At 35.6% G+C, this 115,343-nt stretch carries 95 protein-coding genes, 1 tRNA gene and 2 pseudogenes (2 of these 98 cut by a window edge); 28 read left to right on the top strand and 70 right to left on the bottom strand.

All coding sequences use genetic code 11. The features are described 5' to 3' along the window. From VBZ51_RS09130 to VBZ51_RS09110, 5 genes are all read left to right on the top strand, one after another. Positions 1–1,203: the 3' portion of a fumarate reductase/succinate dehydrogenase flavoprotein subunit gene (locus VBZ51_RS09130; RefSeq protein WP_416576710.1), read on the top strand. It extends 813 nt beyond the left edge of the window; the window shows 1,203 of its 2,016 coding nt (coding positions 814–2,016); the start codon falls outside the window, past its left edge; the stop codon is at positions 1,201–1,203. Positions 1,204–1,272: 69 nt separating this feature from the next. Beyond that, positions 1,273–2,019, top strand: a complete 747-nt coding sequence (locus tag VBZ51_RS09125; protein WP_058104492.1) for a succinate dehydrogenase/fumarate reductase iron-sulfur subunit — start codon at positions 1,273–1,275, stop codon at positions 2,017–2,019. A gap of 65 nt (positions 2,020–2,084) precedes the next feature. After that, positions 2,085–2,567 carry a very short patch repair endonuclease gene (locus VBZ51_RS09120; RefSeq protein ID WP_091607792.1) on the top strand — a complete coding sequence of 161 codons (483 nt, stop codon included), beginning with the start codon at positions 2,085–2,087 and terminating at the stop codon, positions 2,565–2,567. 131 nt (positions 2,568–2,698) lie between these two features. Then, on the top strand, positions 2,699–3,244 hold the full coding sequence (locus VBZ51_RS09115) for a type 1 glutamine amidotransferase domain-containing protein (protein WP_074670970.1): 546 nt from the start codon (positions 2,699–2,701) through the stop codon (positions 3,242–3,244). Then, a complete protein-coding gene (locus VBZ51_RS09110) occupies positions 3,244–4,485 on the top strand; it encodes a methionine aminotransferase (RefSeq protein ID WP_416576709.1) in 1,242 nt (413 codons plus the stop codon). Before VBZ51_RS09115 ends, VBZ51_RS09110 begins: the two co-directional genes overlap by 1 nt. An 8-nt stretch (positions 4,486–4,493) precedes the next feature. On the opposite strand, the gene VBZ51_RS09105 is transcribed toward VBZ51_RS09110, so the two are convergent. The 9 genes from VBZ51_RS09105 to VBZ51_RS09065 all read right to left on the bottom strand — a co-directional run bounded on the left by VBZ51_RS09105 (position 4,494) and on the right by VBZ51_RS09065 (position 13,945). Further along, complete coding sequence (locus tag VBZ51_RS09105) at positions 4,494–5,642, bottom strand: serine hydrolase domain-containing protein (RefSeq protein WP_416576708.1); 1,149 nt, start codon at positions 5,640–5,642, stop codon at positions 4,494–4,496. A 16-nt stretch (positions 5,643–5,658) separates the two neighbouring features. After that, entirely contained in the window at positions 5,659–6,183 is a 525-nt protein-coding gene (locus tag VBZ51_RS09100; RefSeq protein WP_416576707.1) for a GNAT family N-acetyltransferase, read from the bottom strand. 146 nt (positions 6,184–6,329) lie between these two features. Next, positions 6,330–6,695: a hypothetical protein gene (locus VBZ51_RS09095; protein WP_416576706.1), complete on the bottom strand. Its 366-nt coding sequence runs from the start codon at positions 6,693–6,695 to the stop codon at positions 6,330–6,332. Between the two features lie 490 nt (positions 6,696–7,185). Beyond that, positions 7,186–7,839: a CoA transferase subunit B gene (locus VBZ51_RS09090; protein ID WP_416576705.1), complete on the bottom strand. Its 654-nt coding sequence runs from the start codon at positions 7,837–7,839 to the stop codon at positions 7,186–7,188. 4 nt (positions 7,840–7,843) lie between these two features. Next, positions 7,844–8,542 (bottom strand): CoA transferase subunit A, encoded by a 699-nt coding sequence (locus tag VBZ51_RS09085; RefSeq protein WP_416576704.1) that lies wholly within the window; start codon positions 8,540–8,542, stop codon positions 7,844–7,846. 106 nt (positions 8,543–8,648) lie between these two features. After that, positions 8,649–10,994, bottom strand: a complete 2,346-nt coding sequence (locus tag VBZ51_RS09080) for a penicillin-binding protein 1A (RefSeq protein ID WP_058104501.1) — start codon at positions 10,992–10,994, stop codon at positions 8,649–8,651. Between the two features lie 3 nt (positions 10,995–10,997). Continuing rightward, positions 10,998–11,483 carry a gliding motility lipoprotein GldH gene (locus tag VBZ51_RS09075; protein WP_416576703.1) on the bottom strand — a complete coding sequence of 162 codons (486 nt, stop codon included), beginning with the start codon at positions 11,481–11,483 and terminating at the stop codon, positions 10,998–11,000. Then, positions 11,476–12,672 carry a PSP1 domain-containing protein gene (locus tag VBZ51_RS09070; RefSeq protein ID WP_091607810.1) on the bottom strand — a complete coding sequence of 399 codons (1,197 nt, stop codon included), beginning with the start codon at positions 12,670–12,672 and terminating at the stop codon, positions 11,476–11,478. The genes VBZ51_RS09075 and VBZ51_RS09070 overlap by 8 nt, the downstream gene beginning before the upstream one ends. 241 nt (positions 12,673–12,913) lie before the next feature. Continuing rightward, complete coding sequence (locus VBZ51_RS09065) at positions 12,914–13,945, bottom strand: rhodanese-related sulfurtransferase (protein WP_416576702.1); 1,032 nt, start codon at positions 13,943–13,945, stop codon at positions 12,914–12,916. Positions 13,946–14,315: 370 nt separating this feature from the next. Between VBZ51_RS09065 and recA the strand changes: the two genes are divergently transcribed. From recA to VBZ51_RS09045, 4 genes are all read left to right on the top strand, one after another. After that, positions 14,316–15,323, top strand: coding sequence for a recombinase RecA (gene recA, locus VBZ51_RS09060; RefSeq protein ID WP_058105109.1), 1,008 nt, complete (start codon positions 14,316–14,318; stop codon positions 15,321–15,323). Between the two features lie 82 nt (positions 15,324–15,405). Beyond that, a complete protein-coding gene (locus tag VBZ51_RS09055; RefSeq protein ID WP_058104505.1) occupies positions 15,406–15,828 on the top strand; it encodes a hypothetical protein in 423 nt (140 codons plus the stop codon). A gap of 16 nt (positions 15,829–15,844) precedes the next feature. Then, complete coding sequence (locus VBZ51_RS09050; RefSeq protein WP_071340869.1) at positions 15,845–16,411, top strand: RNA polymerase sigma factor; 567 nt, start codon at positions 15,845–15,847, stop codon at positions 16,409–16,411. A gap of 32 nt (positions 16,412–16,443) precedes the next feature. Continuing rightward, complete coding sequence (locus tag VBZ51_RS09045) at positions 16,444–17,958, top strand: outer membrane beta-barrel protein (protein ID WP_416576701.1); 1,515 nt, start codon at positions 16,444–16,446, stop codon at positions 17,956–17,958. Here VBZ51_RS09045 and VBZ51_RS09040 read toward each other — a convergent pair. After that, entirely contained in the window at positions 17,955–18,695 is a 741-nt protein-coding gene (locus VBZ51_RS09040) for a lysophospholipid acyltransferase family protein (protein WP_416576700.1), read from the bottom strand. The genes VBZ51_RS09045 and VBZ51_RS09040 overlap by 4 nt on opposite strands. 69 nt (positions 18,696–18,764) lie before the next feature. Here VBZ51_RS09040 and trpS point away from each other — a divergent pair, with 69 nt between their 5' ends. Continuing rightward, the gene (gene trpS / locus VBZ51_RS09035; protein WP_058104509.1) at positions 18,765–19,733 is read left to right on the top strand and encodes a tryptophan--tRNA ligase; all 969 of its coding nucleotides are present in this window, start codon (positions 18,765–18,767) and stop codon (positions 19,731–19,733) included. 181 nt (positions 19,734–19,914) lie between these two features. Here trpS and dprA read toward each other — a convergent pair whose 3' ends face one another. Beyond that, the gene (gene dprA / locus VBZ51_RS09030; protein ID WP_210707740.1) at positions 19,915–21,033 is read right to left on the bottom strand and encodes a DNA-processing protein DprA; all 1,119 of its coding nucleotides are present in this window, start codon (positions 21,031–21,033) and stop codon (positions 19,915–19,917) included. A gap of 92 nt (positions 21,034–21,125) precedes the next feature. Between dprA and VBZ51_RS09025 the strand changes: the two genes are divergently transcribed. Together VBZ51_RS09025 and VBZ51_RS09020 are read left to right on the top strand one after the other, a co-directional pair. Continuing rightward, a complete protein-coding gene (locus VBZ51_RS09025) occupies positions 21,126–22,097 on the top strand; it encodes an SPOR domain-containing protein (RefSeq protein ID WP_074670937.1) in 972 nt (323 codons plus the stop codon). A 60-nt stretch (positions 22,098–22,157) separates the two neighbouring features. Further along, the gene (locus tag VBZ51_RS09020) at positions 22,158–22,670 is read left to right on the top strand and encodes an acyl-CoA thioesterase (protein ID WP_058104512.1); all 513 of its coding nucleotides are present in this window, start codon (positions 22,158–22,160) and stop codon (positions 22,668–22,670) included. Between the two features lie 5 nt (positions 22,671–22,675). On the opposite strand, the gene VBZ51_RS09015 is transcribed toward VBZ51_RS09020, so the two are convergent. The 30 genes and pseudogenes from VBZ51_RS09015 to VBZ51_RS08870 all read right to left on the bottom strand — a co-directional run bounded on the left by VBZ51_RS09015 (position 22,676) and on the right by VBZ51_RS08870 (position 48,333). Then, complete coding sequence (locus VBZ51_RS09015; protein ID WP_416576699.1) at positions 22,676–22,996, bottom strand: hypothetical protein; 321 nt, start codon at positions 22,994–22,996, stop codon at positions 22,676–22,678. A gap of 147 nt (positions 22,997–23,143) precedes the next feature. Then, a complete protein-coding gene (locus VBZ51_RS09010; RefSeq protein ID WP_416576698.1) occupies positions 23,144–23,989 on the bottom strand; it encodes an aldo/keto reductase in 846 nt (281 codons plus the stop codon). A gap of 11 nt (positions 23,990–24,000) precedes the next feature. Then, positions 24,001–25,224: a murein hydrolase activator EnvC family protein gene (locus VBZ51_RS09005; protein ID WP_058104514.1), complete on the bottom strand. Its 1,224-nt coding sequence runs from the start codon at positions 25,222–25,224 to the stop codon at positions 24,001–24,003. A 4-nt stretch (positions 25,225–25,228) separates the two neighbouring features. Further along, complete coding sequence (locus tag VBZ51_RS09000; RefSeq protein ID WP_416576697.1) at positions 25,229–25,987, bottom strand: DUF4292 domain-containing protein; 759 nt, start codon at positions 25,985–25,987, stop codon at positions 25,229–25,231. A gap of 34 nt (positions 25,988–26,021) precedes the next feature. Then, positions 26,022–26,957: a tetratricopeptide repeat protein gene (locus tag VBZ51_RS08995; protein ID WP_416576696.1), complete on the bottom strand. Its 936-nt coding sequence runs from the start codon at positions 26,955–26,957 to the stop codon at positions 26,022–26,024. A 17-nt stretch (positions 26,958–26,974) separates the two neighbouring features. Beyond that, positions 26,975–27,409, bottom strand: a complete 435-nt coding sequence (gene dut / locus VBZ51_RS08990) for a dUTP diphosphatase (RefSeq protein WP_416576695.1) — start codon at positions 27,407–27,409, stop codon at positions 26,975–26,977. Then, positions 27,406–28,866 carry a lipopolysaccharide biosynthesis protein gene (locus VBZ51_RS08985; RefSeq protein ID WP_416576694.1) on the bottom strand — a complete coding sequence of 487 codons (1,461 nt, stop codon included), beginning with the start codon at positions 28,864–28,866 and terminating at the stop codon, positions 27,406–27,408. The genes dut and VBZ51_RS08985 overlap by 4 nt, the downstream gene beginning before the upstream one ends. A 51-nt stretch (positions 28,867–28,917) precedes the next feature. Continuing rightward, on the bottom strand, positions 28,918–29,289 hold the full coding sequence (locus VBZ51_RS08980) for a hypothetical protein (RefSeq protein ID WP_143751721.1): 372 nt from the start codon (positions 29,287–29,289) through the stop codon (positions 28,918–28,920). A 149-nt stretch (positions 29,290–29,438) separates the two neighbouring features. Continuing rightward, complete coding sequence (locus VBZ51_RS08975; protein WP_305522344.1) at positions 29,439–29,999, bottom strand: hypothetical protein; 561 nt, start codon at positions 29,997–29,999, stop codon at positions 29,439–29,441. After that, positions 29,992–30,486: an RNA polymerase sigma factor gene (locus tag VBZ51_RS08970; protein ID WP_348099971.1), complete on the bottom strand. Its 495-nt coding sequence runs from the start codon at positions 30,484–30,486 to the stop codon at positions 29,992–29,994. The genes VBZ51_RS08975 and VBZ51_RS08970 overlap by 8 nt, the downstream gene beginning before the upstream one ends. Next, complete coding sequence (locus VBZ51_RS08965; protein ID WP_416576693.1) at positions 30,486–31,328, bottom strand: alpha/beta fold hydrolase; 843 nt, start codon at positions 31,326–31,328, stop codon at positions 30,486–30,488. The genes VBZ51_RS08970 and VBZ51_RS08965 overlap by 1 nt, the downstream gene beginning before the upstream one ends. 73 nt (positions 31,329–31,401) lie before the next feature. Next, on the bottom strand, positions 31,402–32,622 hold the full coding sequence (locus VBZ51_RS08960) for a TCR/Tet family MFS transporter (protein WP_210707750.1): 1,221 nt from the start codon (positions 32,620–32,622) through the stop codon (positions 31,402–31,404). 137 nt (positions 32,623–32,759) lie between these two features. Continuing rightward, positions 32,760–33,620 carry an ATP synthase F1 subunit gamma gene (gene atpG, locus VBZ51_RS08955; RefSeq protein ID WP_074670923.1) on the bottom strand — a complete coding sequence of 287 codons (861 nt, stop codon included), beginning with the start codon at positions 33,618–33,620 and terminating at the stop codon, positions 32,760–32,762. Between the two features lie 30 nt (positions 33,621–33,650). Next, a pseudogene (locus VBZ51_RS08950) lies at positions 33,651–33,991 on the bottom strand (four helix bundle protein). Between the two features lie 24 nt (positions 33,992–34,015). Continuing rightward, positions 34,016–35,593 carry a F0F1 ATP synthase subunit alpha gene (gene atpA / locus VBZ51_RS08945; RefSeq protein WP_210707752.1) on the bottom strand — a complete coding sequence of 526 codons (1,578 nt, stop codon included), beginning with the start codon at positions 35,591–35,593 and terminating at the stop codon, positions 34,016–34,018. 60 nt (positions 35,594–35,653) lie between these two features. After that, positions 35,654–36,193 carry an ATP synthase F1 subunit delta gene (atpH, locus tag VBZ51_RS08940; RefSeq protein ID WP_210707753.1) on the bottom strand — a complete coding sequence of 180 codons (540 nt, stop codon included), beginning with the start codon at positions 36,191–36,193 and terminating at the stop codon, positions 35,654–35,656. Between the two features lie 8 nt (positions 36,194–36,201). Continuing rightward, positions 36,202–36,702 (bottom strand): F0F1 ATP synthase subunit B, encoded by a 501-nt coding sequence (locus VBZ51_RS08935; protein WP_058104527.1) that lies wholly within the window; start codon positions 36,700–36,702, stop codon positions 36,202–36,204. A gap of 87 nt (positions 36,703–36,789) precedes the next feature. Beyond that, a complete protein-coding gene (gene atpE, locus VBZ51_RS08930; RefSeq protein WP_027065438.1) occupies positions 36,790–36,984 on the bottom strand; it encodes an ATP synthase F0 subunit C in 195 nt (64 codons plus the stop codon). A gap of 38 nt (positions 36,985–37,022) precedes the next feature. Continuing rightward, positions 37,023–38,201, bottom strand: a complete 1,179-nt coding sequence (atpB, locus tag VBZ51_RS08925) for a F0F1 ATP synthase subunit A (RefSeq protein WP_394332403.1) — start codon at positions 38,199–38,201, stop codon at positions 37,023–37,025. A gap of 90 nt (positions 38,202–38,291) precedes the next feature. Next, positions 38,292–38,684: a DUF6168 family protein gene (locus tag VBZ51_RS08920; protein WP_416576692.1), complete on the bottom strand. Its 393-nt coding sequence runs from the start codon at positions 38,682–38,684 to the stop codon at positions 38,292–38,294. A gap of 4 nt (positions 38,685–38,688) precedes the next feature. Further along, entirely contained in the window at positions 38,689–38,922 is a 234-nt protein-coding gene (locus VBZ51_RS08915) for an AtpZ/AtpI family protein (protein ID WP_058104529.1), read from the bottom strand. After that, on the bottom strand, positions 38,900–39,322 hold the full coding sequence (locus VBZ51_RS08910; protein WP_058104530.1) for a bactofilin family protein: 423 nt from the start codon (positions 39,320–39,322) through the stop codon (positions 38,900–38,902). The genes VBZ51_RS08915 and VBZ51_RS08910 overlap by 23 nt, the downstream gene beginning before the upstream one ends. 3 nt (positions 39,323–39,325) lie before the next feature. Further along, positions 39,326–41,836: a tetratricopeptide repeat protein gene (locus VBZ51_RS08905; protein ID WP_407659315.1), complete on the bottom strand. Its 2,511-nt coding sequence runs from the start codon at positions 41,834–41,836 to the stop codon at positions 39,326–39,328. A gap of 411 nt (positions 41,837–42,247) precedes the next feature. Next, entirely contained in the window at positions 42,248–42,967 is a 720-nt protein-coding gene (locus tag VBZ51_RS08900) for an ABC transporter ATP-binding protein (RefSeq protein ID WP_099190470.1), read from the bottom strand. A gap of 215 nt (positions 42,968–43,182) precedes the next feature. Then, positions 43,183–44,652, bottom strand: a complete 1,470-nt coding sequence (locus VBZ51_RS08895) for a DUF5687 family protein (RefSeq protein WP_416576691.1) — start codon at positions 44,650–44,652, stop codon at positions 43,183–43,185. A 378-nt stretch (positions 44,653–45,030) separates the two neighbouring features. Beyond that, the gene (locus VBZ51_RS08890) at positions 45,031–45,651 is read right to left on the bottom strand and encodes a hypothetical protein (protein WP_416576690.1); all 621 of its coding nucleotides are present in this window, start codon (positions 45,649–45,651) and stop codon (positions 45,031–45,033) included. Next, complete coding sequence (locus VBZ51_RS08885; RefSeq protein WP_416576689.1) at positions 45,642–46,313, bottom strand: hypothetical protein; 672 nt, start codon at positions 46,311–46,313, stop codon at positions 45,642–45,644. The genes VBZ51_RS08890 and VBZ51_RS08885 overlap by 10 nt, the downstream gene beginning before the upstream one ends. A gap of 10 nt (positions 46,314–46,323) precedes the next feature. Next, positions 46,324–46,662 (bottom strand): PadR family transcriptional regulator, encoded by a 339-nt coding sequence (locus VBZ51_RS08880; RefSeq protein ID WP_286812121.1) that lies wholly within the window; start codon positions 46,660–46,662, stop codon positions 46,324–46,326. A 73-nt stretch (positions 46,663–46,735) separates the two neighbouring features. Next, entirely contained in the window at positions 46,736–47,980 is a 1,245-nt protein-coding gene (locus VBZ51_RS08875; protein ID WP_416576688.1) for an RNA polymerase sigma factor, read from the bottom strand. Between the two features lie 5 nt (positions 47,981–47,985). Next, entirely contained in the window at positions 47,986–48,333 is a 348-nt protein-coding gene (locus VBZ51_RS08870) for a YciI family protein (protein ID WP_071340838.1), read from the bottom strand. A gap of 243 nt (positions 48,334–48,576) precedes the next feature. Here VBZ51_RS08870 and VBZ51_RS08865 point away from each other — a divergent pair, with 243 nt between their 5' ends. Together VBZ51_RS08865 and VBZ51_RS08860 are read left to right on the top strand one after the other, a co-directional pair. After that, positions 48,577–49,626, top strand: coding sequence for a 2Fe-2S iron-sulfur cluster-binding protein (locus VBZ51_RS08865; protein WP_416576687.1), 1,050 nt, complete (start codon positions 48,577–48,579; stop codon positions 49,624–49,626). 158 nt (positions 49,627–49,784) lie between these two features. Further along, positions 49,785–51,632 (top strand): SLC13 family permease, encoded by a 1,848-nt coding sequence (locus tag VBZ51_RS08860; protein WP_416576686.1) that lies wholly within the window; start codon positions 49,785–49,787, stop codon positions 51,630–51,632. A 4-nt stretch (positions 51,633–51,636) separates the two neighbouring features. Here the strand turns inward: VBZ51_RS08860 and VBZ51_RS08855 are convergent, their stop codons facing one another. Together VBZ51_RS08855 and VBZ51_RS08850 are read right to left on the bottom strand one after the other, a co-directional pair. Continuing rightward, complete coding sequence (locus tag VBZ51_RS08855; RefSeq protein ID WP_071340835.1) at positions 51,637–52,410, bottom strand: patatin-like phospholipase family protein; 774 nt, start codon at positions 52,408–52,410, stop codon at positions 51,637–51,639. A gap of 78 nt (positions 52,411–52,488) precedes the next feature. Beyond that, positions 52,489–54,003 carry a Do family serine endopeptidase gene (locus VBZ51_RS08850; protein ID WP_416576685.1) on the bottom strand — a complete coding sequence of 505 codons (1,515 nt, stop codon included), beginning with the start codon at positions 54,001–54,003 and terminating at the stop codon, positions 52,489–52,491. Between the two features lie 373 nt (positions 54,004–54,376). Between VBZ51_RS08850 and VBZ51_RS08845 the strand changes: the two genes are divergently transcribed. The 8 genes and pseudogenes from VBZ51_RS08845 (at position 54,377) to VBZ51_RS08810 (ending at position 64,496) form a co-directional block, all read left to right on the top strand. Next, entirely contained in the window at positions 54,377–55,066 is a 690-nt protein-coding gene (locus VBZ51_RS08845; RefSeq protein ID WP_416576684.1) for a TIGR04282 family arsenosugar biosynthesis glycosyltransferase, read from the top strand. Between the two features lie 53 nt (positions 55,067–55,119). Then, positions 55,120–58,323, top strand: a complete 3,204-nt coding sequence (locus VBZ51_RS08840) for a SusC/RagA family TonB-linked outer membrane protein (RefSeq protein ID WP_416576683.1) — start codon at positions 55,120–55,122, stop codon at positions 58,321–58,323. 10 nt (positions 58,324–58,333) lie between these two features. Further along, the gene (locus tag VBZ51_RS08835) at positions 58,334–59,758 is read left to right on the top strand and encodes a SusD/RagB family nutrient-binding outer membrane lipoprotein (RefSeq protein WP_416576682.1); all 1,425 of its coding nucleotides are present in this window, start codon (positions 58,334–58,336) and stop codon (positions 59,756–59,758) included. A 73-nt stretch (positions 59,759–59,831) separates the two neighbouring features. After that, positions 59,832–61,172 (top strand): sodium:solute symporter, encoded by a 1,341-nt coding sequence (locus tag VBZ51_RS08830; RefSeq protein ID WP_416576681.1) that lies wholly within the window; start codon positions 59,832–59,834, stop codon positions 61,170–61,172. Beyond that, a pseudogene (locus VBZ51_RS08825) lies at positions 61,127–61,786 on the top strand (metallophosphoesterase family protein); the annotation flags it as partial. The gene VBZ51_RS08830 and the pseudogene VBZ51_RS08825, both read left to right, overlap by 46 nt. Before the next feature lie 240 nt (positions 61,787–62,026). Next, positions 62,027–62,362 (top strand): arsenosugar biosynthesis-associated peroxidase-like protein, encoded by a 336-nt coding sequence (locus VBZ51_RS08820; RefSeq protein ID WP_082642972.1) that lies wholly within the window; start codon positions 62,027–62,029, stop codon positions 62,360–62,362. 212 nt (positions 62,363–62,574) lie between these two features. Next, on the top strand, positions 62,575–63,630 hold the full coding sequence (gene arsS / locus VBZ51_RS08815) for an arsenosugar biosynthesis radical SAM (seleno)protein ArsS (RefSeq protein ID WP_074670891.1): 1,056 nt from the start codon (positions 62,575–62,577) through the stop codon (positions 63,628–63,630). 248 nt (positions 63,631–63,878) lie between these two features. Continuing rightward, positions 63,879–64,496, top strand: a complete 618-nt coding sequence (locus VBZ51_RS08810; RefSeq protein WP_058104546.1) for a TetR/AcrR family transcriptional regulator — start codon at positions 63,879–63,881, stop codon at positions 64,494–64,496. On the opposite strand, the gene VBZ51_RS08805 is transcribed toward VBZ51_RS08810, so the two are convergent. Genes VBZ51_RS08805 through VBZ51_RS08795 form a run of 3 tightly spaced genes read right to left on the bottom strand, consistent with a single transcriptional unit; the run spans position 64,493 to position 67,103 of the window. Next, the gene (locus VBZ51_RS08805; RefSeq protein WP_416576680.1) at positions 64,493–65,545 is read right to left on the bottom strand and encodes a glycosyltransferase family 9 protein; all 1,053 of its coding nucleotides are present in this window, start codon (positions 65,543–65,545) and stop codon (positions 64,493–64,495) included. The two genes, VBZ51_RS08810 and VBZ51_RS08805, sit on opposite strands and share 4 nt — an antisense overlap. Beyond that, a complete protein-coding gene (locus VBZ51_RS08800) occupies positions 65,532–66,134 on the bottom strand; it encodes a DUF4254 domain-containing protein (RefSeq protein ID WP_416576679.1) in 603 nt (200 codons plus the stop codon). Before VBZ51_RS08800 ends, VBZ51_RS08805 begins: the two co-directional genes overlap by 14 nt. Positions 66,135–66,173: 39 nt before the next feature. Beyond that, a complete protein-coding gene (locus VBZ51_RS08795; protein ID WP_416576678.1) occupies positions 66,174–67,103 on the bottom strand; it encodes a DUF6427 family protein in 930 nt (309 codons plus the stop codon). Between the two features lie 40 nt (positions 67,104–67,143). On the opposite strand from VBZ51_RS08795, the gene VBZ51_RS08790 reads away from it, so the two are divergent. Further along, a complete protein-coding gene (locus VBZ51_RS08790) occupies positions 67,144–67,365 on the top strand; it encodes a DUF6341 family protein (protein WP_058104550.1) in 222 nt (73 codons plus the stop codon). Positions 67,366–67,424: 59 nt separating this feature from the next. Here VBZ51_RS08790 and purD read toward each other — a convergent pair whose 3' ends face one another. From purD to VBZ51_RS08705, 17 genes are all read right to left on the bottom strand, one after another. Next, positions 67,425–68,696, bottom strand: a complete 1,272-nt coding sequence (gene purD / locus VBZ51_RS08785) for a phosphoribosylamine--glycine ligase (RefSeq protein ID WP_416576677.1) — start codon at positions 68,694–68,696, stop codon at positions 67,425–67,427. A gap of 29 nt (positions 68,697–68,725) precedes the next feature. Next, positions 68,726–69,706 carry a UDP-glucuronic acid decarboxylase family protein gene (locus VBZ51_RS08780; RefSeq protein WP_416576676.1) on the bottom strand — a complete coding sequence of 327 codons (981 nt, stop codon included), beginning with the start codon at positions 69,704–69,706 and terminating at the stop codon, positions 68,726–68,728. 10 nt (positions 69,707–69,716) lie between these two features. Next, a complete protein-coding gene (locus VBZ51_RS08775) occupies positions 69,717–71,081 on the bottom strand; it encodes an exopolysaccharide biosynthesis polyprenyl glycosylphosphotransferase (RefSeq protein WP_058104553.1) in 1,365 nt (454 codons plus the stop codon). Between the two features lie 23 nt (positions 71,082–71,104). After that, positions 71,105–71,971, bottom strand: coding sequence for a hypothetical protein (locus tag VBZ51_RS08770; protein WP_348099991.1), 867 nt, complete (start codon positions 71,969–71,971; stop codon positions 71,105–71,107). Positions 71,972–72,237: 266 nt separating this feature from the next. Next, positions 72,238–73,323 (bottom strand): glycosyltransferase, encoded by a 1,086-nt coding sequence (locus VBZ51_RS08765; RefSeq protein ID WP_416576675.1) that lies wholly within the window; start codon positions 73,321–73,323, stop codon positions 72,238–72,240. Continuing rightward, positions 73,301–74,422: a glycosyltransferase gene (locus VBZ51_RS08760; RefSeq protein WP_074670869.1), complete on the bottom strand. Its 1,122-nt coding sequence runs from the start codon at positions 74,420–74,422 to the stop codon at positions 73,301–73,303. Before VBZ51_RS08760 ends, VBZ51_RS08765 begins: the two co-directional genes overlap by 23 nt. Next, complete coding sequence (locus VBZ51_RS08755) at positions 74,419–75,450, bottom strand: EpsG family protein (RefSeq protein WP_416576674.1); 1,032 nt, start codon at positions 75,448–75,450, stop codon at positions 74,419–74,421. Before VBZ51_RS08755 ends, VBZ51_RS08760 begins: the two co-directional genes overlap by 4 nt. A gap of 10 nt (positions 75,451–75,460) precedes the next feature. After that, on the bottom strand, positions 75,461–76,546 hold the full coding sequence (locus tag VBZ51_RS08750) for a glycosyltransferase (protein ID WP_416576673.1): 1,086 nt from the start codon (positions 76,544–76,546) through the stop codon (positions 75,461–75,463). 7 nt (positions 76,547–76,553) lie between these two features. After that, positions 76,554–78,767 (bottom strand): ATP-grasp fold amidoligase family protein, encoded by a 2,214-nt coding sequence (locus VBZ51_RS08745; RefSeq protein WP_416576672.1) that lies wholly within the window; start codon positions 78,765–78,767, stop codon positions 76,554–76,556. Between the two features lie 34 nt (positions 78,768–78,801). Beyond that, positions 78,802–79,572, bottom strand: coding sequence for a dTDP-4-dehydrorhamnose reductase (rfbD, locus tag VBZ51_RS08740; RefSeq protein ID WP_416576671.1), 771 nt, complete (start codon positions 79,570–79,572; stop codon positions 78,802–78,804). After that, complete coding sequence (gene rfbC, locus VBZ51_RS08735) at positions 79,569–80,114, bottom strand: dTDP-4-dehydrorhamnose 3,5-epimerase (RefSeq protein ID WP_416576670.1); 546 nt, start codon at positions 80,112–80,114, stop codon at positions 79,569–79,571. Before rfbC ends, rfbD begins: the two co-directional genes overlap by 4 nt. After that, positions 80,111–80,971 carry a glucose-1-phosphate thymidylyltransferase RfbA gene (gene rfbA, locus VBZ51_RS08730; RefSeq protein WP_058104561.1) on the bottom strand — a complete coding sequence of 287 codons (861 nt, stop codon included), beginning with the start codon at positions 80,969–80,971 and terminating at the stop codon, positions 80,111–80,113. Before rfbA ends, rfbC begins: the two co-directional genes overlap by 4 nt. A 2-nt stretch (positions 80,972–80,973) precedes the next feature. Beyond that, positions 80,974–81,981, bottom strand: a complete 1,008-nt coding sequence (gene rfbB, locus VBZ51_RS08725) for a dTDP-glucose 4,6-dehydratase (protein ID WP_416576669.1) — start codon at positions 81,979–81,981, stop codon at positions 80,974–80,976. 3 nt (positions 81,982–81,984) lie between these two features. Continuing rightward, positions 81,985–82,980, bottom strand: a complete 996-nt coding sequence (locus tag VBZ51_RS08720; RefSeq protein ID WP_416576668.1) for a hypothetical protein — start codon at positions 82,978–82,980, stop codon at positions 81,985–81,987. After that, positions 82,981–84,663, bottom strand: a complete 1,683-nt coding sequence (locus tag VBZ51_RS08715) for a DUF6909 family protein (protein ID WP_416576667.1) — start codon at positions 84,661–84,663, stop codon at positions 82,981–82,983. Positions 84,664–84,709: 46 nt separating this feature from the next. Further along, on the bottom strand, positions 84,710–86,215 hold the full coding sequence (locus tag VBZ51_RS08710) for a GH3 family domain-containing protein (protein ID WP_416576666.1): 1,506 nt from the start codon (positions 86,213–86,215) through the stop codon (positions 84,710–84,712). A 6-nt stretch (positions 86,216–86,221) separates the two neighbouring features. After that, positions 86,222–87,094 (bottom strand): M23 family metallopeptidase, encoded by an 873-nt coding sequence (locus VBZ51_RS08705; protein ID WP_058104566.1) that lies wholly within the window; start codon positions 87,092–87,094, stop codon positions 86,222–86,224. A 195-nt stretch (positions 87,095–87,289) separates the two neighbouring features. Between VBZ51_RS08705 and VBZ51_RS08700 the strand changes: the two genes are divergently transcribed. From VBZ51_RS08700 to VBZ51_RS08690, 3 genes are all read left to right on the top strand, one after another. After that, positions 87,290–87,475 (top strand): twin-arginine translocase TatA/TatE family subunit, encoded by a 186-nt coding sequence (locus VBZ51_RS08700; protein WP_058104567.1) that lies wholly within the window; start codon positions 87,290–87,292, stop codon positions 87,473–87,475. Between the two features lie 317 nt (positions 87,476–87,792). Further along, complete coding sequence (locus VBZ51_RS08695; RefSeq protein WP_416576665.1) at positions 87,793–90,228, top strand: OmpA family protein; 2,436 nt, start codon at positions 87,793–87,795, stop codon at positions 90,226–90,228. A 279-nt stretch (positions 90,229–90,507) separates the two neighbouring features. Next, positions 90,508–90,684 (top strand): DUF6747 family protein, encoded by a 177-nt coding sequence (locus VBZ51_RS08690; RefSeq protein ID WP_164674209.1) that lies wholly within the window; start codon positions 90,508–90,510, stop codon positions 90,682–90,684. 100 nt (positions 90,685–90,784) lie between these two features. On the opposite strand, the gene VBZ51_RS08685 is transcribed toward VBZ51_RS08690, so the two are convergent. The 3 genes from VBZ51_RS08685 to VBZ51_RS08675 form a co-directional block, all read right to left on the bottom strand. Next, positions 90,785–91,789 (bottom strand): DUF4837 family protein, encoded by a 1,005-nt coding sequence (locus VBZ51_RS08685; protein WP_416576664.1) that lies wholly within the window; start codon positions 91,787–91,789, stop codon positions 90,785–90,787. A 13-nt stretch (positions 91,790–91,802) separates the two neighbouring features. Next, positions 91,803–93,434, bottom strand: coding sequence for a LysM peptidoglycan-binding domain-containing protein (locus tag VBZ51_RS08680; protein WP_244275677.1), 1,632 nt, complete (start codon positions 93,432–93,434; stop codon positions 91,803–91,805). A gap of 117 nt (positions 93,435–93,551) precedes the next feature. After that, positions 93,552–94,742 (bottom strand): phosphoglycerate kinase, encoded by a 1,191-nt coding sequence (locus VBZ51_RS08675; protein ID WP_091607953.1) that lies wholly within the window; start codon positions 94,740–94,742, stop codon positions 93,552–93,554. A 124-nt stretch (positions 94,743–94,866) separates the two neighbouring features. Between VBZ51_RS08675 and VBZ51_RS08670 the strand changes: the two genes are divergently transcribed. Both VBZ51_RS08670 and VBZ51_RS08665 read left to right on the top strand, forming a co-directional pair. After that, positions 94,867–96,027: an ATP-binding protein gene (locus VBZ51_RS08670; RefSeq protein ID WP_416576663.1), complete on the top strand. Its 1,161-nt coding sequence runs from the start codon at positions 94,867–94,869 to the stop codon at positions 96,025–96,027. Between the two features lie 6 nt (positions 96,028–96,033). Then, positions 96,034–96,432 carry a DoxX family membrane protein gene (locus VBZ51_RS08665; protein ID WP_416576662.1) on the top strand — a complete coding sequence of 133 codons (399 nt, stop codon included), beginning with the start codon at positions 96,034–96,036 and terminating at the stop codon, positions 96,430–96,432. A 70-nt stretch (positions 96,433–96,502) separates the two neighbouring features. Here the strand turns inward: VBZ51_RS08665 and VBZ51_RS08660 are convergent. The 4 genes from VBZ51_RS08660 to VBZ51_RS08645 form a co-directional block, all read right to left on the bottom strand. Further along, positions 96,503–96,573: transfer RNA gene (locus VBZ51_RS08660), tRNA-Cys, on the bottom strand. A 98-nt stretch (positions 96,574–96,671) separates the two neighbouring features. Then, positions 96,672–97,043: a dihydroneopterin aldolase gene (gene folB / locus VBZ51_RS08655; RefSeq protein ID WP_058104573.1), complete on the bottom strand. Its 372-nt coding sequence runs from the start codon at positions 97,041–97,043 to the stop codon at positions 96,672–96,674. 44 nt (positions 97,044–97,087) lie between these two features. Further along, entirely contained in the window at positions 97,088–98,035 is a 948-nt protein-coding gene (locus VBZ51_RS08650; RefSeq protein ID WP_058105114.1) for a type IX secretion system membrane protein PorP/SprF, read from the bottom strand. Between the two features lie 21 nt (positions 98,036–98,056). Continuing rightward, positions 98,057–115,343, bottom strand: partial view of a T9SS type B sorting domain-containing protein gene (locus tag VBZ51_RS08645; protein WP_416576661.1) — the 3' portion only. It continues 623 nt past the right edge of the window; 17,287 of the gene's 17,910 nt are visible here — the last part of the coding sequence; the start codon falls outside the window, past its right edge; it ends in the stop codon at positions 98,057–98,059.

Below are 115,343 nucleotides of genomic sequence, written 5' to 3'. Positions count from 1 at the left end.
CCACGCTCAGGTGACTATCAGTCTAAACTGACTTTGATGTCAGAATCTTTACGTAACGATGGTCGTATTTGGGTTCCTAAAAATATGGACGATGTAATTGCTATTCGCGAGGGCAAAAAGAAACCTACAGATTTATCTGAAGACGAAAGAGATTATTACTTAGAAAGAAGATATCCTGCATTTGGTAACCTAGTACCACGTGATGTTGCATCAAGAGCAGCAAAAGAACGTTGTGATGCCGGTTATGGTGTAAATGCTACCGGTGAAGCTGTTTATTTGGATTTTGCCTCTGCTATTGAAAGATATGGTAAAGAGCAAGCTAAAATTCATAACATCAACAATGCTTCTGCTGACAAAATATATGAACTAGGTGCCGCTATAGTAAAAGCTAAATACGGTAACCTTTTTCAGATGTACGAAAAAATCGTAGATCAAGATCCGTACAAAACCCCAATGATGATTTACCCTGCAGTACACTATACCATGGGTGGTGTTTGGGTTGATTATAATTTAATGACTACTGTTGACGGTCTTTACTGTATTGGTGAAGCTAACTTCTCTGATCACGGTGCCAACAGGTTAGGTGCCTCTGCGTTAATGCAAGGTCTTGCAGACGGTTATTTTGTTTTACCATATACCATTGGCGATTACTTATCCAATGAAATTAGAACAGGTAAAATTGCTACTGATTCCCCTGAGTTTGATGAAGCAGAAAAATCTGTAAAAGATAGAATTGATTTCTTCATCAATAATAAGGGACAACATTCTGTTGATTATTACCACAAAAGACTAGGTAAGATTATGTGGGATAAATGTGGTATGTCCCGTAATGCGGAAGGTTTAAAAGAAGCTGCAAAAGAAATTAAGGAACTAAGAGAAAGTTTCTGGAAAGAAGTTAATGTTCCAGGTGCTGCCAACGAAATGAACCCTGAATTGGAAAAAGCGGGTCGTGTAGCAGATTTCTTGGAGTTGGGTGAATTGTTCGCAAAAGATGCCTTGGTAAGAGAAGAATCTTGTGGAGGACACTTTAGAGAAGAATCCGTTGAAATTGGCGGGGAACAAGCAGGTGAGGCAAAACGTAACGATGCTGAATTTGCCTTTGTTTCGGCTTGGGAATATAAAGGAGAACCTGGTGATGCTATCTTGCATAAAGAGCAATTAGAGTTCAACGAAATAGAATTAAAACAAAGAAGTTATAAGTAGTTGATGGTTGCTAGTTGCTGGTTTTAATGAACCAACAACGAACAACGAACAACCAAAAACGAAATAATTATGAATCTGACATTAAAAATCTGGAGACAAAAGGGACCAAAAGATAAAGGTTCTATGGTCGATTATAAGGTAACGGATATATCTGAACATATGTCTTTCTTAGAAATGATGGATGTTCTTAACGAGCAATTGATCAACCAAGGAGAAGAACCAGTAGCTTTTGACCATGATTGTCGTGAAGGTATTTGTGGTATGTGTTCAATGTACATCAATGGTGAGGCCCACGGTCCTGACAGAGGTGTTACAACATGTCAATTACACATGCGTATGTTCAAAGATGGCGACACTATCACTATTGAGCCATTTAGAGCAAAGGCATTTCCTGTAATTAAAGATTTAGTGGTAGACAGAAGTTCTTTTGATCGTATTCAGCACGCTGGTGGATATATTTCTGTAAACACTTCTGGTAATACCCAAGATGCAAATGCCATTCCTATTTCAAAGCACGCAGCTGATGAAGCTATGGATGCCGCTACTTGTATTGGTTGTGGAGCTTGTGTAGCAAGTTGCAAAAATGCCTCTGCAATGTTATTTGTTGGCGCAAAAGTATCACAATATGCTTTATTACCTCAAGGTCAAGTAGAAGCCGTAGATCGTGTGAAGAACATGGTAGCACAAATGGATTTGGAAGGTTTTGGTAACTGTACCAATACCGGTGCTTGTGAAATTGAATGTCCTAAAGGAATTTCTTTAGAGAATATTGCAAGAATGAACCGCGAATATTTAAGTGCTAACGTTAAAAGTTAGACTTAAAAATCATAAAATTCTAAAAATCCCGACCATTTAGGTTCGGGATTTTTTATTTTTAAGATATGTCAAAAGACTATAAACAAGAGCGAATTAAAGTACCACGATTCAATGAGGAATCTGGTTTTTACACTACTCCACAACGTTCTAAGATAATGAGCAAAATACGGGGTAAGAACACCAAACCCGAACTTGCCTTTAGAAAAGCCCTTTATGCCGCTGGATATAGATATCGCATTGATTACAAAAAACTAATAGGCAAACCAGATATAGCCCTGCCTAAGTACAAAACAGTAATATTCATTGATGGTGAATATTGGCATGGCAAAAATTGGGAAGAGCGTAAACCAAAAATTAAGACCAATCGTGATTTTTGGATTGCAAAAATTGAACGTAATATACAACGGGATCAAGAAGTCAACCAAGAACTAAAAAGATTAGGATACACTGTTTTTAGGTTCTGGGAAACCCAAGTGAAAAAGGATCTTGAAAACTGCCTACAGATAACTATAAGCCATCTAAATTCTTTTGAAAAGAGCACAGAATAATTTGTATAAAGTTCATTTAGCAAATGTTTAACCCTTGAAACCCCTTTATTAATAAGGCTTTAACGGACATTACTCCCTTTGGTGTGTAACTTAGTATCAAAGAAATTATTAATCGTTAAAAACTATATATTATGAAGAGGATAGCAATATTAGCTACAAATGGATTTGAGGAAAGTGAATTAAAATCTCCAAAAGAAGCCATGGAGAAAGAAGGCTTTAACGTAGACATTGTAAGTTTAGAAAAAGGAGAAATAAAAGGTTGGGCAGACGGTAACTGGTCTAACAGTTACACTGTAGATAAAACCTTGAACGAAGTTAGAGCTGAGGATTATAACGCATTGGTATTACCTGGCGGAGTAATTAACCCAGATTTACTTAGAAGGGAAGAAACGGCTTTAGATTTTGTACGAGACTTTTTTAAATTGAAAAAACCTGTAGCAGCTATTTGCCATGCGCCATGGACATTGATTAGTGCAGGTGTAGTTAAAGGAAGAAAAATGACTTCATTTCACTCCATTAAAGATGACTTAATAAATGCAGGAGCTGATTGGGTAGACCAAGAAGTTGTTGTTGACGAAGGATTCGTGACAAGTAGAAATCCCGATGATTTACCTGCTTTTAATTCTAAATTGGTTGAAGAAATAAAAGAAGGAAAGCATGAAATGCAACATGCATAATGCATCTGAAGTGGAATGTAGAAGCCCAGCCATTTGGTTGGGCTTTTTTTATGTCCGTAGTTAAAATTCATACATTTACTTCTATGAACTACGAACATCTTATAAACGCATCAAAATTACCAGATGTAAAGACGACGATTTTCACAACAATAGGCAATCTTGCAAGAAAACATGATGCCATTGATCTTTCTCAAGGATTCCCAAATTTTGAGGCAGATGAGAAACTAAAATCCTTGGTAAGCCATGCTATACATCAAGGCTATAACCAATATGCACCCATGCCTGGTTATTTTGGCTTAAGAGAAATTATTTCCGATAAAATAAACACACTACATAACAAACATTACAACCCAGAAAAAGAAATAACCGTAACCATAGGTGCAACTGAAGCTATTTTTACGGCTATTACAGCCTTTATTAGTAAAGGCGATGAGGTTATCGTTATAAAACCTGCTTACGACTGTTATGAGCCCGCTATTCTTCTTAATGGTGGCATTCCAGTGTATGTACAACTCAATGCACCAGACTATAGCATAGATTGGGAAGTCTTTCAGGAAAAAATTACCAGTAAAACTAAAATGGTGATTTTAAATACACCCCATAACCCCAGTGGAACGGTTTTATCTAAATGGGATATGGAGCAACTACAGACCATTTTAAAGCCTACCAACATCATATTATTGAGTGATGAAGTTTATGAACATATCACTTTTGATGATCAAGAGCATGAAAGCGCATCAAGATATCCAGAACTTGCCCATAGAAGTTTCGTGTGTGCCTCTTTTGGTAAAACTTTTCATGTTACCGGTTGGAAGGTAGGGTATTGCGTAGCACCAAATGAACTAATGGCCGAATTTAGGAAGGTGCATCAATTTGCGGTATTTTGTGTAGATCATCCTGTTCAACGTGCATTGGCAACTTATTTACAAAACCCTTCCAATTATCTACATTTGAATAATTTTTACCAAGAAAAACGAGATTTCTTTCTCAATGGGATAAAATCGTCCAAGTTTAAATATAAGCCATCACAAGGAACGTACTTTCAATTATTGGATTACTCTGCTATATCCACGGAATTTGATGAAGCTATGGGTGAACGCTTAATTAAACAAAACGGTATAGCCTCAATTCCTATTTCATCGTTCAATGTTGAAAATAGAAATGACCATATGCTCAGGTTCTGCTTTGCAAAAAAGACAGCTACCCTTGAAAAGGCAATTGAGATTTTGAACAGCCTATAAGCTTCAATTTATAAGGCAGCGTTTACTTTCTTCATAAATGCTCCAATTTTATTCGGTTCTAACCAACGTGTAACGACTACAAGATCATTTTCTTTGTCTATAACTATAAAATTACCTCCAAAACCGGCAGCGTAATAAATGTTTTCAGATAATCCTTCCCAATGTCTTGCACCCTTTTTATTCAACCACCACATATACCCATAGTTACTATTAGGTATGGATGGTGTTGTTGCCTTTTTAATCCATTCTTCGGAAATCAATTGTTTATTTTCCCACCTACCATTATTTAAGAACAATAGACCAAAGCGTGCCATATCTTGGGTACTGATAAACATTCCTGCCCCTGAATGACCTCCTCCAGTGACCGATTTCATTTGTAGACCATCTATCTCTGTCCATGCATTATCATAGCCATACCAACGCCATGTAGTAGATGCCCCAATATTATCCATAATATTTTCCTTTAACACCAACGGCATTGGTTTACGCCAAACCTGGGTTAGGGAATATGCCAAAACATTTACACGAACATCATTATATTCCATAACAGTACCCGGCTCTTTGGGCATTTCCATTTTCCAGTCATCAATATTTCCTTTACTCGGCGGTCTATCTGCCCAGTCCTTACCTCCCCATAGCTCACCTGACCAAGCCGAGTTTTGCTGTAGAAGATGTTCCCATGTAATTTTGGAATTATGGGCACCATCAAAAGTACCGTCCCATACGTAATCACCAACCAAATTTTTAGTGTCTTCAATGAGACCTTGGTCTTCTGCAAGACCGGCCATGGCGCTTAAAAAGCTCTTAGTTACACTAAAGGTCATATCCACTCTCTTTGTATCTCCCCACTGTGCAACCACATAGCCATTCTTTAAAATCATACCAGCAGGTCCGCCTCTTTTTTTTGTAGGTCCCAATATTTTATGAAAAGGTTCGCGCTCAAAACCCTTAACAATTGCTATACGTAAATCTCTAGACCCAGAGTATTCATTGTCTTCTGCAAAAGCAATAGCGTCTTGCAACAATGCGTCTTTAATTTTAAAATCTTTTGGAGCACGCTGTTCCCAGGAAGCGTTCGCATTGGGAAAGTAATAATCTTGAGCATGAATATTTCCAATTAAGAAAATAGTCAAAACAATGATAAGAGAATATTTCATAAATGTTGGTTTAAAGTTACAAGGTACTTAAATCGAACTGCATTAACCAATCGGTCTGTTCATCTGAGCCTATGAAATACGGGTGGGTATCAAATTTTTGAAAACCGTGACGTTCATAAAATTTAATTGCCCTTACATTTTCTTCCCATACCCCTAACCATAGCATTTTCTTATTTTTTATTAATGCTATATTTTTAATGTGATGCAAAAATTGTTTCCCTAAACCTAAATTTTGATACTCCTTTAAAACATAGATGCGTTCCAACTCTATGCTATCAGCTCTTTTAACGTCTGATTGCGCAGAAAGCACGTTGAGTTTAAAATAACCCACCAACATATCATTTCTGAATACGAAATAAAACTCGCTGTTGGCATTTAAAAGTTCAGATTTAATTTTATTAAGGGCAAAAGCCTTTTCTATATAATCTTTAAAATCTGCCGGGTCGTTATCTTTTTCAAAGGCATTTACAAAGGTCTGCTCAGAAATCAATCTTAATTGTTCCGCATCTTGAAGAGAACATTTGGTAAATGTGAGTTCCATATTACTAAAATAGAAAAAGGAGCAAATTACTTTGCTCCTAATCGGGGGAAATTCTATAAAAAGGTTGATTTGATAACTTATCTGTTTTTAATACCGCTCTACAAAAGCGGTATTATAATTCGCGGGCATTTTTCATATGCGAACTTTTATTGTTTTTCTGCAAATAATTTTCCTTCTGTTCTCATTAAAATAGTACCATCGTCGGTTTCTTCCATTTTTACATAATCGTCGGGGAAATCTGTGCCTGGATAGCTTACTATATAAATTCCGTCGTGAACACTCCAACTGAAATCTGTTAGGTAAACCACTTGACCCTTGTTATAGCCATGAAACCTACCTAAATAGACGTCATTGAAAATCCATTCCTCATTATCTACCACCATTTTATTTTCATTGGTAGCAGTTTTCACTGTATGCTGCCAAATACCGATTATGGGGTCATTGTTCTCCTCTATTTTGGAACATGAGGTAACCAGTACCATCAGAACCAGGTAGTTGAATACATACTTCATATTAGGTTAAGTTTCAAAAGCGATTTGGGATTCACTCTTAATTACCATACAAATATATGTAGTCTTTTTCTTACAAAATAATATTTGTGGTAAAACTTAGTAAAACTGTTGTGAACTTCTACTGATTGGCTTCTGAATTGAGCACCGTAATAACATTTAAAGAAATATCTGGACATGGTGCAAAAAAAAAGAGCGACTAATATGTCGCTCTTTTTTTAATTCTTTACAGTTTATTTATAGCATAAACAGCTTTTTAGTAAGTCTAAGAAATCCGCTTAAAAAGTCATTTCTGTAAACCTGTACCTTATGTTCTGGTGTAATGTTGTTTGTTTGGGAATTCATGGTGGTTAAGTAATTAATAGATTAAGGGTTTTATTGAGACCTAAAGATATATTTGTTTCCCCCAATTCTAACAAAAATTGTTGTGTATAGAATATAACCTGTTGTGAAAAAAATAAAAAGCACATTTCACCGATGAATTCACAGCATTTTAAACTTCCATTTCTTTAACTAGATCAGGCACAATTAACTGACCCTCCGTAGCTTTCTTAATTTCATCAACACTAATACCGGGCGCGCGCTCTAACAATAGAAATCCGTTCTCGGTTACCTCTAGAACAGCTAAGTTGGTAACTATCTTTTTTACGCAACCTACACCCGTTAATGGCAGACTGCAACGTTTTAACAGCTTAGAATCCCCAGCTCTATTGGTATGCATCATCGCAACTATGATATTCTCCGCTGAAGCTACAAGATCCATAGCGCCACCCATACCCTTCACCATTTTACCGGGTATTTTCCAATTGGCTATATCGCCATTCTCAGCCACTTCCATTGCCCCCAAAATAGTCAAATCAACATGCTTTCCCCTTATCATGGCAAAGCTTGTTGCCGAGTCGAAAAAAGAAGCTCCAGGTAATGCAGTTATCGTTTGTTTACCGGCATTGATCAAATCTGCATCTTCTTCGCCTTCCACAGGAAAAGGACCCATACCTAAAATTCCGTTTTCACTTTGAAACTCCACGCTAATATCATCTCGTACATAATTAGCGACCAAGGTAGGAATACCAATACCTAGATTAACATAATAACCGTCTTCTACCTCTTGTGCAATTCTTTTTGCAATTCCGTTTTTATCTAACATGAGCTTATATTTGACGTACAGTTCTTTGTTCTATTCTTTTCTCATAACCCTTACCCTGAAATATGCGTTGCACAAAAATACCAGGTATATGTATTTGGTTTGGATCCAACTCACCTTCGGGCACCAACTCTTCTACCTCCGCAACGGTAATTTTAGCAGCTCCGCACATACATGGATTAAAATTACGTGCCGTACCCTTAAAAATTAAATTTCCGGCAGCATCTCCCTTCCAAGCTTTTACAAAAGCATAATCTGCCTTAAATGCTTCTTCTAAAATGTACATTTTACCATTGAATTCTCTAACCTCCTTACCTTCGGCTACTTCTGTACCATATCCAGCAGGAGTATAAAATGCCGGAAAACCAGCCTGGGCAGCCCTACATTTTTCAGCCAATGTGCCCTGTGGTGTCAACTCTACCTCTAATTCACCACTTAACATTTGTCTTTCAAATTCATCGTTTTCACCAACGTAAGAAGATACCATTTTCTTAATTTGATGTTGATGCAACAATAATCCCAAGCCAAAATCATCCACTCCCGCGTTATTGGATATACAGGTAATATCCTTTACACCCAATCTTACTAGTTCAGTAATTGCATTTTCGGGTATACCGCAAAGACCAAATCCGCCCAACATAAAGGTCATTCCATCTTTAACACCCGCTAATGCTTCGGTTACATTATTTACAGTTTTACGTATCATTTTGTTATTAATTATCTTGTTACTAAAATACCGAATATAAATGGGATAAAATAAAAAAAGGTCTTAGCGTACGCCAAGACCTTTTTTAAATACATTACATTATCTCTTAAAAATCTAAATCATCTAGATCATCATCTGTGTCCGAATCAGTATTAGTGCCTTCTACAAATTTATCGCAATCAATTTCAATGGACATATTTTCAGGTTTAACAAAGTCTTCTTTTGAAATACCCAACTCCTCATCAGCATAATTCTTGGTCATATATAGCCCCCATATAGGCAAAGCCATAGAGGCACCTTGACCATATGTGATGCTTTTAAAGTGAACCGATCTTTCTTCACCGCCAACCCAAACACCGGTAACAAGATTAGGCACCATACCCATAAACCAACCATCACTATTGTTTTGAGTAGTACCTGTTTTACCCGCAATAGGGTTGGTTAACTTATAAGGATAACCCGTTATAATTTCATCATACTCCGGTCTCCATTTATTAAACCCAGTTGTTCTTAAACGTGTACCTGAACCACCTTGGGTTACACCCTTCATTAGGTCTAAAATAGCATAAGAAACATCTTTACTTAGGACATCTTTTGTTTCTGGTACATACTCATATAGTACGGTACCATCCTTATTTTCAATACGTGTAACCATAACAGGCTTAACATATACACCTTGATTTGCAAAGGCGCCATATGCACCAACCATTTCATATACATTAACATCTAACGTACCTAAAGCAATTGAAGGTACTTCTAGAATATCTCCCGTAAGACCAAGGTTACGTACCATGCTCACTACAGATTTTGGTCCCACCTCATCAATCAATTGTGCCGTAACGGTGTTTACAGAGTTTGCTAAGGCTTTCTTTAAAGAATAGCTATTACCAGAATATTTAAGGTTAGAGTTTCTTGGGCACCAAGGCTCCATGTTACCGTGTTTGCCCGCTTCTATACAATATTGTGTATCTGGGCGAGTTTCACAAGGAGATAGCCTTAACTGGTCTATAGCGGCAGCATATACAAAAGGTTTAAACGTAGAACCTGCTTGTCTTGCTCCTTGAATTACATTATCATATTGAAAATGCTTGTAATTAATACCACCTACCCATGCTTTTACATGACCCGTTTGTGGTTCCATGGACATCATTGCCGTTCTTAAAAATGCTTTATAATAACGAATAGAGTCTCGCGGAGTTAAAATAGTATCTTTTTCTTTTGTTGGACTTTTCCAATCAAAAACGGTCATCTCTGTTTTCTTATCAAAAGACTCTCGGATTTCTTTTTCAGATTTACCCTCGCTTTTCATAATCTTCCATCGATCGGAATTTTTCATAGCCCGTTCCATAATTGCCTTCGTTTCTTCTGGTGTAATATCCAAAAAAGGCGCGGTTTTATTTCTATCCGGTGTATTTTGATGAAAGAACTCCGCTTGCAATTTTGTCATGTGCTCATTGACCGCTTCTTCTGCATTAGCCTGCATTTTAGAATCAATGGTAGTGTAAATTTTGAGTCCGTCTAAATACAAATTATACTTATCCGGTTCATCACCAATGGCTGGCTTTGGATTTTTATCGATCCAATCTTTCATGAAACGTTGCAAATACATTCTAAAATATGTAGCTAGACCTACGCTATGTGTTTCAGGATTGTAATTGATATCCATTTTCATCGCTTGAAGCGAATCTTTCTCCACTTCGGTGATGTAATCATATTTTGCCATTTGGGCAAGAACAACATCCCTACGGGTCTTTACCATTTCTTCTCTGCGCAATGGATTAAAAAGCGATGAATTCTTGAACATACCCACCAACATAGCAGATTCTTCAATTTTAAGATCCTTAGGTTCTTTACCAAAATATATACGAGCAGCCGATCTAATACCATCTGCGTTGTTACCAAAATCATAGATATTGAAATACATACTTATGATTTCTTCTTTGGTATAACTACGCTCTAACCGAATAGCAAGTACCCATTCTTTTATTTTTTGTTTTATAGCATCGAACTTGCTTCTAGAACGAACCCCAACGAAAAGCTGACGCGCCAATTGCTGCGAAATGGTACTGGCACCACCTTTACTTCCCAAATATGCGAATGCCCTTACTGTACCACGAGCATCAATACCCGAATGGTCTCTAAAACGAGCATCTTCCGTTGCAATAAGTGCATTCACCAGATTATCCGGAAGTTCTTCAAACTTTACATCTGTACGGTTATCATCTAAATAGAACTTACCCAAAAGTTTGCCATCTGAAGATATAATCTGTGATGCCAAATTGGTTTGTGGATTCTCTAAATACTCATAGGGTGGCAATTCACCAAATAGCCCCCATGAGGCAGATAAAAATATTAGTGCCACTAAGGCAATACCGGATGCAAATAAGATCCAAAACCACAAGATGAATTTGGAAAAATTGTTGGTTGTTTTCTTTTTTACCGCTTTTGCCATTTTTTAAGGGGTGCTTTTTGTTACTTCTATACCTACATCGGTAATACCTTCTAGGTTAATAATACCAGAAACATTACCGTTTTTACGCATTGCTTGGGATACCTCAATAGTATATACGCCAGAAGTGGAAAAAACGATGTTTTCCTTATACCACAATTTACTTTCCTTTATACTGCCATTGCCCTTGCCCAACCATGTACCGTCTGGTAAAGACATGGCATATTCAAGTGTGTCTTTAGTAACCTCACCTTCAGGTGTAGTTAGAGCTGCAATAATAAATAAATTACTATATGGAAAGGTATTGTCGTTTCTTACATTGATAAAGATATCATGTTCCGTAACGGTATCCATTTTACTTAGAGAAAACTCTAAAACATTATCCTTGTTCCAAACACCATCTTCCAATGTTCGGTATTCAGATTTTATAATATTGCTGTCACAAGAAGCAAAGAGCACAAGTGCTAAAAAACAACAAAATATACTACGCATTCTTCTTTTGATTTCTATTACGATTTCTATTCTTGTTCTTATTACGGTTTCGATTCTTGTTCTTGTTTCTGTTCTTGTTCCTGTTTCCTCCGCCTTTAGGCTTATCAAAACGGGTAAGACTATCTTGACCAACAACATTCTCAAAAACTACTTTTTCCTCTACTACAATTTCCATTGCGTACATTTCAAGGCTAGCTACCTTTTCCTTCTTTTTATTTTTTTGAAGGATTTCATTGACCTGATCTTTAGAAAGCACGTGCCAATTGCCCGGATCCTCTTTATAAGAGAACCAAAGCATTTCTTTAAAAATATCCGTTTTTTGACAAAAAGCTAAACCTTTCTCCGTAAACAACTTTGTATCTTGGGAAGGAAAGTCTTTAAGCGCATCTAAATACACATCTAGCTCATAATTTAAACAGCACTTAAGCTTACCACATTGACCTGCCAACTTTTGCGGGTTCAATGATAATTGTTGGTAGCGTGCCGCAGAGGTACTTACCGATCTAAAATCGGTCAACCAAGTAGAACAACATAATTCTCTACCACAAGAACCTATACCACCAAGACGCTGGGCTTCTTGCCTATAGCCTATTTGACGCATTTCTATTCTAATGCCAAAAGCCTTGGCCATGTCTTTTATCAACTGACGAAAATCTACACGCTCATCTGCCGTATAATAGAACGTAGCTTTAGAGCCATCACCTTGAAACTCAACATCGGAAATTTTCATTTGAAGTTTTAAGATAATAGCTATTTCCCGTGCTCTTTTCTTAATTTCTTCTTCTCGATCTCTACATTTTTGCCAAATATCAATGTCTTTTTGGCTGGCTTTTCTATAGATTTTAGGAGCCTCTTCTTCTTTAAAGGATTCCTTTTTTCGTTTCATTTGCACACGAACAAGCTCACCCGTTAAGGTAACCATGCCAATATCATGACCTGACTGTGCTTGTGTGGCAACTATGTCGCCAATGGAAAGTGAGAGATTTTCAGTATTCCTAAAAAACTCTTTTCTACTATTTTTAAATCTTACCTCAACAAAATCGAATGGTCGTTCCCCGTTTGGGAGCGACATATTTGAAAGCCAGTCAAAAACTGTCAGTTTATTGCAACCATCTGTACCGCAAGTACCGTTATTCTTGCATCCCTTTGGTTGTCCATCCTTACCGGTAGAACAACTACTACAACCCATATTATATATATTGATTTGGTCGAATTTTCTAAAATTCACCAAAAAAGGTTCATAAAAAACTTATAGGTAAAGATACAGTTTTTTTAATGTGAAATAAAAGCTAAGTTCTCTCTAACCGTTTTAAAAAGCTTCAATAATTATTAGTCGCCCATAGGGTTATCACAACAAAAGAGTGTTCAAAAAGCAAGCTTTAGACACCTAAAACAGCCTTAGCTCTGACGTTTACTATACAAACGAAGCTCTATTTTTTAAACTTCAATACCTCAGACCGTCCTTTCTTGAATATTTTATTGCTGACTACCTTACCTTTTCTTAGCGCCTTTTGCTCTTCATACGGTAACTCATGTACTTCTTTGCAAGTATCTGAACAACAATTATTCATCTTTTCCGCACAAGACTTACATTGAATAAATAATAAGTGGCAAGCTTCATTGGCACAGTTCACGTGATCATCGCATGGTGCGCCACATTGGTGGCAATTGGCAATGATGTCATCACTAATACGCTCTCCCCTTCTGTGGTCAAAAACAAAGTTCTTACCTCTAAACTTATTTTCAAGTTTCTTTTGTTCCACTTGTCTGGTATATTCAATAATACCCCCTTCTAACTGATATACCTGCTCAAAACCTTTATGTTTATAATAAGCACTGGCTTTTTCACATCTAATGCCACCGGTACAGTACATTACAAGTTTCTTGTCTTTCTTATGATCTGCCAAGTCCTTTTCAATGATATCCAACGAATCTCTAAACGTATCAACATCTGGAGTTATGGCGTTTTTAAAATGACCTATTTCACTTTCATAATGGTTACGCATATCCACTAGCACCGTATCTGGATCTTCAATAAGCTCATTGAACTGTTCTGCCCCCACGTGAATACCTTTGTTGGTTACATCAAAAGAATTATCCTCTAATCCATCGGCTACAATTTTCTTGCGCACTTTTACTTTTAGTTTCAAGAAAGAAAGGTTGTCTTGTTCTATGGCAATGTTCAATCTTACATTCTCCAAAAACGAAATACTGTCTAAATGTGCCTTAAAAACACTGAAGTTTTCTGCAGGAACAGAAAGTTGGGCGTTTATACCTTCATGGGCAACATAAATTCGCCCAAGAACGTCCATTTCATTCCAATGGATAAAAAGGTGATTTCTAAAAATAGTGGTATTACCAATGTGTGCATAGGTATAGAAAGAGATCGTAAGGCGCTCCTTGCCCGCTTCTTCAATTAAAGCCGCTCTTTCTATTGCACTTAACGTATTGTACAGTTGCATGCTATACTAATAATTTAAGCCTGCCCATAGGCAGAAGGTTATAGAAAATTTTTGAAGGGCAAAAATAACGATAATTCTGAAGAAACCCCTATTTAATTAAGGTTTAACACCTTATATAAATTAAAAAGAGCCCTGTTTATAAACAAGGCTCTTTAAAGGCTATCCGATTTTTTCTTTTTCATAACATTCTTAGAGAGTACAAAAGGAAATAGCCACCAATAATCGCCAACACTAAACAGCGATCTATAACCAATAAAGCAACTTCTATTTTTAAATAGATGTCAAATACATAAATTGGTTGCGTAAACGGTTTCAATATTATATAGTTCAAAAAAGAATTGGTAATTTAGCTTTCCAAAAAATTATGAAAATGAGTTCTGAAAAAGAAGCAAAATTAAAAGCATTAAAGTTGACCCTTGACAAAATGGATAAGACCTACGGAAAGGGCGCTGTAATGAAAATGGGGGATAGTGTTGTTGCAGATGTTGAAGTGATTCCTTCTGGCTCATTAGGTTTAGATATTGCATTAGGTGTAGGCGGTTACCCAAGAGGTAGGGTTATTGAAATTTACGGACCGGAATCTTCTGGTAAAACCACTTTGACCCTACATGCCATTGCCGAGGCACAAAAAAATGGAGGTATTGCGGCATTTATTGATGCAGAACATGCCTTTGACCGTTTTTACGCTCAAAAATTAGGGGTAGATATTGACAATTTAATTATTTCTCAACCAGATAATGGGGAGCAAGCACTAGAAATTGCAGACAATCTAATACGTTCTGGAGCTATTGATATTGTTGTTGTGGATTCCGTTGCGGCATTAACCCCAAAAAGTGAGATCGAAGGTGAAATGGGTGACTCTAAAATGGGGCTTCATGCACGTTTAATGTCACAAGCGCTTAGAAAACTTACCGGTTCTATCAGCAAAACAAATTGTACCGTAATTTTCATTAACCAATTACGTGAAAAAATTGGTGTTATGTTCGGTAACCCAGAAACCACTACTGGTGGTAACGCCCTTAAATTTTATGCTTCCGTTCGTTTAGATATTAGAAGATCTACTCAAATAAAAGATACCGATGGTAACGTACAAGGAAACAAAACAAGGGTTAAAGTTGTAAAGAACAAGGTTGCACCACCTTTCCGTACTACAGAGTTTGATATTATGTATGGCGAAGGTATTTCTAAAGTTGGCGAGGTAATAGACCTAGGTGTTGAATATGAAATAGTAAAAAAGAGTGGTTCTTGGTTTAGCTATGGCGACACAAAATTAGGTCAAGGTCGTGATGCGGTTAAAAACCTATTATTGGATAATCCTGAATTATTTGAGGAATTAGATGGCAAGATCAGAGAAGCCATTGCAGCCTTAAATGCATAAATTCAATAAAAATACTTTAGCAAAAGTAACTTAACGCAACCATTGCACTTACTTTTCATCTTATAAACAAAACTGTTATATGATGAGAAAAAAGATAATGCTGCTGGCAACTGTCATGGCATTTCTATGCAATGGTTGTTCTATTGATGATGATGGCGCCAATTTCCATTTTACAGCGCTGGAAATTGTAGAAGCAGAAGTACCAGAATCGTTTGATTTAAACGAAACCTACAAAATATCTGTAGATTATTTAAAACCAGATAGCTGTACGTATTACGAAGGGTTTGATGTTGTAAAGGATTCCTTGACCGTTAGAAGCGTAGTTGCCATAGGCACCGTAAGAACAGATTTCGATGATTGCACTGAAGAATTAATACAGGAAACTGCATCTTTTAACTTTCAGGTAATCTATGATAAACCATATACATTTAAATTTTACACCGGAAACAATAGTGACGGAGAGGCAGAATATATGGAAATTGTAGTTCCAGTAAACAAACCTTAAAAACAACCGACCATTTGTGAGTCTAGAAGAACTCATACATAATTGCAAAAAAGGAGACCGCAAAGCGCAGGAACTATTGTATAGAGCCTACGCAACTACCCTCTTTGGCATATGTTTAAAATATTCAAAATCCAAATCTCAAGCAGAAGACACCCTACATGATAGCTTTATGACCATTTATGACAAAATAGGTCAGTTTAAAAACAAAGGTTCTTTTGAAGGATGGATGAAAAGAATTACGGTCAATACCGCTCTTCAAAAATATAGAAAAGAAGAGTATTTAAATGTAGTTACGGATAACACAGAAGAAGAAGTAACCGTAGATAACGCCTTTAGTGATATAAGTCTACAAACCCTCTTGGGCTACATACAAGAATTGCCCAACAAATACAGAGCTACATTCAATTTATATGTTTTGGATGGATACACCCATAAAGAGATCAGCGAAATACTGGGTACTTCGGTAGGTACTTCAAAATCCAATCTCGCAAGGGCGCGCGCATTATTAAAAGAAAAAATAGAAACAAAGGTAACACAGTCCATTATTAGTGTCCTTATCATAATATCAAATCACTTTTTATAATCTAACATGATTATAGACTGAAATAGTACTAGATGCAGAGAAAAAATATAGACGAACTTTTTCGAGATAAACTCTCGGACTTCAAACAAGCACCGGACAATAAGGTCTGGCGTGCGATTGATGCGTCATTGGACAAAAGAAAAAAGAGAAGGGTGATACCTATATGGTGGTCATTAAGTGGAATAGCGGCAGCTTTATTGATGGGATTATTGATTTTTAATCCGCTTACAGAAGAACCAACTACCAATGAGATTTTGGTGGAAACTGACAATGCCCCTACAACCATTGATGACATTCAACCGAACATCAAAAATGAGGTCTTTATCGACTCCATAACTACCAATTCAAATGCCATTGTTGAGCAAAGCATAACTAATGAAGAATCTGTAAATGATCCTGAAGACAGCTCATTAAACCCGGAAAAACAAACCAATACATCTACAGTTTTAACCAAAAAAATCAACGATAAAAAGGCTCAAACCACAGACCATATTGCCAAAAACAATACTATTGACCAAGAAACCAATGCTTCATCACAAGAAACTTTAATTGCCGAAAACATCTCTAAAGAAGGCTTTGATCAAAACAACACGGAAAATCCGCTAAACGAAGATTTGAATTCAAGCGAAGCCATGGCAATCAACAAAAGAGAATCCTTTAAATCTCTAAACACGGATAGTCTTAAAGAAGAACATACCGTTACTGCCAACACCCCTATTGAAGAAACTACTGAAACAGTTGAACCCAACAAAAAATCAATTTTTGAGGAAATAGAACACCAAGAAGAATTGAAAAAGGAAAAAGTAGCGACCAATAGATGGTCCGCAGGTCCAAATGTTGCACCAGTATATTTTAATGCACTTGGTGAAGGTTCTCCAGTCAATTCTATTTTTACTCCTAATACCAAAAGTGGTAATATAAATATGAGTTACGGTGTAACCGTGGCTTATGCCGTGACTAAAAAACTAACTATTCGTTCTGGGATCAATAAAGTTGATTATGGTTATGACACGGAAGATGTAGCATTTTCCTCTTCTTCCAGTTTAGCTTCTAAAGGTGGTCAATTATCCACAATTAATTATGCCGAAACCTCAAATACATTGACAATTGCAAGTAACATTGTTACTTCTGAAAAGTATACCACTACCAATTTAGCCCAAGATGTTACAGCAAAAAGCCCTACAAGAGATGGGTTTATGTCTCAACAGTTTGGCTATTTAGAGCTTCCTGTAGAATTGAATTATGCCCTATTGGATAAAAAATTCGGGGTAAACATTATTGGCGGTGTCAGTTCACTTTTCTTAATAGATAATGCCGTATCGTTAACATCTGGAGATCTAACTACTGAAATTGGAGAGGCAAACAATATTAACGACCTTAATTTTAGTGCCAATATGGGTCTAGGGTTAAATTATAATTTTTCACAAAAAGTCCGTTTTAATGTTGAACCCATTTTTAAATACCAGCTCAACACATTTTCTGATGTAAATGGAACATTTAGACCGTATTCTGTTGGCGTTTATAGTGGCCTAACTTTCAAATTTTAACTATTCTTGATCAAATCATCAAGTATTGTTTTTCTTACTCGGTCCCGCAAGTTTACTGTGTCTTCTGGGCACAATGAGTGGGTCTCTACAAACTTGTGCACTCTAGCCCTACATTTACCAGGGCCACCACTAAAAAACGTAAAGGAAAAACGCTCTTTGTTATCATAAAATGTCATAGGCACTACGGGTATTTTATGGGCAATGGCCATTTTAAATGCCCCATCTTTAAATTTATCCAACAACACATGTTCTTCTGGAACACCGCCTTCTGGAAAAATACAAATACTTAACCCTTGCTGAAGCCTTTTCTGTGCTCTTCTGTACACTCCTGTCCTACTTTGGGTATTATCCCGATCTACCATAATACAAACTCGTTTATAGAAGAATCCGAAAAGTGGTATTTTCACCAACTCCTTTTTACCAACGAATACAAACGGATTTTTACTAACCACAAGCATTAACATTATATCTAACATGCTGGCGTGGTTGGCCACCAACATATAGCTCTTCTTCTTAATCAAACGTTGCTCATAAGTCACTTTTGGAAAACAAAACATACCGTACAGTATCGGTTTTGCCCAAAGGTTTCTTGCCATCCAAAAAAACTGGGGATACCAAGTCTCTTTTGAGGCAAAAACGACCAATACAGGGAAAAATATAATGATAGGTATGGCTACTAGAATATAAAACCAAATTCGATATAAGGTTTGACCAATTTGTCTAACGACTTTAAGCATAAATCAAAAGTAGTTATTTAGGATAGTTTTTTTGTATTGTTTTACCTTTGCTTGATACAATTAAAGAAAATGGCAAGAATTTTAACAGGTATTCAAAGTACGGGAACACCACATTTAGGAAATATTCTAGGAGCGATCAAACCGGCAATAGATATGGCCAATGATCCGTCTAACGAATCTTTTCTGTTCATTGCGGATATGCATTCGTTGACGCAAATAAAAAATGGCGAACAATTACGCCATAACACTTATGCAGTTGCAGCAACATGGCTTGCATTTGGTCTGGATATTGAAAACACCGTTTTTTACAGACAGAGCGATGTACCGCAAACCACAGAATTAGCTTGGTACCTTAGTTGCTTTTTTCCATACCAACGCTTAACGCTTGCCCATTCCTTTAAAGATAAGGCAGATAGGTTAGACGATGTAAATGCCGGACTTTTTACCTACCCTATGTTAATGGCGGCAGATATTCTATTATATGACGCCAACATAGTACCTGTAGGCAAGGATCAAATGCAACATATTGAAATGACGCGTGATGTCGCATCTCGTTTTCATGCACAATTAGGTGAAACTTTTGTATTACCAGAAGGAAAAGTACAAGAAGAAACCATGTATATACCTGGCACAGATGGTGCCAAAATGAGTAAGAGTAAGGGCAACTTGATCAGCTTGTTTCAGACAGATAAGAAATTACGCAAGCAGATTATGGGAATACAAACAGATAGCACTCCCATGGAAGAACCAAAAGATCCTGCTAACGATAACATATTCGCGCTATATAAACTTTTAGCTAGTCAGCCTCAAATTGAAGAAATGAGTGCTAATTATTTAGCAGGAAATTATGGTTATGGGCACGCCAAACAAGCACTTTATGAAGTCATTGTAAATAAGTTTGAAGAACCACGTGAGAAGTTTGAATACTACATGAACAACCTCAATGAGATTGATGACGCATTGGCATTAGGAGCTGAAAAAGCCAGAAAAGTTGCAGACGGAGTACTAGAAAGGGTTCGTGAAAAGTTAGGGTATTAACGAGTAGTTTAAAAAACTACAAAAGACAAAAACCGACCAAATGGTCGGTTTTTGTCTTTAATATACTTATCCCATGTCTTAAAATCATCGTCATCATAAAGTCATTTCACGATAAAGAACAAGAACCTAAAGAAAATACGTAACAAACCTAGAAAAACAGACCCAGTAGTTTGCTATAACTTTATATAGCCTCGAACAATTTCCCTGGCAATGGTCGTATTACCCCTTTCATTTCCATAGTCAATAAGGTAGATGACGTTCTAAAAATTGGCAGTTTACAATCTAAGGCAATACTATCCAATAACTGCTTGCCATTATTCTGTAAATACGTGTAGATGCCTTGCTCAATTTCATCAAGCTCAATGAACAATTGTTTTTGAATAGGCTTGGTTTCCTTTTTTCCTATATCCCAATCTAACAGATAAATCAAATCTGCCGCTGCGGTCATTACATGTGCCTTTTGCTGCTTTATTAAATTATTACAACCTAAACTGTACTTGTCCGTAGTTCTTCCAGGAACAGCAAATACATCCCTATTATAACTATTGGCAATATCAGCGGTAACCAGGCTCCCACCTTTTTCAGCAGATTCTACAACTACTGTAGCCTCACTTATACCAGCGATTACACGGTTTCTTTTTAAAAAATTTTCTCGTTCAGGATTACTTGTACTCCAAAATTCAGTGTAGAATCCGCCATTTTTAAGCACTTCAGCTTGATATTTTGCATGAACTTTAGGGTAGATTTGGTTTAAACCATGTGCCAGGCATCCTACTGTCTGTAGCCCATGTTTTATGGCTTCCCTTTGAATACAAATATCCACTCCGTACGCAAAACCGCTTATGATTACAGGATCCAGTGGTGCCACATCTTCTATAAACTGCTCACAAAAAGCCGTTCCATAACTCGTTATTTTACGGGTACCTACTACGCTAATAATTTTTCGTTGGGCTAGGTCAATATTTCCTTTCTTGAATAATAATATAGGTCCATCAATGCAATGCTTTAAATATTTAGGATAGTGATCATCTAAAAAATATGTGCATTCAATATCATTTTTAGTAATATAATTGAATTCTGCCTCAGCAGCTTCCAAATGCTCAAGATCAAAAAGATGTTTAATTGTATGGGTACCTATACCATCAATTTTTAATAAATTTTGCTTTTTGTCTTCAAAAATTGCTGTTGGACTCCCGCAATGTGAAATTAATTTTTTCGCGAGGACATCTCCAATATTGGGGACATGTTGCAATCGAAGTATTGCAACAAGTTCATCGGCAGTATGTTGTGTAGTTTTCATTTCTTGTTCACAAATTAGGTGAAAAAATATGTTAATAAAAAGTTACGTAAGAGGTTTTTATACCTCTTTATTTTTTCCATATTTGCGCAACTATGGTTTTAGAACACTATATAAGCGATTTACTTTATAGGTACAACTGTGTTGTTGTCCCAGGGTTTGGAGCGTTCCTTACCCAAAAAAATTCTGCGAAATTAAACGTAGTTACCAATACGTTCAGCGCACCCAATAAATCCATTGTTTTTAATAGACAACTGGTTTCAAATGACGGGCTTTTGGTTTCTTATGTATCCAATGCCGAGAAAGTTTCTTATGAAACTGCATTGGTAGAAATAGAAAACCAAGTGAAAATTTGGCAAGAGGCCTTGATACAAGAAACGTCATTGCACTTAAAGAATATTGGATCTCTTACCAGGAACAACGAAGACAAAATATTGTTTCAGCCTGCAAATGAGACCAACTATTTAACGTCCTCTTTCGGACTTTCCAATTTCAATTCAATTCCTGTCTTAAGGGAAGAACTAAAAGAGGAAATCATAGAAATTGAAGAAAAAATACCGTTCGTTATTAGTCCTGAGCGTAGAGAAAGCGGTCGTTTTAGACCATACTTGAAATATGCTGCTATTTTAATGTTGGCCTTTTCAACAGGAATTACAGGATACAGAGCATACCAGCAGCAACGTACCAATGAGCAAGTTGCAAGACAAGATGCCCAAGAGTATGTTAACAAGCAAATACAGGAAGCTACATTTTTTGATCTTTCACCATTAGAATTACCAACGGTAACCATTGATGCCTCTTCTACTTCAACTACACAACCAACAGTTAACGAAGGTGAAGAAATGCATTATATTGTTGCTGGTGCCTTTAGAGTTAAAGGAAATGCGGACAGAAAAATAGAACAGCTAAAGTCACTTGGCTTTAATGCTGGCTATTATGGCACTAATGCTTATGGATTGCACATGGTTACCTTCGATAGCTTTACAAATGCAAACGATGCTTTAAAAGCACTGCGTGAAATTAAGCTTACACAGTCCAAAGACGCTTGGTTGTTATCTGAAAAATAAACCTGCACACATTTTATAAGTATCATTGATGCCCGTATCTTTGCGGAAAATTTCTATTTAATGGAAGCAAAATCGCCTTCAGCATCTCGTACTACAATGACAGATATGGTACTCCCTAGTGAGACCAATGCCCTACAAAATTTATTTGGAGGTGAATTATTGGCCCGTATGGATCGTGCCGCTAGTATAGCCGCAGGAAGACATAGCCGTAGAATAACGGTTACCGCATCTGTAAACCACGTTGCCTTTAATTTGGCCATTCCATTAGGAAGTGTAGTTACTGTTGAAGCAGCCGTTTCTAGAGCCTACAATACTTCTATGGAGGTGTATATAGATGTTTGGATAGAAGACCGCTATAACGGAAAACGAACTAAGGCAAATGAAGCAATTTATACCTTTGTTGCCGTAGATGAAACCGGTAAACCCACCGAGGTACCAGAGTTGGTTCCTGAAACACCCTTAGAAATCACTCGTTTTGAGGGTGCCCTTCGCAGGAAACAGTTAAGTTTGGTTTTAGCAGGTAAAATGAAACCGGACAATGCCACAGAATTAAAGGCTCTATTTACCAAATAATTACTTTAAGCCACTTGTTCGTATAACTCCCTTTCCAATTCAGACTGATCAACATCAATTTGAAAAGAAACTTCCATGTCCGCACCTTTTGTATTGACCCAAACATAAAGTGCTGCCAGGACTATACTGCCTACTATAAAGAAAATACTGGAGAACAGCAATGAACTAAAAAGGGCAATCATTAAACTTACCATCAGAAATAAGGCATAGACCATCATAGGAATATATGATCTAAAACCCTCATAGGTTTCCGCTTTTAACTTTGTACTTCTTTTATTATAATTTTTATCGGTAGTCGTCGAATGTAATGTAAAGGTATTTTCCATGATAGTCTCCTTTTAATCAGTTAACCAAATTTCGCAAAAAAAATGAAATTACCTAAACATAACTACATGTAAATCAGTATGATAACTAATTTTTAAAGAAATGATATTATTCAAATAACATAAAAATCATTATCACAAAATAGGGTATCAAAAATTGAAGTTATCGGGATCAGGACCAATACGTTCACCAGTTTCCAACCCATCTAAAAAGAATATGTCTTCAGATGATAGTTCAAAGTCAAAAATTTCCGCATTAGCCGCTATACGTTTTGCATGAACAGATTTTGGAATAGCGACAATACCTTTTTGAAGATTATAACGTAGAATAATCTGCGCTACGCTCTTATTGTACTTTTTCGCCAAATCTGCACAAATATCCAACTCAAAAACCTTACCCTGCATAAAGGGAGACCAAGATTCATATTGAATTCCTTTAGCCGCACAAAAATCAACAAGATCTTGTTGTACCAAATGTGGATGAAACTCCATTTGGTTAACCATAGGCACCACCTTACAATCTTGCAAAATATCTTCTAAATGATGTTTAAGAAAGTTACTTACCCCAATGGCCTTTATTTTCTTTTGAGCATACAAATACTCTAAAGCTCGCCAAGTTTCTTTATACTTACCACTAACCGGCCAATGTATAAGGTAAAGATCTAGATAGTCTACACCCAAACGTTTTAAACTGGCATCAAATGCTTTTAGCGTTTCATCATAGCCTTGATCTTCATTCCAAACTTTAGAAACCAAAAATATTTCTTTCCTATCTATACCACTTTCACGAATACCCTTTCCAACACCCTCTTCGTTTTTATAGATTGCAGCAGTGTCTATGTGCCTATAACCAATTTCAAGAGCACTTTTAACGGCATTAACCACTTCTTGATCATTATCTGACTGATAAGTACCCAAGCCTAAATACGGCATTTGTACTCCGTTATGTAATGTAAAACCCCCTGTAAGGTCGGTAATATTGATGTGTTTTTCCATTTGAATACAGTTTAAAGACGGTACACCCATTCTTCTGGGTTTAAACGAGACGTATCTTGATATAAATAAAATTTTAACCTGGTCTGGCCATTGTTCCTATTGGTATATACAATACCCAACTCTTCCTTACTTGATACCTTATCACCTTTCTTCACATAAAGTTCAGATAGATTGTAATACGTACTTATAAAGTTACCATGCTTAATTTGAACACCTTTGTTACCACCGGGTACTGCTAAAATAGCAATGACCTCGCCTTCAAAAATAGCCCTGGCTTTGGCTCCTTCATCCGTGGCAATGATTACACCATTACTTTGGTGCTTGATCCCTGGGTAAACCGGGTCAGCATACACTCCAAACCCCTGACTCTTAATTCCCTTTTCAACTGGCCAGATCAGCTTTCCCTTATTCGCTGAAAAACTGCTGGCTATTCTAGAAGCTTCGGGGGTAAGAACAAATTTGCTGGTATTCTTGGAAGTGCTGCCAGATTTTTTGTTAGAAGCAGCAATAGCACTTCGTATCAATTTTTCTATTTGTTGATCGATCTTTCTTGCCTCTTTCTTTTTAGCTTCGATTGCACTTGCATACTTGCTTTCATTTTTGCGAATAGTTCCTAGAAGTGCTTTTTGAGATTGAATTTCGGCAAATAATTGATTCTTTGCTTTTTTGTTCTGGGCCAATAATACCTCTTTTACTTTTCGTTCCTCGTTAAGGTCGGCATTCAACCGTGAAAGCTCGTCAGTTTTAGCCAATATCTCAGCTCCCTGTTCTTTTCTGTAATCCGTATACTGCTTCATATATTGAAGCCTTTTAAAGGCTTGAAAGAAGCTTTCTGAAGATAGCAGGAACATTAATCTATTTTGTTTGGATTTATTCTGATAAGACTTTTGTATCATCTTAGCGTATTCATCCTTTACCTCTTGTAGTTCGGTTTTTAATTTGCCAATATTTCTGATGTTGGTATTAATTTGCCTGTTCAGTAAATTAGATTGTTGATTGGTTACCCGAATTAATTGTTGGCGCACCGTAATTTTTTTATCCAAGGCTTCCATCTGATCCAGAACATTGCCTTTCTCCTTTTTCTCAGCAAATAGCAATCTATTGATATCGCGTATTTCAGATTGAAGTTGTTCGCGTTTTTCCTCTAAAGCTTTTTGTTCGCTAGTCTGCGCTATTAGGTTTACCGAAGTAAACAATAATAGTAATAAAACACTAGGTTTAAATCTGAACAACATCTGTTTAAAGCTCTATTTCATTAAAACCCTTAGGAATTGAATATGGAAAATTGACCGTGCCGTTCAACTCCAAATTCTTAAATTCAAGGTCTATATTATTTTCACTATCCTTAGTAATTGCTTTTACCATAATTTCATTAGGTAAAATTTCATTATCCAAACTTTGATAATTTTTATAAGCAATCTCTAAAACTCTTTTCTCCAGCGGTTGAGAAAGTTGCTGTAAAGCCATCTTAAAGTTCTTTGGCTCTACCTGAAATAATGTTTTGTATAAAACGTCTTGCACTTTAGGAGTTAAACGATAACTCTCATTTGAGATGCCTATATCGTATTTTCCTTGTCTTAAATCTATAATTGCCTGCCCTGTGAGCAAATTTTGTAAAATGGAAAAGTCAACTTCTGTACCCAATAAATCACTTAAATACGAGAAGTCGCCATCAAAATATTCATTTTCCAATTTATTATAAAAAGACACCCTATCTGGAGTAATATATGCCTTAACAATACCAAGAGGAGCACTCATCCATATTGCCTTGTCCTTTTCCATACGTAGGCTCACTGATACGTTCTGTGAGGTTTCACCATCAGAATAACTAATTTTTACCCTACCTGCCAATGTTTTAAATCCAGCTTCATTTTGATAATGTGCCTTTATAACTGATTTGGATGATAGCTTAGCATCTACCGTACCACCAGAAATCACCTTTGTACTTTTACAAGATGCCATGAAAATTACCATGACCATAGGTAAGGCATATTTCATTTTTATTATTTTTAAAAACTTCATCATCTTTACATCAAGATTTAATTTTACTAAGGTACATATTTGCTTTAGACGTATTATTGGTTGCGGTATAGGCTTTGACCAATTCTTTATAAATGGCATTTTCCAAAGGAATATCATCTATTAAATAATCTAACGCACCCTCTAATATTTCAATAGCATCTTTATGCTTTTGTAAGCTGTTCAAAGCAGCTCCGTTGGCATAGTAAAAATAGGGTTGCGACGGAAAACTCTCCATTGCTTCTTCCGTAGTTTTTAACAACATATCATTCCCCGTATCTTTTTTGAGCATTGCCTCTATTCTAGATTTAAAACCTTCTATACTGTTTAAATCTTTATTAGGTGCAGTATTTACGGCTCTAACTGAATGTACAAAAGTCCTTTTCTGGTTAGCAATAGAATCCGTAATCTTTTTTGCCAAATACTCTTGCTTTTTAGAGATGTTTACACCTTTTAACAGCGTTTGTGCGGTAACATAATCTTCGTTCAAATAATAGATCTCCGCTAAATTCACCCTCATCTGAACATTGTTCCATGGTAATTCTTCTCTAACATCGTCTATTACGGATTTTTTGGCGTTAATAACATCTACAAGTGTTTCTGCATACCAATAATTTTCTGGTTCTCCGGTCAATGCCTCTACCGCATACTCTTGTGCATTGATGTATTGCTTATCGTACAAATGAAATTTGGCCAACTCAAAAGAAACAACGGTATTTTGAGGTTGTAAACGCTTACATTCCAAGAAATACGTAATTGCACGGTCATAATTTCTAATGCCTTTCTGCTTTAAGCCTTCGAAAAAATTTTCTTGAAAAGTATCAGAATACTCTTCAAGGAAAACTTCTGAACTTTGTTCAATATCCAATTCAGGCGTTTCTTGTGCACAAATGGTTAAGGGGGTACATAAAACCCCGATCACAAAACCCAAAAACACCGCCTTTACCATACTTATTTATCAGATTTCTATTTAACACCTGTACTCCCAAAACCGCCTTCTCCCCTAGCAGTTTCAGACAAACTTTCTACTTGGTTCCATTCTGCACGTTCGTGTTTTGCAATGACCATTTGAGCAATACGTTCGCCGTTTTCAATTACAAAATCTTCATTGGACAGGTTTACTAAAATAACACCTACTTCTCCTCTATAATCAGCATCAATTGTGCCAGGTGCATTAAGTACGGTTATTCCCTTTTTAGCCGCCAAACCACTTCTTGGCCTTACCTGAGCTTCAATACCTACAGGCAATTCAATGAAAAGACCAGTTGGTATAATAGCTCTTCCTAAAGGTTGTAGTGTAACCGCTTCGGCAAGATTAGCTCTTAAGTCCATACCAGCAGACGCAATGGTCTCATAATTGGGTAAATCGTGACCTGACTTATTGATAATTTTTATGTTCATCTGTTTAGATATAATTTTTTAAGATTTTCAAATTCCAGCTTATATACCAAGCCCAAGAATACTAATAACAAAGGTATACCTATAAATAGGTTCCTATCAAAAATGTAAAATGAAAGCGTAGAAAACAAGATGGACATTCCTAAATAAAAGATAATTTTTCTAAAGTTATATGGAATGGGATAATACATACGCCCAAAATAAAATGAAAGCATCATCATGGTACCATATGCCATTAATGTAGCCACTGCTGATGCCATATAGCCGAAATACGGAATAAAAATCAAATTGATAATTATAGTCAGTACGGCACCTATCATTGAAATATAAGCGCCAAATTTGGTGCGATCCGTAACTTTATACCAAACGGATAGGTTATGGTAAATTCCTAAGAAGAAACTTGCCAAAACAATTAATGGAACTATAGGCATGGCATCCCAATATGATTCATTTAGAACAAGAAAACGCTTTAGAACATCAGAAAAAACCACAACCGACAATAAAATAATACTGCCCAAAACCACAAAATAATTTGTAATCTGAGCATATGCTTTCTGGGGATTTTTGGTAACTGAATGACTAAAGAAAAAAGGTTCAATTCCCATTCTAAAAGCAGTCGCAAAAAGTGTCATGAACAGCGCAAGTTTATAGCATGCTGAATATTTTCCCATTTCACTTTTAGCAATATCTATTGGCAATAACTCTGATAACAGATAGCGGTCAAAAACCTCATTAATGGTAAAAGCAATACCGGCAACCATAACCGGCATAGCATAGCGGACCATCCTTTTCCAGAGTTCTTTATCGAAAACATATGGCTTACGGATGTAAACCCTGATCATCAACAATAATGTAACACCACTAGCAATTAAATTGGCAATTAAAATATAAGGTATCTCATAATCTGGTTTATATAACGAGTTGAAAAAACCTGTTGATGAGCCTGTAGCTATCTTAGGTAAGAAAATCAAGAAAAATAAGGTGAGCCCTAGGTTAAGAGATACGTTTAATATTTTAACAATGGCGTATCGCATTGGCTTTTCATTAGCCCTTAACCAAGCAAAAGGAATAATAGCTAAAGCATCTAATGCCAATATCCCTAACACATAATTCATAAAAGGCAAGTCAATATTCAACGCAGTGGACAATGGCGTCTTAAATAATATGCCCACTAAAACCAATAAAGCGGTTGAGCCCATTATGGATAATAACGACGTGCTAACTACCTTTTTTCTATTTTCTGACTCCTTGTAAAAACGAAAAAACGCCGTTTCCATACCGTATGCCAAAAAAACATTGAAAATTGCAAACCAAGAAAATATCAAAGTAACCTCACCATATTTGCCCGGTGCCATTACATCGGTATAAATAGGTACAAGTAAAAATGAAATCATCCTTGGCAAGACAGTTGCCAAGCCATAGATCGCAGTTTGTTTAAAAAGTTTTTTGAGTGGATTCAAGCACTGTACATTAAGGCGATAAAAGTACCTATTAAAAGCCTAGTTACAAAGTTAGTTTTTGGGTGCGCCTTTATAAATTTGGGGTTGTTTTTGTTTTATGTCTGATACCTTTGCATATTTCAACTTTCCATTTTCGCTGTAACTCACAACGGCCTCATCTTTACCTAGGTTTAAATCTATAGCTTCAGGAGACTTTGAAGCAGTATTAGGTATTCTGACAACGATCACATTTTCGCCATTCACTGTATTGACGATGGCATCTACCTGTTTCCCCCTAAAATAAACATGATTCATTTGAATATCGGAATTCTCAATCAACGTAACCGGAATTCTCAATTCTGTACCAGAACCGCTTTCTTCACGACCACTTACATATTCCTGACAAGACGCTTTACCTATATCAAATGAAGGTTCTGCTTGCAACTTTTTCTGAGAAGTACAACTAGTTAAACAAAGACAAAAAAGTAAAAAATAAGTATTAAGATATTTCATTAGACCATATTATACTTATAAAGATAATAAGTAATATGGGTTTAATACGTCATTTAACATGGCTATCACAATTTAATGCACTAATCCGCCTTTTGCAATTGCCTTAATTTATTAAGCTCGTTTTTTACCTGCCTGTAAATAAATACACAGAAAACCGTTAAAAAAACTATGGATGAACATAGTATATATACATAAAAACCATGTGACAGCGATACTTTGAACAGAGGTAACAGAATAATAAACCCAACGGTATAAATAATAATTGCCAATGGAGTAATTATAAAATGTGTAAACCTTCTGAAGGAATAATATGTAGTCAAATCTTGTTTAAACGTATTATAGTCAGCACTAAAATTGATAGATCTTAATCTTCTTAAACTAAAGAGCTCAATACCTATTCTAACCATTAAACTACCGATCATTAAACCGATCCCCAGTAAAAATGTCGCATTTTTATAGCCGGAAACGTACAGTAGAAAAGCGAACAATGTTATGATTGTAATTGTTAAAACTGCATTCCCTGTTCTTTGTTTGTTTTCAATGGATTTTACACTTTTCAAGAGTGATTTAAAACTCTCTTCAGTTGCAGATATCTTAGATTGGTTTTGCCATGTATTTTGTAAATCTTCAAAATTATTCATGATTTGCACATTTTGTAAGTTGTTGTTTTATTCTATGTATTCTAGTTCTTATAGCGTCATGCTTAATCCCTATGATTTCTGAGATCTCTACTTGTGGCACATCTTCTAGTTCCAACAAAATTATAGCCTTGTTAGTGTTACTTAATTGGTTGATGCATTTGTACAATTGAAAAAGCATATCTTCTTTTTCTACAGGATCTTCACTACTCTCACTTATTTGCAAATCATCAATTTGTAGTTTTTTCTCTTCTTTCTTCTCCCTACGTATTTCTGCCAAACAAGTATTCACACAAATTCTATAGATCCATGTAGCTATTCCGCTTTCATTTCTAAACGTATCTAAGTTTTTCCAAACTTTAATGAACGTTTCCTGGGTCAAATCTTTGGCCAGTACATCATTACCTCCGGTATACCCCATGCATAAACGCATTACTTTAGGGTAATTAATCTCATATATCTTTTTATATGTTGTCTCCTTAGGTGTCATTAATCCTCTAATGCTTTAAGTACATTTTCAATGAACCAATCTGGTTGATCAAACATTATAAAGTGCGAAGACCCCATGGCAAATTCCAAGTTATATTCTTTAAGGGTTTTATATTGACTATTATATGTCGTTTTAGCCATTTCTAACCCATAAGGTTCTGTTGCCGCTAAAATGGTTACAGGTATATCAATTTTAGAAAGGTCGTTACGCAAATCCAATTTCAATAAATCAGTATAACCATAGACATATGTTTCTCGATCAGCTTTTATCATCCAATCTTTTATTATTTCTTGGTTTGATGCACCTAAAGCCATTCCGCTTGCCATTTGACTGACCATGGACTCAAAATCCTTATCGTTCATGGCCAATACTTTCTTATTATAAGATGAATCATAAACCATATATTCACTTTTAAAGTTAGGCATCATTAAAGCACCGGTTGAGGGCAAAGCATCAATTATGATCAATTCTTTAAAAGCACTATTTTCTGTAGCCATCCAAAGTGCTAATGCACCGCCTAAACTGTGCCCAAGCAGAACAGCATTATCTAATTTGTTACTAGAAATATACTTAACCAATTCATCTTTAATTTTTGGTAGCCAAGGTTTTTCTATAGCGGGCACATCACCAAAACCGGCAAACGTAAATACATGACATTCATAATCTTTAGATAGCTCAGCAACGGAAGCTTCCCAAACATCACCAGTACAGGCAAAGCCCGGAAATAAAAGTATTGGTTCACCTTTACCAATGACTTCGACTCTAAAAGGATTGTCTTGAGCAGTTATTGAAAAGGAGGAAATAATAAATAATGCGAATACTAATAATTTAATTGTTTTCATCGTAAGAGTTTTTGTTTTGTTCACCCTTTAGATTCAAGAATTAAAAAATGTTACCTTTTTATTTGAAAAAATATTATTCCGGTTCTACATTCATCCTTTTTATAGCCGTTGTAGCCAAAATAAAGGCAATTAAGAGAAGAACCGCGGCAAGGGCATATGGAGCGCCAGGAAAATAAATCGAAGTCTCAGGCCTAATAAAATAATAAAATACAGGCGCAAATATAAATTGCCCTAAAATAGCCGTTATGCTAACCAGACCGGTTATAGAGCCCTGTAAAATTCCCTGCTCTTTTTCCGATACTTGATTAGAAATAACCCCTTGTACGGTAGGACCTGCAATACCACCCAATGCATATGGAATCAAGAATGCATACAGCATCCAAGGTTCATGGGCAAAAGAAAACAAGAACATACCCACTGTCCACAATAAAAAGCCATAGATGATAACCTTACGTTTTCCAAATTTTGTTACTAATTTACCAACCAAAAACCCTTGAACAACGGCAACCAATAAGCCAACTACCATAAGAGACAATCCTATTTGTCTCGGGTTCCAATCATACCGTTCTATCCCGTAATAAGACCATGTAGAAGGTAACGCCTGACCAGCAAGGTTTGCCAAGAAAAATGCAGAAATCAACAGTAGAATTCCCTTATAATTACGCAATGCGAACAATGAAACCCCAGGAATCATCTTTGCATAGTTAATTTGTCTTCTGTTCTCCATGGTCAATGATTCTGGAACAAAGAAATACCCGAACAAAAAGTTTGCAAATGTTAGCCCTGCAGCTATATAAAAAGGCAAACGTATATCTATTTCACCAAAAAAACCACCTATACCCGGACCTATAATAAAACCTATTCCGAATGCAGCACCTATTAATCCGAAGTTCTTTGCTTTGTTTTCTTTGGTACTTACATCAGCAATATAGGCGGATGCCACGGTAAAACTTGCACCAGTAATTCCCGCTAAAAACCTACCCAAAAACAACCAAACAATAGAAGGTGCCCAAGCGTGGATTAAATAATCTATACTTAACCCTAACAAGGCAATAAGCAATATGGGACGTCTACCATATTTATCGGATATTTCACCCAATACAGGCGAAAACAGAAATTGCATACCTGCAAAAGCCGTTGTTAACCACATACCATAGATAATAGCCATATGATTGCCTTCACCCGTTAGTTCCATAATCAAATCAGGAATAATTGGAAGAATGATGCCTATGCCAATGACATCAACAAGAATAGTTATGAATATAAAAAGTAAGGCGGTTTTATTGGATTTCATGGTGATGACAAAAGTCGGGTAAAAAAAGGTAAATAAAAGCAATAAAAACAAAAACCCCACTGGTGAGTGGGGTTTTTATATATAGTTTAAAGCGTTAAAGGTTTAGACAACATGAAGTCATCTATATTTGAACATTTTTAATTGTTCAATGCCTCTGCACCACCAACGATTTCTAAAATTTCATTGGTAATTGCTGCTTGCCTTGCTTTGTTATATGTCAATTTCAATTGGTCACGTAGCTCAGTTGCATTATCTGTAGCCTTGTGCATTGCAGTCATACGAGCACCATGTTCACTAGCAAAAGAATCTCTTATACCTTTATACAATTGTGTTTTTAAGGATTTAGGAATCAATTGCTCTATAATTTCAACCTTAGAAGGCTCAAAAGTATAATCTGCACTTGCCGTTTCTTCTACCTCTAATGGTACAATTGGCAAAAACTGCTCGGTCATAACAATTTGGGTAGCCGCATTTTTGAATTTGTTGTACACAATATCAATACGGTCATATGCGCCAGCCGTGAACAATTCCATTAAGTTCTCTGCTATTGCTGCAACATTATCAAAGGTTAGATCATCAAATACACCACTATGGTTAGCAATAACATTATAGCGTTTACCTAAGTAATCATTAGCTTTTTTGCCTACCGCAACAAAATCAACTTCTTTACCTGCATAAACATTTTCAACAAGGTTAACAGATTGCTTTAAGATGTTGGTATTAAACGCCCCACATAGTCCTCTGTTAGAAGTAACCGATACGACCAAAACTTTATTCACCGCACGATTATCGGCATAAACACTACCAGAATCACCTTCTAAACTAGCACTTAGGTTTTGTAGTAATTCCGTCAGTTTATCGGCATAAGGTCTCATTGCCGTAATGGCATCTTGCGCCTTTTTCAATTTTGCAGCAGAAACCATTTTCATGGCACTGGTAATCTGCATCGTTGAAGAAACCGATGAAATCCTATTTCGTATTTCCTTTAAATTTGCCATTTATTCAAGTTAAAAGTTATGAATGAAGAGTTATGAGCTTTTAATTATAGAAACTAAAATTCTAATAAGTTCTTCGCATTTAATTTTCATATCCTTTGGCACATTTCTTCCGGTAGCCTCTAATATATCCAACCAATACATGGTTTCATCCGCTTCCTTAAGAGCAATTCCAAACTTATTTTTAAAATCTTTTTTACTAACACCTCTCTCTGCGCTTCTCTAGTATTAGCTCCAATACTAGTTCCACTTCTTAACAATTGAGAGGCAAGCTCAAAATCTTTATTTTCTTTTAATTTATCACAGTACAAAACAATATCACAAGCAAATTCAAAACTCTTGACCCTGATAGGGCTTTCATTTAAATAACTCATAACTCATCGCTCTGCACTTTTAACTTATTTGTATTTCGCAGAAAGCTCTTTACAAACAGAAGTCAAGGTATCTGTTACTTCATCTGTAAGCTTACCAGACTTCAAGGTATCTAGAACATCTCTGTGCTTAGCGTTCAAAAACTCCAAATAATCACGTTCGAATTCCTTTACTTTCTCAACAGGAACATCTCTTAACAAGTTTTTAGAACCTGCATAGATTATAGCTACCTGATCTTCAACCGTAAATGGATCGTTCTGAGCTTGCTTTAATATTTCAACGTTTCTACGTCCTTTTTCAATTACGTTCAATGTCGCAGCATCTAAATCTGAACCAAATTTAGCAAAGGCTTCCAATTCACGGAACTGTGCTTGATCCAGTTTCAATGTACCGGCAACTTTCTTCATTGATTTGATCTGAGCGTTACCACCAACACGAGATACAGAGATACCTACGTTAATTGCAGGTCTAACACCTTGGTTGAATAAATCTTGCTCTAAGAATATCTGTCCGTCAGTAATAGAAATTACGTTAGTTGGGATATAAGCAGAAACATCACCTGCTTGTGTTTCAATAATTGGCAAAGCCGTTAAAGAACCACCACCCTTTACCATTGGTTTTAACACCTCTGGCAAATCGTTCATTTCTTTTGCGATATCATCATCATTGATAACTTTTGCAGCACGCTCCAATAATCTAGAGTGTAGGTAGAAAACGTCACCTGGGTAAGCCTCACGTCCTGGTGGTCTTCTTAACAAAAGAGACACCTCACGGTAAGCAACCGCTTGTTTTGATAAATCATCATATATAATTAATGCAGGACGACCTGTATCACGGAAATACTCACCAATAGATGCTCCGGTAAACGGTGCATATACTTGCATTGGCGCAGGATCAGATGCATTAGCAGCTACAATGGTAGTATATGCCATTGCACCTTTATCTTCCAATACTTGAGCAATACCGGCAACGGTAGATGCTTTCTGACCTATGGCAACATAGATACAGTAAACAGGCTCACCAGCATCATAAAATTCTTTTTGATTTAGAATGGTATCAATACAAACCGTAGTCTTACCAGTTTGACGGTCACCAATAACAAGCTCTCTCTGCCCTCTACCAACTGGGATCATCGCATCAATTGCCTTAATACCAGATTGCATTGGCTCTGTTACAGGCTCTCTGTAGATTACACCTGGAGCTTTACGCTCAAGTGGCATCTCATAAGTATCACCGGCAATAGGTCCTTTACCATCGATCGGGTTACCTAAGGTATCCACAACACGACCAACAATACCTTCACCAACTTTTACAGAAGCAATACGTTGTGTACGCTTAACCGTATCTCCTTCACCAACAGATTTAGAAGGTCCTAAAAGAACCACACCAACGTTATCTTCTTCAAGGTTCAAAACGATACCTTCAAGACCGCCTTCGAATTCAACCAATTCTCCATATTGAGCATTAGCTAGTCCGAAAACTCTAGCGATACCATCACCAACCTGTAATACAGTACCTACTTCGTCTAAAGTAGCGGTAGCATCGAATCCTGATAATTGTTTCTTTAAAATTGCTGATACTTCAGCGGCTTTTACTCCTGCCATTTTTAATTAGATATAAGATATTAGACAATGAATGTAACCATTCGTGGTCTTATATTGTTATTATAGACTATTTGAAAATTCTCTTTTTAAATTATTAAGCTTGTTGCTTACGCTAGCATCATACTGTAAATCTCCAACTCTTAAGATGAAACCTCCAATAATACTTTCGTCAATTTTACTTTCAATGGTAACCTCATCACCAGTAATAGTAGCAACCTGCTTTAATATTTTTTTCTCCATCGCGGCATTTAAAGGTACAGCGGTTGTTACGTAAGCAACGTTCTTACCTTTTAATTGCTCATTTAGGATAATGTATTTTAAGGCTACCTCATTTAACATACCTAAACGCTTGTTGTCTACCAACATTGTTATAGCGCCTTCCGTAATTGAATTACATCCTTTGAAAATTTCAAGTAATGCACTCTTTTTAGAAGTACCGGAAACAACCGGACTTGCCAATACATCTTTTAATTCTTTACTATCTGAAATAGTAGTGGCGATTGAACGCATATCTTTCTCAACAGCATCCAAGGCTTTGTTTTCCTTGGCCATGTCCAATATTGCCTTTGCGTAACGTAATGCAGCTCTAGATTCGCTCATTATTTCTTTTAGTTAAGTTTTATATCGCTCAACATGGTATCTACCAACTTCAATTGCTTGTCATTGCTAGATAACTCCTCTTTTATAACTTTCTCAGCTATTGCTACAGACAATTCTGCAACTTGACTTTTAATATCGGCAACAGCAGCTTTCTTCTCACTTTCTATAGCAGCTTGCGCTTGTTTCAACATTTTGTCGCCTTCAGCTTTTGCCTGCTCTTTAGAATCAGCTATCATTTTTTCTTTGATCTCACGAGCTTCTTTTAACATAGATTCACGTTCAGCACGTGCCTCTTGCAGCATTCTATCATTATCCGCTTGTAAGTTTTGCATATCCGCTTTTGCTTTTTCAGCTGCGGCCAATGCTTCTTGAATACCTGTCTCTCTTTCGTTCAAAGAGTTCAAGATAGGTTTCCAAGCAAATTTTACCATTAAGAAAATTAAACCTAATAATAGAATTGTTTGTACGATAAACAATCCTGGTGAAAAATCATTCAATAAAACTTCCATATTCTAATCTTTAAAATCTAAATCAATAATTAAAAACATTTCCTGTAACCAACCGTTACAGGAAGATGTCTTTGGGTTTTCGTGTTCTTATTTTCCTAAGAACAAAGCACCGAATGCTAAACCTTCTAAAAGTGCAGCTACGATAATCATCGCAGTTTGAATTTTTCCTGCCGCTTCTGGCTGACGAGCAATACCTTCCATTGCTTTACCACCGATTTGACCAAGACCTAAACCTGCTCCGATAACGATTAAACCTGCTCCAATTAAATTGTAAGTTACCATACTAATTGATTTATATAATTAAATTAAAAAAACTCTTGTTAAATAAAATCTCCTCTAACATCCTCTACATCTGCCACTTCATGACCGTGAGAATCATGCTCATGGTCGTGATCATGTTCCGCTACCGCCATACCTATAAACAAAGCTGAAAGTGCCGTAAAAATATATGCCTGTAAAAAGGCCACCAACACCTCAATAAGGGTGATAAAGAATGATAAAACCAATGAAAGACCCGTAGCACCTGCCACACCTAAACTTTCTTTAAGCGTAAACATAATCGCAATTAAGCTCATTACAACAATATGCCCTGCAGATATGTTTGCGAACAAACGTACCAATAATGAAAAAGGCTTAATGATAAAAGCACCTGCCAATTCTATAATCGCCAAAATTGGTTTTACGAAAACCGGTACACCTGGCATCCACAAAATGTGCATCCAGTAATCTTTGTTACCGCTAACTGTATATATGATCAAGGTAAATATTGCCAAACAAGCTGTAACCGCTATTTGCCCAGTTACATTGAACCCAAATGGAGTAAGCCCCAACAAGTTCAACACCCATATAAAAAAGAATACCGTTAAAAGATACCCTGTAAATCTTCTGTAATGTTTTTCTCCAATGTTAGGTCTAGCAATCTCATCTCTAACATATAAAACAAGAGGTTCCAACACTCTACCAAAACCAGTTGGTACACTTTTCTTAGTATATTGTTTAGCTAAAGAAGAAAATGCAAACAACAATAACAAACCTACCAACAAGATACCAACAACACTTTTGGTAATAGAAAAATCTAAAACTTTATGCGCATTTGTTGCGTGATGTTCTTCGTCAAAATTTACAGATGAAGCACCAGCTTCCAACTCATAAATTTTACTGTGAAGTTTTACAAATTTAGAACCGTTCTTTTCAACAATTACGTGTCCGTTATCGTCATGATGAAATTCTGATGACATAAAAGTCACCAAACCATTGCTTGACCAAAGTATTACCGGAAGCGGAAAACCAACATGCTTTCTTTCACCAGCATCATTGGTATAGGAGAATAAATGAAAATCATGAGAATCCTTAAGGTGATGTAAAATATACTCATCTACCTGCTCCTTACCACTTACCGCTCCTTCAGGTGCTGTGTCTGATACCGCGAAACTTTGCAATGAAAAACAAAGTATTAGAAGTTGTAATAAGGTTTTAATCGTATTTGAAACTTGCATCATTAGTTCTTTATCAAAAAATTAAGCTCCTAGAAATTTTGCGCAAAAGTAGTCAATAATAACATAACCATCCCAATTTTAAAGCTTTAAAATTTACAGACTTTTATTCCCCATTATTTTGGCAATAAAAAACACCTCTAGAAATAGAAAAATTAAAATCGGAATCAACAGCATTCCTCTATATAACTGAGGCATAATACGTTCTCCAAGTAGGTATGGGTAAAAGATCATAGCAAACAACGTAATTTTAAATACAAGTGCCGCCATGTATAGAAACCCTAATTGCTGAAAAAATGAATTGTTTTTAGCCGCAATGAAAAAGATAATCACCAATACGAGTGAAAACACATAATGAAATGTATACGCTTTTTTCAATAATGGAATAAAATAAGGTTCAGCATTGCTTAAAAGCTGATCTTGTAAAAAAAAAGAAGTCGCGCCCACAACAGTGAACACGACTATATATAAAATGATGTTTTTTAGCAACGTTTTATTTATTTAATGCCATAACCTTTTTTATGACCAAATAGATAGACAAAAATACTGCAAGTAAAGTAAATGTATCTTCTAAAAACGTTTTTTCATATTTTTCATCTAACCATTCTCCTAAAAGATTGCCCAAAAATATAGTGACACCCATTTGTATGGCAACACCAGATAAGCTTGCGGCGTTTCTTAAAAGCTCAGAATTATCATTGTCCTTACGAGGCTTTTGCGGCTCCATTGTTCGGTGCTTTAAAACCTGCAGGGTTACTTCCTCCTTTTTTACCGCCCATGTTACAAGAAGCATTAAAAGTAGCACCTGGCTCTACTGCCAGCTTACTTACAGATACCGTACCTTCTATTACAGCAGATGATTTTAAGGATAACAGATCAGATACCAATAATTCGCCATTAAAACTACCTTCTATATCTGCATTTACACATTCTACTTTACCATGAATATAGCCGTCTTTGCCAATGACCACTTTGCCAGAGGTTTTTACATTACCATCTAACTTTCCATCTATACGAAAATCTGCTTCTGAGATGATATCTCCTTTGATTTTGGTATTCTTCTCTATTCTGTTGGGTTGTCCTCCTATTTCATTCATAGCTTTAGGTTTTTGTCTGTCTGAAAACATTGTTCACGGTTTTGGGGTTAAAAGCGTATTTCTATAATCGATTATATTTTTGTGTACTTGTATAATCTTATAGTTCTCTGATAAAACTACAAAATTCTCATCAGCAACTCGGTAATCCTTATTATTTTTTAATAGCTCTGCATAGCCAAGTGCATAATCTTTTGACTTAAACCCATGAACTACTACAAATTGATCTTCTAGGTTATAAATATCTTTAGAAATCTTGTTCTTGTATTTAAGATCGGTAATTGATTTCTCTAACAGTTCCATCAGCTTTAGCGCCTTTTCATTATTACTTCTCTTAAAAGGAAAAACAACTTTCCAGTTAGAGGTTCCCTTGGAGTCTGTTTCCGGTGAAAACTCTTTTTGCTCCAGTTTAGGAAGCTGCTCTGCAATCATTTGCTCGGCTTTTTTACCTTCTGGATTGTTAGGATACGTCAATGCCACATAGTTCAACGCTTCTTTAAAAAGCTCAAAACCTTGCAGCCTACCAATGGCATTTGCTTTCAACATTTCAAACTTTGGAACAATAGGGTCACCTGTAAATCTATTGATGTTTTCCTCCGCACCTGTAATTACCTGCAAAAAGTGTTGTTCTTGATATTGTTTGAACAAATTCTCATAGCGTTTCTCTGGACTATCTGAACTGTCTGCCAGAACCGCTTGTGGGTTTAACAATATTTCCGCGTACCTAGAATCTGAGTGGTTGGCAATAATATCTGCTTTCATAGTCTCTTTCAACGGACTATCTACTTCTTCATATATCTTGTACAGGTTATATTTAGAAGGTAAGATCAAACGCTCTTCGGCATTTGAGGCTAGAACGTTTTCCAATTTCTCTGCCGCTAAAAGATTTTCATTGAACTTTTCCTTATAGATAAGCCCTAATTGATAGTTGGCAAAATTTCGTTCTGTCTTTAAGCTATCTATAATAGCAACATCTGTAGGTAAACGATCCATGTAATAATCTAACGAGAATTTCTCATCTTCACTAACTACACTTATACTATCATTTGCTCCCGGAGCATTCTGTAATGCAATATTCTCACTATTAATAAGCGACTTGTCTGACCATCGCCAATCATCTGTCAATTCTCTATTGCCCCAACGGTTTTTAAAGTCGTTTTGACCATAGCCCAAACTAGTAATGTTATAGAAATAGAATTTGCCTTTATTCTCCTTACCGCCCTTGCTGTTGTTAAAAGCAGCAAAACCATCTGTAATTCTTTCCTTCTCTTTTTTCTGCGCAGCTTCCTTAGCTTTTTGTAGCTCTTCAATATGTTTACCAAAATATGCCAATTGCTCATCTTTTGGCATTTGGTAAACCGTAATTACACTATCTGCATAATGCACAATGTCTTCGTACTTAATAACATCTTCAAGGTTATCCCTTTTTTTCTTGATTGCCCTAAACTTCTTGGTATTCTCGTTAAGGTTGGTCAATACACTATCATAATAGGCACCTGCGGGCTTATAAATACTTTCATCAAAATTATATTCTGCTAAATTCTCATAGTTGAGCGCATTCAATTTTGGCTTGTTCTGCGATGCTCTGAGCGATTTGTTGAAATACAATATTGCCAAGCTATCAGATTCTTGTTCTAAATGAAACTCTGCCAATTGCCTATAAATGCCATCTAAGTAAGGTCTGTTCTCCCTATTTAGCTCCATCTTGGTTAAATATTCCAAGATTTCTTCTTTATTCTCACCAGTGACTTGGGTATTCTTTAATTTTTCGATTTTGGCGTTGATCATATAAATCCTAGGGGACTTTCTATTTAACTCGATCACCTTATCAAAAGCATAATTGGCACTGTCCTTATAACCCAATTGATTGTACAACTGACCAATAATATAATAGTACCTTCCTTTTTCAGGATTCTTTTTTGTATAATGCGATGCAATTTTTAGGTTTTGAACCGCAGTATCCGGAGCATTAAGATTTATATAGGCTTGTGCCAACATTGCCCTTGCATCTGCATACTCTTGATCTTTTAAACGCTCATATTTCATTAAGCGTTTTAAATTTTTTATCGCTAAATCGTCATTTTCTAACCTAATATTTACCTTTTCTCTCCAAATACTTGCTTCATTAAGCTTATCACTTTCTGAATATTTATTGAGAATGTAATTGAAGGATTCCAATGCAGGAATGTAGCGTTCATCAAAATAACGCGCTTTACCTAATAATAGAAAAGCCTCATCTATTTGAGGGTTGCGTTCTTCATCCTTAATATCCATACTATGCTTTTGAATAGCCTTTGTAGCTTTTTCTTCTGCAATAAGAAAATTAGGATTGTTGTCTTCTGAATCTAATTTTATTTCGCCACTAACCTCTAAACGTTCTATGGGCAACACTTCAAAATAATCATCTTGATAAGTATCGTTCAACGTTTCTCGCCCTTGTTCAAAAGCAATATTACCATTATACAAGGTGTTGTATTTGGTATTGAGCGCGTGCCAATTTCGGTTCACGAACTTGTCTTTCTTAACGGAACATGCATTAAAAAGCATACTCGTTAAAACACCGGATAAAATAAGTTTGTTTCTAAGATTCAAAATAGATAATCTACGTATGTATGTTTAACTTAAAAACAACCAGATTATTATACCGTTTATCGGTAAACTGCATATTTATTTTTAAGTCGTGTCACCATTTATGAACCGCGAAACCAAATTTTTACCGACCATATAGTTTGTTTTATATTAAAATGATCAAGAGCTTATGAGTTTACTGCCGATAATCTGATCTAATGCAACTTCGTCGGATTTTTATATTACTTGGAATAAAATTTAGAAAAGAAAAACCGACCTAGTGGTCGGTTTTAAGTTTTTACACTAATTGTAGTACGTCTTATTGAAAACCAATTAAATTTTACCATATGTAGTTCTTAACTGTGCTCTAAGCGGACATATATTTTTAAATTATTCCACAACAACCTCAGCCTTTTCAGACCCAAAAAAGACTTCTAATTCTTTTAAAGTCTCGGCAGATGTTTCAATGTCTTTGACTACCTCACCTTTGTTCAGTACAACAATACGCTCACATACTTCGGTTACATGAATTAGATCATGACTAGAAACCAATACCGTTACATCTTGCTGTGCAGCCAAATCTTTAATGATCTGCTTAAGGCGTATTTGCGTAGTGGGATCTAAATTTGCAAACGGCTCATCTAAAATAACCACTTTGGGGTTGCCAATAAAAGATGCCACTATACCTGCTTTCTTCTGGTTTCCTTTAGATAAATCTCTCAAGTATTTCTTTTGACCTAATATTTCTCCATGAAAAAAGTCTTGGTATTGTGCCAAGAGTGCGTCTACATCGGCTTTATTTTGCCCACGTAGGTCCCCAATGAAATAAAAATATTCTTCTGGAGTCAAATACCCGATCAAAAAGGTTTCATCAATAAAGGAAGAGGTAAACGGTTTCCAATTTTCACTGGTGTTTACTTGTACCTCGTTATTAATAATATGACCGGTAGTTGGTTGTATTAGGTCTAGCAACAAACTAAAAAGGGTTGTTTTACCTGCACCGTTATTACCTACCAATCCAAAACTTTGTCCTGTTGGTATTTGTAGGTTCTTTATATTCAATACTTGTTGTGAACCATATATTTTTGATAAATTTTCTATTGTAATCATAATCGTGTTATTTACTTTGGCTACGCTCAGCAGCCTTTTTGTTCGTTATTGGTTAAAAGAAATAAATCCAAATTATCTGTCTGAATAGCTTATTAACAACTAGCCGACATTTAATGTCCTTATTCCTGCAACTTTATATTCCTTACTGAATTCTTTAAGCTTTCCTAATAAGCTTTTTTCTTTGTACTTATTACTTAATACTCGGTACTTATCAATCAACTCGCCTTTTCTTTAAAACCTGCAATCATTCCATATTTCTTTTTCTTGTATTGCTCGGTAATTAAACCTAATAAGTAATTCTTCATGGCAAAGCCTATAATTCCCATTACTGATAGTACTCCTACCGCCACTTCTAAATTAAAAATGTAGTAAAAGATAGAGAATATAATGATTGGTACAATTAATACCGGAAGCATCACCAAAAACTGAGTAGCACTTGCACCCTGCATGTTACCAAACGGACTCTGATCTAACTCAATCCTTTTCTTATTAAACGAACCAAAATATAATATGACGGGTATGTTTACACCCAAGTTATATAAGGCACATCCAAAATTAATTGCCAAGGCATCCCAACCAAAGTAAACGTAAGGTATCGTCAATAAAAACATAGCTACAATGCTCACTGTAATTAGTGAAACCTTTGACTCCAGATACTTTCGCATGGGTATGTTTTGCGACATCATCATACTATAGTAACTACTATCCCAAGCCGGAATAAACTGACCAAAATTACTTAAGAAAATACCTGTCATAAATATACCCACAAAGGCTTTCATAGGCATCATGCTACTATATATCTCCTGGGTATAGAATACCAGACCGTAAAAGACAAACAATAGCGAAATATACACTTGTGACTTGGTTCTTTTATTTCTCCAAATCATTTTAAGATCTAACTGAAGAAAAGAGCCCATTTCGCCAAAACGCTTGGTCCAAGCTAAATCTGAGGTATTTGCCTGTACCGATTTTGCTTTGAGCTTTGCATCTAGGTAAATTTTATCTTTTAAGTATTTATAATTTACATAGTACATAGCGACTGCAAGCGCAATAGGAATCAAAACCGTAATTGGGTATGCGTAAAGTGCATGAAAAACAGGAGCAAAAAAAGCCTTTACAGAAAACACACCGAAATAATCCAATCCATAGCCTAAAACAAGTATGCTAACGATACCTATTAAAACCTTATCGTTTTTATTCACCAAAAGGTTTACATAATTTATGCTCAAAACAATTGCAATAATGGCAACTACCCATAACAATACATTTAATGCAGGGTAACCGTTAAACAGCAAAACGACGGCAAATGGCACAATGAAAAATAATGTGAGTAAATTATAGATAGATGCGGCAGATCTACCTAAGATATAATGTGCAATGGTGCTTTTCTTTACCGGTGTGGTCAAAAAAGGCTTAATGTCCATTACCGGTAATTTCTGCATAAAATACCTGAGCATTAATTCCATCAAAATCCAGTAGATAAAATACTGGCTAACAATCCATAACGGGCTTTGGTCCGGAAAGAACTTGCGCAGTAAAAAATACATACCCCCACCGGTTACGGCGAGCGATATCAACATATACACCGCAAAAAACCCCATGACTATTTTTATCCCTAAACTTTTTCCAAGGTTAGAGGATCTAAAAAAAGATTTCCATTGTAAGGAAGAAAATCGTTTAAACATTCGGTTGGTTTTAGTATTCTAAGTATAAGTAAGAAAAATCTTGAGTTTGTTACAAGACAAATCCAAATTAAATTTAAAGAGACCTTGAATGTCATTTACTACAACGACTATTCTTCATATTATTGATTCGAAATTTCTTTACAAACCAATAAATAAAATACACAATTTCACATCACACTCAACTCCCTGTACACCATAACTATTCCAACCATTATAAAAACCAAACATCCAAAGATTATATTGATATCGTAGGAATAATCTATTGAATTATAATTATTATCATTCACAAAATCCTTCACAACTTTTATAAGGCGAAGTGAACCACCAATAAGCAGTATGACACCAAAAAATAAATTGATAAAGTCTATTTGTAGTACTTCATTCATTAATATTTAATTCATTATATAGATTAATCGTTTTTAATCTACAGTTGTAAACCACTAAAAGTCCAGCAATATTAAATACAATGGCAAGAAGCCAAAACCACATAAAGTGAAAAGTGTTGAACCAAAAATATGATGTGTTTAAAAATAATGATGGCAAGTACATTATTGAAAACATATATTTAGCTGAATGTATTTTCTTATATACTCCTTTAGGGCTATAATACCAATAGAAGGCAATTATCTGCGGAATTACTAGCGACATCAAGGCTATTACTTTAAGGGTTTTATCGTTTAAAACTAATTGAGTAAAATAAATAGCAAACCCAATCATCATCAACACCAGAAAATAACTTGGTTTTTTGAAAAAGTTAAATATGGTATTGAATAGTGCTTTTTGATATGTCCAGTGTCTTTTTTTGTGTAGACTCTTTTGAAAATTAATAATGAAATTCTTCTTTGAATTAAGAAAATCAATCAATAAAACGTAGCAAGTATTATTTTCAAATTCTGTTGCTAAGTGATCAATAAGCTCTACTCTTACATCTAAAAACCTGATACCGTTCGCAGTTAGATATTCTTCTATTTTCTGTATTTCAATAATATTTAATGCCATAGTACTTTTTGATTATTAAATGACATATGAGAATTATATAAGCTTGAAAAGTAAAAGAAAAATGAGATTGCAAATGCATGAAGCCCTATTGAAATATACATTAAAGAATCATCATCATATATAGACATAAAATTTGTCCACAATGGATTGTAAAGTACATAAACAAATCCAACCCCTATCGCATTAATTTTGAAAAGAAAGCTAAATGTAGTTTGATAGTCAGTGGTCTTAATTCGGTAATCGTAAACCAAAAGGATTACAAAAAAAATTATATATACAGCTCCAATAATTTTTGATATCGAATCTAAGAATGTTATTGAAAAAATACCATTTAAAATAAAAGCAGTTAAGACTATAAAAAGAGAGGCTAAAGTTGATTTGAGATATACCTTCTTAATTTGTTTTACACTTTTACTAATCATTATTCGTGGACCATTCCAATACAAACCTAACCAGAAGCTAGAATAATTATCTAGCTCTAAATTCCAACGTTGAGTCTCAACACAAAATGCTTCATCAAAATCAACCGAATTCAATCGCATATTTTGACAAGTACTTTCAATTATATGATCATAAATTTCAGCACGTAAATCTATTTGAAACAATTCCTTTTTATCTAAAAAATCACGAATCTGTTTTAATTCTGATTGTTGTAATTTCATAACTCAATATTTAGTTAATGCTCCATTTTGGGTTTACCAATTGTTCCATATTTCTAATGAACTCTTCAAGTTCTGCTAATCGATTGGTCTTTTCTCTAACACCTTGCTCCGTAAGTTTGTAATACTTGCGTAACCTATTATCAACCCTTGTAACCTCAACATCTAATAAACCTTCTGCTTCTAATTTGTGCAGTGCAGGGTAAAGAGCACCTTCGGTAATTTTCAATTCCCCTTTTGTTATCTCTTTTACCTTTTGGGTAATTTCGTAACCATACATTTTTTCGCCTTCATCTAATAATTTGAGAATGATGGTATTTAAACTGCCCTTATATAATTTGGAATTTGCCATTGTTGTTTAAACTATAGAAAGGAAAGATACATAATTTTCTTATGCATAAGAAAATTATGTATAAAAATTCTATTTACTTGTTAGAAGTCAAGTTTCTTTTATTACCCGCCAAATACTCCCACTCCAATTTATTCGTAGTCCCAGCCAATGCTTTATCCAAAAAAGAAATCGCTAATTGTTTCTTTCCTATTTTCATATAATATTCCGCATAACAACCGTAATACAAATAAGCCCTTTGACCAAGTTCTGCAACATCAATGTGCTTTAACAATTGATGTGTTTTTTCAAAATCAGATAACTGAAGACATACTGTTGCATGATTTAACAACGTAAACATATTGGGTTTAAACATATACAATTGTTCGTACCAATAAGAGATATTTTTCCAATTGGTATCTTTAAATGTTTTGGCATTTAAATGCTCAGAGGCTATCGCAGCTTCATAATGATACACAGAGGTATCTTCATACTCCGTAGCTTTAAGCATAGCACTATTCCCCATCTTTATCAATGGAAAATACCATTTGGTACGGTCTTGATGCTGCAAATTAACTATTTGATTGTCAGAAGAAACTTTGCTTTCTAGTCGTGACATATGAAAACAAAGCAATGCAAAAAGTGCATACAAACTACCACTTCTAAATTGCTCCTTTTTTAAGAGTAGTTGGCAAAGGCGAATAGCTTCGCCACATAAATCTTCTTTTATTAACTTTTCCTTGTTTGTAGAATGAAAGCCTTCATTGAACGTTAAGTAAATGACTTCCATAACACGTGCCATTCGTTCTTGAACAGTTTCAGGACTTGGGTATTGAAACTGAATATTTTTATCCTGAATGGTTTTTCTTGCCCTTAGTAATCGCTTAGCGATAGTTTCCTCTTTGGTCAATAAGGCAGCGGCAATTTCTTTAATACTAAAACCGGAAATGGTTTTAAGTGCAAAGGCTATTTGTTCGCTAGGGTGTAAACTTGGGTGACAAGCAACAAAAATCATTCGCAACTGACTGTCTGCTACCTCATGATCTAAAAACAGTTCGTCTATTTGTAAAGATGATGCTCCAGTTGTAATGCTAAGGTTTCTATTCTTTTCGGCTTGTATACTTCGAAGAATATCAATGGTTCTGTTTTTGGCGACACGGTTCAACCACCCCTCTGGATTATCGGGTATTTTAGTCCGCCATTGCGAAGCTGCTTTTATAAAGGTATCCTGTACCGCATCTTCAATGGTCTCTATATATGACAACCCGAAAAAACGGGTTAAAATAGCGACCATCTTCCCATAATGATGTCTAAAAAGATGGTCTACTACTTTATGTTCCATATAGTTTACTGCTCAAAAACCATTACTTCCCTAATCTCAACAGTACCGTCTAAATCATAATCTGGATAATCTTTAGCGATTTCAACTACAGCTTCAGCATTCTCTGCCTGTACAATATAGTAACCGCCGATCAATTCTTTACCTTCGATCAAAGGGGCATCGGTAACGGTACGGTTTGGTCCAGATACTCTTTTTACTTGGGGCATTAATGCGTCGCCAGATTTAACAATACCTTGTTTTTGCATTTTTTCGTTCCAGGCAAACCATTTTCCCATTCGTTCCTGTAATTGTTCTGGTGATAGACCTAATTCTTGGTAATCTGCACCAATGAAAATCATCATAAAATCTTTCATAATTTAATCCTTTTAATTTTTACATAGAACTCGCTCTAAGTTCTTTTTGTTTACCTCATGACGTTACCGAAATCAAATTAGGGACAATTTTTATAGGTTTTTTTCAAAAAAAGATAAGTTAAGAATTATTTAATATGATAAAAACCCTTCAAATACCATTGAACGTTAGACTTTTTTGACAAATGTCATATGATATCGCAAAAGCATGCTTAATTTTGTAGATCGATTTAAAGAAATGAACATATGTCGCAATTTCACCCATTAACGGTAAAACATATTAAAAAATTAACGCCAACATCTGTTGCCGTTACATTTTCAATTCCTAAAGAATTGGCACAGACTTTCACCTTTACGGCGGGTCAGTATATCACAATAAAAAAAGAAATAAAGGGTAAAGAACTTAGAAGAGCATACTCTATTAGTTCATCTACGGACAAAGATGGTATCACCATTGGAATTAAAAAAGTAGATAATGGTGGATTCTCAAATTACGCCAACTCAGAATTAAAAGTAGGCGATACATTAGAGGTGATGGAACCAGAAGGTCGTTTCGTTTTTAATACTACTAAAGAAGTACAGAACATAGCAGCATTTGCTGCAGGTAGTGGTATTACCCCTATTATGAGTATTGTAAAGTCTGTTTTAGATAGTAACCCAAAAAACAAATTTGTTTTAGTTTACGGAAACAAATCTTACGAAGAGACTATGTTCTATACAGATTTGGTGAAATTGGAATTAGAATATGCCAATCGGTTTTTTGTGTACTTTACCAATAGTCAAACTCGTGAAGACAAGGCTTTATTCGGTAGAATAGATACCTCAACGGTAAATTATGCACTATTGAACAAGCATAAGGACGTTGATTTTGATGGATACTATTTATGTGGACCAGAGGAGATGATCCGTTTGGTACAAGATACTTTAATAGAGAATGAAGTAGATAAGGATAAAATCCATTTTGAGCTCTTTACACCCACTGAAATAAAAGAGGAACTACCTATACAGGCCAATGGTCAAACAGCAGTTACCGTACTTGTTGATGATGAGGAATTTCAGTTTACGATGGACAAGAAAAACATAATTCTTGATGCCGTTCTTAAAGAAAATATTGATGCACCATATTCTTGCCAAGGTGGGGTATGTAGCAGTTGTATTGCTAAAGTAACCGAAGGAAGTGCTGAAATGGTCATGAACCAAATTTTGACCGATAAGGAAATTGCGGACGGATTTATTTTAACCTGTCAAGCCCATGCCACCACACCTACAATAAAGGTAGATTTTGATGATGTATAAAACTATATTAGTATAATTATAAAACGCCATTATTATAACATAGTAATGGCGTTTTTTATTTCCTGGCCTAGCTTTTCAAAGGCAAAATTAAATTGGATTGCGTTATTGTTTTTAGGGGGTTAAAATACCTTTAATGGTATTTTCAATTCGCTAAAGGTATGTCTATAGAAATCATTGGTGTTTTTATCATCATTGCGGTAGTTATAATTTTATTTGCTTTTGAGGTTTTTCCGATGGATAAAATCGCTTTCTGCATTATTGCCGCATTACTATTGACCGGCTTGGTTTCACCCGAAGAAGCCGTCAGCGGATTTTCTAACAAAGCCGTAATCACCATTCTATGTTTAATGATCTTAGCGATCGGACTTGAAGAAAATGGAGCCATATCTTATCTCGCAAAAGGCTTAAAGGTGCTAAAGAACTGGCCGGTTGTCCTGGCCATGGTCGCTATAATGCTGATTGCGGGAAGTATTTCTGCCTTTGTAAGCTCTACTGCCGTGGTCATTGTGTTTATTAAAATTGTTGCAGAACTACGCGAAAAATATCAATTACCCCCAGGCAAATTATTATTGCCTATATCTTTTGCAAGTATTTTAGGGGGCAGTTGTACCCTAATGGGCACATCTACCAACCTTTTGGTAAGTAATATAGCCGCTAGGTATACCGGTGAAAAATTGGGTTTCTTTGAATTTACATTGACCGGCATTGTTTTTTTAGGAATTTCAATGGGAATTATTGCCCTTTTTTATCGGTTTTTACCAAAAGACACTGGTAAACTTTCAGATAATTATGACCTTGATCGATATCTCTTGACGGTGACGGTAGAAAGTGATTCTCCTTTGGTAAACAAACCAATAGGTGAAAGTTTCATGTTCAAAGAAATTGACATTACCGTTTTGCGACTAACACGAAAAGGCTTTGACCAAAACTTATTGAATCATGATTTGTTAATTCAACCTAATGATGTAATTCTTCTGCACTGTAGTTTGGAAAACCTTCAAAAAATGCGTGCCGAAGGTTATTTTGAAGTGGATTCGGAAGACAAAGACCATTTTACATCCACTAAAAATACCCAAATCAAAAAAGTTAGTGATGCCCAAGTAAAGAATGATGAAAATAATGAGGAAGATGATGAAAGTCTTTTGTTAGAATTATTGCTGTTACCCGGTTCTAAATTTTTAGGTAGAAACTTATCTGAATTAAAAACCATGTTGATACCAAGGGCAATCCCTTTAGCGGTAAACAAGCGAAAGAAGCTACGTATTCTTCAGAACCGACTACATCAAAGCAATCATGAGTTTACAAAGCTTCATGTAGGAGATCGATTATTGATACAAACCAAGCCCGAGTACGTATCTAATTTTGAAAACAGCAATAATCTAGCGGTATTAAACCAATATGAAGGTCGTGTGCCTGCCACGCCGTTTAAAAGAAACTTATCCATCCTTATATTAATTGCCACCATTGCTATGGCAGCTACCGGAGTTTTTGAAGTAATGACGAGTGTAATTACTGGAACCTTAGCTATGCTCCTTTTCAAATGTGTTGAGTTAAATCGTATTTATGAGAAGATCAATTGGCAAATTATTTTCTTATTGGCAGGTATGATACCACTAGGTATAGCAATGAGCAATGCCAAGGCAGATACATGGATCACGGAAGAACTGTTGGCATTAATGTCCGGTGAGCAACCTATATTCATTATCGGATTGTTGTTTTTAACGACCATGATACTCAGTAGTGTAGTATCAAACAATGCTACGGCAATTATAATGGCACCTATTGGAATATCATTGGCCAGCGGATTAAGTCTTGATCCCAAGCCATTTATTCTTTGTGTAATGTTTGCGGCAAATTTCAGTTTCTTTACTCCCTTAGGATATCAAACAAATGCGCTGATCTACAGTATGGGAATTTATAAATTCAAACACTTTTTAGTAATCGGCGGGGTTATATCCGTAGTGCTTTGGATCGTGGGCACCTTACTTTTAAGTGCTATGTTGTAATTAGCTATTTGGTAAATACCTCCTCGAACTTTTTAACAGCAGCTTCATAGCCAATGGCGTAGGCTTTTTCTATACCCCTTCTATCTAACAAGCCAATATGTTCCAATTCTTTAGATTCAAGCACCAAATGACAATTATTGATCTTTTGTCGGTTAATGGCATAGATCATCAATCCGGTAACCCTGCCCGTTAATTGAAATGAGTTGTTTAAGTGCTTTTTCTCCAATTGAGATACAACAGATACATTACTACCAATAACAAAATCTACCTTGGGCAAAACCGGTTCAGAAGGAAAGTTGTTCATGATCCCACCATCTGCATATAATTCTCCATTATATTCCACCGGACTGAAAACCGGCGGTAATGCAGCGGAGGCCAATAAGGGTTTTATAAGCTCGCCTTCATGAATAAACAGCTCTTCACCTTTCTGTAAATTGGTTGCTACTACATGTAGTTCCCTATTTAAGGCCGCAAAACTATCCTCTGGAAAATACTGTTTAAAAGAAGTAATATAACTTTCACTATTGAGCAAACCGGGTTTGGCAACCGCAAAGTAATTATACTTAAAGAGTGGCGTTTCCTTAAAAAATCGAAGCATATCTTCTACGGGCTTATCGGCAGCATACAAAGCACCTACTAAGGCACCTATACTACTACCCGAAACCACATTAGCCTCAAGACCGAATTCTTGCATTGCCTTGATCACACCTATATGCGCCATGCCTCTAATACCTCCGCCCGAAAGTACCAAACCTATGGACTTAGAACCTATTTGCATCTATCTAAAATTAATTTCAAAAAAAATGCCAAGCGAATACTATTATTCGCTTGGCATAAAATTAATCATAAATACGGACTAAGAATCCAATCCGAAGGCATAATAATATTTACTTCCGTCTTCATAAACGCCCTCTAACATTACTCCGCCTTTTTTGTTTTCCAAAACAGCGGCTACATCTTCAATATCATTGACACGCTTACCATCTATATGTGTTATGATAAACCCTTCTCGCATTTGTGTTTCCTTCTTAATTTTACCAGGGTAAAGTTTAGAAACCTTAACACCGCCATCTATTTTCAGTTTTTTAGCGATTTCCTTATCCACATTCTCAAAATCCGCTCCTAAAAGGTTAAATACCTCTTTCTTTTCTTTTTTGATAAAATTGGTCCCACCTTGAGAATTATGTAACTCAACCTCAAACTCCTTTTCCTTTCCGTTTCTATTTACCACGATAGTTACCTTATCACCTGGTCTTTTACCGGCAATAATTTCTTGAAGTCTAGGTGATGTTGCTGTTTCCTTTCCGTTAACGCTAACGATAATATCACCAGATTCCATTCCTGCCAAATCTGCACCGCTATCCTCACCAACTTGCTCTACCCAAACACCTTTGGTAAAATCAACATCTTTTTCTTTTGCCAAGTTACTGTCCATAGTTCTAATAGTAACCCCCAACATACCACGTTGCACGTTGCCGAATTTCAGTAAATCTTCAACCACTTTGGTAACTATATTACTAGGTACGGCAAATCCGTAGCCTGTATATGTACCTGTAGTACTTGCTATGGCAGTATTGATACCAACAAGGTTTCCGTCTAAATTAACTAAAGCACCACCACTGTTACCAGGGTTAATAGCGGCATCTGTCTGTATAAAACTTTCTACCGCAAACTTATCTGTATTAATATGTATACTTCTTGCCTTAGCACTAACAATACCTGCTGTAACTGTAGAGTTCAACCCTAAAGGGTTACCAACGGCCAATACCCACTCGCCAACTTCTACATCATCGGAATTTACCAAAGACATGGTTTTTAAATTATCTGCTTTGATCTGTAATAGCGCCAAATCTGTAGTAGGATCCGTACCTATTACCGTTGCCTTGTACGATTGATTATTATATAAGGTTACCTCAACTTCATCCGCATTGTCAATGACATGGTTATTGGTAACAATATATCCTTGATCATTGATGATCACGCCAGATCCCGTACCTACTCTAGGTCTAGATGAGGATCCTTGTGGAGACTGCCCCTTGAACATATCACCAAAAAACTCTTTGAACGGATCAGGCAGTTCACGAGCACCTTGATTTTGATATGATGATCCCGTTTGTGTAGATTTAATGTGTACAACGGCATCTAAAACTTTCTCTGAAGTTTCTGTAAAATCCAATGGTTTAATGTTACCATCGTTGTCTTTGGTATATAATGCCTGTGCCCCGGGTATAGATTCTACCACGGTTACACCGCTAGCCTCTTTTACATCTTTTTTGTTGAAATGAATTACCCCGTAACTTACGGCAAGGGCAATAATAGCTGAGAAGAAGTAAACCTTCAAAGCTCCTCTAGAATTTGTGTTTGATTTCATATGTATATAAATTTTAATATTCTTCTAACTGCCTAGTGTCAATAGCTATGCCATGTATAGCCATGTCATTGCTAAAAAAAATTTAAAAGTTTTTGAAATTTTAAGGGATTTTTTAGACTAAGTGGTCTGTAACCTTAAAATTACATTACTTGAAGCATAAAAATTATGCTCATCAACTGATATTATAGCTTGTTTATAGGCTTTTGCAATTTGTAAACCCTAAAATGCTTTAGAGAAACAAACTGCTTGGTCTAAAACTGACATTTTGACTTAAAGTAAGGCGATTCTTATATTTTAATGATACAATTTATGTATAGTTAAAAAACCTTTGCCATATTTTTACGTAAGTTTAACAACGAGAAAGAAAATTGAATTGAATTCACTAGGTGCTACTGCTATATTGGTATTTGCTAATTCCGCTAAGGAAGATTTAGCCAATAAGGGTATTGCCAAAGGTGAACAGTTGTTTAACATTCTTACCACTGCCACACTTCGTAAAGCAAAAAATACAGGTTTACCCGTTTTTCATTTTTCCGATGAAAACCAAATTGGCAACAGTTTTGGCGAACGTTTCACGAATGCCATAGCTTCCGTTTTTGAAAAAGGTTTTTCAAGTGTTATTACCATAGGGAACGATACTCCGCACTTAAAAACACAACAACTTAAACATACTGCCAAGCAATTGGCAAAGGGCAAGTCCGTTATTGGACCATCTATTGATGGGGGTTTTTACCTTTTAGGTTTACAAAAATCGAATTTTGAGGTAGGCGAATTTCAAGATCTACCTTGGCAACGCTTTGGCTTGTACCACAAAATTACCATGTGGCTACAAGAAGAATCAACGGCATTGGTGAAATTGCCCGTTTTACAGGATCTGGATACTGAAAAAGATCTAAAGGCTATTTTATCATTCTCAAAAGACTTACCCACTACCCTGCTATTGGTGATAATAGCAATATTACGAGTAAACAGAAGTCTATACTACACTAACCAGCACTTCTTTCGTCTATTTCCAAACAGTTTTCTATACAACAAGGGCTCGCCTTTGGTTTCATTTATCTAGATCCCCCTTTATCCAATGGTTGGATAAATGAAAAACCAGTCGAAAAACTATATATGAAACACTTATTACTAGTGTTGACCTTGTTTATATGTACTATGGTCAATGCTCAAGAAACAATTTCCGGTACTGTAAAAGATACCGAGGGAAATACCATACCTTATGTCAACATTGTTTTGTCTGGCACGCTAAACGGCACTACCACTAACGAAAACGGCATATATACCATTGATGTACCCGAACTTTCCGGTGCTCTTGAATTTTCCGTTTTAGGGTATGAAACCAAAATAATTACCATAAACAACAGACGAACCATTGATATAGTCCTAGGCGACTCTTCCGAAGTCTTAGATGAAGTGGTCTTAACGGCTTTAGGTCTAAAACGAGAAACCAAAGAATTAGGTTATGTAGTTCAAAGCTTGGATGCCAAAGGAGTTACCGAGGTAAAATCGGTCAATTTTCTTGACAACCTTTCGGGTAAATTGGCAGGTGTAACCATCAACCAAGGTGCTACAGGTGTAGGGTCCTCCTCTAAAATAACCATTCGTGGAGAAGCTTCTTTCTCTAACAATAATCCCTTATTTATTGTAGATGGCGTTCCTATCAACAATAATTCGGTCTTTAATTTCACCAATGAAGCGGCAGCCGGATTTCAAGAAATCGATTTTGGAAACGGAGCCATGGAGGTAAACCCAGATGATATTGCAGAGGTTTCCGTTTTAAAAGGACCAAGTGCTGCGGCATTATATGGTACTAGAGCTTCAAACGGAGTGATCATTATTGAAACAAAAAGCGGCAAGAATTCAAAAGGATTGGGCATTAGTTATAACACCAGCTTTTTTGTGGATTCAGCTTTTCAACTGCCCGATTTTCAGAATGAATACGGACAAGGAAATTCAGGAGAGTTCGCCTTTGTAGACGGATTAGGTGGTGGAACCAATGACCTTATTACGTACAGTTGGGGACCACGTTTAGATGTTGGTAATCTTATTCCGCAATATGATAGTCCGGTTACCTTGCCAGACGGTACCGTTGTAAGAGGTGGAGACACCGCTCTTTATAGTGGTATACCTATCACCCCTACAGAATTTAGATCACAACCGGACAACCTAAAGAACTTCTATGAAACCGGTACTACGTTAATTAATAATATTGCTATTTCCAACGGATTTGATACCGGTAATTACCGACTTTCATTTACAGATTTACGAAGCGAATCTATTATACCGGGTGTTGATTTAGACCGGCAAACGGTGAGTGCACGACTCAATTTTCAGCCAATAGATAAATTACGCATCAATTCATCTATAAGTTATATCAATTCTAATTCTGACAACAGACCGTCTAACGGTTATGGGTCGGAAAACGCAAACTATTCTTTGGTTGCTTGGGGACCACGCTCGCTGAATATAGAGAATCTAAAAAATTACTGGCAACCAGGTTTAGAGGGTATACAACAATACTCGTACAACTATACCTTTTTTGATAATCCATATTTCATTCTTAATGAAAACAGAAACTCGTTCAATAGAGATAGGGTATTCGGAAATATTTCCGCTAGCTATGATATCTCAGATCATTTAACGGCAACAGTTAGAACAGGGATGGACTATTCCAGTGAACTACGCCAATTGCGAAGAGCCTATAGTTCTAATCGTTTCGCAAATGGTGGTTATGCGGAGCACGATGTATTCTATAGGGAAGTAAACACTGATTTTTTATTAAATTATACCAATCAGTTCAATGATTTTAATATAGATGTCTCTTTAGGTGGAAACCGATTAGACCAAAAAGCGTTTACTTCACAATCGCAAACTACAAGTTTGGCACAACCGGGTATTTTTAGGTTATCTAACGCAGCTTCACCTATTGAAGTTTTCGAATTTGAATCAAACAAGAGAATCAACAGCTTTTATGGTTTAGCAAAAATTGGATATAAGGATTTTCTATTTTTGGATGTCACCGGAAGAAACGATTGGTCTAGCGCTTTGGCTACCCCTTTTTCAGTAGATAATACCTCTTTCTTTTATCCATCGGTATCCAGTAGTTTTATAGTATCCAAAGTGGTGAATTTACCTGAGGTGATTTCATTTGCCAAGTTACGAGCAAGTTGGGCACAAGTTGGTAATGACACAGACCCATACCAAACTACAGGGGCATTTGTTGCACAAACGCCATTTAATGGGCAACCAACATTCAGCAATTCAAACACTATTGCAAATGCCGATCTTGTTCCTGAATTGACATCCTCATTTGAAGTGGGTGCTGATCTACGCTTTTTCAATGATCAACTTCGCTTTGATGTTTCCTATTACAATGCATTGACGAAGGATCAAATTATCTCATTACCTATAGGTATTTCTTCAGGATATACACAACAAGTGGTCAATGGAGGTGAAGTTCGCTCTAAAGGACTTGAGGTCATAGTAGGTGTTTCCCCTATAATAAGTCAAAATTTTAAATGGAACAGTACCTTAAATTTTAGTACCAATAGATCAACCGTAGAAAGTTTACCGCAAGATGAAGGGCGATTAACTTTGGCTTACTCTAGAATCTATGACAGTCAAAACCAAACGGTATTTTTACAGGCAGAAGAAGGTGGTCGCGTAGGAGATCTATATGGAACCGGATACTTAAAAAATGAAAATGGAGATTTCATTTTAACCGATGAGGGTAGATATATACCGGACAATGAACTACAAAAATTGGGTAATTATAATCCTGATTTTATGCTAGGTTTAAACAACCAATTCAATTATAAAAATTGGAATATGGGCTTTCTATTAGATTGGCGACAAGGTGGAATCATAGTTTCTAGAACAAGGGCATTAGGAAATGTTGGTGGTCAGTTGGCAGAAACGGCCTTTAGACCAGAAACAGGTATTGTACCAGAGGGTGTAGTAAATACAGGCACCGATGACAATCCAGTTTATGAAGCAAATACTGTAGCGGTTTCCGCAGAAAGTTACTATCGTCAATTTTATGATAGAAACCACGAAGAAAACAACACCTATGATGCATCATTTTTAAAGCTACGCCAACTATCTATTGGTTATACGTTTAATAATCTTAGCCTGTTCAACCAAGATGCTAAGTTGAGTTTATCATTAATAGGAAAGAACTTATTTGCTATAACAGAGAATCCGCATTTTGACCCAGAGCAATTGGCAGTACAGGGACAAGGATTTATTAGTGGTGTTGAAGATATGTCATATGCCACAACAAGAAGTATAGGTTTTAAAGCCGGATTTAATTTTTAAGAAAGAAAAGATGAAACATATATATAGCATTTTAATCTTATTGTTGGTCATTGGCTGCACAAAAGATTTTGAGGAAATTAATACGAATACCAACGATCCCGTAACCGTACAACCTAGTCTTTTGTTAAGACAGGTAATTTATGACTATGGGGAACAAATGTCATATGAAGGTTTTACTGCCGGTAACCTACTAGGACAATATAGTACCGCTCTAGACTTTAACTTATTTGACAGGCATGATTTAAAGTCGCCCCAATTAGGTGGTAATCCGTGGCCTATATTCTATCAAAACTTAAGGGATAATGAAATCATATTAAAATTGTCCCAAGAGAATGCTTCATATTCCGTTTATGAAGGTCCGGCAAGAATTATGAAGGCATACATGGCGGCCGGGTTAACAGATTTATTTGGTGATGCTCCCTATTCAGAAGCATTTCAAGGAGATACAGAAACGGTTACTCCGTCCTATGACACTCAGGAGTCAATTTACATGGATGAAGGTGGTGTTTTTGACAATCTTGACAAAGGAATTTTAGCCATTCAGAATTATTCAGGTACTATAGCTTTAGAGGGAGATATTCTCTTTAACGGTGAGTTAGATGGATGGATTCGTTTTGCAAATTCATTGAAGATAAAATACTTGATGAGAGTTTCTAATAAAATAGATGTTGCATCGCAATTACAGACCATAGTAAGTGAAGGTAATTTCATTGATGATAATGAAGAAAATGCCATTTTCAACTTTACCGATGGTGAACCTAATAGTTTTAGACTTGCGCAACTTAGGGTTGGGGATTTTAACAACTATGTACTTTCTGAAACTATGGATGAAATTTTGACCAACTTGAAAGATCCTCGTATTGGTCGTCTGTACCAACCTTTTGCCAACAGTGCAGATGATGAATACAATGGGCTTTTAAACGGTATAGACGCATCAGTTGGGGTATCATTGGCAGATTACTCTTTATTAGGTACCATTTTTAGGGAAAACACCGGTTTATTGGATGCGAATTTTATGACCAGTATGGAAACCCACTTTTTGTTGGCCGAAGCTGCCGAAAGAGGATTCATTTCTGCAGATACCCAAACTTTATACAATACCGGCGTATTACAGGCATTTGCCTACTGGCAGGTAGAACTACCTGAAAATTACCTAACAGAAGATGCCCCGTTTGATAACGGTAATATCATAGAGAACATCATCACTCAAAAATGGATTGCAAATTCAATAAACGGTTATGAAGGTTGGATAGAGTATAGAAGAACGGGCTTTCCGCAATTGAAAACAATATCGGCTAGTTTAAACAATAATTTGATACCTACCCGTATGCCTTATCCATCTGAAGAAGAAGCATTAAATAATGCCAATTATACCCAAGCTTCAAATAACACGGATGGTAATAGTATTAATGTACCTGTGTGGTGGGATGAATAACCGAGTTAGGAGTTAGGAGTTAGGAAAAAAAGGAATTTTTGCTGAAGCTTAAAATTACGAATAAATTAAATTTATGACTGAAGTACAAATTTGGCAATGGGGATTGGTGATCACATCTAGTTTGGTGTTGTTCTTACTGTCTCCGTGGGCAAAAGATACCAATCAGTTTTTTAAAGCCGTGCAAAAGAAGAAAGCGCCCAATACCTTTATGTTAATGGGCAGCCTTATCATCTCATGGATATTTGCCAAAAGTATCACCAACGCTGCAAACTTAGGTCTGGATTTTGGTATTGTTGGTGGTGTAGCCTATGCAGGCTATTATTTATCATTTGCAGTGGCAGGTATCGTCATTTATAAAATGAGGCTGCACGGCAAGTATACTAGCATACATCATTTTTTAACCTCAAAATTTGGTAAAACTGCCGTAACTATATTCTCCATATTGATTGCCTTTCGTTTGTTCAATGAAGTATGGAGCAATACCATGGTCATAGGTTCTTACTTTGGTGATATGGGCACTACCGCCTACTATTGGTCCATTTTAGTATTTACAGGTTTAACCCTTGCCTATGTTCTAAAAGGCGGCATGAGCAGTTCCATTTTTACCGATGTTGTCCAAATGGGGCTATTTTCAATACTATTAGCGGTAATATTGTTCACCATCTTTGGTAAAGACAATGCTATAACCACATCCGAAGTAGTAAATTCTGGCATATGGTCTTTTGAAACCGGGCTGAATTTATTGTTCGCTGCCTTGTTGCAATCTTTCAGCTACCCTTTTCATGATCCCGTTTTGACCGATAGAGGTTTTATTAGCAGTCCCAAAGTAACATTGAAAAGTTTTCTGTGGGCAAGTGTACTTGGAGCTATTTGCATTGTTCTATTCAGCATTATAGGTGTTTATGCGCAATCGCAGGGCATGCAGGGTCAGGCAGCTGTTCAAGTTGGTAAGGCGTTTGGTACGGTTATACTATTGGTCATCAATTTTATTATGATCACCTCTGCAGCATCGACCTTGGACTCTACCTTTTCATCTTTTTCCAAATTATTGGCTCTTGACCTTAACCTAGGCAACACGGTTAAATTTGGTCGTTGGTCAATGGTCGCTGTAGCAGTATTCGGTACGGTTCCGGTATTTTTAGATGCTGAAATATTATCTGCCACCACCATTAGCGGTACAATGGTAATCGGTTTAACCCCCGTTTTTTTATTTTGGAAAGGTAGTGCACCTAAAATCAGTTTTCATTTAAGTGTTTTCTGCGGATTGTTATTCGGTTTTTTATTGATTTTCAATTGGTTTCCAGATAGCTTAATATTTACCACTGGCAAGTATGCCAATTTATTATGGATTAATTTTTGGGGCATCTTATGCTGCCTTTTCGTTTATATGATACCTACATGGATAAAGAAATAAAACATTTGGGCACTAAAACAGGAAAGCTGTTGCTTTTTGGAGGTGTGTACAGCAACCTACAAGCTTTGGAAAAACTAATTTCCATAGCCAAAGATGCCGGTATTGCACCAGAAAACTGCATTAGTACCGGTGATATTACCGGTTATTGCGCACAACCGGAAGAAACGGTACAGTTGTTTCAAAAATGGGGCGCTTTAAGTATTGCGGGCAATGTAGAATTGCAATTGGCAAATGATAGTGAAGATTGTGGGTGCGATTTTAAAAGCGGTAGCCGATGCGACGATTTTTCAAAAATGTGGTTTCCGTATACCAAAGGGCATTTATCACAGCAATCATTAGAATGGATGCAAGAAATTCCTGAATACATCAGTTTTGATTATGGTGGTAAAAAAGTAACGGTAGTCCATGGAAATTATGGAAATACCTCTGAATTCATTTTTAAGTCGAACGCCACGGAAAGTAAAGAAAACTGTTTTAAAGAGACTAATAGTACTATTATCATAGCCGGTCATTGCGGGTTACCTTTTCATCAAACTCTAAAGGAAAATGTATGGCTAAACCCAGGTGTAATAGGTATGCCTGCAAATGATGGTACTCCAAGGGTATGGTATATGATATTGGATATTATAGATGGTGAAGTTGCTTATGCCCATCATTCATTTGAATATGATGCCGAAACCGCTCAAAAATTAATGTACAAAAACCATTTACCTGAAGCATATGGAGACACGCTTACATCAGGTATATGGGACAACATGGAAATACTTCCTGAACTGGAAAAAATGGGACAGGGAATTCCAATATATTTTAACCAAGAACAAAAAGATACGATACAAACTAAAACTCAGAAAAAGATGGCAAATACGTACTATGACCCAGCAGATTTAAGAAAATTTGGAAAAATTACAGAATGGAGCGAAGAGCTTGGCACCAAATTTTTTGACTATTATGGTAAGGTTTTCGAAGAAGGCGCACTAAGTGCTAGAGAAAAGTCTTTAATTGCATTGGCGGTATCTCATGTTGTCAAATGTCCATATTGTATTGACGCCTATACTAAAGACGGCTTACAAAAAGGCATTACCAAAGAGGAAATGATGGAGGCGGTGCATGTAGGAGCAGCTATTGAAGGTGGTGCCACCTTGGTACATGGAGTACAAATGATGAACAAGTATAACAAATTGTCAATGTAAATTTCATTGTTGGTTGTTCGTTGATGGATGTTCGTAACAGCCTTCTTCAATAATCAATACAATGAAATTAAAGCTGGTTTAAAAAAAAGTGCAAATGGAATATTCATTATGAATATCCACGGTTAAGAATAAGAAATTAATTGTTGTCATGTTAAAGTTTGAAGCATTTACAAAATGCCAACAACGAACAACGAACAACGAACAACTAAAAAATGGCTACAAAATCATTAAAAGCAAAAGGAAACGATTTAGCAGTTTCCAACAAGCAGTTAGAAATATTGAACGGAGGCATATTTGCTGATGGAGAGCTTCCTTATTTTAAAGACAAAATCGCAGATATCGGGCATTTTCCATTACGCCCCAAGAAACTTGAGATCCTACAGATAAACGTAGGCTATATGTGCAATCAAGTCTGTGAACACTGTCATGTAGATGCTGGTCCAGATCGTAAAGAAATCATGACCCGTGAAACCATGCAGCAATGTATTGAGGTCATCAAAAACACTGGAGCACATACCTTAGACTTAACGGGCGGTGCACCAGAAATGAATCCTGATTTTAGATGGTTTGTTGAAGAAGCGGCAAAAGCCGGCATTAAAGATTTTATTGTTCGTTCTAACCTAACCATTATACGTGCTAACAAGAAATACTATGATTTACCAGATTTCTTTAAAAAGCACAATGTGCATGTAATATCCTCTATGCCGCACTATACCCGTGGAAAAACGGATAAACAAAGAGGAGACGGTGTTTTTGACAAATCGATAAAGGCATTACAAGAATTGAACGAAAGGGGTTATGGCATGCCTGGCAGTGATCTAAAATTAGATTTAGTCTACAATCCGTCTGGCGCATATTTACCAGGAGATCAAGCTGCCATGGAGAAAGATTTCAAAAAAGCGCTTAAAGAAGATTTTAATATTGACTTTCACAATCTATTTGCCATTACCAATTTACCCATTGCACGTTTCTTGGATTATTTGATCGCATCAGAAAATTATGAAGATTACATGTATGCATTGGTAGAAGCATACAATCCGTCTGCAGTGGCAAATGTAATGTGTACCAACACCATTTCCATTAGCTGGGACGGTTGGTTGTACGATTGTGACTTTAACCAAATGTTAGATTTAAAAGTAGCCAGTAAAGTAAAGCATATAAAAGATTATAATGAAGATATCTTAAACGATAGAAACATTATAATATCACAACATTGCTATGGCTGTACAGCGGGTGCCGGTAGTAGCTGCCAAGGTACCGTTGCTTAGTAACAATTACCGATAATAAATGAACCGTTCAGTGAATGCATTGAGCGGTTTTTCTTTTACAAACCTTTTTATTTTTATAGCCACAACCAACCAAGGAGTATGTTTATTAACGCTATAGTATTGTTTTTCAATTAAAAACGGTGCGTTTACCGAATAAAAATGCATCTCATCTATAAATTCCATTCAATTATATAAATCTCAAGTTCTATAAACAGACCATATGGTCTAAATACCCAAATCTCAGTATTATGAACAAGAGCTTAAAGCGCATGGCTACCATGCAACGTATGCAGACTACAGGATTAGAATTGTTCTATTCCCAAGGATATTATAATACAAGTATAGACGATATCCTAAAAAGACTAGACCTCTCTAAAGGTGCTTTTTATTATCATTTCGATTCTAAGGAAGATTTCTTTGTTCAAATCATACAGAATTTATTGGCCCGTAAAATTTATAGCACATTAATAGAGCCCATTGAAGGTCATGAGAACCCTTTAACGCTGATTACAAAATGTTTTGACGATGCTATGGAAACCGCTGTACATAATGAAATGGATTATGGTTTTATTCTAAGTAACTTCTTATCTGAATTCAATGGAAAGAACGAAGTCATCATGAAACATTTAAATGAAATTGTAACGGTTTGGGAAGTTAACTTGGTAACTACCTTACAAAAAGGAAAATTCAACGGTTTCTTGGACAGACATGTAGATTGCGAAGCCGCTGCAACCTTTTTAATGAGTTCTTATTTTGGAGTACGCACATTAATGACCAGCTCTGCTCCTGCTGCTAAAAAATACCGATTCATGTCTCAATTAAGACAATATTTTAAAAGTATAGAAGCAAAGGTTACCACCCCTTAAATTGTAGGTTTTAAAATATCAACTATTTTCTGAACGATGGTTTCTGGTTTTATGGTTTCCATGACCTTATCATAACCTTCAGGGTACTTATTTCCATAAATAGAAGTTGGTATAGCAGGATACAGACTCCTGTCGGATAAAAGGGCATTTTCCTGGGGCTGATTAAAAGGTGAGAAACCAGCATAAGGGTGGGTAACCCCCCAAATTGTTACGGTTGGCACAGCATACATGGCAGCTAAATGAGCGTTACCGCTATCCATGGCCAGCATAAGGTCAAGATTGGATATGAAGCCGAGTTCCTCTGAAAATGATAGCTTTCCCGCAGCGCTAATACAATTTTTAAACTGTTTTTCCCATGAAGCAAGAATTTCTATTTCGCTGATACCACCGCCAAATAATACCAGTTTATAGCTCTCTGAACGATCCAATTGTAAAACCACTTTTTTCATTAAGTCTAAAGGATACATTTTTCCTTTAAAAGCAGCAAAAGGGGCTATACCTATAACTTTCCGGGTATGGTTTTCAAGCAAAGTGGCAAAATCGTTAGACATGGGCTTTTTAGACATGGTCTCCATTTCGTTTTTACCAATGGGATAGCCCAGTTTGCCGAATACATCGGCATATCTTTCAAAAGTGGATCTCAATGGCTTAAAAACATCTCTATCGGCATTTATCAAAGCTTTCTTTTCTGCCCTACCCTTGTCCAATTGCACAAATGGAATACCTGATAACCTAAAAAACTGTTTTAGTATTGAACTTCGTAAAACATTATGAATATCCGCAACGGCATCAATCTGCAATAATTGTAACTCTCTGTATAATTTCCAAAGACCTAAAATTCCTTTATGCCTACCTTTTACATCTGCCTTAAAAACTGAAACATTAGCTATATTATTGAATATAGGAGCAGTAAATGCTTTTGTTAGAACAGTGATTTTTACCTGAGGATATTTTTTAACAATACCTGTGATAACAGGAACCGACATAGCAACATCTCCCATAGCGGAGAGTCGGATGACCAAAATGTGTTTATGACTATTTATTGCCACGAAGGATGGGGTTTAGTTCCTCATCATTATACATCTTCATTTGCTTATAAACCTTCATATACTTAATGCCACTTTCAATGTCAGCAAGTAACTGGTCAATAGCTTGTGAAAGATCACTTTTTTGTTCCAACAAAACTTCTAACTTGGCCTGGCATTTTTCTCTATGTGCCAAAGCAGCATCTGACCTTGTTGCTTCTTCTTTCATGTGATAGATCTTTAATGCCAATATGGACAATCTATCTATTGCCCAAGCCGGACTTTCTGTATTGATAGTAGCGTTTGGCTTAACTTCTACCGATTGGTATTTTTTCAAGAAATAACTATCTATAAATTCTACCAAATCTGTTCTATCTTGATTGCTGGCATCAATTTTACGTTTTAAAACCAAAGCATCGGTAGGATTAATGTCCGGATCCCTAATGATATCCTCATAATGCCATTGAACCGTATCGATCCAATTTTTTCTATATAATAAATGCTCAATCTCCTCCTTGGAATAGGGGTTTTCAAAACTTTGGTAAACATCATTTTTTACATGATATTTTTCAATACTGTCATTAAAAATTTTAAACGCGAATTCGCTAAACATATGAGCCTTTTTTACAAAGATAAAGTTTATAGTTGTAACCTATAATTTGACCAGATAGACTATTAACGGAACTACAATGCTAGAAATGATTACAAGCTCTAAAAACTTAGGCTTTTTAATAGATTGAAGATAATTTACAATAAAGATAACCGATGGGAAAAAAGTTATTATGACCGCATTGTTGTTATCTGAGGTCACTAAAATATTCACTACCAGACCAATGATAAATGAAAATGCAATTAACCTCATAACAATAACCTTACCAACACCAGATTTACCTAGGTGAATAAATGCAGAAAATGCCATGGCCATATTCAATAGAGCATAAAGCGTCATTTTTAAGCTGGTCCACCATTTTATTGGAAAAATGGCATCATAATCAATTGCAAAATCATAATGCTCAGCTATAAAATTAGGCTTATCAAGAAGTAAGACAACTCCATAAAGAATCATAAAAAAACAAAAACCAACAGATAAAATTACCATCCAATTTCTAATATTCTTAGGCTCATAGATATAAATTGCCGCGAATACTAAAAGTAAATATAGCAGTGCCCATTCGTAAAAGACACTTGAAATACAGATCCATAGACCTGCATCAAAAATCTTTAGCTTAATATTCTTCAAGGATTTAATACTCAGCAAACGCCTCATGGCCAATAGAAGAAAAAAACTGGTTAAAATAGCCTTACTATCACCCAAAGTTTCTGGAAAGACCACAAAAAGTAACGTGAAAAATAATATGGCATAAGAGTTTGTACCAGTAAGCTTATTGCGTTTTACAATAAAATCAACAACGAATACACTGAAAAGAAGAATGGCCAAAATACCAATAGATGGCATGATTTCCACTTCACTTATTTCAAAATCAAACAAGTAAAATTGAACCGACCAATAAAATAGAAACAAAAAAACCAGAAGAATTATGAAATTCACCGGTTTTGTTTTCTCAAAAATGCTTGAAATCATCTAAGCTTTTTATATTTTTGCTGGTAAATATAGTAATAAGATGAAATCATTTTTTGAAGGTATCGCGGATTTGTTCGTAAATGTATTGTTTGCACCGTTGGATTTTTTGCGTTTTACTGATAGTTGGGCATTAGCAAATATTCTTAATTGGATATTTATGCTAATAGGTTCAGTAGCATTTGTGTATTGGATGCTAGAGTTGAAAAAATACAATGAAAAGGGAGAAGAAGACAAGTCAAGTACTTCTCACTCTTACCTATAAAAAAAGTATATTTATTTCATCGGATTTAAATTTATAAAATCCGATGAAATAAGTAATTGTTAAAGATCAAATCCAAGATCTTTTCTATAGTTCATACCTTCAAAGGAAAGCTTCGCTACATTTTCGTAAGACTTAGATAGTGCAGTTTTAAAATCACTTCCAAAAGAAGTTATTGCCATTACCCTACCACCATTAGTTACGACCTTACCTTCTTTAAGCGAAGTACCTGCGTGAAAAACCAAGGAATCTTCAATAGATTCAATACCAGAAATTTCTTTACCTTTCTCGTAAGACCCTGGATAACCACCGGAAACGGTCATAACCGTTGTAGCGGTTCTTTCATCCAATTGTAATTCTATGTCAGCTAGTTTCTGATCGGCTACGGCCTTTAATAAATCGACCATATCATTTTGAATACGTGGCAATACCACCTCTGTCTCAGGATCTCCCATTCTAACGTTGTATTCAATAACCTTAGGATCATCTCCAACTTTTATAAGTCCTATGAAGATAAAACCCTTGTACGGCATATTGTCCTTTTTAAGCCCTTCTACGGTAGGTTTTACAATTCGCTGCTCTATCTTGTCCATAAAAGCTTTATTAGCGAAAGGAACAGGGGAAATAGCCCCCATACCGCCCGTATTCAATCCGGTATCACCCTCTCCTATTCTTTTATAGTCTTTTGCAGTAGGTAACACTTTATACGAATCGCCATCTGTAAGCACAAAAACGCTTAACTCAATTCCGTCTAGAAACTCCTCTATAACTACAGTAGCACTTGCTGAGCCAAACTTTTTGTCTACTAACATAGATTTAAGTTCATTTTTGGCATCATCAAGATCATTTAAAATAACTACACCTTTACCAGCGGCAAGTCCGTCAGCTTTCAATACATAAGGAGGATTAAGCTGTTCTAAAAATTTGAATCCGTCTTTAACTGTTTCTGAAGTAAAACTTTTATACTGAGCGGTAGGAATTTGATGGCGCATCATAAATTCTTTGGCGAATTCTTTACTACCTTCTAGAGTAGCCGCCAACTTTTCCGGACCAATTACAGCAATATTTTTTAACTCGTTATCATCTAAAAAGAAGTCATGGATTCCATTAACTAGAGGATCCTCAGGACCAACTACCACCAATTGAATATTTTCTTTTAAAACCAATGTTTTGATTTCTTTAAAATCATTTACACCAATTGGTACATTCGTTGCGATTTTATTAGTTCCTGCATTTCCTGGCGCCACAAAAAGTTTAGAAACTTTTTCACTTTGTGCTATTTTCCATGCGAATGTGTGCTCGCGACCTCCCGATCCTAGTATTAAAATATTCATTTTATAAATAACCTTGTTTATTGTATAATTTATCTTGTTGTCGAAAAATCCCTATGTTCTTTCTTTTGTAAGTCCTCTGGAGACAAGGATTTGAAATAATCGTATACGGTTCTCAAACCTTCTGCTCGATGAACTTTAGGCTCCCATCCCAAAATTTCTTTTGCTTTGGTAATATCGGGCTGACGTTGGGTAGGATCATCTTGAGGTAACGGTTTGTAAATTACCTTTTGTTTAGTTCCTGTTAATGCTATAATCTCTTCGGCGAATTCTTTAATGGTAGTTTCGTGCGGGTTTCCAATATTAATAGGATCTGTATAATCACTGAATAACAATCGGTATATTCCTTCTACCTGGTCATCGATATAGCAAAATGAACGACTTTGAGAACCATCTCCAAAAATCGTTAAATCTTCTCCACGTAACGCTTGACCCATAAATGCTGGAACCACTCTACCATCGTTTAAACGCATTCTAGACCCATAGGTATTAAATATGCGAACAATACGTGTATCTAACCCATGGTGTCTATGATAAGCCATTGTAATGGACTCCATAAAGCGTTTGGCTTCATCATATACTCCACGCGGTCCTATTGGGTTTACATTACCAAAATATTCTTCGTTCTGAGGGTGTACTAACGGATCTCCATAAACTTCAGAAGTTGACGCTACCAAAATTCTAGAATCTTTTTCCTTTGCAAGCCCAAGTAAGTTTAGCGTACCTAAAGAACCGACCTTTAATGTCTTAATTGGAATCTTTAAATAATCTATGGGACTTGCAGGAGAGGCAAAATGCAAAATATAATCCAATTTACCAGAAATATGAACAAACTTTGTTACATCATGATGATGAAACTCAAAATTTGATAATGGAAACAGATGAGAAATATTATTTAAATCACCTGTAATAAGGTTGTCCATCCCTATGACATGAAACCCTTCACTAATGAAACGGTCGCATAAATGAGAACCTAAAAACCCTGCAGCGCCTGTTATTAGTATTTTTTTCATATTATTTTAGTTATATACCTCTTGAAAAAAGAACTGTAGTTACAGTTTTAAAAATAATTCTTAAATCTAGAGTTATCGAACGGTTTTTAATATAATATAAATCATATTCCAACTTCTTGATAGAATCTTCAAGATTCTCTCCATACTTATACTTAACTTGAGCCCAACCTGTAATACCGGGCTTAATAAGGTGACGAGTACCGTAAAAAGGTACTAACGAATTCAACTGGTTAACAAAAACTCTTCTCTCAGGTCTTGGTCCAATAAATTGCATATCGCCCTTTATAACCGATAATATTTGAGGTAACTCATCAATTCTAAATACTCTCAATATTCTTCCAAATGGAGTTATTCTAGCATCATTCTTTACCGCCATCTTGGCCCCTTCCTTTTCAGCATTAACTACCATTGATCGAAACTTATAAATTTTAAACTCATTTCCATGAAGCCCAACTCTTTTTTGAGTATAAAATAAAGGTCCTCTATTAAAAAAGAAATTCAAAATAAAAACCACCGGAATACAGAACAATAAGACCAAACCAACAAAAATCGATAGAATAAGATTCACAATAAAACTAAATATTGTATGTAAATACCTAATTTTTCTATTTCTTAATTGCAATATTTCATAAAAACTGTCATTATGAGATTGTATAGGTAATGCTTCATAAGTATTTTCATAAAAAGAAGTATAGGATATAACCTCTTTGCCTTTTAAAATGGATTTTAAAAGTAGTTTTTCCAAATCATCCGGAAAATCACTATAATTTTTAATATTCACTATCCAAGAGTCGACTTTTTCTGTTGCAACAAAAAACTTATTTCTTATTTCATTGTGCTGATTAAGATTATATGTCAGTTTTACCTTATAAAAAGTTTCAACATCGCCGCCATCAATAGAAGAGGTTACTTCCCTAAAATGTTTTTCTGTTTCCTTATCATAAATTAGTAATACATTTTTAGTCGTAGGTATAACTCTAAAAACATTTACAAAGAACAATCTCCAAAGAGCAACTTCTATTGGTGTTAGAATTAGGAAGACCAGCAATGGAATTCTCCAAAAACTAGTGTCAAAAAACAATACAGAAAATATAAAAACAGTGAAAACAAATAAAGCAGTAATATACAGTGCCTGTGAAACAACATACTTTCTTTTTAAGGTTTTCTGTAGATTATATAAATCCAAAATGTAAGAAAGCGTTAGAAACGAAAACACTCCAAATACAGTTATTATAACCTTTAATTTAAAAGACGCAAATTCAATATCAATAGCATTATTGATAAAAACATTTAGACTTGCTATTATAATAACCAAATCCCCAACTAAGAGAATAAACTTACGTTCTATTGAATTTAAAATTGAAGGATTGGGCATAACACTAATTAAAGATTCGCAATTTATACTAAATTTTTCCTAATACTTGTATTGCAAAAGAAAACAGTAAAGAAAATAAAAAAGAAAAGACCTCTTTGCAAATACATAAAATCTTCAATTAAACATAAACTTATTACTAAAACTAAAAAATATTGAAACAATGAATTGTTGGTTTTAAATGCTAAATAAATTACATATCCCAACAAACTAGTTAATATAGAAAACCCTAAAAATCCGTTCGACAAAAGTTCTTTTAAAAATGAATTATGTGGAATTAGTGTTGTAACCACATCGTTTATTGTAACCGTATGCTTTAAAATATTCTTTTCTCCTATTCCAAATAAAAAATTCTCGTCTATTATTTCAACAGATCTTGAAAAAAACACAGTCCTGTCATAATATGATTTTGTTAGTGATTTGAAAATCCATTCTTTAATAAGAAAGAAACCAACCAAAACACTTAAAAATAATGGGATTACCAAGACCCTGTAGTTTTTCAATAACAAGAGCGTATTAACCAATAAAAAAATACCCATGGTTAATTTTGAACCTAAAAAAAATATAGCACATAATTCAAGTAAAAAAATAAGACCATATAGCGCTTTTAACTTAACATTCTTTAGCCTAAGAAAATTTCTTAACACATATACAGATGAAAAAACTATATAAGCACCAATATAAGATCTATGAAAAGTACCAGGAAAATTATTTTCTATTGCCCAAAATAAATAATTGTCAATTTGAACCGTATACCTTGGGTGCGTATAAATAAAATAGAAATAATAAAGTATACAATATACTATGTAAACTAAAACACCACCTGTAAAAATATCTAAAATAGATTTTTGTATTGACTTTAATTTTAATTTATCCTTAATATTAAAAATCAATATTGGAAGAACAGAACAAATAATCTTCACATCATTTATAATAGTGTTTTCAAAAAAACTCCTACCAGAAAATACCAAGGACAATAAATCAGACAGGAAAAACAAAAGAAACAACAAAGACAAAAAATCAATACCAATTGGTTTTTTTATTAAAAAAAAACAGTTTAAAATCAATAAACCTGCAGCAATTGACAATACAATCAAAGGTAAGGGCAAGGGTAATACTAATGCAAAAATGTAAAACCCAATAAAGTTCTTATCTAGCTTCATAAACTATCATAGATTCTAAGCAGTTTTGTCATTATTTTTACATTTGAAAAATGAGAGATTACTCTTTTTTTTGCATTTTCTCCCATTAAATCAACCAATTGATTATCAAAAGACAATTTATCAATAGCCTGAGCTAATTCTATTATATTGGAAGGTTCAACTGTAATTCCTGTAACATTATCAAGACTCACAAAAGGGACCCCAGTTGGCAAATTAGTATTAATTACAGGTTTGCCATAAGACATCGCCTCCAATTGAATAATCCCAAATGCTTCACTAGCAGCAATTGAGGGAAAAACAAAAAACAAACATTTTTTTAATAAATTCCGTTTCTCTTCTTCACTGACAAATTGATTTATAAACTTGATTTTTCTTGTGGATTTATTTTGATACTTTGTGATCAACTCCACTATATCTTTATCTCCATCACCTACTATAAATAGTTCTTTTCTTGTTTTAGCTTTCAAATAGGCTTGTAATAAGACATCAATACCTTTGTAGTACGAGAGTCTTCCTAAACATAAAATATACTCTCCTTTTGATAACTTTTCATCTACTGGATTCAAATTAATCCCTAAAGGTAATATTGATACTTTATTCTCAAATTTTTTCAAAACCTTCGAGAATTTAAGCAAATTAGGGGACGTTGTAGTTATAATAGATGCTTTCTTGCATAAATGTGATTGAAAAACCTCTACAAGTCGTTTTAAAGATTTTTGCTTTATAATATCACTGTGCCATGTAACAACAATCTTTCTCTTACTACTAATAAACAACGAAAGTAAAGATGCCAATGGAAACGGTTCGTGAAAATGAAATAAATCATGAGATTTATATAATTTGAAGAAATGATAAAAAAAAGAAACTGAAAGTGGCATAGACATAAAAGTTCCAAAAGAAGAACACCTCACTATTTCAACCCCATCAATATTTTCCTTTACCGTCTTAAAAGTAAAATTTTTATGAATACACAAAACCTTGACCTTGTGTAGATTTTTTAAAGCTTGAGCGTATTGACTTACTACAGTCTCCACACCCCCAATATCTGGATAATAATATTTATTTACTTGTAAAACCTTCAATACCTTTATTAATATATAATTCTATTAATTTATTAACATGAGAATCTATAGAATATGAATGCATTTGATTCAAATTTTTAATTAAAATCTCTGATTGTTCAACAGATCCTAGTTGATCTATAGCTAATTGAAGTTTACTAACAAGACCTGCTATATCTTTTTTAGAAAACAAATATCCTGTTTCAAAATCTTTAATTAAATCAATATTCCCATTACAGTTAGATGCAATTACTGGTATTTTGCTTAGTCCAGCCTCTATTATTGAAGTTGGCAAACCTTCTGACAAGGAGGTTGACAAATATAAATCAAAATTATGTATATAATTACCCGCACTAGGCATATCCCCCCACAAATACACCCTATCGCTACATTTTAATGATTTAATTGTACTTTCCACTTTTTCCTTATACAATATATCACCATCTAAAAATCCGCCCATAATGTGCAAAGCCGTATCTTGATTGTTCAGTAATGCAAAGCTCTTTAACATTGTAACAATGTCCTTGACAGGGTCTATTCTAGATAAGCTTACAATGTTAATTTTATATTTATCTAAAACACCTTGTAATTCACTTGGTAATTGCATTTTAGAAATGTCTACTCCATTACCGATTACCGTTACCTTTATATCATTCACCCCAGTAGTCTTTAAATACAATTCTTTTTCAGAATGACTAACTGCTATAGCCTTTACATAACAATAAGAAAATAATTTTTCAAAAAGCATATGAAATGTATGTCTAATTCCAGAATACTTAATATGAAATCCCCTAAACGTATAATAAATATCTACCTTATAGAATATATAAATTAAAAACGCATAAAATGCCCCGCCTTTACCATTAGCATGTATAATATCAGGCTTGACATTTTTTACTATTCGGAGCAATTTAAGATACGAGCTTAGTTTAATACTCGTTAAATTTACATCAAAGCTATCATCAGTAGCTTCAACATATTTGTTAAACAAATTTCCATCAATATTGCAGGCAGCAGCATAATTGCGAATTTTATCTTTACTTCCTTTAATGAATCTTAAAACATTTACCGGGGCGCCTCCTATTTTATACGCAGGAAATAGATGAAGTACCTTCTTCATAGAAAATATTCTAAGTTAGCATTTATGTACTTATAATTTTTTAGCGCTAGCATGATAGCAGCTAATAGAAACAATAGTATTCTGGTTACCATTTCAGATTTTTTAATTAAATATGCCAACAAAAAACCTTCAACAGCTATGAAGTAATAAGTAATTCGTATCATATAGGAAAAACTATTTAAGAAAAAATTGAGCGATATTCCAATTATGAACAAGTTCAATAAAAACGAATATTTGGGATCGTTGATTTTTTTCTGTTCTGTAATAAAAATAATAGATATTAAAATATACCAAATTTGAATAGGAGAAAAACCTACTCTTTCCATTTTAGAAGCATAATTCAAAAGTTTCGAAAAAATAAATTCTCCCCACAAAAAGCTGAACCTTACAGCAAATTGAAATACCTCAATTAAGGATATAAAGACAAATAAAAATGAAATACCAAGTATAGCTAAAAGAGTAGTTCTTTTGATTTTTAAATCATATAACCACCAAACCGGTAAAAATATGATGACCGAAACATGAAATGTTGCAGCTAAGATGATACATATAAAAAACGAAGTCTTCTTTCTTTCTATCACATAATGAAGTGAAAAAAGACCTATTCCAAGTGCCATTGCTTGTCTAATCTGATTTGCTTCAAGCGATAAAAAATACGTTCCAAACAACACAAATGCTGTGACCAAAGGCAATGGGGATAATTTATGGGCCGCTTTTAATTTTAAACTTACTGAAATGAAAGCAATACAGAATAAAAAGAAAATTTCATTATTATAAATTTTTTTAATCAACGTTGAAATATATAAAAAGCCCAAGTCCAAACCGTCATAACCCTTTACCCTTTTGCCAATATCATTGAAAAATGTCAAGTAAATTTCAGTATCAACACCATGGCTTCCTCTTATAGTAAGCACAAAAACTATAGCTATAAAAGCAATGAATATTAATCCCTTAATTCTTTTATTTAAAATCGTTTGGAGCAGAGAATTTGAAAAAAGATATAAGTAAAGAACAATGTAATTTATCATGTGCAATAATTTACATGTTCAGTATTAAATCTTCATATCTGCTTACAATAGAAGTTATACCATATCTTTGATTCACTTCTTCGCTAATTTTATCTTTTGAATGGTCTTTAGAAAGTATCTTGTTACAAGTTCTTTCTAATAATTCAGAATTTTCTATATCTATAATTTGACCAAAAATTGGCTTATTTATAATTTCATTAATACCGCCTTTATAATTGTTTGCAATAACCGGAACATCACAGATGAGAGATTCTAAAACAACGTTTGGAAAACCCTCAAATCTAGAACTTGAAATGAATATTGATGATTGTGATATGTATTTATAAGGATTATCTTGAAAACCAAGTAACGAAACATGTTTCTCGATGTTTAATATTTTTAATAATTCAATTAACTCATTCTTTAACTTACCTTTTCCAATAATAGAAATATGATATTTCTCTTTATCCTCAAATTTCGCAAAAGATTTAAAAAGCAAATCATATCCTTTTTGATAAGTTAAACTACCTACAGATATTAAATTAATTTTGTCTTGAGGAAGCAAAATGCTTGTAGATTGCTTAAGACTTTGTATATATTTTAAATCAACTGGATTATTAATTTTTACAACTTGACTTTCTTTTAAATTTCTTACAAGATTTTTTAAATCTATCTCCATATCATCACTTTGAACTATAATTTTGTCAAAATTCTTATAAAACATTTTATAAAAAAGAATCGTGATTCTATTATGATTGCTTTTGCTTACAATATTAGATTCTCTGCCAATCACCTTTACATTTCTTGGAATTAAAAAAGAAACAGCTGATAACATTGCATTCAAGTGACCCAATGTAGATAAAACTATGTCCGGTTGTTCCTTTCTGATAAATTTTATGATTGGATAAATCGAATAACGAACTCTTGACACTTTTAAATCATGTATGGAAATAGTTGGGTCCTCCTCAATCTGAGGCAAAAACTCACCTTCTTTTTTTAAGAGACACAAAGTAACTTCAAACTTATCTTTATTGAAATACTTGCACAAATTCATGAAAACCCTTTCAGAACCGCCTCCGCCAAGTGATGGTAGTAAAAAAACGACTCTCAGTTTCATATTTATATTATTTTCTATTATCAACTGGCAACGTTACCAACTCACCTAACTTGTAATCCCACTCTTTAGGAATAATCGGTCTAAAACCAGAGTCATGATTAAAAGTAATCTCACCAAAATATACTTTAGTATCATCTAATGAATAAAAATCAACTCTTACATACGGAAATGCGTCACTTAAAACCCTTGCTAATTCAATCATGACGTCTAAAGTACTGGGTCGAGGAATATTTAAGTTGTTTGGTAATGTTTCTCCTCCCGTCTTCAGCTTAGTAGACCAATGAAACTGTGTTCTTTTCCAATTTATATCATACCAATTTCTAGAATGATTCGGCTTACCTCGGTCTACATCTAACTGTATATATTTGGGTTCACCTTTAAAACAATGAATCTTATAATCTTCAGGTATTCTTCCATTCTTTGTAATTAAAAGCTTTTCAACTAAAATTTTTGGTGGTATGTTCTTGTATTGCCATTCTTTTGATTTGTAGTAAAAATTAGACTTTAAGCTTTTTGAAAAAAAACGCCTAAGTTCATTCCAATCATTAATATCATTTTTATCCTTTACTATTTTATAACTTCCAGAATCATGGTTTGTTTTTATAATAAACGGCTCCTCTGGTAAATTTTCATAATTTATATCATTGACATTTTCTGTAACCAAAATTAAAGGAACTAAATACTCTGCACCAACCCTATCCGCCACATAATCTCTAACCGCAATTTTATCGGCACATATAGTATGTAAGGGTGTTCTATTATAAAGTTTTAGCCACTGTATTTTTTCATTTAAGGTTCTTGGATTGTTTAAATCCAAATCATAGCCCATTCTTCTTTTAAAACGGTTTTCGGTAAAAGCCTTCTCTTTAACAATTCTATGCCTATAAAAGTCAAACAGATAAACTAAAGGTTTTGCAAAGTAGCTAAAAGAGCCTCCACCATAATAATATTTGCCCAATTTTGATCTAATGCCCATGGATATAAGATTGTATTTAATTGCTAGATAATAGCGATATAAAAATTCAAAAATATAAACAATAAACACTACTAGAACAATATACTTGAAAGTTATTTGATTTAAGAAGTACAATAGAACGATTAATATCAAATAAAACCCAGATGACATTAGCATTGTATGAAAAAGTAGTTTAAACTTATCAAATACTATAAAACAATTTCGCGCTAAAAAAACAGATAACGTAAGAAATAATGAACTAAATAAAAATAGCCGAATTTCTTTCTCATTATTCAACTCTTCAATATTCAAAAAATGAAAAATCTCTGTTAAAAAAAATTGTGTAACTACTACCATTGATAATACTAACAAAAAGCTGTAAAAAGCAACCTTTTTAACAAAACCCATGTTTAAATCTTTTGCAACCTTTGGATAAATTGCTCCATTTATAGCCTCTATTGGCTGCGTTATAAAGGAAATAAGTTTAATCGAAATATCATACAAAGCTACTTCTTGCATTCCTAAAAAATATCCAACAATAAATACGTTAAAACGATCCTTAATAGAAATAACAAAGGTTGATGCAAAAAGATAAAAACTACTTTTTAAGTAAAAAAAGTACTTATCCCAACTGTATAATTTTAAAGTAATTTTTTCATGATTAAACATTACATATAACCCAATTAGACCACCAACAAATGCACCAATTCCGAAAAAAATAGGCACGTTCAAATAATCCGCAGCACTTTTAATGGTTAAAAACATTAAAACAACGAAAACAATTTTAACTGACACATTGATGATAACTATATATTTCATTTCTTCTATCCCTTGGAAAAACCACTTTGGAAAAAGAATGAAATTAAAATTCAAGGCGTAAAATAATAAATACAAGATTTCATCTCCTTTAAAGAAAGGAACGTTTATAACCACTATGAAATAAATAAAGAATACTATTATACCAAGAAATAGCCTAATTGGAACAATGCAAGAAACAATTTCAGATAACTTTATTATATCTTCTCTATAAATAGAAACTTCCTTGACTGCAAATCGGTCAAATCCAAAATCAATAAATAATGACAAATAAAGCGCTAGAGATTGAGCTAGAACTATTTTTCCCCATAATTCTAACCCGAACATATCAATTAAAAAAGGGTAAATTATAATGGGAAAAAAAACATTGAATATTTGTAGTAAGGTTAAATAAGAAAAATTTTGGACAATGTTGTTATATTTGTCTAATAAAATTTTGAACTTTTTCATTAATTAATTTTTCATGTAACCCTCTTAAAAAAGATCAATTAATCCTACTATTTTTTGGTCTAGAAGCAAGATAAGCTGTGTTATTATCAAATATAACGACCTTATTTGAAAGCTTTTTGTCATTTATTATCTTTACTGCAAACTGGTACCAAGTCATTTCAATTTTATCGGTAAAATGGTAAACTCTATATTTAAATTCATTCAACTTTATTTCCCCAATGATAAATTCACCCAAATTCATAGCATTTGTGGGATATCCTAATTGAGTATTAGAAATTCTAAGAATATCATCTGTTTTAGCCTTCTTCAGAATAGTAGTATAAAAATTCTTGCCAAATTCAGAATACAACCAAGATGTTCTTATAATACAATAATTGTCCATTATCTCTTGAATATGCTTTTCACCTAGTAATTTAGATTTACCATATTCATTAATTGGGTTAGGCACATCCTTTACGGTATACGGTTCATCCTTTTCACCATCAAATACATAATCGGTTGAAATGTGTATTAAGGTCGTATTATAACTTTTACAAACATTGGCTAAATTCTTTACACCTTCTGCATTTACCTTATAAGCAATATCTGGTGTTTTCTCGGCTTGTTCTACATTTGTGTATGCGGCGCAGTTAATACAATAATTAAAATTGCCCTTTACAAATGCTTCCTCTATTCCTAAAATATCAGTGATATCTAACTCCTTGGAACTTTTAAATATAACATTCAATTCTTTATATGATGGAGCTATTTTTTGCAAACATTGACCTAGTTGCCCATTGGCTCCTGTTACTAATACTTTCTTCATTTTTCTAAATTTTTGAAACTAGGCAGAAGCATGTCTTTCTTTGATACGGTCAGTTCTGAAATAGGGTAGCTCCAGTCTATTCCTAAATCTAGATCACTATATAAAATGCCCGATTCCAATTCAGGGTCGTAATAATTATCACATAAATAAGTGAAAATTACTTCGTTGGTAAGTGTTACAAAACCATGGGCCATACCTTTTGGTATAAAAAGACTTGTGCGGTTTTTATCAGATAGATTAACCTTGATATGCTGTCCAAAAGTTTCACTGTTTGGTCTTAAATCTACCACCACATCTATTACTTCTCCTCTTTGGACGGAAACTAATTTAGCCTGTGCCCCTAGTCCTTTTTGGTAATGCAAACCACGTAAAACCCCTTTCTTGGAAATAGAGGTATTTTCTTGGACAAAGTCAATATTATGACCTAAAAAAGCCTCCAATTCCTTTTTTCTGAAAACCTCAAAAAACATCCCTCGTTCATCTGAATAAATTTGGGGTTCCAAGATTAAACATCCTTTTAGTTTTGATTCAGATATTTTCATTTAATCAGGCGCATTAAATATTCTCCGTATCCACTTTTTAATAACGGCTCAGCTAACTTTTCCAGTTGTTTTGCGTCAATAAAGCCTTGGGTATATGCTACCTCTTCTATACAACCTATTTTTAATCCTTGACGTTCTTCTATTACTTGCACAAACTGAGATGCGTTCATTAAAGAACTAAAGGTGCCCGTATCTAACCAAGCAATTCCTTTATCAAGAACACTTACTTTCAAGTTACCTTTATTTAAGTAAGCGATATTTACATCTGTAATTTCCAGTTCTCCTCTTTTGCTAGGTTTTATTTGCTCTGCGATCTCTACTACATTATTATCGTAAAAGTAAATTCCCGGTATAGCATAATTAGATTTAGGAATTTGAGGTTTTTCAACAATTGAAATAGCTTTTCCAAATTCATCAAATTCAACCACACCATATCTATTTGGATTATTTACATGATACCCATAAATTATACCACCTTCTGGCTTAGAATTTTCTTTTAATAATTTTTCCAGACCATTACCGTAGAAAATATTATCTCCTAAAACTAGAGCTACCTTACTATTACCAATAAACTCCTTACCTATTATAAAAGCCTCGGCCAAACCCTTTGGTTCTGGCTGAATAGCATATTGAAATGTACAACCCAATTGTTTACCGTCTGACAGTAGTTTTTTGAATAACGGTAAATCATCTGGTGTAGTTATTATTAAAATTTCCCTTATTCCAGCAATCATTAGCGTAGATAACGGGTAATAAATCATTGGCTTATCGTAAATTGGCATTAACTGTTTACTTAATGCTTTTGTTAAAGGCCAAAGTCGCGATCCCGTACCTCCTGCAAGTAAAATTCCTTTCATAATTATTTAGATTGATACTTTTTTAAATACCAGTCAACTGTCTTCTCTAAACCAGTATGGAAACTTTCTAGAGCATTCCAACCTAGTTCTTTTTTAATTTTGGATGCATCAATGGCATACCTAAAATCATGACCTAATCGATCATCAACAAACTTAATTTGGTCTTTGTAACCACCATTGCTTTTGGGTATTTTTAAATCTATAAATTCACAAATTTTTTCAGCTATCGTTAAATTATCAAATTCATTATTTCCTCCCAAAAGGTAGGTTTCACCATCAACGCCGTTAAAATAGATAAGATCTATTCCTTTGCAATGATCCTCTACAAATAACCAATCCCTTACATTCTTACCATTACCATAAATTGGAATTTTCAATCCTTTTATAGCTGATCTAATAATTGTAGGAATTAATTTTTCATCGTGCTGTTTCGGTCCATAATTATTTGAGCAATTACTGGTGACTACGTTCATACCATAAGTATGATGATAACTTCTAACCAAAAAATCAGATGAAGCCTTAGATGCACTGTAAGGACTATTTGGCTGGTAATTTGACCCTTCGGTAAAAAAACCATTTTCACCTAAAGACCCATAAACTTCATCTGTGCTAATATGATGGAATCTATAATTTTCACCTTTCCAATAGTTTCTAGCTGCCTCTAATAACGTAAAAGTACCTTCAATATTGGTTTTTATGAATTGCCCTGGAGAGTTAATTGAATTATCTACATGTGACTCTGCGGCAAAATTGATTACGCCTTTTATTTCATGCTTATGAAATAGTTTTGAAACTAAGGTTGCATCGCAAATATCTCCTTCAATAAAAGTGTAATTAGGCTTATTACTTAATTCACTCAAATTGTTTATATCACCAGCATAGGTTAGTTTGTCTAAGTTAACTACTCTAATATTAGGGTATTTCGTTAAAAAGTAAACAATAAAATTGCTCCCTATAAAACCAGCACCACCAGTGATTAGAATTGTGTTGTCAGATAGCTGGTCTATCATACACTACATTAAAGATTTTGCCTTCTTATTCAAATAAAGGAGTGCTGAAAATACGAAGAAGCCAGAAAGAAGTAATAATGGAATCAACACAATACTCTTCCCAAAAAACGACTTATGTTCTACTTGTGTTTCCCCAAGGTTGATAACACTTACTGGCACAGTACGTTCTTCTAGTTCTATTTTTTTGGATTCTATATCTCTGATCAGTCCTGTTTTGTATTCAAAAATATCAGCAATGTTCACTTGTTCTTGGTTATCAAGAATAATCTTATCAGTTGCAGTACTATTACCTTTGTTAGCTAGACCACTTGTATAATTAACTATAATCTCGTCTACTTGTTTTAATAATTTCTCGTCTTGTTCAATACGATTTTGGGCATTATTTCTATATATTTCTAATAGCCCGTTAAAATAGGTATTGGAGTTAATATAATCTAAAACCTTTTTTGCAAACTGCTTACCAAATGCAGCATTGTTATAATAAAAAGTAATTCTATGGTTGAAAGAGCTTTTGTTTTGTAACTCGGCCCTAACGATATCAGCAATAGCATCTGTATTTTCAAAGCTTTGAAGCAGTTCTAAATATTTTAAGTCACTTTCAGAATTGCTTACCTCTGCGACTCTACCTATTTCAATTTTTAAACCTGTAAAATCAACTTCATTTATACCTATGGTATTAAAAAACAAAGTATCTTTCGCTTGTATATTAGATTGTATTTCGGTTACAACATCATATAAATAATTTTTGCTTTCCAATTGAGGTTTAACAATGACCTCTGTTTTATACTTTTTAGATATAATTTGATTGAGACCGTACCCAATTGCAAGACCAACAACAACCAGGCCAATAAGTATGAGTAGATTCTTTTTTAAATAAAGAAATACTCTTAAAAACCAACGAAAAACAGCATTAAAGCCCCTTCCTATTAACTGAAACAATTGCCCTAAGTCAATTTCATCTGAATTGTTCTGGGTAGATGGTGATTGATTGCTTGCCATTTACGTATTGAATATTTGTTTTAAAATTTTATCTGTAATAAGATATGTTGGTTTTACCCCAGTAGTTCCTAATCCACCAGAGGCCAATGTACTACCGGTTTCTAAAGGGTTATCTGATGCATAATATGCATAACGTACTTTTACATCTTCTCCTATGCTCTTTCTAATTTTTGAAGCACTCTGTATTGCTTTTTGGTAATGTACTCCCTCCATCTCCAATCCAATAACGTTCCAAGTAGACTTGTGAAAAAACTTTAGTATGTCTTTGTTCTGAAGTGATGTTCCCAACACGGTTACCATAGTCCCTTCAAAAACCTTTAGACCATAACCCTCAAAATCCTTGGCACAAAGTTCATTATTAAATGGGTAATTATCTGCCGTACCTTCAAATATATGTGCAGATGGAATCATTAAATCTCCCTTACCTCCTTCTAATATACCTGCCTTACCCATAATGGAAACAGAATCTACGTTAATCAACGACGAACCGCCCTTCTTGGTTACATATGGTTTCAACAACTCGTCTATAGTCTCATAAGCCTGTTCACCAAATGCGTAATCCATTACAAATATAACAGGTTTTTTATCATCTTGATTTTCTGAAAATTCGTACGAGCAATTATTGATTTTTATTTTCGCCGTATCAAAAATTTGCACATCAATATTGGTTCCTGATGTATCATCAATAGCGATCATACCATTTTCTTCTGCCAAATCAATAACCTTTTTTCTTAAAGAAGCGTTCCCAGAACTACTAAGTGCTTCAAAAATCTCTAAGGAATCAGTATTTGGAAATTCACTCTTTAAGGCTACTTTAGCAAATAAAGAATTCATTACACTGTGCATATTGGCAGAGATAATATGAATTGGTCTTTGCAATAAATTATTTTTGGTCAGTACCTCTTTTATATTATTTGCCCATCGTTCACCATGAATATGATGCCCCAAACGCTCTCTTAACAATGCACTGAACGTTATAGCTCTTTTTTCACCTGTTATTTCTTCATCTAAGGCTAATTTACCTAACCAATAAATTACTTTTAAAAAACGATCGGGATTGTCTTTGGTACTGAATTTTTTATACACCTCCAATATCTCTTCAAAGGATCTGCCCAAGATATTAGCGGTATGAATAATGGCAATTTCACGTTCAGATTGAGGCAATTCATCCTTTTGTACGGCATTTTCAAGCTTGGTCCAATCCCTAATGGTTTTATCTGTATCTGTTATAAGGACCTTTTTACATATTTTCTCAGATTCAATGAACAAAAATGTAAGGTGAGTTAGAATGTCATAAATATCTGATCGCCCCCTTGTAATTTCAATATTCATTTGCTCCTCGTCTATTCGGTAGCAATTTCTTCTTCTCTTTGGTGGTATTATTGGGTTAATGTGTGAAATACCATACCCTTCATCTGAAGTTAAATTAATAAAAGAGCACTGTTCTATACCTTCTGGCAATCTTTCTAGGACATAAATGAGTCCGTTCAATTCTGCTTTTTCTTCACCTACGGAACCATATATTTCAGGTCTCAATTGTAGGAGAGCATTTTTTAAAGCTTCCCCCGATACGCCGTTCGGTTTATAAAAACCTCTATTGAACAAATGGCGCATGGTGATGTACATGCGTTCAATTGCATTTGTTGACTCTTGCGCCCTTGTAGTTGTAATTGCTTTTCCCATTGAATATTTCGAACGAAATTACGATTTATAATCTGTTATTAAAAAGTTAGCTATTGCTTAGCTTATATTTTGATAAACCATCAGCAACTTTTCTATCATTGGATAATCTTTGTACTTTATTTTGTCCGCCAAGTTTACCTATTGACTTCATATATTCCATAAAAGCCCCATGCTGTACAGGTGTAATTTTTAATGTTTGTAACACCTTACCTACTATTAAATCGTAGTAATAGCTATTTTGTTGCTGCAAAGCCACATCTAACGTATTAATGAATTTGTCCATGTCACTAGGTAACTTTTCAAATTCAATGAACCATTCGTGATAGGGCAATTCGTTATGTTGAGGAACAATTTGCGGAGCTACCGTAAATTCGCTTACACTTGCATCTGTAGCATTCGTTGCAACCAACATTGCTTCTTCAACTTCTTTAGCGATTACATGTTCTCCAAAGGCTGAAATGAAATGTTTAATACGCCCCGATACTACAATTTTAAAAGGACCCTTTGAAATAAACCGAATGGTATCTCCTAAGTTGTAGCCCCATAGTCCCGCATTTGTGGAAATAATCATTACATAATCTACGCCTAATTCTACATCTTTTAACGTAATTCGCTTGGGGTGTTCGTTAAAGAATTCATCAGACTTAATGAATTCATAGAATATTCCCGCATCCAGGAGTAGCAACATTCCGCTTTCCTTCTGCGAATTTTGATAAGCAAAAAAACCCTCGCTTGCCGGAAAAAGTTCTATACTGGCTACTTTTCTACCTATTAATGCTTCAAACTTCTTTCTATAAGGTTCATAATTGACTCCGCCGTAAATAAAAAGTTCAAAATTTTTGAAAAGATCACCAACATACTCATTGGTATTTTCTTTAAGTTTTTCAAAATACATTTGTACCCAAGATGGTATACCCGCAATTACGGTCATATCCTCATTCTTGGTTTCTTCTACTATGGCATTAACCTTTGTTTCCCAATCTTCAATACAATTAGTCTCCCAACTGGGCATTCTATTCTTCTGTAAATAATTAGGAACGTAATGTGCGGATATACCTGAAAGTCTACCCAACTTTACACCGTTCTTTTCTTGTAATACAGGACTTCCTTGTAAAAAAATCATTTTGCCAGTTACAAAATCGGCATTCCCGGTTTCATGTATATAATTGAGTATGGCATTTCTAGAGGCTTTAACCTGTTCTTTTATACTCCCTTCAGTAATAGGAATATATTTTGCACCAGAAGTGGTACCAGAGGTTTTGGCAAAATAAAGTGGTTTACCAGGCCAAAGTATATTTTCTTGTCCTTCTACCGCCAAGTTTATATATGACTTTAGTTCTTCATAATCACGTACGGGTACTTGGGCAATGAAGTCGCTATGTTTTTTAATGGTTTTAAAATTATGGTCTTTACCAAACTTTGTATCCGCTCCTTTGGTAATTAAACTTTTAAAAACCTTTTCTTGGGTCTCAATGGGGTTGTTTACCCATTTATTGGTCCTTTTGGCAATACGGTGCGCAAATATTTTAGCAGCAATGGTCTTTAAGGACATTTTGTTTTAATTAAAGTCAATATAATTGGTTGGATCAATTGGTGTACCATTGTCCCAAATTTCAAAATGTAAGTGTGGTCCGGTAGTAAGCTCTCCCGTATTACCAACAGCGGCAATTACCTCTCCCCCTCTCACGATATTACCTTGATATTTAGATAAAGAACCATTATGCTTATATACACTTAAAAGTCCTCCTTCATGTTCTATAATAATAACATAACCAGTATCGGCGGTCCACTCTGAAAATATTACCGTTCCATTTGCTACAGCTTTTACCGGACTATCGGTAACCGCAGTAACATCTACTGCATAATGCTTTTCATTGGGGTTAAACCCCATAGATATAGATCCGGTAACCGGAGTAAACAAAACTAAATTCTTTTTATCTATTGTACGCTCAAACAAGTTGTATTTATCTTCTAAAGCAACTTCGGCACGTAATAAGGAATCTTCCTTGATCGGACTTAAATCTACTGATGCCGGATCTAGTTTATATTGTTGAAATAATGAATCTCTATTAACTACAGTATTCTCTATATCCCCCTTTAAAACCATACGTATATTATCTAAATACTTATTGGTATAATTTAAGGTTCTAATGAGTGAATCCGTTTTATAGGTCAGTTCAGTGGCTTCCTTTTTTAGTCTGGTAGATGAATACCCTGGTATATATTCCCTTAACGGTGTAAAGGCTATCAACAAGGTGGTAAGCCCTATTAGACCAATCATAAAAAGAGATCCCGTAACAAATACATTGAGCCTACTTAATTTAAAAGAAATCTTTTCTTCAAAAGTACTTTCGTTTAATATTACCAAACGGTACTTATGCAGCAATTTACGTTTTATCTCCTTTCTTTTTTTGACTTTCTTTTTGGCCATCTTAACAAAGATAAACTTAGAATTTAATTTTAAACCTATTCACTTAAGAAATATAACGGCAATTACGATAGCTTTTTGTTCGTATATACCCAAATTATAGTTAAAATATACAAACCATTAAACGTATTTGGATATACTGAAGATTTCTACAGTAGTTTTTAGTATCTTTGAAATCCATATTTAAATTATAGTCTTATGACATTCTTATCTACATTTTTGGCCATAGGCGCTCCACAAATAATATTAGTGGTAGTCGTAATTCTGCTATTATTCGGAGGAAAAAAGATTCCTGAACTTATGAGAGGTTTAGGTAGTGGAATCAAAGAATTTAAAGATGCCTCTAAAGAGGATGAACAATTAGGAGAAAAGAATAAGGAGTAATTACAAAATAAACTTCTTGTCAATCATTATAAAGCCCTGTTAAACAGGGCTTTTTATATTTTTAATATTCAATCTACACCTTCAATTAGTTTGCACAAAGGTTTATTGATCAAGCGTTTAACAGCGCCCTTACAATGTAGGTAGCTACTGAATAATCTACATACACGACAAAAAATACCTCTTTCACAACAATTAGTATTCAGAATACCCCTATAAATCTAATTTCGTTAAACAAACGGTACTAAAAACCTATGGCTAACCGTTTGAACTATACTTAACCCCCTGTTGAATTATTCATTCAGCTTAGATTTATATTTATGAGAAGTGTTTTAAATTTATTTTTTCTAGTATTTGTTCTATTTGCCCAAGCTCAGAATTTTGGAGATAATACAGAAGCAGATTTATCTCAAGAAAAGGAATATGGTACAAGAATGGTATCAGATTTTGAAGAGGAGGATAAGAAAGAATTTCAAAAAGCTGCAGAAGCAATACCGGTTCCCTACAGAGCTTTTAATAAAGTAGAGAACACAGAAAATGGCTACTACGTTATCTCTGGTACCTTCTCAAAAAGTAAAAATTTAAAGTCTCAAGTAAGAAAGCTGAACAAGAAGGGGTTTAATGCCGGTTACTTTCAAAATCCTGAAAATCAACTTTACTACGTTTATCTAAATCATTATGACTCTTGGCGCGACGCTTTGAACGACTGCTCTTCTAAATTTGGCGGCAGATATGAAGATCAAGTTTGGGTACTTAAGATACTAGACGGAGAAACGGAGTCTTTGCTTAATACAGAAACTGTACCTGTAGAAGATGTTACTTATGATATGCTTAAAGAAGCTACAACGGTAAATACAGAATCTAAAACCAAACTTGTTAAAAGAGCCGATGAATATTTTGATAAAATGTGGTATGCTGAAGCAGCTAAGTTATACGAACAGGCATTATCAAAAGGAGAAAAATCATATTCTTATGATGTATTAAAAAAAGCTGGAGATGCGCATTACTTTAATACTGACATGGAGAATGCATATAAGTGGTACAATATACTTTATACCAAATATGAATCTGACATGGGCTTAGATTATTTATTTAAGTATGCTCATTCTCTAAAAGGTATTGGTAACTACAAAAGATCTAAAAGACTTTTAAAGTTATACAATAGAAAACTTGCCGGTGAGGAAGTGGAGCAGCAAACCAAGCATAATGAAATTGTGTTGGACGGACTTCTTAGAATGGAAGAGAAATTTGATATAAATAACCTTAGTATAAACTCAAAGTATTCAGAATTTTCACCAATGTATTATGGTGGTGATCAAATGGTATATGCCTCAGCAAAAGATTCATCTATTTTTAATACCAGAAGGTATAAATGGAACAATCAGCCGTATTTAGATTTATTCGTAGCTAAGGTAAATGATGAAACCCAAGACTTTAAGAATGCACTTAAATTTTCAAAAAAAATAAATACTAAATATCACGAAGCCTCAGTTGCCTTTTCTCCGGATAATGAGACTATGTATTTTACCAGAAACAATTACGGTAAAAAACTAAAACGAGATAAAAACGGCATTAATCACTTAAAAATATATAGAGCTAGGAAGGAAAATGGCGAATGGTTAGAGGCAGAAGAAGTTTCATTTAATAGTGATGAGTACTCTACTGGTCACCCAGCATTGAGTCCAGATGGAAAACAATTATACTTTGTATCGGATATGCCTGGTAGCATAGGGGAAACTGACATTTTCGTAGTAGACGTATTAGAAGACGGCAGCTTTTCTTCGCCTAGAAATTTAGGTCCAGAAATAAATACCGAGCATAAAGAAATGTTTCCATTTATTAATGACAAGAAATTGTATTTTTCATCAGATGGTCATGTAGGATTAGGCGGACTAGATGTATTTGAAGTAGCTTTTGATGATGAAGTTGGTTTCTTGGAAGTACGAAACGTTGGTAAACCGGTCAACAGTAAAAAAGATGACTTTTCATTTATTGTTGATGAAGAAACACAAAAAGGATACTTTGCTTCTAATCGTAGTGGCGGTAAGGGAGATGATGATATCTACTCATTTAAAACCTTACAGATTGAGGAAATACCAACCAGTATTAACGCTATCTCAGGTATTGTTATCGAGTTGATTACTGGAGATTTAATGCCTAACGCATTGGTTGAGCTACTAGATGAAAACAATATTAAACTAAAAGAAATGGAGACCGACGAGAATGGTAACTTCATTTTTGAAGACTTGGATGCCGATACTAGGTATGTATTAAGAACAACAAAAGGTTCTTATTTTGATGACACCAGAGAAGCCGCTACTAAAGAAAATGAGATTGTTAATGTAGATGTTTCCATGAGAAAACTGAACGATATGATTGCTGTTGAAGATGGTATTAAGAAACTCAAAACAGAGATGATCCACTTTAACTTTGATAAATCATTCATTCGTAAAGATGCCGCTCTAGAACTTGATAAATTAGTAGCCGTTATGAACGATTCACCAAACATGGTCATTAAAATTGAATCTCATACAGATTCCAGGGGTGATGCCGTATACAACAAATACCTATCTGATAAACGTGCAAAATCTACAAGAGACTATATTATAGCTCAAGGTATTGATCCAAAACGTATAGAAAGTGCTATTGGTTATGGAGAAGAACGCTTAATCAATGAATGTGATGGTTCTGTTCGTTGTACAGAGGAGGAACACTACCTAAACCGTAGATCAGAATTCATTATAGTGAATATGTAATACAACTGTAACTAGAATAAAAAAACCCGCTAAATAGCGGGTTTTTTGTTTTTAAACTATTTTCTAATCTCTCTAAAAGCCACTTTAACCCATTTAATATACATTCTATCGATCCAATAAAATAATGACACCGGTCGTTCATCTGATCTAATAACCGTTCATAGATTTTGGTTTTAAAAGGGTACAGTTGGTAGTAATAATTATCCTTTCACCTAAACTATTCCGTATAACTTTCTATTATGGTGAACTTTACACCCAGCAACAACTAATATATTGATTATGGAAAAAATTACTCTAGTGAAGGAAATATACATTGAAGCTTTTAGAAATTGGAAAAGCTATATCTTAGAGCATTACTTCAAAGTATTCTCTTGGTTATGTTTTGTGTTGATTGCTTTTGCCATGTATGCATTGATATACAGAGTATCTACCGGTTTTACATTTAGTAATCTATAAGACCGTATAATTTTAGGTTCTGAATAGTTGAACTTAATTCACATAAAAAAGGCTCAGGAGTTTCCTGAGCCTTTTTTATAATATCATAATGAAATGGAAATTAATTCTTTTGATCTCCTACATTGAATTGAACCGATTTCAATATCGCCTCTAACTCAAACATATAATCTCTTTTCTTAGTAGCCGGTGCAAAAACAAAGCCTTCCAAGACCAACTTACGGTTGTTCTCCTTATCATTTATAATATAGGTCAAAAATGGTCCTGCCATAGGGTATGCAGACATTTCCCAGATTCCCCTTACCTCTGCTGCCTTTTTACCAGAAACCTCAGCAGGAAAGACATATGGGGAAAAAGCCTTCTCCGTTATCATGTGGTTCTTTTTACCAGGTACATCTTCCCCGCCAATATAAAGACCGCCTATTGAATCTCTCATCTTAACAATGTCTTGAACAAAGGTAGAATCGTTCTTAAAGCTGTCCCAAGGCATGGTATACGCAATAATATTCATGTTCCCTTTTTGAATTTGGCGATCAATCCATACAAAATTATCCTCTTCTCTACCTACTCTATAAATGGAAGGAATTTTCATTGAAATATTAAACTTATCTTCAAGAGCCTTTTCCTTATTCAATGATTTCTCAAAACGTTTTTGAGCCTTAGCAATTTCCAGAGCTTTATATTCCGCTATAAATTCTTTTGCCGTTTTATTGATGTTCTCAATAAGCTCTTCTTTATTATGCCCCTTAATAACACCTACCTTTTGCGGTTTGGCATACATGTTAGATTTCATGTGGGCAATGTTTAGAGTATCTTCCATAACATATAATACAGAACTCGTATTACGTATTGCGCCACTAAATATCTGTTGGGGAATTTGGGTTACGCTAAAAAGCGCCTCGTCCCATGTTAAGCCCTGTGCCGCTGCCGTGTAATTTTCTCGTATGGCATCGCCTACGTTGCTATTCCACAAATCATTATCAATTACAACTGTAAGCGTATTCATGGCACCTACAGATTCTGGTAAATAATCTGCCTTGCCTTCTTCTTTACAAGCTATTGATAATCCTAAAATTGCTAAAAAACAAAGTAATATTCTTTTTTTCATTTGGTGTTTTAATTTACGATGAACAGTCGCACAGTTTTAATTTTGTGCCAGGTTTTAAATTGTTACCACTAATACCGTTCCATTTTCGCAAATTTTCAATAGTAACCCCAGGATATTTTCTAGAAATGGTCCATAATGAGTCTCCACTTCTTACTTCATGAATTTTTGAATTGTTGGCAACCGCAGTTCTAGTAGGGGTTTCCCTAGGTTTAACAGATGAAGTAGGTTTTTTTCGTGGGTAAATGGTCAATCTTTGGCCTATGCGTAAATTATTACTTCGCAAACCGTTCCATTGCTTTAGTTGACTTACACGTACACCGTAGCGTTCTGCTATTTTACCAAGAAAATCGCCATCTCTTACTCGATATCGAATACTGTTCTGTTCTGCTTGTTTTTGAATCTCAGCAACAATACTCTCTTTCTCTTTAAGTTCATTTTTTACATGGGCATAAATTGCTTCTTCATTAGCAACAAATTTTCCCATTTCTCGCACGGGCAACCTCAATGCGTTAGGTTTTCCTTCTACGAAAGGAATAACATCTAATTTGTAATGCGGGTTAAGTATTTTTAGTTCTTCCTTGTCAATAGCTGCCAATTCAGAAATTTGATCAAATGTTATTAGGCTTTTAACATGAACAGTATCTGTTTCAAAATAGGCACGATCCACTTTCTTAGATCTTAGACCATGTTCCTCGGCATATTCAAATATATACATGGTAGCTTGAAAAGCAGGAACATACCCCGCCGTTTCACGTGGTAGATTTCTTCGAATATTCCAATAATTTCGTTGTCCGCCACTTCTACGAATAGCTTTGTTTACGTTTCCTGGACCAGAGTTGTACGCTGCTAAAGCCAAATCCCAATCATCATAAATTCTATGCAATCTATTAAGATAATTGGCGGCAGCTGCGGTAGACTTAATAGGATCGCTACGCTCATCAACATAACTATTGATATTAAGCTTCATTTCTTTACCGGTACCGTACATAAACTGCCACAATCCCGTTGCCCCTACCCTAGAACGTGCTTTGGGGTTCAATGCAGATTCTACGATTGACAAATACTTCATCTCCAATGGAATATTCTTATTGTCAAATTCCTGTTCAAACAAAGGAAAGTAAAATTGGCTAATGGTAAGCATGCGTTCCATTAAATCTCTTTTTCTGGTAAGAAAAGATTTTATTACGCTTTCCAATGATGAGTTATATTCAATGTTGAACGGTGTTCTTTCGTTCATTCTAGCCAACCGCATCCTTAAAGTATCGGTAGGTAGGTCCAAAACAAAAGTCGCTGTTGTATCTGGTTCCGTTAGTACCTCTTGGTACATTTCGTTGAAAAGTGGTGCGGCATCTACAAGTTCTTTCATCCAAAGACTATCAAACTTTGCAGCAAGTGCATTGTCTTGAAGGTTATAGGTGGATGATTCCGTTGGCTTAAACAATGCCAAAGACTCTGTATTGGAGCTTTTAACTATTTTCAGTTGCTCTAATGGTACTACACTATCTGTAGAATCTTGAGCTACAATTAAATTACTTTGTAAAGAGTCTTGTACCGTAGTGCCGGTATCTTTTTGTTGGGCAGCACCTATAATAGGAAACAGTGCCAATCCAAAACAAAAACAATTATAGGTTATTTTATTCATCATGGGGCAAAAATATCTTAACGGAACAAACGAAAATCGTACATTTTTTACTGAGAATAAAATATATTCTCTTAAAATGCACAAATTTTCGTTATATACCGTTTGTCGATAACGCCCTGACTACGCTAATATTGCAGCGATCCCTGGCAAGGTTTTACCTTCTAAACTTTCTAACATTGCCCCTCCGCCTGTTGATACATAGCTAACTTTGTCCTCAAAGCCAAATTGTTTAACGGCAGCAACTGAATCTCCACCACCTACTAAGGAGAATGTTCCCGCTTTTGTAGCTTCAGCAATATAATTACCAACTGCAATGGTACCACCGGCAAATTTCTCCATTTCAAACACACCGATCGGTCCGTTCCAAAGAATGGTTTTAGAATTTAAAATGACGTTTTTAAATATCTCTAAGGTTTTAGGTCCGGCATCTAAACCTTGCCAACCATCAGGAATTTTGTCTACATCCACTATTTGGGTGTTTGCATTTGCATCAAAATCATCGGCAGCAAGCACATCTACAGGAATATGGACGTTTACATTTTTCTGTTTTGCTTTTTCAAGAATTTCCATTGCAAGATCCATTTTATCGTCCTCGCAAATAGAATCTCCAACTTTACCACCTTGAGCCTTAATGAAGGTATAAGTCATACCCCCACCGATAATTAAATCATCTACTTTATCTAAAATGTTTTCTATAATCGTAATCTTAGAAGATACTTTTGCACCACCAAGAATAGCTAATACAGGTTTTTCACCAGTAGCCATAACTTTCTCAATAGCATCTATTTCCTTTGCCAATAAATAGCCAAAACATTTAGCTTCTGGGAAAAATTTAGCAACAATTGTAGTTGATGCATGAGCACGGTGCGCAGTACCAAAAGCATCATTGACATAAATATCACCAAGTTTGGAAAGTTTTTCAGCAAAACCTTCATCACCTTTTTCCTCTTCGTTATAGTATCTTAAGTTTTCTAATAAAAGTACTTCTCCGTTCTTTAATTCCGCAACGGCTTTTTCAGCTTCATCACCAACACAGTCACTAACAAATTTAACGGCAACACCAATAATTTCAGATACTGCATCTACAATATGGCTCAATGATAAATCTGGATTGCGTTCTCCTTTTGGTCTACCTAAATGGCTCATAAGAACGGCACTACCACCATCTTCCAACACTTTTATAATTGTAGGTTTTGCAGCCTCAATTCTATTGGTATCGGTTACTTCAAAGTTTTCGTTAAGTGGTACATTGAAATCTACCCTTATTAACGCCTTTTTATCTTCAAAATTAAAGTCATTTAATACTTTCATCTATTTATCCTTTTGTTAGTTAACAAATGTAAAGATTAAAAGGTTTGTGATAAAGTGCTAATAAGGATAATTTACACTCAATACCCTTAAATTTGTTGTGCTATAAACAACTATATTTGAATCTATGTTATTCAAAGAAATTTTAGGGCTTTCCCATATCAAAAATCATCTGTCTTCAAGTGCAGATGCTGGTAGAATACCCCATGCGCAACTATTTGTGGGTCCAGAAGGCTGCGGACTGCTGCCTATGGCTTTGGCTTACGCCCAATATATAATATGTCAAAACTCCAATGGCGAAAACAATGGTGGTAATGAAGCGTGTAATCTAAAATTTAAATCATTTGCCCACCCAGATGTACATTTTGCTTTTCCGGTCTCCAATTCTAACAAAGTAAAATCACATGCAGTGAGCAACCACTATATGAAAGAGTGGCGTGAATTTATCATGGAGCAGCCTTATGCCAATTTATTCGATTGGTACAGACATATAGAAATTGAAAAAAAACAAGGGCAAATAGGTGTAGACGAAGCTCAGGACATTGTTAAAAAGCTTTCTTTAAAATCATACGAAGGAGGCTATAAAGTCATGATCATTTGGATGGCAGAAAAGATGAACACTGCTGCATCCAACAAATTATTGAAACTTATTGAAGAGCCGCCAGAAAAAACAATTTTCTTGTTACTTTGCGAAGATGAGGAACAGATCATACAGACCATTAAATCTAGATGTCAAGTAGTACATTTTCCTCCTTTAGCAGAAGATGCCATTGCTACGGCATTAGTTGAAAAGGGAGCCAATAAACCAGAAGCTATGCTTTTGGCACATGAGGCGAATGGAAATTTCAACAAGGCCCTAGATCTTTTAAATAAAGATTCTGAAGATCTGGTTTTTGAAAATTGGTTTGTACAATGGGTTAGAACTGCATTTAAGGCAAAAGGTAATAAAGCCGCAATTCATGATCTTTTATTGTGGAGTGAAGAAGTAGCGAAAACAGGTAGGGAAACACAGAAAAACTTTTTAAGTTATTGCATTACTGTTATGCGGCAAGCCCTAATGATCAACTATGGTGCAGAAGAACTAGCTTATTTAAGAATACATGCAGAAGGGTTTCAATTGAAAAAATTTGCTCCCTTTGTTCATGAGAATAATATTCTTGACATTACCAAAGAATTGGAAGATGCCATTTACCATGTGGAGCGTAACGGTAACTCAAAAATTATATTTACCGATCTATCTATTAAGCTTACACGGTTACTTCACAAAAAAAAGACCGAACTTAAATAAACCTAAATGGAGATATTAATGAACAACGCAACAGAAGTTTTATTGCTATTATTTTTAATCATTACCTTTTTACAAAGTGGTTTTGATAAAATTACCGATTGGAACGGAAATGTCTCATGGCTTAAAGAGCATTTTTCTAAAACCCCGTTTAAAAATAGTGTTCCTCTGCTGGTTGGGATAATTTTGGTTACAGAAGTTATTGCAGGACTTTTATGCGTTATTGGCATTTACCAAATTTTGAGTTATGGTAATACCACTTTTGCAATGTATGGCGCAGTATTATCAAGTATAACACTTTTAATGTTGCTATTTGGGCAACGTGTGGCCAAGGATTACGAAGGAGCTAAAACTATTGCCGTTTATTTTATACCTACAATATTATTGGTGTTTTTGCTACAATCTTAAGGAAGTATAGCCTATAAAAAAGGTTCATTTATTAAAAAAGCAAAACCCTCCAACTTGGAGGGTTTTTTTGAGGCATCGAGCGGATTCGAACCGCTGTACAAGCTTTTGCAGAGCTCTGCCTAGCCACTCGGCCACGATGCCCTTTTTTAGCGAGAGCAAAAATAAACAATTTATACCAATCTAAGCTGCATTCACAACCAAGAAATTGTAGTAAATTATAATATTTAAGGTGGATGATTCTAGTTTACCAATTGACCACGTTGCAAATTCAATGATACGGTTACCTTTTCTACATCTCCGTTAATGGGCGGATTGATTTTGGAAACAGAAACCATTGCAGTGTCTACGGTAGGCAATTCAATAAAAATTCTATCAATGATTCTTTTGGCAACATGCTCCAACAATTTTGATGGTATTGCCATTTCTTGCTTTACAATTCTGTTGATATGAACATAGTCTACCGTGTCCTTTAATTCATCTGTGACCGAAGCTTTTAACAAATTCGTATCTACGGAAACGTTGACCAAATAATCACTGCCAATATTGGTTTCTTGTGGCAAGCACCCATGATGGGCGTATGCTTTTATATTCTCTAATTGTACTTTACCCATTACTGATATTCTGGACTACAAATTTAATGAATCTCCCTGTAGCATTAGTACGTACAACGACAATTACTGATCCCTTGAAATAAATCTACCCCTAAGGTGATTACGTGTGTACCTGAACTATAGCCAAGAAGTTCGTTTAAAATTACCTGATAAGAATATCCGAAGTAAAAATTACTCTTCTTTAAACCTGCAATAGGAGCTATGTAAAGTGGGTTTCCTATTTGATCGTTCAAGAAACGATAGTTCACCCCAGCATAGAAGTAATCTTCAAAATCATAAAACCTGAACTTTAAGTTTAGATCTGTAACCGATCTACCATCACTCTCAAATAACTGAAACAATACAGAAGGCTCTACTTCTACTTTACTAGTTCTTTTCTTCATATATCTATATCCGGTATAGATATAGTAGTTTCTTAATCTATTAGGCTCATATAATTCATTAAAATTACTTAGATCCTTATCTAAAATGTTTGATGCGTTGGCACTGAAATAAAACTTATCGTACCTATACAATACACCAATGTCAAAGTTATGGTTGGTGGTTGCCTTATCTCCAACATACGCCGGGTCCGCAATTAAATCTGGATTAGAATTGTCTATTCTAAATTGATTGTAGTTGTAAGACAATCCAAAAGATAAAAACTCATCATCATAACGATCTAAAGTCAAATGGTGTGCAAATGATAATCTTGCACCCTGTTGTTTGGTTTCACCATTACTGTCATTATACAAGACCATACCAATACCCGATTTTTCTCCTATTCGCATATCTGCTGCAAGAGATTGGGTATCTGGCGCATCTTTAATACCTACCCATTGGGTAAGACCATTCAATCTTATTTTAACATGGTCACCGATACCTGCGTAAGTTGGGGACATTACAAAGGGGTTATCGGCAAGATATTGAGATAATTGAGGTATAGTAAGCTCTTGCCCTCTTGCGGTGAGCACGCTTATAAATAATACCAGTGTCAATAGACTGTTCCGCATCATCATTTTTAGGTTAAGTTTTTAACGGTATAGGGTAAAGTGTCCAACAAATTCTCTTTCGTCTCTATCGCCATTTAGTTTAACTACATACCAGTAGTCTCCCGTTGGCAATTCATTGTCTAAATAAGTTCCGTCCCAACCTTCAGAATCAACAGATTGTTCAGAAACCACTCTACCATAACGATCAAATATTTTTATTAGTATTTCTGGGTATTGCTCAATATTTCTTGGGATCCATAAATCGTTCTGCCCATCTCCATCTGGGGTAAAGAAATTAGGTATTTCCACGTCTATAAACTCCATAAATATATTTGCTACCCTTGAGCATCCATTCTCATCAACAACACGAACTTCATAGGTATCTGTTCTAGTAATATAGAAGGTATTGCTATCGCCATTATCTATTCCATCAAAATAATAGGTGTAATCTTCTCTACCACCTTCAACAACAGCTGTTATTTCGTTCATGTTATTTTGTTCCAATGCTAGTGTCAGTGGCTCAAAATCCTCAATAACAAAATCAATAGTTACAAAACACCCGTTAGCATGGGCAATAGTAATGTAATGGTTGCCCGGTGCCGAGTTTCTAAAATCAGGATTCAATTGAAGATCTGCAGGGTCTACAGAATCTATTGCGTATAACACATCTCCAATCACACTATCATCTTCTAATGTGATGTTCACAAAATTATCTGGCACATCACCCGAACATTCGTAAACAGGAATTACCGTTGCATTAAGGTTTACTCCCGATTCAATATCAACTACAACATTGGTATCACAACCATTGGCATCTTTAATTACAATTATGTAATTACCTGCTGCCATATCATAAAATTCAGTTCTGTTCAGTACAAAATCTTCATCGCTATTAGAATTCAACGCTGTACTATATGGTGCCGTACCTCCTGTGATATCAAGAATTATAGTACCATCTTGACTATCAACACAAATTTCCGGTGTAGTCTCTACTTCAACAACCAAACTTGATGGTTCAGAAATAGTATACGTTAAGTATTCAAAACAACCATTTTGGTCTTGAGCTATAACAGTATACTCTCCCGGACCCAATTCTGTAAACGTGTTTTCATCATAGAATTGGTTCAGATTTGGTGAAATTGCATATTGATAACCACCTGCTCCACCAGATAATGTAACCGTTATTTCACCGTTATTCTCTCCTTCACAAGTAATATCAACAACATTGTCTGTATAAGAAAGCGGTGTAGGTTCTACAATAATAACCTCTTCTGGTGTTGTTGTACAATCATCACTAACTACAGTTACATAATACGTACCTGCTCCTAAATCTCTAAACACACCTTGAGATTGTGGACCGGCAATTCTAGAAGCTACGCTTAAAGAACTATCTGTAAACAACTCATATTGGTAGTTACCTAATCCGCCATCGGCAGTTGCATAAATGATAGCCGTGCTTTCACCTGTACAGTTCAGTACCGCAGCAGAGGTGTCAACCGTTAATTCTAAAGCAGGAATCTCACTTTCTGTAATTGCATTTGAAACTGCAGACTCACAACCGTTAATAGCATCACGTACATAGAATTGATATCTACCGGCAGGATACATACCTGTTTCAGGTAACCCTAACGGATTACTGGTCATAGGCAAGAAGTTGACGTTATCAACGCTATACTCATATGTTCCGCTACCACCTGTGGCAGTAAGTTCAAACTCAGCACCAGTAGTACAGGTCAATGCATCTGTTCTAATTAAACTTGCCTGTACTTCTGTTGGCTCTCTTACCTCAACAACATTTGTTGTGGTATCACAGTTCCACCCATCGACTACGGTAATGCTATAGAAACCTGCGCCTAAATCCGTAAAATTAGGATTGGTTTGTTCACCAGTCGTTGTAGTAATCGTAGTACCGGTTTCATTATAGAAATTCAATTGATAGCTATAATTTCCACTACCGCCACCTGTTACAGTTGCAGTTACAACCGCTCCTGTATCACCGTAACAAGCTAGGTCTGTTACAAGCGGAGTTGCATTAGCCACTATAGGTGTTGCTGGCGTTAATGTTTCAGTATAATTTACAATACATCCGGCATCATCGGTAATGCTTATTGTGAAAGCACCCGCAGCTAAATCTGTAAAGACTCCTTCATTTACATCGTCCATGGTATAAACATCACCGGTTGTTGTGTTAGTCAATACGATATCATAAGGACTATAGCCGCCCTCTATTTCAACTCTAATAACCCCTTGATCATCTGTACAAGTAGCTTCTGCCAAAGGCGTTATCACACCACTCAGTGGTCTATCCGGAGAAATTATTGTCACCATATTTGTATCTTCAGAACAAAAGGGAACATCTGTTTCTGTAATGGTAACATAATAGCTACCACCGGATAATCCTGTTATTGTTCTTGGATTAACACTGGTATCCGAAGCAGTTGCTGCTATAACCGATGCTCCTGCAGCGTTGAACACTTCATAAGTGTAATTACCGGTATACCCATCAATATCAATTTCCAAACTTCCATTGGTATCACCAAAACATGTAACTTCTGTTATAGCCGTTGCCGTAGCAGTTATAAAATCGAACGGAGCAATCGTATAACTTGCCGTATTAACATAACAACCCGTATCTAAATCTGTAACTCTAAATACATAGGAACCAACAGTATTTAAATCGTAAGTTGCAGATGTTGCTGTTGTACTAACCAAAGTACCTGTGGCATTACCAATTGGTAACAACTCATAACCATAGTTATGTGCCAAACCATTATCAACTACTGAAATTGTTATTCTCTCATCGTTTGTACATGTAATTGCGACATCTTGAGCTACTGTAGCCGTAAATGTATTTATAGGTTGAATTGTAACGGTATCGAAAGTGGTACAACCATTGGCATCTTTTACGTAAACATCTATGGTTTGTACGCTTCCATCGTCCGTAACATTGAATGTATTTGACGCTTGGAAAATAACATTATCAATACTGTATAAGTATGGTGCGGTTCCTGTACCTATACCGGCCGTAGCTGTTATAGTTGCAGTGTTTACACTATTATCTGCCGCACAACTAAATTCTGTTGCTGTTGCAGAAACGGTTAATTGCGTTGGTTGAGTAATGGTTTCATTCTTAACAGCATCACAGCCTCTACTAGAAATTACTCTTACTTGGTATTCTCCTGCAGCTAAACCTGTAAACAACGGATCGTTTTGAGCTGGCACAATTGGCGTTACCAAATCTGCAATATCATATAATTCATATTGATAAATAGGATTATCATCTGTTGCCGGATCAATATTGGCTCTAATACTACCATTACTATCCCCAAAACAACTTACATAAACAATAGTTGCATCTAATAATACAGGGTCTACTGGAGCATCTAGAACTTGAGTTACCGTTCTTTCACAAACTGGGTTTGTCGTATCTAAATCCCTAACCACAAAAGTATATGTTCCAGCCTCTGTTAAGTTTGTAAACACACCTGTTGTTTGAGTTAACACAGAACCTAATGGAGTATTCATTTCAAACTCAAGGTTTGTTGAACCACCGGTTACATTAACCGTTATTTCTCCACCCGGAGTCACCGTACAATCAATAGACTTATCTACTGTCGTAGAAACATCCATTTGCTCATAAAGCACCACCGCATTAGTTGTAAAAGGACAGCCCCATTGGTCTATAATAGTAACATCATAACTACCCGCACCAAGACCTGCGAATACTCTCGTGTTCTGTGGAGCACGGAAATCCGTACCGTTTAATCTTAATTGGTATGTATAATTACTTCCTTGACCGCCAGTAGGCACACTCACTTCAATTTCTCCTTGTAAGTTGGTGCAGTTCTCTATGTTTACATCTAATGTTGCTGCTATTGGGTCTGGAACATCAAGTACAATATTGTCTTGAATTAATCGCTCACAACCTTCAGCGTCACGAGCCCATGCTTGGTACGTACCAGCAGGTAACAAATCAAAAGTAGCGTTAGCTACGAAATCTGTAGTTGCAGGAGCGCTTGTACCAACAAAATACGTATAATCACCCCAACCACCTTCAACATCGGTAATGGTAATTGAACCATCATTTCCTGGTACACATGTAATATCAGTTACTACAGTATTTCCTGTAATATCAGCTAAAGGACCGTTGATAGTAAATGCTTCTGTATTTGTACAGAACGGGTTGTTGTCTTGTGTAATAGAAACATAGTAACTACCTGCAAATAAGTCAATATCTGCTGTAGGTCCATTTGTTGTTGCTTCTGAACCAGAAATAACAACCGTATCATCACTAATATCTGCTAATGTTCCCTCAGTGTCATAAATAGTCCAAGTAAATCCGCCAGGGTAGGTTGCATCAACTAATTCAAAGTTCACAGCACCCGTATCAGTTCCAAAACAAATTACATCACTTGTTTTAACAACATCGATGGTAAATGTGTTTGGCTCTTCTATAGTTTCTGCAACAGAAACCACACAACCCGTATCAATATGTCTTGCCAATATCGTATACGATCCCGCAGACAAACTACCGAACACGTTAGAAGTTTGGTAGTTGGCACCATTATCAATGCTATATTCGAACCTAGTTGGGTCGCTTAAAGTAGATGTCACCACTACCGTAATTTCACCATCACTACCAGGAGCACATGTAACCGTATTTGAAACCGAAGCGTCTATATCGGTAATCTCATCAAAAGGAAGAACAGTAGCTATTGCGCTACCAGAACAACCCTTGTCATCATAAACATTGATGGTATAAGTATCACCAGCTCTATTTGTAACCACTAATACATTTGATGCACCAGATTGTACCACAGCCGAACTGCTATCCACAAATTCATAGATTACATAGTTACCGCTACCACCGGTAATGGCAGTCTCGTCAACTGTAATTGTAGCATTGTTAGGATTATTACCAGCAGTACAACCGAATTCTACAACTGTAGTATCTATGTTCGATATTACTGCAGGTTCGTCTATTACAATGTTACCTGATGCCGTAGTACAACCGTTAGTTCCTGTTGCCGTTACAACGTATGTATTTGGAGGTAAGCCTTCAAATGTATTGTTACTTGCATTGAATGTTCCTGCTACTGGAGATATCGTAAATGTTAACGGATTTACTCCGTTTTCAACTTGTGTCAAAGTGATTGAACCATCGTTAGCTCCAAAACAAGTAATATCTATATGCGAATCTGTAAAAACAGGTTGAATAGCAGGAGCCAACTCTTGCGTTACCGTAATTTCACAAACAGGATTTGTAGTATCTAAATCTCTTATTAAGAAACTATACGTTCCATCAACGGTTAAGTCCGTAAATGTTGCATTATTGGTTTGCGTAACCGCAGCACCTGTTGGAGGTGTCATAATAAACTCTAGGTTTGATGAACCACCGGTTACATTGATAGTGATAGTACCACCTGGTGTACCCGTACAATCAATAGCTTTGTCTACCGTAGTAGTTGCACTTAACTGTTCGTATAATTCTACTGGAGCAGTTGTAAATGTACATCCCCATTGATCTGTAATGATTACTTCATATGCTCCGGCTCCTAAACCTGAGAAAACTCTAGTGTTCTGTGGAGCACGGAAGTTAGACCCGTTCATTACCAATTGGTAGGTATAGTTACTTCCTTGACCGCCAGTTGGTACACTAACTTCTATTTCTCCCTGTAAGTTTGTACAATTTTCTATGTTAACTTGTAATGTTGCCGCAATTGGGTCTGGAACATCAAGTACAATATTATCTTGTATTAATTGCTCACAACCTTCAGCATCACGAACCCAAGCTTGGTATGTACCAGCAGGTAACAAATCAAAAGTAGCGTTAGCTACGAAATCTGTAGTTGCAGGAGCACTTGTGCCAACAAAATAGGTATAGCCACCCCATCCACCTACAACATCAGTAATGGTTATACTGCCATCATTTCCTGGCACACAAGTAATATCAGTTACTACTGTATTACCCGTAATAGCTGCATCTGGACCTGCAATATTGAAAAATTCAACATTGGTACAGAATGGATTGTTGGTTTGTGAAATAGAAACATAGTATTCACCAACACCTAAATTAATTATTGGTGTAGGACCGTTCGCAACTTCAGAACCACTAAGAACAGAAGTATTATCGGTACGGAAGATTTCCCAATCAAAACCTGTGCTGTATGTAGCATCTATCAATTCAAAAGTTACTTCACCGGTATCTGTTCCAAAGCAAATAACATCACTTGTTTTAACAACATCAATCGTAAACGTGTTTGGCCCTTCAATTCTAGCCGAAGCAGTTATAATACAACCCGTATCTGTATGTCTTATCAAGAAGTTATGGTTTCCAGCAGACAATCCGCCAAAAACATTGGTAGAAAGGTATGTAACACCATTATCAATGCTATACTCGTATTTAGAACTATCACTAGCTGTAGAAGTTGCCGTTACGGTAATTTCACCATCAGCCCCAGGCGCACAAGTAACCGTATTGGTCACAGCGGCCGTTGCTCCTGTTAATTCATCATACGGAAGCACAGTTGCCGTAGTGCTACCGGAACATCCATTATCATCATAAACATTGATGGTATATGTTTCACCCGTTCTATCGGTAACCGTTAAAACATTAGATGATCCAGACTGAACAACAGCAGAGCTGCTATCAATAAATTCGTAAGTTACATAGGTATTGCTACCTCCTGTAATTGCTGCCGTATCCACGGTTATTGTTGCATTGTTTGAATTGTTACCAGCTGTACAACCAAATTCAACAACATCTGCATTTACATTTGCAATTTGTAACGGAGTGCCTACAGGACTATCTACCTCTAACTCACAACCACGACCAGAAGTTACCCTAACAACGTAATCATCATTTGCGGCTAAATTTGTAAATGTACCCGTTGTTTGAGGGGCACTTGCAGGAGTTAACACTGAAGGTGCAGTTTCAACAAATAACTGATAAACGTACGGTGGGTTATCCATAGATGCATCTAAAATGGCCACTATAGAACCATCTGTTGCTCCAAAACAAGTTACATCTGTTATATCTGTCGTAAATAAAACAGGGGTTGCCAACTCTAATTCTACGTCTGTTTGTGCAGTACAACCACCCAAAACCGTATCATAAACATGAGCAGTATAAATGCCTGAATCCAACCCTGTAAAAATAGGTGAAGGTTGAGGGCTTCCAGTTACACTAACTCCGCCATTATCGAATAATTCATATTCATAGAATGTAGATCCACCATATGCCGTAATTACTATTTCTCCATCGCCTTCCGTACATGAAGGTTGGGTAGTAACTTCTGCCGAAATAGAAGTAGGCGCAAAAATTTCGATCGTCTCTACATTTCCACAACCGTTAAAATCACGAACTTGAACGGTGTAATTTCCAGAACTTAAATCTGTAAACTGATGTGTTGAGCCTGCAGTGGTCAACGTAGATGATTGGTAAGAACCGCTATTTATACTCAAAGTATAAGGTTGAATACCTTCTCCGTCTAAAGTAATTTCTATAATAAAGTCACCTTCATCTGCCGTACATTGGTTGATTACGACACCAGAAATAGCCGGTGTTGGGTCATCTGCAATAGTAACATCCAATGGTAGTGCCGTAGAACAACCGTTACCGTCCATCACATAAATATCCCACTCTGTATTAACCGAAGGGTCTAATTCCGCATAGTTACTAGTAATATAATCACCAGCAACAGGAGAAACACCATTTTCAACGTAGGCATACGTATAAGAGCCATTTCCACCGCCTGCAATTACGGTTACATTAGCATCTTCAGAACAGTAACCGTTATTTTGATCCGCCAAGGTCAAAGTCACCGGATTAGGCTCTAAAATTCTAAATTCGAAAGTATTTGTACACTCAGGAGTAGCTGCTTCTTGGAAAAATAGTACATAATCTCCAGGAGGAATATTTGAAACCGTTTCCAACGGTGTTGGACCAGGACCTATTGGACCTGTAACACTACCAGAATATGCACCACCTAATGGTGTATTACTAATGCTTTCTCTTATTTCATAATTTATAGTAGTTACATTAGGATCATATTCTTCAAACTGGAAAGAAATAGACCCATCTGTATCTCCATAACAAGAAACATCTGTTACCGTTGGATCTGCAACTACATCAATAGCAGATACATTAGGAATATCAACTTCAACAAAACTAGAACATCCTGTTGTCGTGTCGATCACTTGAAAAACATAACTGGCACCAGGGTTTAGTCCGTTGTATGTTGCAACTTCCTCATCAGCTGTAGCACCCGCCGCCTCAGCATCTGGTGCGGTACCTGTACCATAAATAGTAAAATCGTAATTTCCTGAACCTCCACTTGCGGTAAGTTCAGCGGTACCACCAGCAATACAACTAACTGGCATTAAAACCGGGTCAACCGATAAATATGGACTAGACAAAACCCTAACCGGATTCTCGTAATACTCACAACCATTGGCATCCAATACACGAACATAGTAGTCTCCGAAAGCCAATCCGTCAAAAGTTACCGTAGTTGCTGTCGTATTTACCACAGGGTTTGGTCCTGTCGTAGGAACAACATTATTAAGATTATCATATAGGGTGTATGTAAAATTAGGGACCCCACCACTTGTAATCGTAATTTCAATACTACCTGGAATATCACCAGAAGGACCACAACTAACGTCTGTTGCTACAACATTTGCATCAAACAATACTGGATCAACAACAATTGCACTACTATTATACGTACATTCTTTAGAATCTCTAACTATATAATTATAAGCACCAGCGGCCAAACCTGTGTAAACCCTTTGGCTTGTAAAGGCACTGCCGTCAAAACTAATTTCATAAGGTGATGAACCAAAATTAGGATCCACATTGATTTCAACGATACCATTGGTATCTCCAAAACACGTAGGGTTGGTAACGGTTTCCGTTGCAACAGGGTTTACTGTTGGTGTAACCGTAACTATATTAGAAACAGCTGTACAACCTTGATTATCAGTTATTCTAAACCTATACGTACCTGCTGTAGAAGTGGTATATGGGAATGTTCCCGTAAAAGCGGTATAACCACCACTATTTACATCTAACTCATAAGTATAAGGAGCATAACCACCAGCAACCTGTAAATCCATAGTTGCATCTGGCGATACCGAGCAATCCAAATCTTTTGTTAGGGTAAGGTTCGCCGTTAATTGAGGTTCAACATCAAAAGTTACCGTATCTGTACAACCATTAGCATCTCTAATCTCAAAAGTATAACTACCTGGGGTAAGACCCGTAAAACTGTTCGATGCTCTATATGCACCCGTTCCAATTCTGTAAGTGTAAGGTGCCATTCCACCTGATGCGCCTACCTCTATAGTAGCTGATCCGGTAACCGAAGAATCAAAACATACATCTGAACTTGGTAAAATACTCGCTACAGGAGCTACAGGAGCGGTTAATGTAAATGTATCCGTTTCCGTACAGCCATTTGCATCGGTAACCGTTATCGTATGTAAACCTAATTGATCCAAACCTGTAAATACCCCTGTGCTTTGTGCAGCCGTATTGGAGCCGTCTGGCAGTTCTATTACATAAGAATATGCTGAAGTACCACCGGTTACATTAATAGTTACCGAACCATCATCATCACATGTAGGTTGAACAGGTGTATTTGAAACTACAAGTGCTGAAGGTTCTGATATTGTTTGTGTTAAAGGAACCGTACACCCTGCAATAGGGTTATCTACGTCTCTAACATAAATAGTATAAGTACCGGCAGCTAGACCCGTAATTTGATGTGTTGTTGCGGTATCACTACCTGCTATAGTTGCAAAAGAACTATCATAGCTATATTCATAACCACCAGCTCCAAAATTATCGACTTCAAAAGTAATTGTACCACTATTATCTGCATTACAATCCAAATCTTCAAAAGATAGAATTGCAGCTTCAAAAGCATTACCGTCTTGAACATTTACAATAATATCTGTTGTACAGTCACTACCATAATCCACGGTAACCGTATGTTGACCAACAGATGCGTTGTTAAATGCATTGCTTGTCTGTGGCGTATTGCCATCAATACTGTATGTATATGTAGCATCATTAGGAAGAATTGTAACATTTCCTGTACCGTTACAATTATAAGTAACACTACTACTTAAAGATGGTTCCGTTGGTAATGGAGCTATAACAATATTTGGAAGGTCAACAACACAACCTGTATTATTTGCATCTCTAACCTGCACAGTATACGCACCATCGGTTAATCCTGTGAAAACCGTACCACCTGTAGTAGCAGTCGTCCAAGAACCACCGTTTAAGCTATATTGATAAGAACCAGAACCGCCCACAGTAGGTGTAATGCTACCTACCGAAATTTCTGCCAGTTGATTACAGGTATAATCTTGTGTTTGTTGGCTCTCAGCGACAATTTCGGGTAATTGATCTACGTCAACAGACAACGTTAGCTCACAATTATTTACATCCCTAACTCGAACATCATATGTGCCTGCAGTTAGATTATTGAATAAACTTACAGACCCGAAGTTTGCACCGCCATCTATACTAAAAGTATACGGAGCCTCACCACCACTAGGGGCTAAAGAAATACTACCGTCATTTCCGCCAAAACAAGTTACATCTACTACTGTTGGTACAGCAGCTACTGGAGCATCTTGATCAATATTGATGTCGTACATGGCAGGACATGCATCTGCCGCTCCATTGTTATCCAAAACATACACATCATAATCCCCAGCACCACTAACGGTAACCGGATTGGTAGCTGAATAATCGCTCGCTGTAGGAGTTACACCATCAGCAACTACTGCGTAAACATAATTTCCGTCACCACCTGCTGCTGTAATATTAATTTCACTATCGGTACCGCAAGCTGTTATAGTACTTGCACTTGCGCTGACCGTTACTTGTTGTTCAATGGTTACGGTTTGGGCAGGAGCATCACAACCATAAGCATCGGTAACCTCAATAGTGTACGTTCCATTTGAAAGACCTGTAAATGTATATGTGGTTGCATCAATTGGAGTAGGGGTAACAAACGCTCCTCCATTTATTCTAAACTGATAATCACCATTACCAGCGGTAACATCTACAACAATAGTTGCATCATTACTACCACTATAACACGTTGTTTCCAATAATGTAAAAGCTGGTGTTTCCGGAGCCGTAACTACAATTGGGGTGTCAATTAAATCTGAACAACCATTGGCATCTCTAGCACGAATATTATATGTTCCTGCCGATAAGCCATTGAACACTGTATTCGTTTGATATGCAGTTATTATTCCGCCAGAAGTATCTTCTAATTGGTACTCATACCCTGGAGTACCACCTGTAGCACTCGCTGTTATTTCTGCTCCGCCATTATTACAAGTAAATTCTTGTGAAAGGTCTGCATCAGCAACCACAACTGTTGGTTCATTAATAGTATGATCAAAAAATGTTGTACAACCAGGTAAAGAACTCGCCGCGTCTCTAACATATACTCTATACGTACCTGCAGAGAGTCCGGATATGGTTTGTGGCGATACCGTTGTACTACCTAAAATACTAGCAAAATTATCTAAGCTATATTCAAATCCGCTTGCGCCATAGTTATCTACTTCAAAAGTAATTGATCCAGAATTATCACCATTACAATCTAAATCCTCAGAAGAAAGAAGACTAGCTTCAAATGCATTACCATCTTCTACCGTAACATCTATAGTAACTGTCTGCGAACACTGTTCTGGAGTTTGTGTTGCTGAAATATCATCAATGGCAATGTCATTTCCATTAACTACTGCAGAGTTTGTTCTAATAACAATATCTAAATTAGAATTAGACCCAGGATCTAGAGTTACACTATAATTTTGCCAATCATTTATTCCATTATTTTTAGGAATATTTCCGGTTGCTGTGCTAGCAATTACATTACCCCCAGCATCTACAAGTTCTATTTCAATTGTAGGGTCACCTCCCGAAGTTCCATTACGCAACAAGTTAAAAGCATAAAGTGAGATGGTAATATCTCTATTTGGAATAATTTCCACTCCTCTTTTAGCATAGATAATACCTCCAACACCAGCAGCACCTCCAACATTAATTGCTAAAAATCTACCATTAGCTATTCCTGTGTGATCATTAGGACTTAACCAGCTTCCGTATGGGTTTGAAATAACACTGGTAACAGAGTATTCTCCATCCTGAATATGTGTATCCGTCCCAAATCCGCAAAGACTTTCGCTACCATCTTGTGGTTCATAACAATATAAAGGGTCAATTTGAGAAATACTCGTATTTACACCAGACCCAAAGTTTTCTTGTAATAAAGTACTAACCGATGGTGGTGTACTACTTATATAATCTACAGAAACTGTATGTGTACCAACAGATACTGCATCAAAAACATTAGAATTAGCTGGTGTGTTTTCTACTCCGTCAATACTATAAGTATATTCTAGATTAGGATTATCTGCAGATATGGTAACAATACCCGTACCATCACATAAATAATCTACGCTAGGCGTTAATTCAACATTTGGTGGTGTAGGTGCTTGCTCAATAGTAATATCCATTGGAAAGGTACAATTGTTAGCATCTTGAATATACACGGTGTGCGATCCCGCTAAAAGGTAACCAATAGCACTAGTATCATACGTATTACCGCCATCAAAACTGTATGTATATGGTGCTGTACCACCTTGAGCATTTGTTATACGTACCTCAGCGCCATCAGATGGATTACATTCAACTAAAGCCGCAACTGCAGCCGAAGCAGATAAATTTAATGGTTCTGATATGCTATAAATCTGATTTACCTCACAAAGGTTAGCATCTCTTACCCTAATGTTGTATGAACCTGCACCAAGGTTATTAAAAGTATTCGGAGTTTGATAATTTGCCCCATTATTAATACTATAGGTATATGGTGCCTCACCACCAGAAGCAACTATTGTTAAAGTAGATTGATTTTCTCCACTACAAAGTATATCTGTATTAGAAATAGATAATGCTAATGGATCATCTTGGTCAATAGTGATGTCATAATTAGATTCACAGAAATCAGCATTACCGTTATTATCTCTTATGTAAACATCATAATTACCTGCGCCGGTAACCGTCACCGTAGTACTTGGATCAAAGTCTCCAGCATTTGGGGTAACCCCGTCAGCAACTACTGCATATACATAATTACCATCGCCACCTGCACCACTAATAGTAATATCGGTATCGGTGCCGCAGGCAGTAATGTTACTTGCGCTTGCAGTTACCGTAAGTGCAGGATTTACAGTAATACTTTCAGTGTCTGTACAATTATTACCATCTCTTACCTCAACCGTATATGTTCCTGCTGAAAGATCAGAAAATACATTGGTTGTACTAAAAGGACCGCCATTTAAACTATATTCAAAAGTACCGTCACCACCAGAAGAAACACTTGCGGTCAAGGTCAATAACACGGCATCATCAAAACAATCTTGATTTGGTGTAATAACCAATACCGGAGCAGTTGCAGGATTAAGGTCAAAAGTAAACGGAACGCTACAGTTATTAGCATCTGTTACCGTGCCGTTATATGTACCAGACTGGGTTAAACCAGTAAAAGAACCTGTTGAGTTAGACCCAAAAACCGAATTATCTGGATTGTTCAATTCATATACATAGCTTCCCCATCCGCCAGTTGCGGTTACACTAACACTACCATCTGTTATACAACTAGGTTGTGTTTCAGTTAGGTTAGAAATGGTCAACGCCGAGGCAGGACCTTCCAATTCATGTGTTTCAGAATAGGTACAGTTAGTATCCGTATCTACAATATCTATGGTATAAATACCGGCTACCAAGTTGTTGATGTTGTCAATGACAGCTTCTGTACCACCAGTTCTAACAACACCTGTAGGACCGGTGATTGTATATGTGAAGTTTTGACCTGTTTGGAAATTTACATTGAACCTAATAACCCCATCTGCAGCTCCAAAACAACTAATAGGCTGTGTGGTTGCTCCACTAGCCGATATTGGATTGATTGCATTTATCGTATAATTTTCTTCATAGAAACAGCCATCCGCATCAGTAACTCTAACCGTATAGGTATCTGGAGACAAATCTTCAAAGACGGCCTCATTTCCTGAGGTACTTGTTGGGCCAATGGCAGAAGGTGCAGTAATGGAATATACGTAAGGTGCTGTACCATTAATTGCGTTAACAGTTAAGTTAGATGTTCCAGCAGGACATGTAATTTGAGATTCCGTAATAGTTAAATCCGTTGGTGGATTTGGTCTATCAATAACAATTTGATTGGTTACAAAAGTACAGTTATTAGCATCTCTAATAGTAATGGTATAAGAACCATCTGTTAAGTTTTCAAAACGATTAGCATTTGCTGTCGTATCAGGAACAAAGTTAATACCGTCAATACTGTATGAATATGGTGCGGTACCTCCTATTACATTTTGTGCCTCAATTATACCCTCTTGTAAACAGGTATAATCTTGAACCAAAATAGCATCACCACTAATTGCAGCCGTTGGTGCGTCAATACTAAAACTTTCTTCTGAAATACAAGTTGCCGTACCCCTTGTTTGGGTAATTTCAACTCTATAGTCTCCTGCTGCCAAGTTTGGAAAACTACCTGTACTGTTATCTGCTAATGGTTGATCGGTATCATCAAATAATGCGAAATCTAAAGTATAGCCATTAGGGTTGGTTACATTAAACTGAATTCTACCGGTAGTTTCACCAAAACAAAGTACATCTGTAACAGTAGTTGGGTCAAAATCTGCAGTTGGGTGATATTCTATAGAGACCGTATTTGATTCTACATAACAGCCTGTTCTATCCAATACCAAGAAAACATAATCTCCAGCTCCAGAAACATTGAACGTAGTCTCTGTTTGGAAATTGGTTGCAGGAATATCCGCAAAATCAGAATAAGAAGTAACCGTAGTTCCTCCCTCATCAACATAGCTCCAAATTACATAAGAGTAATCTGGGTTACCACCACTAGCATTCATTGAAACAATACCATCTTCACAAGTAATATGTTGGTCTACACTAGCGGTAAGTTCTAAATCGTTCTCATCTAAAACAGTAACCGCTTCACTATAAGAACATCCATCATCTGTAGAAATATAGGCGATATAATTACCGGCACTTACATCTGTAAAAGGATAGTTATTATCTGCATGACCATTTTGGCTATCTACTAATGTACCCAATCCACCATTAGTGCCATCATCTAGTCTTATTTCAAAATCATATGGAGAATCAGCATCTGTAATCTGAAGCGTAATAGTACCTAAATTGAAACACGTCTCTGGAGTTACACTTACGTCATATGTTACCGCTCTTTCTCTAATACCTATAACCGGAGTTGAAAAAATACATGCATCTTGAATTGGATCACCGTTTGTATCTAATTGAGTAACCTCAACTCTATAAGAACCGTTCTCACCAGAAGCAAAATCAAAACTTGGACCGTTGTTAGCACTAAAAGGAACAATAACATTATTAGTGTCATTATCTACCAATTGATAACCATAACCCGCTCCAATATTTGTAATGGTAATGTTACCATCAGTATCACAAACAATATCCCTATTATTAAAATCTATATCTAAATTGTTCTGAAAACCTTTGAAATAGAAACTGCTAGTACATCCATTTTGATACACTACGGATAGCCTATATTCACCTGGTGCATTTAATAAATAATTACTACCGGTACCTACTTCTGTCCAAGAACAAGTAAGGGCTCTGTTGGCACAATCCTCACCAACAGTAACACCGCAACTACCTTCATCCAAAATCTCCCAAGTAACACTTTGAGCATCAACAATATTAACAGCCAATGGTTGGGTATCGTTAATACCGCACAAGAAAATTTTAGGTAAAAAAGAGCTATCATCTGAACAGAAAACTATTTCGCCAGGTATGTCATTACTAGGGTCGGCATCACCATTTACTTCATTAAAGTATTCCGTAACAGGGTTTGGTAAATTACCCGAACCAAATGGCTCTACATTTATAATTTCTTTAAACCCTTTACATGGATCTGCAACAATTTTATCCACTATATATTGACCAACAAGTGTTACTACTTGTGTACTTGGGTCATTATCTGGATCACCGTCATTGATTTCAATATCGGTAGCATCAATTTCACCGTTACTATTTGTATCTCTATACCATACGTAGGAATCAAAACCATCACCTGCATTTAAAATAGTACTTGTACCACAAAGTTCTATAGTTCTTTGAAAATTACAATCGGACAAATCATCCAATAGGAAATTGGTAGCTCCCGGAACAACAAATCCACAAGAATTAAAATCTGTAACACTTGGGTCATCTGTAACTTGGGCAGAGTTGTTTTCACCTCTATATGAGCTATAAGCCAAGTTCTCTATTAAATCTGAACATGCGTTTATAAAGTCAAAACAGTTTTCAGCAACTTGAACTCTAAAAATAATTGAATATTCCCCATCTTCATCCTCAACATAAACATCAGGAACATTAAAAACTATTTCCCTACTTGCTGGATCATAGGTATACGTAATTTCATAACATGTTCTAGGTGTTCCCGTGCATATAGATGCGGGAAATGAAAAATCAGTATCATTAAAAAAGCTACGTCCATCTGGTGGAGAAACGTTAACTGGCAATACGTCTCTAATGGTATAGTTGACACCATCATCATTACCAATATTTTCAAAAGTCAATACATAATCCAATGTTTGACCTAAGTTTACCCCTTGACCTGTAATGTCAACACCGCCTGGAGTTTGTACTCTTTTTTCCAAAACAATATTTGGCGCAATTATATCGACATCAAAAGAAGTAAAGAAGATATCATACTTATCTTGTGAAGAACTTGCCCTTAAAATAGCACTTGTAGAACCATTAGGTATTACGGTATTACTGGCACCACCATTAGGTATTTCAAAAAGATCAACATCCCAACCCAGTGTATTTACACTATTAGGGTTTCTATTGGTATACTGAGCATCGAACTGAGTTATACTGGAATTAAAAAAGTTATTTGCTGGGTTTTGACCATTTGACAATGTGGTAAAAGAGCCGTTGGCATTAATTTGTAATGCATCACCTCCAATTCTATTATCACCTTCTAAGGCAGCAACTCCCATATTTGCATACACAGGAAAAGGTGCTGGCAAGGTTGTAAAACCGTTTACTGGTATGTCAATACTTTCCCCGGATTTTACACCCGCATAACCATCAAAAGTGGTGATGAACTTATCACCCGGTAAATTTGGGTTTTCATATACAATGACCATTTTCCATCCACCGGAAATACCACCTGAAATACTATTGCCTGTACTAGCTCTAACA

Origin of the sequence: Maribacter sp. HS (assembly GCF_048059195.1) — a bacterium.
GTDB classification, from domain to species: Bacteria; Bacteroidota; Bacteroidia; order Flavobacteriales; family Flavobacteriaceae; genus Maribacter; species Maribacter dokdonensis.
Note: the sequence above shows the minus strand (reverse complement) of the source record. Positions and strands in the feature narration are given on the sequence as shown.

Excerpts from the sequence above, each read along its gene's own strand:
- VBZ51_RS08780 (WP_416576676.1), bottom strand. The coding sequence starts at position 69,706 with ATGAAAAAAATACTAATAACAGGCGCTGCAGGGTTTTTAGGTTCTCAT.
- VBZ51_RS08710 (WP_416576666.1), bottom strand. The coding sequence starts at position 86,215 with ATGTCCTTAAAGACCATTGCTGCTAAAATATTTGCGCACCGTATTGCC.
- VBZ51_RS08910 (WP_058104530.1), bottom strand. The coding sequence starts at position 39,322 with ATGTTTTCAGACAGACAAAAACCTAAAGCTATGAATGAAATAGGAGGA.
- VBZ51_RS08720 (WP_416576668.1), bottom strand. The coding sequence starts at position 82,980 with ATGGCAAGCAATCAATCACCATCTACCCAGAACAATTCAGATGAAATT.
- VBZ51_RS09065 (WP_416576702.1), bottom strand. The coding sequence starts at position 13,945 with ATGCAACTGTACAATACGTTAAGTGCAATAGAAAGAGCGGCTTTAATT.
- VBZ51_RS08960 (WP_210707750.1), bottom strand. The coding sequence starts at position 32,622 with ATGAAATCCAATAAAACCGCCTTACTTTTTATATTCATAACTATTCTT.
- VBZ51_RS08995 (WP_416576696.1), bottom strand. The coding sequence starts at position 26,957 with ATGGTAAAGGCGGTGTTTTTGGGTTTTGTGATCGGGGTTTTATGTACC.
- VBZ51_RS08935 (WP_058104527.1), bottom strand. The coding sequence starts at position 36,702 with ATGGAAGTTTTATTGAATGATTTTTCACCAGGATTGTTTATCGTACAA.
- VBZ51_RS09070 (WP_091607810.1), bottom strand. The coding sequence starts at position 12,672 with ATGGGTTGTAGTAGTTGTTCTACCGGTAAGGATGGACAACCAAAGGGA.
- VBZ51_RS08895 (WP_416576691.1), bottom strand. The coding sequence starts at position 44,652 with ATGTTTAAACGATTTTCTTCCTTACAATGGAAATCTTTTTTTAGATCC.
- VBZ51_RS08700 (WP_058104567.1), top strand. The coding sequence starts at position 87,290 with ATGACATTCTTATCTACATTTTTGGCCATAGGCGCTCCACAAATAATA.
- VBZ51_RS08875 (WP_416576688.1), bottom strand. The coding sequence starts at position 47,980 with ATGGAACATAAAGTAGTAGACCATCTTTTTAGACATCATTATGGGAAG.
- VBZ51_RS08745 (WP_416576672.1), bottom strand. The coding sequence starts at position 78,767 with ATGAAAAAGTTCAAAATTTTATTAGACAAATATAACAACATTGTCCAA.
- VBZ51_RS09095 (WP_416576706.1), bottom strand. The coding sequence starts at position 6,695 with ATGAAGTATGTATTCAACTACCTGGTTCTGATGGTACTGGTTACCTCA.
- VBZ51_RS08830 (WP_416576681.1), top strand. The coding sequence starts at position 59,832 with ATGACTGAAGTACAAATTTGGCAATGGGGATTGGTGATCACATCTAGT.
- VBZ51_RS08865 (WP_416576687.1), top strand. The coding sequence starts at position 48,577 with ATGTCGCAATTTCACCCATTAACGGTAAAACATATTAAAAAATTAACG.
- atpE (WP_027065438.1), bottom strand. The coding sequence starts at position 36,984 with ATGGTAACTTACAATTTAATTGGAGCAGGTTTAATCGTTATCGGAGCA.
- VBZ51_RS08835 (WP_416576682.1), top strand. The coding sequence starts at position 58,334 with ATGAAACATATATATAGCATTTTAATCTTATTGTTGGTCATTGGCTGC.
- VBZ51_RS08975 (WP_305522344.1), bottom strand. The coding sequence starts at position 29,999 with ATGAATAATTTTGAAGATTTACAAAATACATGGCAAAACCAATCTAAG.
- VBZ51_RS09100 (WP_416576707.1), bottom strand. The coding sequence starts at position 6,183 with ATGGAACTCACATTTACCAAATGTTCTCTTCAAGATGCGGAACAATTA.
- VBZ51_RS09105 (WP_416576708.1), bottom strand. The coding sequence starts at position 5,642 with ATGAAATATTCTCTTATCATTGTTTTGACTATTTTCTTAATTGGAAAT.
- VBZ51_RS08965 (WP_416576693.1), bottom strand. The coding sequence starts at position 31,328 with ATGAAAACAATTAAATTATTAGTATTCGCATTATTTATTATTTCCTCC.
- VBZ51_RS08870 (WP_071340838.1), bottom strand. The coding sequence starts at position 48,333 with ATGAAAGATTTTATGATGATTTTCATTGGTGCAGATTACCAAGAATTA.
- VBZ51_RS08800 (WP_416576679.1), bottom strand. The coding sequence starts at position 66,134 with ATGTTTAGCGAATTCGCGTTTAAAATTTTTAATGACAGTATTGAAAAA.
- VBZ51_RS08760 (WP_074670869.1), bottom strand. The coding sequence starts at position 74,422 with ATGAAGAAGGTACTTCATCTATTTCCTGCGTATAAAATAGGAGGCGCC.
- VBZ51_RS08880 (WP_286812121.1), bottom strand. The coding sequence starts at position 46,662 with ATGGCAAATTCCAAATTATATAAGGGCAGTTTAAATACCATCATTCTC.
- VBZ51_RS08715 (WP_416576667.1), bottom strand. The coding sequence starts at position 84,663 with ATGGGAAAAGCAATTACAACTACAAGGGCGCAAGAGTCAACAAATGCA.
- VBZ51_RS08695 (WP_416576665.1), top strand. The coding sequence starts at position 87,793 with ATGAGAAGTGTTTTAAATTTATTTTTTCTAGTATTTGTTCTATTTGCC.
- VBZ51_RS08970 (WP_348099971.1), bottom strand. The coding sequence starts at position 30,486 with ATGACACCTAAGGAGACAACATATAAAAAGATATATGAGATTAATTAC.
- VBZ51_RS08675 (WP_091607953.1), bottom strand. The coding sequence starts at position 94,742 with ATGAAAGTATTAAATGACTTTAATTTTGAAGATAAAAAGGCGTTAATA.
- VBZ51_RS08810 (WP_058104546.1), top strand. The coding sequence starts at position 63,879 with ATGAACAAGAGCTTAAAGCGCATGGCTACCATGCAACGTATGCAGACT.
- VBZ51_RS08685 (WP_416576664.1), bottom strand. The coding sequence starts at position 91,789 with ATGAAAAAAAGAATATTACTTTGTTTTTTAGCAATTTTAGGATTATCA.
- VBZ51_RS09025 (WP_074670937.1), top strand. The coding sequence starts at position 21,126 with ATGGTTTTAGAACACTATATAAGCGATTTACTTTATAGGTACAACTGT.
- rfbC (WP_416576670.1), bottom strand. The coding sequence starts at position 80,114 with ATGAAAATATCTGAATCAAAACTAAAAGGATGTTTAATCTTGGAACCC.
- VBZ51_RS08690 (WP_164674209.1), top strand. The coding sequence starts at position 90,508 with ATGGAAAAAATTACTCTAGTGAAGGAAATATACATTGAAGCTTTTAGA.
- VBZ51_RS08850 (WP_416576685.1), bottom strand. The coding sequence starts at position 54,003 with ATGAAATCAAACACAAATTCTAGAGGAGCTTTGAAGGTTTACTTCTTC.
- rfbD (WP_416576671.1), bottom strand. The coding sequence starts at position 79,572 with ATGAAGAAAGTATTAGTAACAGGAGCCAATGGGCAACTAGGTCAATGT.
- VBZ51_RS08775 (WP_058104553.1), bottom strand. The coding sequence starts at position 71,081 with ATGCCCAATCCTTCAATTTTAAATTCAATAGAACGTAAGTTTATTCTC.
- VBZ51_RS08755 (WP_416576674.1), bottom strand. The coding sequence starts at position 75,450 with ATGATAAATTACATTGTTCTTTACTTATATCTTTTTTCAAATTCTCTG.
- dprA (WP_210707740.1), bottom strand. The coding sequence starts at position 21,033 with ATGAAAACTACACAACATACTGCCGATGAACTTGTTGCAATACTTCGA.
- VBZ51_RS09075 (WP_416576703.1), bottom strand. The coding sequence starts at position 11,483 with ATGCGTAGTATATTTTGTTGTTTTTTAGCACTTGTGCTCTTTGCTTCT.
- atpA (WP_210707752.1), bottom strand. The coding sequence starts at position 35,593 with ATGGCAGGAGTAAAAGCCGCTGAAGTATCAGCAATTTTAAAGAAACAA.
- VBZ51_RS09125 (WP_058104492.1), top strand. The coding sequence starts at position 1,273 with ATGAATCTGACATTAAAAATCTGGAGACAAAAGGGACCAAAAGATAAA.
- VBZ51_RS09080 (WP_058104501.1), bottom strand. The coding sequence starts at position 10,994 with ATGGCAAAAGCGGTAAAAAAGAAAACAACCAACAATTTTTCCAAATTC.
- VBZ51_RS09110 (WP_416576709.1), top strand. The coding sequence starts at position 3,244 with ATGCATCTGAAGTGGAATGTAGAAGCCCAGCCATTTGGTTGGGCTTTT.
- VBZ51_RS08905 (WP_407659315.1), bottom strand. The coding sequence starts at position 41,836 with ATGCTTTTTAATGCATGTTCCGTTAAGAAAGACAAGTTCGTGAACCGA.
- VBZ51_RS08750 (WP_416576673.1), bottom strand. The coding sequence starts at position 76,546 with ATGAAACTGAGAGTCGTTTTTTTACTACCATCACTTGGCGGAGGCGGT.
- VBZ51_RS08855 (WP_071340835.1), bottom strand. The coding sequence starts at position 52,410 with ATGCAAATAGGTTCTAAGTCCATAGGTTTGGTACTTTCGGGCGGAGGT.
- VBZ51_RS08680 (WP_244275677.1), bottom strand. The coding sequence starts at position 93,434 with ATGATGAATAAAATAACCTATAATTGTTTTTGTTTTGGATTGGCACTG.
- VBZ51_RS09020 (WP_058104512.1), top strand. The coding sequence starts at position 22,158 with ATGGAAGCAAAATCGCCTTCAGCATCTCGTACTACAATGACAGATATG.
- VBZ51_RS08900 (WP_099190470.1), bottom strand. The coding sequence starts at position 42,967 with ATGATTACAATAGAAAATTTATCAAAAATATATGGTTCACAACAAGTA.
- atpG (WP_074670923.1), bottom strand. The coding sequence starts at position 33,620 with ATGGCAAATTTAAAGGAAATACGAAATAGGATTTCATCGGTTTCTTCA.
- rfbA (WP_058104561.1), bottom strand. The coding sequence starts at position 80,971 with ATGAAAGGAATTTTACTTGCAGGAGGTACGGGATCGCGACTTTGGCCT.
- arsS (WP_074670891.1), top strand. The coding sequence starts at position 62,575 with ATGGCTACAAAATCATTAAAAGCAAAAGGAAACGATTTAGCAGTTTCC.
- VBZ51_RS09045 (WP_416576701.1), top strand. The coding sequence starts at position 16,444 with ATGCAGAGAAAAAATATAGACGAACTTTTTCGAGATAAACTCTCGGAC.
- VBZ51_RS08650 (WP_058105114.1), bottom strand. The coding sequence starts at position 98,035 with ATGCGGAACAGTCTATTGACACTGGTATTATTTATAAGCGTGCTCACC.
- VBZ51_RS08840 (WP_416576683.1), top strand. The coding sequence starts at position 55,120 with ATGAAACACTTATTACTAGTGTTGACCTTGTTTATATGTACTATGGTC.
- VBZ51_RS08705 (WP_058104566.1), bottom strand. The coding sequence starts at position 87,094 with ATGGCCAAAAAGAAAGTCAAAAAAAGAAAGGAGATAAAACGTAAATTG.
- VBZ51_RS09120 (WP_091607792.1), top strand. The coding sequence starts at position 2,085 with ATGTCAAAAGACTATAAACAAGAGCGAATTAAAGTACCACGATTCAAT.
- trpS (WP_058104509.1), top strand. The coding sequence starts at position 18,765 with ATGGCAAGAATTTTAACAGGTATTCAAAGTACGGGAACACCACATTTA.
- recA (WP_058105109.1), top strand. The coding sequence starts at position 14,316 with ATGAGTTCTGAAAAAGAAGCAAAATTAAAAGCATTAAAGTTGACCCTT.
- VBZ51_RS08790 (WP_058104550.1), top strand. The coding sequence starts at position 67,144 with ATGAAATCATTTTTTGAAGGTATCGCGGATTTGTTCGTAAATGTATTG.
- dut (WP_416576695.1), bottom strand. The coding sequence starts at position 27,409 with ATGAACATAAAAATTATCAATAAGTCAGGTCACGATTTACCCAATTAT.
- atpB (WP_394332403.1), bottom strand. The coding sequence starts at position 38,201 with ATGATGCAAGTTTCAAATACGATTAAAACCTTATTACAACTTCTAATA.
- VBZ51_RS09055 (WP_058104505.1), top strand. The coding sequence starts at position 15,406 with ATGAGAAAAAAGATAATGCTGCTGGCAACTGTCATGGCATTTCTATGC.
- VBZ51_RS08860 (WP_416576686.1), top strand. The coding sequence starts at position 49,785 with ATGTCTATAGAAATCATTGGTGTTTTTATCATCATTGCGGTAGTTATA.
- VBZ51_RS09010 (WP_416576698.1), bottom strand. The coding sequence starts at position 23,989 with ATGGAAAAACACATCAATATTACCGACCTTACAGGGGGTTTTACATTA.
- purD (WP_416576677.1), bottom strand. The coding sequence starts at position 68,696 with ATGAATATTTTAATACTAGGATCGGGAGGTCGCGAGCACACATTCGCA.
- VBZ51_RS08665 (WP_416576662.1), top strand. The coding sequence starts at position 96,034 with ATGGAGATATTAATGAACAACGCAACAGAAGTTTTATTGCTATTATTT.
- VBZ51_RS09040 (WP_416576700.1), bottom strand. The coding sequence starts at position 18,695 with ATGCTTAAAGTCGTTAGACAAATTGGTCAAACCTTATATCGAATTTGG.
- VBZ51_RS09090 (WP_416576705.1), bottom strand. The coding sequence starts at position 7,839 with ATGTTAGATAAAAACGGAATTGCAAAAAGAATTGCACAAGAGGTAGAA.
- folB (WP_058104573.1), bottom strand. The coding sequence starts at position 97,043 with ATGGGTAAAGTACAATTAGAGAATATAAAAGCATACGCCCATCATGGG.
- VBZ51_RS09000 (WP_416576697.1), bottom strand. The coding sequence starts at position 25,987 with ATGAAATATGCCTTACCTATGGTCATGGTAATTTTCATGGCATCTTGT.
- VBZ51_RS08820 (WP_082642972.1), top strand. The coding sequence starts at position 62,027 with ATGGCAAATACGTACTATGACCCAGCAGATTTAAGAAAATTTGGAAAA.
- VBZ51_RS09115 (WP_074670970.1), top strand. The coding sequence starts at position 2,699 with ATGAAGAGGATAGCAATATTAGCTACAAATGGATTTGAGGAAAGTGAA.
- VBZ51_RS08890 (WP_416576690.1), bottom strand. The coding sequence starts at position 45,651 with ATGGCATTAAATATTATTGAAATACAGAAAATAGAAGAATATCTAACT.
- VBZ51_RS08795 (WP_416576678.1), bottom strand. The coding sequence starts at position 67,103 with ATGATTTCAAGCATTTTTGAGAAAACAAAACCGGTGAATTTCATAATT.
- VBZ51_RS09005 (WP_058104514.1), bottom strand. The coding sequence starts at position 25,224 with ATGTTGTTCAGATTTAAACCTAGTGTTTTATTACTATTATTGTTTACT.
- rfbB (WP_416576669.1), bottom strand. The coding sequence starts at position 81,981 with ATGATAGACCAGCTATCTGACAACACAATTCTAATCACTGGTGGTGCT.
- VBZ51_RS08915 (WP_058104529.1), bottom strand. The coding sequence starts at position 38,922 with ATGGAGCCGCAAAAGCCTCGTAAGGACAATGATAATTCTGAGCTTTTA.
- VBZ51_RS09015 (WP_416576699.1), bottom strand. The coding sequence starts at position 22,996 with ATGGAAAATACCTTTACATTACATTCGACGACTACCGATAAAAATTAT.
- VBZ51_RS09085 (WP_416576704.1), bottom strand. The coding sequence starts at position 8,542 with ATGATACGTAAAACTGTAAATAATGTAACCGAAGCATTAGCGGGTGTT.
- VBZ51_RS08885 (WP_416576689.1), bottom strand. The coding sequence starts at position 46,313 with ATGAAATTACAACAATCAGAATTAAAACAGATTCGTGATTTTTTAGAT.
- VBZ51_RS08670 (WP_416576663.1), top strand. The coding sequence starts at position 94,867 with ATGTTATTCAAAGAAATTTTAGGGCTTTCCCATATCAAAAATCATCTG.
- atpH (WP_210707753.1), bottom strand. The coding sequence starts at position 36,193 with ATGAGCGAATCTAGAGCTGCATTACGTTACGCAAAGGCAATATTGGAC.